Annotated in this window: 125 protein-coding genes and 3 tRNA genes (2 of these 128 cut by a window edge); 47 read left to right on the top strand and 81 right to left on the bottom strand. The window is 31.0% G+C overall.

Features of this window, described 5'->3' with window-relative positions:
• The 22 genes from KEC48_RS07215 to KEC48_RS07320 all read right to left on the bottom strand — a co-directional run.
• Window positions 1-541 carry the beginning of an MATE family efflux transporter gene (locus tag KEC48_RS07215; RefSeq protein ID WP_211965117.1) on the bottom strand. Its footprint begins 803 nt before the window's first position, so only the first 541 of its 1344 coding nucleotides appear in the window; the start codon lies at window positions 539-541; its stop codon lies off the left edge, out of view.
• Window positions 542-602: 61 nt separating this feature from the next.
• The gene (locus KEC48_RS07220; RefSeq protein ID WP_211965118.1) at window positions 603-1700 is read right to left on the bottom strand and encodes a hypothetical protein; all 1098 of its coding nucleotides are present in this window, start codon (window positions 1698-1700) and stop codon (window positions 603-605) included.
• Between the two features lie 87 nt (window positions 1701-1787).
• On the bottom strand, window positions 1788-2345 hold the full coding sequence (locus tag KEC48_RS07225) for a histidine phosphatase family protein (protein ID WP_211965120.1): 558 nt from the start codon (window positions 2343-2345) through the stop codon (window positions 1788-1790).
• A gap of 115 nt (window positions 2346-2460) precedes the next feature.
• Window positions 2461-3033, bottom strand: coding sequence for a DUF4375 domain-containing protein (locus KEC48_RS07230; protein WP_211965122.1), 573 nt, complete (start codon window positions 3031-3033; stop codon window positions 2461-2463).
• Between the two features lie 9 nt (window positions 3034-3042).
• Complete coding sequence (locus tag KEC48_RS07235; protein WP_211965123.1) at window positions 3043-3501, bottom strand: 8-oxo-dGTP diphosphatase; 459 nt, start codon at window positions 3499-3501, stop codon at window positions 3043-3045.
• Window positions 3502-4245 carry a Nif3-like dinuclear metal center hexameric protein gene (locus tag KEC48_RS07240; RefSeq protein WP_211965125.1) on the bottom strand — a complete coding sequence of 248 codons (744 nt, stop codon included), beginning with the start codon at window positions 4243-4245 and terminating at the stop codon, window positions 3502-3504.
• Window positions 4235-4918: a class I SAM-dependent methyltransferase gene (locus KEC48_RS07245; protein WP_211965127.1), complete on the bottom strand. Its 684-nt coding sequence runs from the start codon at window positions 4916-4918 to the stop codon at window positions 4235-4237. Before KEC48_RS07245 ends, KEC48_RS07240 begins: the two co-directional genes overlap by 11 nt.
• A 1-nt stretch (window position 4919) precedes the next feature.
• Window positions 4920-5951, bottom strand: coding sequence for an RNA polymerase sigma factor RpoD (gene rpoD / locus KEC48_RS07250; RefSeq protein ID WP_249191431.1), 1032 nt, complete (start codon window positions 5949-5951; stop codon window positions 4920-4922).
• Between the two features lie 257 nt (window positions 5952-6208).
• Window positions 6209-7951: a DNA primase gene (gene dnaG, locus KEC48_RS07255; RefSeq protein ID WP_211965128.1), complete on the bottom strand. Its 1743-nt coding sequence runs from the start codon at window positions 7949-7951 to the stop codon at window positions 6209-6211.
• A gap of 15 nt (window positions 7952-7966) precedes the next feature.
• Complete coding sequence (locus KEC48_RS07260) at window positions 7967-9337, bottom strand: glycine--tRNA ligase (RefSeq protein WP_087358079.1); 1371 nt, start codon at window positions 9335-9337, stop codon at window positions 7967-7969.
• A 137-nt stretch (window positions 9338-9474) separates the two neighbouring features.
• Entirely contained in the window at window positions 9475-10389 is a 915-nt protein-coding gene (locus KEC48_RS07265) for an alpha/beta hydrolase (protein ID WP_211965129.1), read from the bottom strand.
• 1 nt (window position 10390) lies between these two features.
• Window positions 10391-12205, bottom strand: a complete 1815-nt coding sequence (locus tag KEC48_RS07270) for a YgiQ family radical SAM protein (RefSeq protein WP_211965131.1) — start codon at window positions 12203-12205, stop codon at window positions 10391-10393.
• A 71-nt stretch (window positions 12206-12276) separates the two neighbouring features.
• Window positions 12277-13017, bottom strand: a complete 741-nt coding sequence (recO, locus tag KEC48_RS07275; RefSeq protein ID WP_211965133.1) for a DNA repair protein RecO — start codon at window positions 13015-13017, stop codon at window positions 12277-12279.
• The gene (gene era, locus KEC48_RS07280; protein WP_211965135.1) at window positions 12995-13891 is read right to left on the bottom strand and encodes a GTPase Era; all 897 of its coding nucleotides are present in this window, start codon (window positions 13889-13891) and stop codon (window positions 12995-12997) included. The genes recO and era overlap by 23 nt, the downstream gene beginning before the upstream one ends.
• Window positions 13888-14283 (bottom strand): cytidine deaminase, encoded by a 396-nt coding sequence (gene cdd / locus KEC48_RS07285; RefSeq protein WP_087358075.1) that lies wholly within the window; start codon window positions 14281-14283, stop codon window positions 13888-13890. The genes era and cdd overlap by 4 nt, the downstream gene beginning before the upstream one ends.
• Before the next feature lie 2 nt (window positions 14284-14285).
• Entirely contained in the window at window positions 14286-14747 is a 462-nt protein-coding gene (ybeY, locus tag KEC48_RS07290; RefSeq protein ID WP_087358074.1) for an rRNA maturation RNase YbeY, read from the bottom strand.
• An 11-nt stretch (window positions 14748-14758) separates the two neighbouring features.
• Window positions 14759-16786: a cysteine peptidase family C39 domain-containing protein gene (locus KEC48_RS07295; RefSeq protein ID WP_211965136.1), complete on the bottom strand. Its 2028-nt coding sequence runs from the start codon at window positions 16784-16786 to the stop codon at window positions 14759-14761.
• 53 nt (window positions 16787-16839) lie between these two features.
• A complete protein-coding gene (locus KEC48_RS07300) occupies window positions 16840-18027 on the bottom strand; it encodes an aspartate aminotransferase family protein (RefSeq protein ID WP_211965137.1) in 1188 nt (395 codons plus the stop codon).
• A gap of 2 nt (window positions 18028-18029) precedes the next feature.
• Complete coding sequence (locus tag KEC48_RS07305; RefSeq protein ID WP_211965138.1) at window positions 18030-19151, bottom strand: M20 family metallopeptidase; 1122 nt, start codon at window positions 19149-19151, stop codon at window positions 18030-18032.
• Between the two features lie 9 nt (window positions 19152-19160).
• Window positions 19161-19865, bottom strand: coding sequence for a 2,3,4,5-tetrahydropyridine-2,6-dicarboxylate N-acetyltransferase (dapD, locus tag KEC48_RS07310; RefSeq protein WP_205089254.1), 705 nt, complete (start codon window positions 19863-19865; stop codon window positions 19161-19163).
• Window positions 19858-20700 carry a diaminopimelate epimerase gene (dapF, locus tag KEC48_RS07315; protein WP_211965140.1) on the bottom strand — a complete coding sequence of 281 codons (843 nt, stop codon included), beginning with the start codon at window positions 20698-20700 and terminating at the stop codon, window positions 19858-19860. The genes dapD and dapF overlap by 8 nt, the downstream gene beginning before the upstream one ends.
• Window positions 20701-20899: 199 nt before the next feature.
• Window positions 20900-21691: a hypothetical protein gene (locus KEC48_RS07320; protein ID WP_211965142.1), complete on the bottom strand. Its 792-nt coding sequence runs from the start codon at window positions 21689-21691 to the stop codon at window positions 20900-20902.
• Between the two features lie 142 nt (window positions 21692-21833).
• On the opposite strand from KEC48_RS07320, the gene KEC48_RS07325 reads away from it, so the two are divergent.
• The gene (locus tag KEC48_RS07325; protein WP_211965144.1) at window positions 21834-23222 is read left to right on the top strand and encodes a VanZ family protein; all 1389 of its coding nucleotides are present in this window, start codon (window positions 21834-21836) and stop codon (window positions 23220-23222) included.
• A gap of 56 nt (window positions 23223-23278) precedes the next feature.
• On the opposite strand, the gene KEC48_RS07330 is transcribed toward KEC48_RS07325, so the two are convergent.
• Window positions 23279-24019: a ChbG/HpnK family deacetylase gene (locus KEC48_RS07330; RefSeq protein ID WP_211965146.1), complete on the bottom strand. Its 741-nt coding sequence runs from the start codon at window positions 24017-24019 to the stop codon at window positions 23279-23281.
• A 160-nt stretch (window positions 24020-24179) separates the two neighbouring features.
• Between KEC48_RS07330 and KEC48_RS07335 the strand changes: the two genes are divergently transcribed.
• Complete coding sequence (locus tag KEC48_RS07335; RefSeq protein ID WP_211965148.1) at window positions 24180-24503, top strand: hypothetical protein; 324 nt, start codon at window positions 24180-24182, stop codon at window positions 24501-24503.
• 258 nt (window positions 24504-24761) lie between these two features.
• Here the strand turns inward: KEC48_RS07335 and KEC48_RS07340 are convergent, their stop codons facing one another.
• From KEC48_RS07340 to KEC48_RS07360, 5 genes are all read right to left on the bottom strand, one after another.
• Window positions 24762-25265 (bottom strand): hypothetical protein, encoded by a 504-nt coding sequence (locus tag KEC48_RS07340; protein ID WP_211965150.1) that lies wholly within the window; start codon window positions 25263-25265, stop codon window positions 24762-24764.
• Window positions 25266-25291: 26 nt separating this feature from the next.
• Window positions 25292-25492 carry a hypothetical protein gene (locus KEC48_RS07345; protein WP_211965152.1) on the bottom strand — a complete coding sequence of 67 codons (201 nt, stop codon included), beginning with the start codon at window positions 25490-25492 and terminating at the stop codon, window positions 25292-25294.
• A 10-nt stretch (window positions 25493-25502) separates the two neighbouring features.
• Complete coding sequence (locus tag KEC48_RS07350) at window positions 25503-25898, bottom strand: hypothetical protein (protein ID WP_211965154.1); 396 nt, start codon at window positions 25896-25898, stop codon at window positions 25503-25505.
• Window positions 25899-26069: 171 nt separating this feature from the next.
• Window positions 26070-26143, bottom strand: a tRNA-Gly gene (locus KEC48_RS07355).
• 6 nt (window positions 26144-26149) lie between these two features.
• Window positions 26150-26226 (bottom strand) — tRNA-His (locus tag KEC48_RS07360).
• 534 nt (window positions 26227-26760) lie between these two features.
• Between KEC48_RS07360 and KEC48_RS07365 the strand changes: the two genes are divergently transcribed.
• Entirely contained in the window at window positions 26761-27264 is a 504-nt protein-coding gene (locus KEC48_RS07365) for a hypothetical protein (protein WP_211965156.1), read from the top strand.
• 30 nt (window positions 27265-27294) lie between these two features.
• Here KEC48_RS07365 and KEC48_RS07370 read toward each other — a convergent pair whose 3' ends face one another.
• The 3 genes from KEC48_RS07370 to nrdD all read right to left on the bottom strand — a co-directional run bounded on the left by KEC48_RS07370 (window position 27295) and on the right by nrdD (window position 29233).
• Window positions 27295-27612, bottom strand: coding sequence for a YolD-like family protein (locus KEC48_RS07370; RefSeq protein WP_087358159.1), 318 nt, complete (start codon window positions 27610-27612; stop codon window positions 27295-27297).
• Window positions 27602-28858 carry a DNA repair protein gene (locus tag KEC48_RS07375; RefSeq protein ID WP_211965157.1) on the bottom strand — a complete coding sequence of 419 codons (1257 nt, stop codon included), beginning with the start codon at window positions 28856-28858 and terminating at the stop codon, window positions 27602-27604. The genes KEC48_RS07370 and KEC48_RS07375 overlap by 11 nt, the downstream gene beginning before the upstream one ends.
• Before the next feature lie 90 nt (window positions 28859-28948).
• Window positions 28949-29233 carry an anaerobic ribonucleoside-triphosphate reductase gene (gene nrdD / locus KEC48_RS07380; RefSeq protein WP_211965158.1) on the bottom strand — a complete coding sequence of 95 codons (285 nt, stop codon included), beginning with the start codon at window positions 29231-29233 and terminating at the stop codon, window positions 28949-28951.
• A gap of 127 nt (window positions 29234-29360) precedes the next feature.
• Between nrdD and KEC48_RS07385 the strand changes: the two genes are divergently transcribed.
• Complete coding sequence (locus tag KEC48_RS07385; RefSeq protein ID WP_211965159.1) at window positions 29361-29807, top strand: S-ribosylhomocysteine lyase; 447 nt, start codon at window positions 29361-29363, stop codon at window positions 29805-29807.
• Between the two features lie 99 nt (window positions 29808-29906).
• Here the strand turns inward: KEC48_RS07385 and KEC48_RS07390 are convergent, their stop codons facing one another.
• From KEC48_RS07390 to KEC48_RS07455, 14 genes are all read right to left on the bottom strand, one after another.
• On the bottom strand, window positions 29907-30854 hold the full coding sequence (locus KEC48_RS07390; protein ID WP_211965161.1) for a Gfo/Idh/MocA family oxidoreductase: 948 nt from the start codon (window positions 30852-30854) through the stop codon (window positions 29907-29909).
• A 96-nt stretch (window positions 30855-30950) separates the two neighbouring features.
• Window positions 30951-31307 carry a hypothetical protein gene (locus tag KEC48_RS07395; RefSeq protein ID WP_211965162.1) on the bottom strand — a complete coding sequence of 119 codons (357 nt, stop codon included), beginning with the start codon at window positions 31305-31307 and terminating at the stop codon, window positions 30951-30953.
• Entirely contained in the window at window positions 31304-31810 is a 507-nt protein-coding gene (locus KEC48_RS07400; RefSeq protein ID WP_211965163.1) for a LytTR family DNA-binding domain-containing protein, read from the bottom strand. Before KEC48_RS07400 ends, KEC48_RS07395 begins: the two co-directional genes overlap by 4 nt.
• An 8-nt stretch (window positions 31811-31818) precedes the next feature.
• The gene (locus tag KEC48_RS07405; protein ID WP_211965164.1) at window positions 31819-32526 is read right to left on the bottom strand and encodes a hypothetical protein; all 708 of its coding nucleotides are present in this window, start codon (window positions 32524-32526) and stop codon (window positions 31819-31821) included.
• A 37-nt stretch (window positions 32527-32563) separates the two neighbouring features.
• Entirely contained in the window at window positions 32564-33322 is a 759-nt protein-coding gene (gene istB / locus KEC48_RS07410) for an IS21-like element helper ATPase IstB (RefSeq protein WP_211961934.1), read from the bottom strand.
• Complete coding sequence (locus KEC48_RS07415) at window positions 33309-34148, bottom strand: DDE-type integrase/transposase/recombinase (RefSeq protein ID WP_211965165.1); 840 nt, start codon at window positions 34146-34148, stop codon at window positions 33309-33311. Before KEC48_RS07415 ends, istB begins: the two co-directional genes overlap by 14 nt.
• Window positions 34145-34570 (bottom strand): hypothetical protein, encoded by a 426-nt coding sequence (locus KEC48_RS07420; RefSeq protein WP_211961932.1) that lies wholly within the window; start codon window positions 34568-34570, stop codon window positions 34145-34147. Before KEC48_RS07420 ends, KEC48_RS07415 begins: the two co-directional genes overlap by 4 nt.
• 107 nt (window positions 34571-34677) lie before the next feature.
• Window positions 34678-35334: a hypothetical protein gene (locus KEC48_RS07425; RefSeq protein WP_211965166.1), complete on the bottom strand. Its 657-nt coding sequence runs from the start codon at window positions 35332-35334 to the stop codon at window positions 34678-34680.
• Window positions 35335-35452: 118 nt separating this feature from the next.
• A complete protein-coding gene (locus KEC48_RS07430; RefSeq protein ID WP_211965167.1) occupies window positions 35453-36496 on the bottom strand; it encodes an NAD-dependent epimerase/dehydratase family protein in 1044 nt (347 codons plus the stop codon).
• A gap of 175 nt (window positions 36497-36671) precedes the next feature.
• Window positions 36672-37493, bottom strand: coding sequence for an Mrp/NBP35 family ATP-binding protein (locus KEC48_RS07435; RefSeq protein WP_168083094.1), 822 nt, complete (start codon window positions 37491-37493; stop codon window positions 36672-36674).
• A 55-nt stretch (window positions 37494-37548) separates the two neighbouring features.
• Window positions 37549-38409 carry a YitT family protein gene (locus KEC48_RS07440; RefSeq protein WP_211965168.1) on the bottom strand — a complete coding sequence of 287 codons (861 nt, stop codon included), beginning with the start codon at window positions 38407-38409 and terminating at the stop codon, window positions 37549-37551.
• A 70-nt stretch (window positions 38410-38479) separates the two neighbouring features.
• On the bottom strand, window positions 38480-40354 hold the full coding sequence (locus KEC48_RS07445; RefSeq protein ID WP_211965169.1) for a heavy metal translocating P-type ATPase: 1875 nt from the start codon (window positions 40352-40354) through the stop codon (window positions 38480-38482).
• 82 nt (window positions 40355-40436) lie between these two features.
• Window positions 40437-40655 (bottom strand): cation transporter, encoded by a 219-nt coding sequence (locus tag KEC48_RS07450; RefSeq protein ID WP_087244546.1) that lies wholly within the window; start codon window positions 40653-40655, stop codon window positions 40437-40439.
• A 17-nt stretch (window positions 40656-40672) separates the two neighbouring features.
• Window positions 40673-41020: a metalloregulator ArsR/SmtB family transcription factor gene (locus KEC48_RS07455; RefSeq protein ID WP_087303987.1), complete on the bottom strand. Its 348-nt coding sequence runs from the start codon at window positions 41018-41020 to the stop codon at window positions 40673-40675.
• Between the two features lie 162 nt (window positions 41021-41182).
• Between KEC48_RS07455 and KEC48_RS07460 the strand changes: the two genes are divergently transcribed.
• Window positions 41183-41374: a hypothetical protein gene (locus KEC48_RS07460; RefSeq protein ID WP_087936036.1), complete on the top strand. Its 192-nt coding sequence runs from the start codon at window positions 41183-41185 to the stop codon at window positions 41372-41374.
• A 741-nt stretch (window positions 41375-42115) separates the two neighbouring features.
• Here KEC48_RS07460 and KEC48_RS07465 read toward each other — a convergent pair.
• The 5 genes from KEC48_RS07465 to KEC48_RS07485 all read right to left on the bottom strand — a co-directional run bounded on the left by KEC48_RS07465 (window position 42116) and on the right by KEC48_RS07485 (window position 45260).
• A complete protein-coding gene (locus KEC48_RS07465; RefSeq protein WP_211965170.1) occupies window positions 42116-43240 on the bottom strand; it encodes a hypothetical protein in 1125 nt (374 codons plus the stop codon).
• A 313-nt stretch (window positions 43241-43553) separates the two neighbouring features.
• Window positions 43554-43886 (bottom strand): DUF5640 domain-containing protein, encoded by a 333-nt coding sequence (locus tag KEC48_RS07470; RefSeq protein WP_168083104.1) that lies wholly within the window; start codon window positions 43884-43886, stop codon window positions 43554-43556.
• Between the two features lie 67 nt (window positions 43887-43953).
• Window positions 43954-44613: a hypothetical protein gene (locus KEC48_RS07475; protein ID WP_211965171.1), complete on the bottom strand. Its 660-nt coding sequence runs from the start codon at window positions 44611-44613 to the stop codon at window positions 43954-43956.
• A gap of 253 nt (window positions 44614-44866) precedes the next feature.
• Window positions 44867-45046, bottom strand: coding sequence for a hypothetical protein (locus tag KEC48_RS07480; RefSeq protein WP_087303989.1), 180 nt, complete (start codon window positions 45044-45046; stop codon window positions 44867-44869).
• A gap of 140 nt (window positions 45047-45186) precedes the next feature.
• Window positions 45187-45260: transfer RNA gene (locus tag KEC48_RS07485), tRNA-Gly, on the bottom strand.
• Between the two features lie 561 nt (window positions 45261-45821).
• Here KEC48_RS07485 and KEC48_RS07490 point away from each other — a divergent pair.
• From KEC48_RS07490 to KEC48_RS07650, 35 genes are all read left to right on the top strand, one after another.
• A complete protein-coding gene (locus KEC48_RS07490; protein ID WP_211965172.1) occupies window positions 45822-46643 on the top strand; it encodes an AAA family ATPase in 822 nt (273 codons plus the stop codon).
• A gap of 13 nt (window positions 46644-46656) precedes the next feature.
• Window positions 46657-47607, top strand: a complete 951-nt coding sequence (locus KEC48_RS07495) for a ParB/RepB/Spo0J family partition protein (RefSeq protein WP_211965173.1) — start codon at window positions 46657-46659, stop codon at window positions 47605-47607.
• Between the two features lie 262 nt (window positions 47608-47869).
• Window positions 47870-48004, top strand: coding sequence for a hypothetical protein (locus tag KEC48_RS16330; protein WP_283092221.1), 135 nt, complete (start codon window positions 47870-47872; stop codon window positions 48002-48004).
• Window positions 48005-48165: 161 nt separating this feature from the next.
• A complete protein-coding gene (locus tag KEC48_RS07500; RefSeq protein WP_211965174.1) occupies window positions 48166-51645 on the top strand; it encodes a SpaA isopeptide-forming pilin-related protein in 3480 nt (1159 codons plus the stop codon).
• Window positions 51635-51760: a hypothetical protein gene (locus KEC48_RS16335; protein WP_283092222.1), complete on the top strand. Its 126-nt coding sequence runs from the start codon at window positions 51635-51637 to the stop codon at window positions 51758-51760. Before KEC48_RS07500 ends, KEC48_RS16335 begins: the two co-directional genes overlap by 11 nt.
• Before the next feature lie 74 nt (window positions 51761-51834).
• Window positions 51835-52467, top strand: coding sequence for a hypothetical protein (locus KEC48_RS07505; protein WP_211965175.1), 633 nt, complete (start codon window positions 51835-51837; stop codon window positions 52465-52467).
• Window positions 52451-53176 carry a hypothetical protein gene (locus tag KEC48_RS07510; RefSeq protein ID WP_211965176.1) on the top strand — a complete coding sequence of 242 codons (726 nt, stop codon included), beginning with the start codon at window positions 52451-52453 and terminating at the stop codon, window positions 53174-53176. Before KEC48_RS07505 ends, KEC48_RS07510 begins: the two co-directional genes overlap by 17 nt.
• Window positions 53166-53894, top strand: coding sequence for an LPD28 domain-containing protein (locus KEC48_RS07515; protein WP_211965177.1), 729 nt, complete (start codon window positions 53166-53168; stop codon window positions 53892-53894). Before KEC48_RS07510 ends, KEC48_RS07515 begins: the two co-directional genes overlap by 11 nt.
• Window positions 53895-54033: 139 nt before the next feature.
• Window positions 54034-55155, top strand: a complete 1122-nt coding sequence (locus KEC48_RS07520; protein ID WP_211965178.1) for a DUF4062 domain-containing protein — start codon at window positions 54034-54036, stop codon at window positions 55153-55155.
• Window positions 55156-55237: 82 nt separating this feature from the next.
• A complete protein-coding gene (locus KEC48_RS07525; protein ID WP_211965179.1) occupies window positions 55238-56743 on the top strand; it encodes a DUF3800 domain-containing protein in 1506 nt (501 codons plus the stop codon).
• A gap of 1019 nt (window positions 56744-57762) precedes the next feature.
• Window positions 57763-58065, top strand: coding sequence for a TnpV protein (locus tag KEC48_RS07530; RefSeq protein ID WP_249191432.1), 303 nt, complete (start codon window positions 57763-57765; stop codon window positions 58063-58065).
• A gap of 4616 nt (window positions 58066-62681) precedes the next feature.
• Window positions 62682-65198 (top strand): SNF2-related protein, encoded by a 2517-nt coding sequence (locus tag KEC48_RS16175; RefSeq protein ID WP_249191433.1) that lies wholly within the window; start codon window positions 62682-62684, stop codon window positions 65196-65198.
• Between the two features lie 304 nt (window positions 65199-65502).
• Complete coding sequence (locus tag KEC48_RS07540; protein ID WP_211965182.1) at window positions 65503-65814, top strand: hypothetical protein; 312 nt, start codon at window positions 65503-65505, stop codon at window positions 65812-65814.
• Entirely contained in the window at window positions 65792-66733 is a 942-nt protein-coding gene (locus KEC48_RS07545; protein ID WP_211965183.1) for a DUF3991 and TOPRIM domain-containing protein, read from the top strand. The genes KEC48_RS07540 and KEC48_RS07545 overlap by 23 nt, the downstream gene beginning before the upstream one ends.
• Before the next feature lie 100 nt (window positions 66734-66833).
• Window positions 66834-67289, top strand: coding sequence for a hypothetical protein (locus KEC48_RS07550; protein ID WP_211965185.1), 456 nt, complete (start codon window positions 66834-66836; stop codon window positions 67287-67289).
• A 116-nt stretch (window positions 67290-67405) separates the two neighbouring features.
• Window positions 67406-67603, top strand: coding sequence for a DpnD/PcfM family protein (locus KEC48_RS07555; protein ID WP_211965186.1), 198 nt, complete (start codon window positions 67406-67408; stop codon window positions 67601-67603).
• Window positions 67604-67776: 173 nt separating this feature from the next.
• Window positions 67777-68397 carry a DUF4433 domain-containing protein gene (locus KEC48_RS07560; RefSeq protein WP_211965187.1) on the top strand — a complete coding sequence of 207 codons (621 nt, stop codon included), beginning with the start codon at window positions 67777-67779 and terminating at the stop codon, window positions 68395-68397.
• 17 nt (window positions 68398-68414) lie between these two features.
• Window positions 68415-69515: a macro domain-containing protein gene (locus KEC48_RS07565; protein ID WP_249191419.1), complete on the top strand. Its 1101-nt coding sequence runs from the start codon at window positions 68415-68417 to the stop codon at window positions 69513-69515.
• A gap of 353 nt (window positions 69516-69868) precedes the next feature.
• Window positions 69869-70093, top strand: a complete 225-nt coding sequence (locus KEC48_RS07570) for a hypothetical protein (protein WP_211965188.1) — start codon at window positions 69869-69871, stop codon at window positions 70091-70093.
• 108 nt (window positions 70094-70201) lie between these two features.
• Window positions 70202-70555, top strand: coding sequence for a hypothetical protein (locus KEC48_RS07575; RefSeq protein ID WP_211965189.1), 354 nt, complete (start codon window positions 70202-70204; stop codon window positions 70553-70555).
• Complete coding sequence (locus KEC48_RS07580; RefSeq protein ID WP_211965190.1) at window positions 70542-71882, top strand: relaxase/mobilization nuclease domain-containing protein; 1341 nt, start codon at window positions 70542-70544, stop codon at window positions 71880-71882. The genes KEC48_RS07575 and KEC48_RS07580 overlap by 14 nt, the downstream gene beginning before the upstream one ends.
• Before the next feature lie 294 nt (window positions 71883-72176).
• Complete coding sequence (locus KEC48_RS07585; protein WP_211965192.1) at window positions 72177-72908, top strand: PcfB family protein; 732 nt, start codon at window positions 72177-72179, stop codon at window positions 72906-72908.
• A gap of 3 nt (window positions 72909-72911) precedes the next feature.
• Window positions 72912-73775 carry a hypothetical protein gene (locus KEC48_RS07590; RefSeq protein ID WP_211965195.1) on the top strand — a complete coding sequence of 288 codons (864 nt, stop codon included), beginning with the start codon at window positions 72912-72914 and terminating at the stop codon, window positions 73773-73775.
• The gene (locus tag KEC48_RS07595) at window positions 73772-73960 is read left to right on the top strand and encodes a hypothetical protein (protein WP_211965197.1); all 189 of its coding nucleotides are present in this window, start codon (window positions 73772-73774) and stop codon (window positions 73958-73960) included. The genes KEC48_RS07590 and KEC48_RS07595 overlap by 4 nt, the downstream gene beginning before the upstream one ends.
• On the top strand, window positions 73947-75716 hold the full coding sequence (locus KEC48_RS07600) for a VirD4-like conjugal transfer protein, CD1115 family (RefSeq protein ID WP_211965199.1): 1770 nt from the start codon (window positions 73947-73949) through the stop codon (window positions 75714-75716). Before KEC48_RS07595 ends, KEC48_RS07600 begins: the two co-directional genes overlap by 14 nt.
• A 14-nt stretch (window positions 75717-75730) precedes the next feature.
• Window positions 75731-76039 carry a glutamyl-tRNA amidotransferase gene (locus KEC48_RS07605; protein WP_211965200.1) on the top strand — a complete coding sequence of 103 codons (309 nt, stop codon included), beginning with the start codon at window positions 75731-75733 and terminating at the stop codon, window positions 76037-76039.
• A gap of 22 nt (window positions 76040-76061) precedes the next feature.
• The gene (locus KEC48_RS07610; protein ID WP_211965436.1) at window positions 76062-76898 is read left to right on the top strand and encodes a hypothetical protein; all 837 of its coding nucleotides are present in this window, start codon (window positions 76062-76064) and stop codon (window positions 76896-76898) included.
• Window positions 76899-77024: 126 nt separating this feature from the next.
• Window positions 77025-77798: a DUF6674 family protein gene (locus KEC48_RS07615; protein WP_211965202.1), complete on the top strand. Its 774-nt coding sequence runs from the start codon at window positions 77025-77027 to the stop codon at window positions 77796-77798.
• 90 nt (window positions 77799-77888) lie between these two features.
• On the top strand, window positions 77889-78227 hold the full coding sequence (locus tag KEC48_RS07620; RefSeq protein ID WP_211965204.1) for a hypothetical protein: 339 nt from the start codon (window positions 77889-77891) through the stop codon (window positions 78225-78227).
• 165 nt (window positions 78228-78392) lie between these two features.
• Complete coding sequence (locus tag KEC48_RS07625) at window positions 78393-78755, top strand: helix-turn-helix transcriptional regulator (RefSeq protein WP_211965206.1); 363 nt, start codon at window positions 78393-78395, stop codon at window positions 78753-78755.
• A gap of 137 nt (window positions 78756-78892) precedes the next feature.
• On the top strand, window positions 78893-79765 hold the full coding sequence (locus tag KEC48_RS07630; protein WP_211965208.1) for a M23 family metallopeptidase: 873 nt from the start codon (window positions 78893-78895) through the stop codon (window positions 79763-79765).
• A 60-nt stretch (window positions 79766-79825) separates the two neighbouring features.
• Window positions 79826-80041, top strand: a complete 216-nt coding sequence (locus KEC48_RS07635; RefSeq protein ID WP_211965210.1) for a hypothetical protein — start codon at window positions 79826-79828, stop codon at window positions 80039-80041.
• Complete coding sequence (locus KEC48_RS07640) at window positions 80032-80427, top strand: PrgI family protein (RefSeq protein ID WP_211965211.1); 396 nt, start codon at window positions 80032-80034, stop codon at window positions 80425-80427. The genes KEC48_RS07635 and KEC48_RS07640 overlap by 10 nt, the downstream gene beginning before the upstream one ends.
• Window positions 80390-82753 carry a VirB4-like conjugal transfer ATPase, CD1110 family gene (locus KEC48_RS07645; RefSeq protein WP_211965212.1) on the top strand — a complete coding sequence of 788 codons (2364 nt, stop codon included), beginning with the start codon at window positions 80390-80392 and terminating at the stop codon, window positions 82751-82753. Before KEC48_RS07640 ends, KEC48_RS07645 begins: the two co-directional genes overlap by 38 nt.
• A gap of 37 nt (window positions 82754-82790) precedes the next feature.
• Window positions 82791-84425, top strand: a complete 1635-nt coding sequence (locus KEC48_RS07650) for a lysozyme family protein (protein WP_211965213.1) — start codon at window positions 82791-82793, stop codon at window positions 84423-84425.
• 130 nt (window positions 84426-84555) lie between these two features.
• Here KEC48_RS07650 and KEC48_RS07655 read toward each other — a convergent pair whose 3' ends face one another.
• The 8 genes from KEC48_RS07655 to KEC48_RS07695 all read right to left on the bottom strand — a co-directional run bounded on the left by KEC48_RS07655 (window position 84556) and on the right by KEC48_RS07695 (window position 92864).
• Window positions 84556-85392, bottom strand: a complete 837-nt coding sequence (locus tag KEC48_RS07655) for a radical SAM protein (protein WP_211965214.1) — start codon at window positions 85390-85392, stop codon at window positions 84556-84558.
• A 9-nt stretch (window positions 85393-85401) separates the two neighbouring features.
• Complete coding sequence (locus tag KEC48_RS07660) at window positions 85402-86574, bottom strand: MFS transporter (RefSeq protein WP_211965215.1); 1173 nt, start codon at window positions 86572-86574, stop codon at window positions 85402-85404.
• Entirely contained in the window at window positions 86564-87409 is an 846-nt protein-coding gene (locus KEC48_RS07665) for a Cof-type HAD-IIB family hydrolase (protein ID WP_211965216.1), read from the bottom strand. The genes KEC48_RS07660 and KEC48_RS07665 overlap by 11 nt, the downstream gene beginning before the upstream one ends.
• 38 nt (window positions 87410-87447) lie before the next feature.
• Window positions 87448-88371: a glycosyltransferase gene (locus KEC48_RS07670; RefSeq protein WP_211965217.1), complete on the bottom strand. Its 924-nt coding sequence runs from the start codon at window positions 88369-88371 to the stop codon at window positions 87448-87450.
• Window positions 88364-89329 carry a hypothetical protein gene (locus KEC48_RS07675; RefSeq protein WP_211965219.1) on the bottom strand — a complete coding sequence of 322 codons (966 nt, stop codon included), beginning with the start codon at window positions 89327-89329 and terminating at the stop codon, window positions 88364-88366. Before KEC48_RS07675 ends, KEC48_RS07670 begins: the two co-directional genes overlap by 8 nt.
• 3 nt (window positions 89330-89332) lie before the next feature.
• Window positions 89333-90274, bottom strand: coding sequence for a radical SAM protein (locus KEC48_RS07680; RefSeq protein ID WP_211965221.1), 942 nt, complete (start codon window positions 90272-90274; stop codon window positions 89333-89335).
• Window positions 90275-90284: 10 nt separating this feature from the next.
• A complete protein-coding gene (gene metK, locus KEC48_RS07685; protein ID WP_211965223.1) occupies window positions 90285-91370 on the bottom strand; it encodes a methionine adenosyltransferase in 1086 nt (361 codons plus the stop codon).
• A 663-nt stretch (window positions 91371-92033) separates the two neighbouring features.
• Window positions 92034-92864 (bottom strand): hypothetical protein, encoded by an 831-nt coding sequence (locus KEC48_RS07695; RefSeq protein ID WP_211965227.1) that lies wholly within the window; start codon window positions 92862-92864, stop codon window positions 92034-92036.
• A gap of 97 nt (window positions 92865-92961) precedes the next feature.
• On the opposite strand from KEC48_RS07695, the gene KEC48_RS07700 reads away from it, so the two are divergent.
• On the top strand, window positions 92962-93267 hold the full coding sequence (locus tag KEC48_RS07700) for a hypothetical protein (protein ID WP_211965229.1): 306 nt from the start codon (window positions 92962-92964) through the stop codon (window positions 93265-93267).
• On the opposite strand, the gene KEC48_RS07705 is transcribed toward KEC48_RS07700, so the two are convergent.
• Window positions 93253-93960: a LytTR family DNA-binding domain-containing protein gene (locus KEC48_RS07705; protein ID WP_211965231.1), complete on the bottom strand. Its 708-nt coding sequence runs from the start codon at window positions 93958-93960 to the stop codon at window positions 93253-93255. The two genes, KEC48_RS07700 and KEC48_RS07705, sit on opposite strands and share 15 nt — an antisense overlap.
• 61 nt (window positions 93961-94021) lie before the next feature.
• The gene (locus KEC48_RS16340; RefSeq protein ID WP_283092223.1) at window positions 94022-94150 is read right to left on the bottom strand and encodes a hypothetical protein; all 129 of its coding nucleotides are present in this window, start codon (window positions 94148-94150) and stop codon (window positions 94022-94024) included.
• A gap of 2499 nt (window positions 94151-96649) precedes the next feature.
• Here KEC48_RS16340 and KEC48_RS07710 point away from each other — a divergent pair.
• The 5 genes from KEC48_RS07710 (at window position 96650) to KEC48_RS07730 (ending at window position 99314) form a co-directional block, all read left to right on the top strand.
• Window positions 96650-97030 carry a sigma-70 family RNA polymerase sigma factor gene (locus KEC48_RS07710; RefSeq protein WP_211965232.1) on the top strand — a complete coding sequence of 127 codons (381 nt, stop codon included), beginning with the start codon at window positions 96650-96652 and terminating at the stop codon, window positions 97028-97030.
• Between the two features lie 35 nt (window positions 97031-97065).
• Window positions 97066-97428 (top strand): hypothetical protein, encoded by a 363-nt coding sequence (locus KEC48_RS07715; RefSeq protein ID WP_211965233.1) that lies wholly within the window; start codon window positions 97066-97068, stop codon window positions 97426-97428.
• 6 nt (window positions 97429-97434) lie between these two features.
• Window positions 97435-97848 carry a helix-turn-helix domain-containing protein gene (locus KEC48_RS07720; RefSeq protein ID WP_211965234.1) on the top strand — a complete coding sequence of 138 codons (414 nt, stop codon included), beginning with the start codon at window positions 97435-97437 and terminating at the stop codon, window positions 97846-97848.
• A gap of 451 nt (window positions 97849-98299) precedes the next feature.
• Window positions 98300-98662, top strand: a complete 363-nt coding sequence (locus KEC48_RS07725; RefSeq protein WP_249191420.1) for a type II toxin-antitoxin system PemK/MazF family toxin — start codon at window positions 98300-98302, stop codon at window positions 98660-98662.
• Window positions 98663-98969: 307 nt separating this feature from the next.
• Window positions 98970-99314 carry a hypothetical protein gene (locus KEC48_RS07730; RefSeq protein ID WP_211965235.1) on the top strand — a complete coding sequence of 115 codons (345 nt, stop codon included), beginning with the start codon at window positions 98970-98972 and terminating at the stop codon, window positions 99312-99314.
• Between the two features lie 34 nt (window positions 99315-99348).
• Here KEC48_RS07730 and KEC48_RS07735 read toward each other — a convergent pair whose 3' ends face one another.
• From KEC48_RS07735 to KEC48_RS07820, 19 genes are all read right to left on the bottom strand, one after another.
• Window positions 99349-99582 carry a hypothetical protein gene (locus tag KEC48_RS07735; RefSeq protein WP_211965236.1) on the bottom strand — a complete coding sequence of 78 codons (234 nt, stop codon included), beginning with the start codon at window positions 99580-99582 and terminating at the stop codon, window positions 99349-99351.
• The gene (locus KEC48_RS07740) at window positions 99575-100036 is read right to left on the bottom strand and encodes a helix-turn-helix transcriptional regulator (RefSeq protein WP_211965237.1); all 462 of its coding nucleotides are present in this window, start codon (window positions 100034-100036) and stop codon (window positions 99575-99577) included. The genes KEC48_RS07735 and KEC48_RS07740 overlap by 8 nt, the downstream gene beginning before the upstream one ends.
• A 222-nt stretch (window positions 100037-100258) precedes the next feature.
• On the bottom strand, window positions 100259-100480 hold the full coding sequence (locus tag KEC48_RS16180) for an alpha/beta hydrolase (RefSeq protein WP_249191421.1): 222 nt from the start codon (window positions 100478-100480) through the stop codon (window positions 100259-100261).
• A 46-nt stretch (window positions 100481-100526) separates the two neighbouring features.
• On the bottom strand, window positions 100527-100883 hold the full coding sequence (locus tag KEC48_RS16185) for an alpha/beta hydrolase (RefSeq protein WP_249191422.1): 357 nt from the start codon (window positions 100881-100883) through the stop codon (window positions 100527-100529).
• Between the two features lie 84 nt (window positions 100884-100967).
• Entirely contained in the window at window positions 100968-101597 is a 630-nt protein-coding gene (locus KEC48_RS07750; protein WP_211965238.1) for a TetR/AcrR family transcriptional regulator, read from the bottom strand.
• Between the two features lie 125 nt (window positions 101598-101722).
• Window positions 101723-102094 carry a hypothetical protein gene (locus KEC48_RS07755; RefSeq protein WP_211965240.1) on the bottom strand — a complete coding sequence of 124 codons (372 nt, stop codon included), beginning with the start codon at window positions 102092-102094 and terminating at the stop codon, window positions 101723-101725.
• Window positions 102095-102432: 338 nt separating this feature from the next.
• Complete coding sequence (locus KEC48_RS07760) at window positions 102433-103209, bottom strand: hypothetical protein (protein WP_211965242.1); 777 nt, start codon at window positions 103207-103209, stop codon at window positions 102433-102435.
• Between the two features lie 648 nt (window positions 103210-103857).
• The gene (locus tag KEC48_RS07765) at window positions 103858-105534 is read right to left on the bottom strand and encodes an ABC transporter ATP-binding protein (RefSeq protein ID WP_211965243.1); all 1677 of its coding nucleotides are present in this window, start codon (window positions 105532-105534) and stop codon (window positions 103858-103860) included.
• 81 nt (window positions 105535-105615) lie between these two features.
• Window positions 105616-106239, bottom strand: a complete 624-nt coding sequence (locus KEC48_RS07770; protein WP_211965245.1) for a TetR/AcrR family transcriptional regulator — start codon at window positions 106237-106239, stop codon at window positions 105616-105618.
• Window positions 106240-106355: 116 nt separating this feature from the next.
• The gene (locus tag KEC48_RS07775; RefSeq protein ID WP_211965246.1) at window positions 106356-106754 is read right to left on the bottom strand and encodes an SRPBCC family protein; all 399 of its coding nucleotides are present in this window, start codon (window positions 106752-106754) and stop codon (window positions 106356-106358) included.
• 26 nt (window positions 106755-106780) lie between these two features.
• Window positions 106781-107113 carry a DUF3795 domain-containing protein gene (locus KEC48_RS07780; RefSeq protein ID WP_211965247.1) on the bottom strand — a complete coding sequence of 111 codons (333 nt, stop codon included), beginning with the start codon at window positions 107111-107113 and terminating at the stop codon, window positions 106781-106783.
• A gap of 87 nt (window positions 107114-107200) precedes the next feature.
• Entirely contained in the window at window positions 107201-107653 is a 453-nt protein-coding gene (locus KEC48_RS07785; protein WP_211965249.1) for a hypothetical protein, read from the bottom strand.
• A gap of 79 nt (window positions 107654-107732) precedes the next feature.
• Complete coding sequence (locus KEC48_RS07790; RefSeq protein WP_211965250.1) at window positions 107733-108611, bottom strand: HAMP domain-containing sensor histidine kinase; 879 nt, start codon at window positions 108609-108611, stop codon at window positions 107733-107735.
• Window positions 108612-108722: 111 nt separating this feature from the next.
• Window positions 108723-109508 carry an ABC transporter permease gene (locus KEC48_RS07795; RefSeq protein WP_211965251.1) on the bottom strand — a complete coding sequence of 262 codons (786 nt, stop codon included), beginning with the start codon at window positions 109506-109508 and terminating at the stop codon, window positions 108723-108725.
• The gene (locus tag KEC48_RS07800; protein WP_211965252.1) at window positions 109508-110413 is read right to left on the bottom strand and encodes an ATP-binding cassette domain-containing protein; all 906 of its coding nucleotides are present in this window, start codon (window positions 110411-110413) and stop codon (window positions 109508-109510) included. The genes KEC48_RS07795 and KEC48_RS07800 overlap by 1 nt, the downstream gene beginning before the upstream one ends.
• A gap of 100 nt (window positions 110414-110513) precedes the next feature.
• On the bottom strand, window positions 110514-111179 hold the full coding sequence (locus KEC48_RS07805; protein WP_349291050.1) for a response regulator transcription factor: 666 nt from the start codon (window positions 111177-111179) through the stop codon (window positions 110514-110516).
• A gap of 249 nt (window positions 111180-111428) precedes the next feature.
• Entirely contained in the window at window positions 111429-112556 is a 1128-nt protein-coding gene (locus tag KEC48_RS07810) for a hypothetical protein (RefSeq protein ID WP_211965253.1), read from the bottom strand.
• Window positions 112557-112591: 35 nt separating this feature from the next.
• Window positions 112592-113200: an alpha/beta hydrolase gene (locus KEC48_RS07815; protein WP_211965254.1), complete on the bottom strand. Its 609-nt coding sequence runs from the start codon at window positions 113198-113200 to the stop codon at window positions 112592-112594.
• 37 nt (window positions 113201-113237) lie between these two features.
• Window positions 113238-113726: an MGMT family protein gene (locus tag KEC48_RS07820; RefSeq protein WP_211965255.1), complete on the bottom strand. Its 489-nt coding sequence runs from the start codon at window positions 113724-113726 to the stop codon at window positions 113238-113240.
• Between the two features lie 234 nt (window positions 113727-113960).
• Between KEC48_RS07820 and KEC48_RS07825 the strand changes: the two genes are divergently transcribed.
• Window positions 113961-114134, top strand: a complete 174-nt coding sequence (locus tag KEC48_RS07825; RefSeq protein WP_211965256.1) for a hypothetical protein — start codon at window positions 113961-113963, stop codon at window positions 114132-114134.
• Window positions 114135-114160: 26 nt separating this feature from the next.
• Here the strand turns inward: KEC48_RS07825 and KEC48_RS07830 are convergent, their stop codons facing one another.
• Window positions 114161-114706 (bottom strand): transcriptional regulator, encoded by a 546-nt coding sequence (locus tag KEC48_RS07830; RefSeq protein ID WP_211965258.1) that lies wholly within the window; start codon window positions 114704-114706, stop codon window positions 114161-114163.
• A gap of 43 nt (window positions 114707-114749) precedes the next feature.
• Window positions 114750-115343, bottom strand: partial view of a recombinase family protein gene (locus tag KEC48_RS07835; protein WP_052465179.1) — the 3' portion only. The gene runs 852 nt beyond the window's last position; the window shows 594 of its 1446 coding nt (coding positions 853-1446); the start codon falls outside the window, past its right edge; the stop codon is at window positions 114750-114752.

A 115343-nucleotide genomic window follows, 5' to 3' on the forward strand; every position in this document is an offset into this window, starting at 1 on the left:
TATTTGTTAAACAGGCAACAACTAAAAAATAAAGTGGTCTTTTGGAATCACCGATTGCACGTAAGACTCCAGCTCCCATATTATAAATCAATGCAAAAGTTATACCTCCAAAATAAATCGTTAAATATGTGGATGATTCTGGAAAAACATCAGCAGGTATACCAATGAGATGTAAAAGTGGATTTGTCAAAAGTACACCTAATATCGTTAAAAATATAGCCATCACGAGGGTTAAAGCTGCTGAACTGTGAATTGACTGCTTTAATCTTTTTCTATCGTTAGCACCATAATATTGTGCAATAACAACACCTGCTCCTGTTGCTAGACCCATAAAGAAACCAATTAACATATTGGTAATGGGTGAAGATGCCCCCACAGCAGCTAATGCCTGTTTAGAAACATAATTTCCTACAACATATGCATCAACGGTATTGTATAATTGTTGAAATAAATTTCCTATCAACAAAGGTATAGAAAACCAGAATATAGATTTTGCTATACTCCCATAAATTAAATCTGTAGATTTTCGACTCTGATCCATCCTTTTCTCCCCTTTCCCTATACAATCAATTATTGTACTCCTGTTTTTTATTTTTACAATACTATAAATCTACAAAATCTATGGTTCTTAAAGAATTTATATTTTGGATAAGAGCTTGTTGCATTTCTATTTCAACACTATATGGATAAGATGATTGATGTGCTTCTAATTTTTGATCAATCATTAAAGCTTCTTTTTCATGATGTTCAATCCATCTTTCATAAATAGATAAAGTGCGTAATCCCACTAAATAAGACTGTATATTTTTTTGAAAATCAATACTTAATGATTGATATAATGGAATCGCTTTTGAATCATTACCAAAAATCATTTCACAATAAAAAGCATCACATAATAAAATATTTTTCTGTAGTTGTGTTAATTTTTGTTCATTTAAATATTTAATCATTGCATATGCTTGTTTAAACTGATGTTGATCCATTAACCTTTGATAACATAACATCATGGCTTCCACAACAAAACATATTTCAAGATGTTGATCAAAAGAATAACAAAACCATTCTTCAGGCATATCTTTTAATCGTCTATTGTACCCATACATTTCATAAACTTTTAATGGTAACCAGAAAGCTTTTAAAGTTTCAGGATATTTTTTTAATATAGCAACATAATATCCATCATTAATAAAACCATCCATAGAAATAGGTATAGCATTGATAAAAGACATCCATAGTCCTACAATAATAAATACAATGAAAAATAAGTTTGATATAGAAAATATAACAATAATTAAGACCAAAAGAAATGATATTATCAGATTCATCAAACATCCACCTAAATGATATAAAACAAAAGGAAATGAATCATCTTGGATATCTGGTGGAGCCATTAGACATTGCCCTGCTGTTCCCTTTAAACGATATCTCTTTAAAGAAATATGATGATCTTTCTTTAACCACATCAAACTAAAAACACGAAAAGAAATCAATTGATAACCACTTAATCTTCCAAACAGAAAATGTCCTGTTTCATGAATAATGACATGCATGAATTGAGTCACATATAAATAAAAAGTCAACAAGATTATTAATCCTGTTAATTCTAACAATGAATATGGCAAAACCATAATATATTGAATAACTTTTACAACCAAAGACAACCCTATTAAAGTTAATATGAAATAAAATATTTTTTTCATTTCTCTCACCATTTTCATTATATAATGATTTTAATACCAACACAAATCTCGACATTATAAAAAGCACTTCTAAGAGTGCTTCATTTCTTAAATATTCAGCATTTCAACAAATGTAAATTGACCTTGATCATAATGAAAATGTAAAATACTACAATTCCCTAATTTTTGACCATTCAATAATTGTTCAGGTTGCCCTAAATGTGATAAAAAACAGCGACAAGCTCCAGCATGTGATACAGCCAAAACAGTCTGACATGCATCCTGTTCCATAATATTTTGCAGTGTTTCCAGCATTCTTTCCATAACCTGTAATCTTGTTTCTCCTCCATAAATAGGAAAGAAATCATCATATTTATCAACAGGAGGATTTAAATCTTCACTTTCACCTTCAAACACACCAAAATATCTTTCTTTAATTCCCTTCAATCTTTGATAAGGTTGATGAGTCACAAGTTCAAGTGTATCACAACATCTTTCAGCCGTAGAGCTATAACAATGATCAAAATGAATATCTTTTAATAATTCTCTTGCTTTTTTAGCTTGTTCTATACCCTTTTTAGTTAATGGAGAATCACACCATCCCTGTATCTTTCTTCTTTGATTAAATAATGTTTCACCATGCCTCATTAAATATAAATCTTTCATATTCCATACCTCCATAAATATTATAGATGAAACCTTGACCACACTCAAGACAAACGACACTATAAAGAAAAAACACTCCTAAGAGTGTTAAAATTCAAATTGTTATTTCATCAATTCATTTCTCGATAAATTCATCTTTATATTCTTGAAGATATTGAATAAGAAAATGATAACATTCTTCTTCTACATCATTATAGTAATGCTCATCTATTTTATTTAACTGCTCAGACATTTTCGAGTCACTATACATTTCTACAATCTCATGAGGATAAATCTCCTGTGCGTTCTTTAAGTATTGATAGCTATCATTCAACTTTAAAGTTTGTAAAGTATGAAGTGTAGATTCAACAAATTCATAACCATTATAAAAAAATTGTTCAATACCACCATTCCCTGTTTCTCCAAGAAAATGAAACACCAGCCAAAAATTCCTTTGATATCCATTTAACTGGTCTAAATCATAACCATAATCACAGAGCTCAGATATCCTTAACCAAACCTGATCCACTGATTCTTCGGTCATATTCTGATTGAAAATATCTTCTAATGGTTCTTTTGATTCTTGAATTCCACGAAAAATATCTGTGGCTATTTCTTTTTCTAATGGTAAAATTTTTTGACTTGACAAATAAAAATAAGCAATGATAAAAAAGAAAGCAGCAATCAAACCAATCATTATTTTCTTCATCTTTAAACCTTAATAACAGCTTTCCTGATATTCTATAACATGATCATTTTGATAATAAATTTTAGCACTATGAAAACGACCATCTTGAATCCACTCAAAGAAATGATAATCTCCTTCCCACATTGGTAAATGAGGAATTTTCTCATTATCAACCCATTGAAGATCACCTTCATCACACTCATGAAGTTCGCCACTAAATTCAGAACATGTATAAACAAACATGCCCTCATCTTGTCCATGATACAATTGTGGAAACACAACAAAGCCATGAAGCTGAAGCTTTAGCGCAGTTAAACCCGTTTCTTCATAAATTTCTCTTTTCATACATTCTTCCACGCTTTCACCAGCATCAAATTTACCACCAACACCTATCCATTTTCCACCATTAATATCATTTTCTTTTTTATTGCGATGAAGCATTAATGTCTGATTTCCTTTTTGGATATAGCACATTGTAGTTAAAATCATTTAACGGTAGTGATAATAATCAGGAGAACTTCCCTCTATTATCTCTACATTCACTTCCTTTTCTAAAACTTCTTTTAATTTTTTAACCATTATTTTTTCAGCATGATGATGAATATCAACGAGTAAAAGATGATGATCTATCGCATTTTTCGCATGGCGATATTTTGTATCTCCGGTTAAATAAGCATCCACATTTCCATAGAACTGATGCATAAAATCAGCTCCACTGCCACCACATATGGCTATGCGCGATACTTGATCTACCTGCCCAGCATATTGAAAATGCTCTAAATGATATGTATCTTGGACATGATCAAGGAATTCATCCATAGTCATTGGTTGATTCAATGTGGCCATACGTGTAATCTGATCTTCACCACGTTGGATATCATGAACCCCTAATGCTTCAATCAACCACTGATTCATAGATACATTATCTAAAGCTGTATGTGAACTATACACAACAATATGATGTTCAATCGCTTTAAAAATAAATGCACCCATAAAATTATCCTGATCAATATTCACAATAGGATCTAATAAAAATGGATGATGTGTGATTAACATTTGACACCCTTTTTCAATGGCTTCATTGATTGTCTGTAAATCGGCATTTAAAGCAATCATTAACTTTGAAACTTCTGTGTCTTGATCACCAATCTGCAATCCACATTTATCCCATTCTTCCTGTAATTCTAAAGGATAATGCTTTTCCATGATTTCTATAATCTGTTTAGCTTTCATTGATTTCACCTTCTATCATTTCAATCATATGTGTTACTTCCTGAAAACGAGGATGTGTTGCTTCCAAAGAAGTCAATATATTTTGATGAATTTCTAATTGTCTTTGCCATTTTTGATAAAATAAAGCATTTTTATTTTGTCTTAAACATGGTCCAAAATAGAAATCATTTTCATTATAAGATAATGTTTTTGTTGTCTTTTGACACACAATAATTTCATAGATATGATGGGCATCTTTTACAATATCTTCATCAAGAATTTCAAAATGATGTAAAGACAGATATTCACGTAAAACTTCCAAGCCAACATTTGCTTGTATGAATAATCGCTGATCTTTTATATAATCAGGATATTCATTGAGAATATCAACAATCAGTTTACCTCCCATACCACATAAACTGATCATATCTACTTTTTTATCAAGAAGTGGCTGTATTCCACTTCCTAATAATGGAATAACCTTATTTTCTAGATGATAACTTTGAATCGTTTCTATAGATGCCTGTATCGGTCCTTTTGCAATATCACAGGCATAAGCCTTTGAAAAGTCATGCTGACTTACCAAATAACAAGGTAAATAAGCATGATCTGTTCCAATATCTCCTAAAATATGTCCATGTTTATATTTGATAATCAAGTCCGCAATGGCTTGTAATCTTTTTGATAGTTTCATATTAACGATCTAAGAAATCCTTTAAACGTTTTGAACGTGATGGATGTTTTAACTTTCTTAAAGCTTTCGCTTCAATCTGACGAATACGTTCACGTGTGACATTAAATTCTTTTCCAACTTCCTCTAATGTTCTGGTACGTCCATCATCAAGACCAAAACGTAAACGTAATACTTTTTCTTCACGATCTGTTAATTCTAATAAGACTTCATTTAATTCATCTTTTAATAATTCATTGGCTGCATAATCATCTGGTGACATAGCCCCTTCATCTTCAATAAAATCACCTAAATGAGAGTCATCTTCTTCACCAATAGGTGTTTCTAAAGATACAGGTTCTAATGATATCTTTTGAATTTCACGTACTTTCTCAGGTGTCATGCCATCCATTTTTTCTGAAATTTCTTCAGCTGAAGGTTCACGACCAAGTTCTTGAATCAACTGTCTTTGAACTCTTGTCAGTTTATTAATCGTTTCTACCATATGTACGGGAATACGAATTGTTCTGGCTTGATCAGCAATTGCACGTGTAATAGCCTGACGAATCCACCAAGTTGCATAAGTAGAGAATTTAAATCCTTTCGTATAATCAAATTTTTCAACAGCTTTAATAAGCCCCATATTTCCTTCTTGAATCAAATCAAGGAACAACATTCCTCTACCCACATATCTTTTCGCAATAGAAACAACCAGACGTAAATTGGCTGCTGCCAATTTCTTTTTCGCATCTTCATCACCATCTAAAATACGTTTTGCTAATGAAATTTCTTCATCATGACTCAATAATTCCACACGTCCAATTTCTTTTAAATACATTTTGACTGGATCATTAATTTTCACATTGCTTCCTAATTGATTAGAGTCATCTTCTTCCTCATTATTATACATATTAACAGTATCCCCTGTTAACATATCAAAATCTCCACCAAAATCTAAATCATTGACATCATTATCAATATCAGAATCCAAATCATCTAAATTATCCAAATCATCTAAACCTTCTAAAGCTTCCAGATCATCCAAATCACTTGTCATACCACTCATAAGCTGTTCATCATCAAGATCATCTAAAGCATCAAAACCATCTTCAATTAAAATATCATTATCTGTAATGAAAGCAAGTAAATCTTCTGCTGATTCATCATCTAAATCATATTTTGTTAAAAAGGCATCCAAATCATCCTGTGATAACTTTCCACCCATTGCTTCAGCTGTTTCTTTGATTAAATTTTTTAAATCATCCAATGTAACAGGTGTTGCTTTCTTCTTCATATCTTTTTTCATATTCCTTTTTAGTGACCTCCTAATTTTACAATTTCATTTAATATTTGAGCCTTTTGTTGAGGATCCAAAATATAACGAAATTGTTCTAATAACTGTTCTTTTTTCATTCTTTTTGCATTCTGTTCTATCATTTGAATATAGTCATCTATAGCTTGTTCCTCATATTTTGCAGGTAACGGTGATTGAGAAATCTCTATCACAGTTTGTATCAATTCTTCTTTTTGTATACTATTAATAAAATCAGCAATCTCTAATTGATTATGATGACGATAATAGTCAATAATATAAGAAGCAATGATACGATATCGATCATTGTACATAAATCCAGCTTTTGCTTCATATTTTAAAGCTACGCTTTTATGATTTAACATATAAAACAACAAATCATGTTCAGCTTGTTGATATTTATCTTTTAAATGAACTACCTTTTTTTTAGGAACATTGACTTCATGATGAAATTGAGGTTGTAGACCATTGATTTGTTGATGAATCAAATCAACAGAAAAACCTGATTGTTTCGATAAAACATGAATATAATAATCTTGATCTATAGGATCATGAATTTTCGCAATTTCATAACACATTTTTTCTAAATAATTTTTACGATCATCATAGTTCTGTGAATCAATTTTCTGATATTCAAAATCCATTAAAAACTCTATTGGTTTTAAAATCTTTTTAAGTGCTTCATGTAATCCCTCTTGGCCATGTTCTTCATAAATTTCATCGGGATCATGTGAATCTGGTAAAACAACAATGGAAACTTGAAATCCAGCTTCTTCCAGTTCTCTGGCTGCTTTACCCATTGCTGCCTGTCCTGCCTGATCTCCATCCAGACAAAGACGAACATGATGCGTTAAACGACGTAAAGCTTGAATATGCCCTTTGGTAAGAGCCGTTCCCATAATCGCCACCGTATTTTCAATACCTGCTTTATACATCGCAATAACATCCATAAATCCTTCCAGCAAATAAATAAACCCTGCTTCTTTAACAGCTTCTTTACATTGGTGATAATGATATAAAACCTGCCCTTTGATAAAGATATCTGATTCGGGCGAATTCATATATTTGCTTTCAGTCTGTGTTGGTTTATAAATACGACCACTAAAGCCAACCACCTGTCCTTGCTGATTATAGAGGGGAAACATAATACGATCTTGAAAACGATCAAAATGCTGATAGGATTCTACAATCAAACCAGATTTAACCATATCTATTTCTTGAAAACCTAGTTTTTCAAAAGCCTGATATAATGTTGACTGTAAAGGAGCATAACCAATTTGAAACTCCTTTATTAATTCATCAGAGAAATGACGTTTCATTAAATATGTTTTGGCTTCAAGCCCAAGTTTTGTATTCAAATAATAACTATAAATTTTCTGTGCCTCCTCGTGCATTTGATAGAGTGTGGCATTTTCTTTAGAAATCGGTCTTGCTTCGACATCCAAATGATAATCACTCAAATCAATATGACCCATTTCGGCAACTTTTTTCACGGCTTCTATGTATGATATTTTCAAATATTTCTGTAAGAAAGTAAAAACATTACCTCCTGTTCCACAAACAAAACACATAAAAATCTGTTTATCTGGTGAAATTGACATAGAAGGATTTTTATCGTCATGAAAAGGGCATAATGCCACATAGTTTCTTCCCTTTTTTTGTAAAGAAAGATATTCGCCAATCACATCAACAATATCAACACTTTGTCTAATTTCATTAATTTTCTCTTGTGATAGACGTGCCATATATGCCCTCCTTCATTAAAAACGAATCTTTTTTGCAATATAGTCAACCAATTCATCAATTGGTAAACGAATCTGTTCCATTGTATCACGATCTCTTAATGTGACAGACTGATCATTTTCACTATCAAAATCAACAGTTACACAATAAGGTGTTCCAATCGCATCTTGACGACGATAACGTTTTCCAATTTGTCCAGCCACATCATATTCCACATTAAATTCTTTAGCTAAAAGCTGATAAACTTCTGTTGCTTTTGCACTCTGTTTTTTTGTTAGTGGTAAAACAGCCACTTTCACAGGTGCCACAGCTGGATGAAAATGCATAACTAAACGTGTTTCTTTTTCTAATTGTTCTTCTTCATAGGCATCTGCTAAAACAGACAAGAATAAACGATCTGCTCCTACTGATGGTTCAATAACATATGGTAAGTATTTCTGATTCGTTTCAGGATCTAAATATTCAAGATTCTTTTTAGAATATTCTTGATGTCTTCCTAAATCATAATCTGTACGATCAGCAATTCCCCATAATTCACCCCATCCAAATGGATATAAATATTCAATATCACTTGTTGCTTTAGAATAGAATGATAATTCTTCCTGTTCATGATCTCTAAATCGTAAATGATCCTTATTTAAACCTAAATCCAACAAAAATTGCATACATTGTTCTTTCCAATAATGAAACCATTCTAAATCCGTATCTGGTTTTGTAAAGAATTCTAATTCCATCTGTTCAAATTCTCTTGTTCTAAAGATGAAATTACCTGGTGTAATTTCATTTCTAAAAGATTTTCCAATTTGCCCTATTCCAAAAGGCACTTTTTTACGTGAAGTTCTTTGAATATTTTTAAAATTGACAAAAATTCCCTGAGCTGTTTCTGGACGCAAATAAACAACACTTTTTGCATCCTTGACAACACCCATATATGTTTTAAACATCAATTCAAACTCACGAATATCTGTAAAATCTTCACTTCCACAATCTGGACATTGAATATGATGTTCTCTAATAAATGACATCATTTTTTCTGGTGACCATCCATCACTATGAATGTCAGGATCATAATCTTCAATTAATTTATCAGCACGATGTCTTGTTTTACATTGTTTACAGTCAATCAATGGATCACTAAATCCACCCACATGACCACTGGCTTCCCAGACACGTGGATTCATAAAAATAGCCGAATCCAATCCCACGTTATATGGTGACTCTTGAATAAAACGTTTCCACCATAATTTTTTGATATTATTTTTCATTTCAACACCTAAAGGACCATAATCCCAAGTGTTTGCAAGTCCATCATAAATCTCTGATCCCTGATAGACAAAACCTGAATTTTTCGCATGAGCAATTAATTTATCCATATCTTTATTTGCCATATTTATACCCCTTTTATCTCATTTTATACCTATATAAAATAGGAAAGACCTAGCAATAGCCAAGTCTTTTTATTTTTATATTTACTTCGTATTTATACCCTTATAGTAGTCATTTGTCAACCAACGATGAGTGTACCCTATAAATACGTTCTCTCGTCAAGCCAATCTAAAATACTTTGATAAACTTTCTTTTTTTCTTTTTCAAAAAGCAATGCATGACGTTGCCCTTTGAAAATATGGAAAGTTAAATCTTCAATTGGTATTTTTTTATATTTTTGAATCAATTTTTGAATATGAGCATTCATAGGATCATTTTCACCTACACCAATATAAATAGATAAATAAGCAGGAATCTTCATGATGGATTTATCACTATTGACATCTTTAATCATCTCAGTCATATCACGATAACCCTGAACAGTATAAGCAAAATGAGCCATTGGATCATCTAAAAACTTCTTTCTTTCATCTTCATCACTTGTTAACCAATCCATATCATTTGTCATATGAACTCTTTTATTCAAATAATGACGTATATAACGAGAATATTGCTGTGCCTTATAAGCAGGTCCTTTCCAAAACTTTAATAACCACAAATAGATGCGTTTGAAATAAAAGAAATCCACATGAGAAAGTGTTCCTAATAATAAAGCTCCTTCAATAAAATCACCAAAATCACTCATATATTGGCGAATGAGAATAGAACCCAAATCTGTTCCTAGCATAAAATAAGGAGAATCTGGATATTTTTCTCTAATAATCATCTGTAAACGATGCATGTCTTCAATCAAATGAATAGGTCCATCATGTTCACCAAAATAGCCCTGTTCAAAATCAATCAAAGAACGTCCATGACCGGCAAAATCACTCACCACAACAACATAGCCATGACTAGCTAAAAAAGATGCAAAATGTTCATAGCGACCCGCATGTTCACCTAAACCATGATGAATCTGAACAATGCCTTTCACACGCAAAACAACTTGAGGTTCATAAATAAAATAATGAATGCTGATATGCATGGATGATGTGAAAACTGCATGACGTTTCATATTATGACCTCCTTTGAAGTGGGCGTTTTTGTCCTTTAGGCTTAATTAAACATTTCTTTTGAAAACCTATTAAATCAGTTCTTTTTGCCAACACTAAAGCTTCATAAACAAGATGATAATTTTGTGGACGACGATACTGCATCAAAGCTCTTTGCATGGCTTTTTCTTTTGGTGTTTTCGCAACATAGACTGGACTCAAATCACGAGGATCTAATTCGGTATAATACATCGCTGTTGATAATGTACCAGGAGTTGGATAAAAATCTTGAACCTGTTCTGGCTGATGATGAATATCTCTTAAATACTCTGCCAGTTCGATAGCACTGTTTAAATCACTGCCCGGATGTGAAGACATAAGATAAGGTACAAGATATTGGTTCTTATTCATCTCTCTATTGAGTTGTGTATATTTTTGAACAAATTTTTCATATAACTCACGATGAGGTTTTCCCATCTTGTCTAACACTTGATTACTAATATGTTCTGGAGCCACCTTTAATTGTCCACTGATATGATATTGTACAAGTTCCTTAAAAAAGCTGTCATCTTGATCATACATCAGATAATCATAGCGAATTCCCGAACGTATAAAGACCTTTTTGACACCATCTAAGCTTCTTAATTTTCTTAACAGTTTTAAATAATCCTGATGGTCCACTCTTAATTGACGACATGGCTGAGGCCATAGACATTGTCTAGTTGGACAAGCTCCATGTCTGGTTTGTTTTTGACAGCTAGGAAATCTAAAATTAGCTGTTGGTCCACCGACATCATGGATATATCCTTTGAAATCTGGCTCTTGAATCATCTTTTTCGCTTCTTCAATCAAAGATTCATGTGAACGTGACTGAATGATACGTCCCTGATGAAAATTCAATGCACAAAAATTACAGGCTCCAAAACAACCACGATTACTAATTAATGAAAAACGAACTTCTTCAATAGCGGGTATATAATCATAACTTGGATGATATGTTCTTTGATAAGGCAAAGCATATGTATCATCCATTTCCATCTGTGTTAATGGTCGATTCGGACGGTTTTGTACAATGTAAAACCCTTCATAAGGTTCTACCAATGTTTTCGCATTGTAATGATCAGTATGGCGATATTGAATACCAAAAGATTTCGCATATTCTCTTTTATCATGAGTAATATCATGATAAGAAGGTAACATGACATAGTCTTGTGAAATCATAGATAAATCCTTCACTTTAAAAACCGTTCCATCCAAATATGTTAAATAACGTGCCTCTAATCCCGAATCCAATGCTTCTGCAATCTCTATAATGCTGTTTTCTCCCATACCATACATTAATAAATCTGCCCCTGCATCTACAAGAATAGACTTTCTGACTTTATCATCCCAATAATCATAGTGTGCCAGACGTCTTAAACTGGCTTCAATTCCACCAATTAAAATCGTCGCATCGGGATAAGCCTGACGTACTTTTTGGCTGTAAACAATCACGGCACGGTCTGGACGATGTCCCATTTCACCATTATTCGAATAACTATCTTTCTTTCTTCTTTTTTTCGATACACTATAATGATTCACCATAGAATCAATATTCCCACTGGAAATCAAAAATCCCAGACGTGGTTTACCAAAACGCTGAAAATCATCTAAACGACGCCAGTCTGGCTGGGCTAACATACACACTTTAAAACCACGACTTTCTAAAGTTCGTGTAATAATCGCTGCACCAAAGGATGGATGATCTACATAAGCATCACCACTAATATAAACAAAATCAGGCTGTTGCCAACCTCTTTCTAACATTTCTTCTCTTGTCACTGGTAAAAATTGTCCCATATCATTTCCCCTTCACTTGTTCCTATTATACACCAATTTGTTTTGAAGAAAAATAAAATTGTGTAGAAATTCTACACAATTTGATGAATAAAACGTGATGTTTTCAACTGAATTCCCGTATATTCCTCTATCAGTGTTTCCATTAAAGGAACCAATACAGAAATAACAGATGAAGATACATGAATATGATCAATAGCTTTCATTGGAATTTTATGGATATGACGAAAAGCCTTAAGAACTTCATGAGAATATAATGGGTGATGACCCAGATGTTCACGACAGACAAATCCTCCATCTTCTAATGAAATAGAGACCACCTGTGGAGAACGACAAAAGACACATCCATCAACATCTAAAGAAACACCATTATGTTCTAAGATAAAAACATTAAAAACAAGATAAACCAATAAAGGCATATAACCAACATCTAAAGCATGTAAAGCCTCATATAAGATTTCATACTCTTTTTCTAAAGGCTGATTTTCTTCTACATAACGATAATAATATTCTAAAATATATTGTCCAACAATCTCACTTTCAAGATTTTCTTCAATATGTCGAAAATAATTCACTGGTGAAGCCTTCATCAATGTACTGATTCCCTTTTTAAGATGAATCGTCAGCTCACTTAACATCATTTCCTGACATCCTCTTGCATTTTTACTTGTCATCTTTCTAATGCCTCGTGCCAGAACACTGATTTTTCCATACTCACGGGTATAAACATGTAAAATCATATCATTTTCTTTATAGGGTGTTTTCTTTAAAATAATCGCTTCGACTGTTTCCTCATGAATAGTCGTTTTCATCATAACCAAACTCTCTTAAATACTTTTGTTTATTACGCCAGTTCTTTTCCACTTTCACAAATAATTCCAGTGTTACTGGTGTCTGTAAAAAGCGTTTCATTTCACGACGAGCATTTTGTCTGATTTTTTTTATCATGCTGCCTTGTTTTCCAATAAGAATGGCTTTTTGACTTGGGCGATCCACGACAATCGCTGCCATGACATGCACTCCCTGTTCATCTTCTGTCATACTTTCAATCACAATCGCAACACTATGTGGAACTTCTTCATGCGTAAAATAAAGAATCTTTTCACGAATAAATTCAGCCATAATAAAACGTTCTGGATGATCTGTAATATGATCTTTAGGATAATACATCACACCTTCATGAAGATCACTTTTAATAATTTCTAATAAATGTTCTACATTATCCCCATTTAATGCACTAATAGGAATGATTTCTTTAAAATCAAACATTTCTTTCCATTGTGCCAATCTTTGGACCAGTTGTTCTTTAGACAATAAATCTATTTTATTTAAAATCAGATAAACTGGTCCATCAGCTTCTTTTAAACGATTGACAATAAAACGATCTCCCTTACCAATCTTTTCATCAGCTGGCGCAATCAATAAAACAATATCCACACCATAAATACTATTTAAAGCATTCGTATTCATAAATGAACCTAAACCATCCTGTGGTTTATGAATACCCGGTGTATCCATAAAAATAATCTGTGCCTCATCATCCGTATAAATCCCTTGAATGGTATTACGTGTTGTTTGAGCTGTTGATGATGTAATCGCCAATTTTGTTTTTAATATATGATTTAATAACGTCGATTTTCCAACATTGGGACGACCAACAATACTTACAAATCCTGATTTAAATGTCATAAACTTTCTCCTGTAAATGCACGTGGTAATAACGTCTGCATATTTGTCACTTCATAATAATCTTTGTTTCCTAAAATAATAGGTGTGAGAGGATTCATTAATTCTGCCAGTACCTGTCGACAGGCTCCACATGGAGAGATTAAAGGTGTACAATCTCCCACAATCGCTAAAGCTTCGATATCATCTTGACGATATCCTTGACAATAAGCTTGAAAAATCGCATTACGCTCTGCACACATAGTTGAACCATAAGCTGCATTTTCAATATTTGTCCCGTATATTCTCTGTCCATTTTTTAACAACAGACACGCTCCCACACGAAAATGTGAATAAGGAACATAAGCATTCTTAGAAGCTTCAAACGCTTCATCTACAAGTTTTTGATAATCCATATTTAACCTCTTTCTATTCCTAACTGATTTAAAATTTCTTTTTGTAAACTAAACATTTCTTTTTCTTCATCTTCATTCATATGATCATATCCTAATAAATGCAAAAGACCATGCGTCATCAAAAAACACATTTCACGCTTTAAAGAATGTCCATAATCTTTGGCTTGAGCACAAGCATGATCATAAGAAATAAAAATATCTCCTAAACTTCTTGGCATTCCTTCTACATAATATTGTTCATTATCTTCTAAGGCAAAACTAATCACATCTGTCGCACGATCAATATGACGATAATCACGATTGATTTGATGAATCTGCCCATCATCAACAATCACACAAGATAATTCAACATCATCATCTAACTGTAAAGTTTTTAAAGTCGTTTCAATAATTTGTTTAAAAACATCTTCATAACTTTCTTGACATAAATGTTTTTCATCTTCATATACAAAATCAATATTCATCTTCTCACCCTTTATTTCTTTATTTTTCCTTTTTCAATTATAACACATTCCATATCCTTGTTCACTATCTTTGTTTGATGGTTCACTATAATATAAATCTTTCCCTCATCATTTTTCAATAAATATCGTAAAATCTTATTAGCCAGACGGGTATCTAAATGCGAAAAAGCTTCATCCATAATCAAAACATCCCATTCACGACACAACATACGAATCAACGCAACAACCTGTCTTTGCCCTAAAGACAAAGGACTTCCATCTTCATTTAAGACGATATGAAACATATCTATAAGCTGTTCTTGATTGAAAGTTTTTAAATAAAATTGAATTTTCTTTTCATCAGGACATAAAAAATTATCTTTTAAAGTCATATGTAAAAAAGTTGGTGTTTCATTTAAATAACCAATATGCTGATGTAAAGATGATAAATCAATCTGTCTTAATTCCTGTCCATTCATATAAATATCTCCCTGATATGTATTATCCTGTCCCATCAACAGTTTTAAAAGTGTAGATTTTCCACTACCGGTTGCCCCTTTGATCCAAAGATGATGATGAATATCTAAATCAATATGTTCTAAAACTGGCATTTGATACCCATAGGCATAACTGACATCATCATAACGAATAGATGTAATAGACTGATTCAAGGTTTCTAAAGAAGGTTGTTCATCAATTTCAAAATTCTTATATTTTTCATAAATCAAACTGACCTGTTTATACTGACTTGCTAGTGTCACGATATTTAAAACTGGTTGAATACAATAAGATACAAGCATATAAAACATCATCAATTGCCCCATTGTCATTGTTTTTTGAGAAAAGAAATAAAATCCTAAACATAAAATCATTCCATAACACAAAACAATCATATATTGGACAAGAGAATGAAATTGATTTAAGAATAATGCCTGTTTTTCTTTTAATAAAGCTTCATCCAAATAAATATGATAACTTCTTTCTCTTTGTCTTTGAAACAAATCAAAATAACAAATCAAACGATGGTTTTCAATCAATTCCAAGACATGATGCCCAAAATGAAAGTGGGCTTCCAGATAATTTTTATTCAAAGTCTGAAAATCCTTTAAACGACGATAACTCATCAAAACAATAATCAATAAAACAACGCTCACAATACATGTCATCCAAATATTTAAAAACCACATTCCTATCCATAAGACAACAAAAAACATTCCATCTAAAAAAAACTTTTCAAAACATTCTAAACTCATTTCTGTTAATTCAAATAAACTTAATAATTGACTTTGAATAACACCATCATCTTGACGATAAAAAGTTTCTGGTTGTTTCAACATATTCATAAAAGACTGAAAAACATAATCTTCATCCATTGCTTTTTGTAAATAAATCATTTCCTTCATTTTTAATTGAGAAAGATATGTACGCATCATTTCTAAAAAACAATAACCTAAAGAAAGCACAGCCATATAGAAAAATGGTGTCTTCAAATCAATATAATCAATTAAAATTTGAAAAAAATAACTGCTGCCATAACCAATCAACGCAATCCATAAACCTTTCCATAAAAAAGATATCAGATACTTTTGATAAGACAAAAACATTTCCTTTAAAAACTGAAAATAACTTTTATAACATAGTTCAGGAACACGACCAACATGTTTAATCACAATCACAAAACGTCCAAAAATGTCTTCTACATCTTCACGATACAAAGTGATTAACCCTCTGGCTGGATCACCTATGATAAACTCATCATCTTTGATTTCATACAAAACAACAAAATGTCCTAGTCCTGCTTCAATCATATATAAAATACAAGGACATTTTACTTCTTTTTCCACATCATCTAAATGTGCTTCATAGGCTTTAGCTTCAATCTGATAGCTTTTTAAACATTCAATCATTCCTTTGATTGAAATACCATTTTGATTCAATCTGGCTTTCTTTTTAATGTTTTTAATTTCATCATGAAAATGATAATACTTTAAAATCATCGCAATACAATAAGCACCACATGCTTTTTCTTCATCTTGTAATTCTATTGGATATTTGTACATAGAAAAACCCCCTTACTTTTATATACGCAAAAAGTAAGAGGTTTTTCTTCTTTTTATGACAATTTTTTTAAATTTTTTTTCAAAATATCAATAAATGCATCAACATGTTCACGCTGAATAATAAATGGTGGTAACATACGAATCACATTTGTCCCCGCTGTCACAACAATCACACCATCATCCAATAAAGAATGAACAACCGGTTTGGCTTCTTGATTCAATACCAGTCCCTGCATTAAGCCTAAACCACGACGTTCAACCACACAATCAAATTCATCAACAATTTCATCTAAACGCTGAATCAGATATTGTGAAATTTCCTGAACATGGTCTAAAAGATGTTCTTTTTCCAGGATTTCAAAAACAGTTTTTACAGCCATACAAGCCAATGGATTTCCTCCATAAGTACTTCCATGATCACCAGGTTGCATAGCCTGTGCCCATTTTTGATTAGCGACAAAAGCACCTACTGGAATTCCACAGCCAATACCTTTAGCCAGACAAACAATATCAGGCATGATATCATATTGAAAATATGTCATGATTGTTCCAGTACGTCCCATACCACATTGCACTTCATCTAAAATCAGACAAATATCATGTTCATCACAAAGTGCTCTTAAAGCTTTCATAAAAACCTGATCACAAGGATAAACGCCACCTTCACCTTGAACAGGTTCCACAATAATAGCAGCAGTACGTTCATTGATGAGATTCTTAACACTTTCAATATCATTCAAAGTGGCATATCGAACTCCTTCAATTAATGGTCCAAAGGCTTTTTGATAGGCAGGATTTCCTGTCAACTTTACCGAACCTGTAGAACGTCCATGAAAAGAATGATGGAAAGAAATGATTTCACTATCTGCCTTTCCATGTTTTAAATAATAATACTTTCTTGCCAGTTTTAATGCCCCTTCTGTGGCTTCAGTTCCAGAATTACAGAAAAAGACAGCATCTAACTGTGTGGCTTTTTTGACTGCTTCGGCCGCCTCCACAGCAACTGGTGTATAAAAATAATTAGAAACATGCATTAAAGTATCTATTTGTTTTTGCAATGCTTCAACATAGGCTGGATAACGATAACCTAACGAATTGACACCAATCCCGGCATAAAAATCTAAATAACGACGTCCTTTTGTATCATAAAGATAAACACCTTCACCTTTTTCTAAAACAATATCATAACGTCCATAAGCTTTTAAAAAAGCTTCTTCCCCTCTTGTATACCAATCTTCCATCATTAAACCCCCTTTATATTTTTGGCAATTCTTTCATATAAATCAATCGCCTTGATTAATACATCTTCATGAAAGTTAAATGTTTCCGTATGCAGTCCACTTTGATAACGGTCACACTTTGTTCCAAGAAAGAAGAAAATACCTGGAACAGACTTTTGATAAAAAGCAAAATCTTCCGCTAACATCAAAGGTTCATCTAATTCCATATAACGATCTAAATCAACACATTTTTTCCATTGTAAATACAACGATGAAGAATTAATGACTGGTGGATACATTGGTGGACAACTCCACTCAATTTGACATTGATAACTTTGCATTAAGCTTTCATGAATCGCTTGAATATGTTTTGTCATTTGGTGAAAAAGAGATTCATCATAACAACGCAAAGTTCCATGCATCACTGTTTGTGTCGCTACACTATTACGGGCTGTTCCTCCTTCTATTTGGCCAATATTCAAAACAACTGGCTGAAAAGGAGAAATCTGACGAGAAACCATTGTCTGATATTGCATATAGGCCTGATTGGCTATCATAATACTATCAACACCATCTTGAGGTAATCCTGCATGAGCACCTTTTCCATGAATAGTGACATCCAGTTCTCCACACATTGCCATCAATGGTCCTTTTTTACAGGCAATCATTCCTTCTTCAATCAATGGCATCAAATGCATACCAAAAATCGCTTTGACATTGTATTTTTCAAAAACACCAGATTCAACGACAAAACGAGCAGCTCCCGGTGATTCTTCAGCAGGTTGAAAAATCAAAAGAATATTATAATTCAATGGTTCTTTTATAATTTTTAAACGTTTTGCAAATCCCAATAATGCACTCATATGTCCATCATGCCCACAGGCATGCATACATCCAGAATGTTTAGAAACATAATCGACTTCATTTTTTTCTTCAATCGGTAGACCATCTATATCACTGCGAAAAGCAAGTGTCGATAAACATCCATTATCAATATAAACAATCGTTCCAGTATCTACAATACTTTCCCATTGATATCCCATTTTTTCCAATTCATGACGTAAATACTTTGCTGTTTCATATTCTTTTAATCCCAGTTCAGGAATCTGATGAAGCTCTCTCCTCCAACGTTTGACATCTTCCATAATTTCACCTTAAATTTTTCTTAAATCATCCATCAATTGTGTCTTTTCTTTTGTTTCATCTGTTTTTTCTTCTTTAATGATACGTGCTGGATTTCCTGCAACAACAGCTCCAGCTGGCACATCATTTAATACAATACTTCCTGCACCAACAACAGCCCCTTTACCAATACGAACACCTTCTACAACAACTGCATTCGCACCAATTAAAACATCATCTTCCAATACAACTGGTTTGGCACTAGGTGGTTCAATAACACCTGCTAAAACTGCTCCAGCACCAACATGACAATGTTTTCCAACTTCAGCACGTCCACCTAAAACAGCGCCCATATCAATCATTGAACCTTCACCAATTTTCGCTCCAATATTAATCACAGCCCCCATCATAATGACCGCATTATCTTCAATTGTCACATTTTCACGAATAAATGCACCCGGTTCAATACGTGCATTGATATTTCGCATATCCAACATTGGAATCGCACTATTACGACGATCCTGTTCTAAATAAGTATCTGTAATCTGATCTTGATATGTTTCTAAATATTTTTCAACATTTTCTAAATCACCAATTAAAACACGACTTGTTTCTGTTCCAAAAACTTGAATAGATTCATCACAAGGTAAGTCATGTCCATTGACATAAACTTTTACTGGTGTTTGTTTTTTTGCATCTCTGATATATTGAATGATTTCTTGTGCTGTACTATACATTTTTAAAATCCTCCTCATTTATGATTCCTTCAAATACCGTTCTTGCTGGTCCTTCCATGAAAATATGACCATCTTCATAATCAATATGTAATACTCCACCTAACAGTTCCACATCAACCTGCCTTCCACATAAGCCATTAACATAACTGGCATACATCACTGCACAGGCACCTGTTCCACATGCCATTGTTTCTCCTGAACCTCTTTCCCAGACACGCATTTTTAAACGCTCTGGACTTACGACCTGTACAAATTCTGTATTAACAGATTCGGGAAACATCTGATTTTTTTCAAAACAAGGACCAATGTCCTCAATCGCAAAATCAAGTTGATCAACATAAGTCACAACATGGGGATTTCCCATTGAAACAGCGGTACAATAATAAATATTTTGATTAATTTGCAATGGTTCATTAATCATTTCCGTTTTTTCAAAAAGACAAGGAATCATTTTCACATCCAATGATGGTTTTCCCATATCTACTCTGACAGATTGCACCGTTCCATTTTCAACCTTTAACCAGACTCTTTTAACTCCAGCCAATGTTTCAATTTCCAGATAAGTCTTCTCAGTTAAATGATGGTCATAAACAAATTTCGCAAAACAGCGAATCCCATTACCACACATCTTTCCTTCACTGCCATCACGATTAAACATACGCATCAAAAAATCATAATTTTGAGAAGGAAGAATCACAATCATCCCATCACTGCCAATTCCAAAATGGCGATCACTGATACGTGATATAAATGCTGGTGTCATAATGATATCCTGATGAATACCATCAACATAAATATAATCATTTCCAATGCCTTCCATCTTTGTAAATTTCAATGTTTTTCACCTCATCTTTTTGAAATATATTAACATTTTTTTAATATAATGAAAAGTCTTTTAAATGAATTGCATATATTAAAACAAGGTGAAAGTATGAAATATATGTTTAAAAAAATCAACCAGATTCTCTCTATCTTCCTGCTTACTTTAATTATTATGATTCTTTATTATCATTTTGCATATTAAAAATAACGGCCTAGCCGTTATTTTCATCACTATGATCTTGTGTTATTGTTTCTGTTGAAGTATTATCTTGAGTCTTAGAATCTGTATGTTCTTCTATCATATTTTGTTTTGTTTTCTTTTTATTTTTAAGAATCAAAGCAATAAAACCAATCACAACCAAAATGCCTATACCGACAAAAACATAAGTCATATCCATACTTGCTTCTTTTGCAGAAGAAATAACAATTTCATTCTCTTGAGGGGGCTGACTTGCCAGTTCCAGAAGATCAATTGTCACATTTTGACCATCAACAGTTCCAACATTGGACTGCACATCTCCCGGCATTTTAATATTCATCACCATCTCTAAGCCTAAAGCCTTCATCTTATCTACAGAATAACCAGCTGTCTGTGAAAACTCTGAATTCATTTGTTGACTTAGATTTTCTAATGGTAATCTTAAAACCAGACAATCTTTCCCATCAATCGTTTCTTCTTGAATATTGATCCCCATTTCATCAACCGTTGATGTTAATCCTTCTATACGCACACCAACCCATTGAGATGCATCTATCATTTCATCAATAGCAGTCACTTTAGCATTCTGCCCTTCTGGTGATGATAGAATTTCATCTTCCATCTGTTGAACAAAATCTTCCTTTGTCATTTGAGAAGCTTGTAAAGCACTTTCTTCAATTAGTAACTCCATAGATGAACGTACACTTTTATCGGAACCCACTTCAAAATTCATTCTCATTTTCATGCATCCTGTTAATAAAAAAACAGTTAATAATAACGTAAAAACTTTTAATATTTTTTTCATAAATATCCACCTTCCCTATCTCCATTGTAACATATTCTTGATTAAGAAACATAAATTATCAAAAAAAGACAATAAATATTTAAACTTCCTCTTAAAATCATTGTATGTTATAATTCTATCACTATAAAAAAGGAGAATGTAAATGGGATTATCAGAGTTTTTAAGATTAGCCATTCCTTCAGTAGGTTTGGCAGGTTTGATTGTTTTGATATTGGGAGGAATGTATGGATTTTATCTTTTTTATCAAAAAAAGCAAGGCAAAAATATTCATTGTTCCATCAAAAAACTGATTTTAAGTGGTATGCTTATTGGCTATGTGATTGTTGTGATTTTGGCAACACTGACCAGTAGGTCCAGTTTTTCTTATGAACAAAAATTCAGTTTTGAACTATTCAGTTCCTATCGTATGGCTATCAATCATTTTCAACTACGTGAATGGCGTAATATCATTTTAAATATCATAATGGGTGTTCCTTTAGGCATCTTATTACCATGTTTATTTGAGAAAATGAGATATTGGTGGCCGACATATCTTTCAGGACTATTATTTACAATATTGATTGAAACAACACAACTGATCACACATCGTGGTATTTTTGAAATGGATGATATTTTGAATAATACTTTAGGGTGCATGATTGGTTTTGGTTTATTTATTTTAGGTCATACGCTATACCAAAAAGCAAAGAAAAAACCTATCAAATTAAGACCTGTCATTATTTCTCAGTTTCCTCTATTTTTAGCAATCCTATCTTTTACTTATATATTTGTATCTTACTCATATCAAGAATTAGGTAATTTAGCACAAGCTTATTATAAAAAAGCAGATATGTCACATATCGAAGTCATAAGTCATGTTCCTTTATCACATCAAGCGACCTCACAACCTGTTTATAAAATCAAAACATATCCCGATAAAGACTATAACACTCTCGCAAAGGCCATTTTTCAAAAGCATCAAGATATCATAGATGACCAGCAAACAGAAATAAACAATGAAAACATGTCTTTTGTATCAAAAAACAAAGATATAAACATCTTCATTGATAAAAAAGAAGGCTCAATGAATATTATCTATCCCGAAGAATTCCAACCAAACACGCAAAACTTATCTCAACAGGAAGTGAAAAAAGTCATTGAAAAAGAAGGTATTTCAATTCCAGAACAGGCCATTTTTACACAAATAGATACAGGAACCTATGAATTTTCAATAAATTCAAACACAGGGCAACATTATATTCAAGGCAATATTTCAGTACAAATCAACCAAGATTATTCTCTTTCTTTTCTATCTTATCAAATAAAATCCTTTGATATTTATAAGTCCTATCCTATCATTTCTGAAAAACAGGCTTTCCAATATATTAAAGAAGGACAATTCAATCAAGATTGGATGATCTCTTTAGGTAACGAAATCGTTATTCGTTCAATCAAACTTGTATATAGAGAAGATTCAAAAGGGTATTACCAACCTGTTTATCAGTTTGGTATAGAAAATGATCAATTGATTTATATCCCAGCTATTCAATAATCAGTCCTAATGAAAAAGTATATCTTTGAAATGATATACTTTTTCATCATATGTATTTATAAGTCCACAAAAGAAATCAGTTCCATATCATGTTGTTGAATAAATGCAGATACCTCTGAATCCATTAGTGAAGCAAATTCTCTTGCTCTTTGAACATGATAACTGCTCAAATCTAATAAAGTCTGATCAACATAAGCAGGATGTAAAGCCAATTCAATAATTTCTCTTTTTTCATCGAAAGCTTTTTCAAATAATTTCAACAATGTTTCAACTGTTCCATGATTATAAAAATCTGGAATATGGCATGGTGCATAGGCAATACCATGTTCTTTTAAAATATTTTCTATCTGTTGATTTTGAGCACGCATAGGTAAATGATATTTTTTAGCCAATTTCATAGCTGCTTTGAACTGTTTTGGTGTCATACATACATGAAAATCAATATGATCAGGTCTAAGTCCAGTCGCTAAAAACTTATCCATCTGTGCCTGATATTCTTTATCTAATTCACTTTGTTCACTTTTTTCAATGATTTCTGGATCACGATAAAAATGATCATTTTCATCCGTTAAAGTTTTTAACCCTTTAACCACAGAATATTGAACTGTTGTCACCAAATGAATACCTACATGTAATAAATCTGGATATTGTTTCATTAATGAAACAGCATGTTCAAATCCGGGCATATTAACCATTAAACTTGTAGAAGTCAAAATGCCATGTTGAAATCCTTCTAATATAGCCAAATTCACTCCTTTAGAAAATCCAAAATCATCAGCATTCATAATCACTTTCATATGATAATCCTCCCTTTCTTCTATCATAACACAAAATCATCTTGTATCTTTATAAAAAGAGGCTTATTTTTTAAACAACATCATTTTATTATCGTAACCATCAGCAAAGTATTGTATAATAAAGTTGTAAAAATATACAATCAAAAGGAGAATATCATATATGGAATCACATCTTTCAGGAGTATGGATTGTAGCTATCGCTTTTTATGGACTTGCCATATATACTTTCATCACTTCAAAACCTATGAATTTCTGGGCTGGTCATAAAATTTCATCTCATAGAATAAAAAATGTCAAAAAGTATAATATTTGTTTAGGGATTATGTGGTTGTTTTTAGCTATTTATTTTAGTATTGGCTCTTATTATGAGTATACGAATCATATAAATACGGTTTATATGATGTATCAAATATTTATGAAATACATTTTATTATGTATGATTATTTATTACGCTGCGATATGGTATTATTTTAAAGCAAGGTAAATAATACTAAAAAACTATGATGCTTCTCTATAATTTTCAAAAAGCCCTTAAAACAATTTCAATAGAACAGTAATAAAAACACTGCATTCAAGCCATTTTAAAAGTATATCAAAGTATGATTTTACATACTCAGATATACTTTTTTAGTATGAATATCATTGATATATGTTTTGATTTTCATTATCAAATCATGTTTTGTTCATGCATCAAAAATAAACTTCACATTTTTTTACTCTCTACTTTTACAATTTATAATTCTTATTCATACTTTGTGATATATTTGTTGTATTGTTGTTTATTTTCCTCTATCAATTCTAGTCTATATCTATCTCCAGTCAATAAAATACGACTCCATGTATTGATAGGAAAATTCTTTAATAATGATATTTGATACTGATCACCATCTTCTGGAACCCAGATTTTGTCCAATGTATATTTATCATTTTCTTTCTTTAATGTCACTTTCATATAATCAAAATAACCACTTGTCATATGTTCTTCATTCTTTTTATATTCTTTTATATAAAACATTCCATAAACATCTACTTTGTTTTTGGATTCATTAATTTTAAACAATCTATATGATACTGTTGCAAAATCATATTCAATATATTCATCGTCCATATGTGCCAATTCATACCTTAAACTTTCATCAAGTTCTTTTGTTGGTGTCACAACCTGATAATCCCAATAAAACAGTAATACTCCTAAAGAGGCTATAATTCCTAAAATAATCAAAACTATCTTTTTCTTTTTGCTCATTGTTTTGTCCTCCAAATACTATCATCTCACTTTTCTTCATTGCTTTCTGGAATATCATGACTATCAATATATTCATACATCTGTTTTGCACATTTTGTAGATAGCTTTTCCATATATCCTTTAGGATCATCTAGAAATATATAAAGCCATGTTCTTATAGGCATATGTTTTAATATATCCATTGTCGTTTGTGGATACTGATAAATCCATATTTTTTCTGGAATCACTTTTTGTTGTTCATCTTTTTTTTAAATAAGCAACAAAATAGTTAGCTTCACTAAAATCAGTGGAATACATATCAATATGTTTTTCTTTTCTCTCTTTGTTTTCTTTGAGAGTTTCATTATTACATTCGAATAATACACAATATCCATAAACTTTGATATATGTATCATCTTCTGTATATCCAAAAGCATGATAGGCGGATGTAGCAAAATCATAATGTAAAGGCATAAATGTTGCTAAATATTCATCTGGTTCTATCATTGTTTCAAGACATTCTGTCACAGCCTGATCAACTTCTTGAGGCAATTCCACTGATAAATTCAAACAATAATGATAAATTTGTAATAATCCCATCACAAATGCAATAACAACAATCGATATGATTGTGACTTTCTTACTCTTTTTCATTTTAACCTCTCCCACTTTTAAGTTATTCAAGTCAATTATCTATTATAAAAATTACAATATTTATCAAAAATATGTTTTAAAAACACTTTAATATTTTATTAATAATTCTTTAATATCATTAGTATTTTAAACACAAAAAAAGCCCTTAAAATAAGGACTTTACCGTTTCGATGGAGCGGGTGATGGGAATCGAACCCACGTAGTCAGCTTGGAAGGCTGAAGTTCTACCATTGAACTACACCCGCATACTCTGGGGCGGACGATGGGAATCGAACCCACGAAATGCCGGAGCCACAATCCGGTGCGTTAACCACTTCGCCACGTCCGCCATATTGTTTTATCTCAATTAGGCAAGTACAAGTATATAAGATTTTCAATCATTTGTAAAGATATTTTTTCATTTTTTAGAAAAAAATATTTTCAAATATCATTTTATCCTCTCTTTACATAAAATTTACATGATAATCATGTTTGATTATCAACAATTTGTTATATTAAATAAGAATAAGGAGCGCTGATAACTTATGAAATTAACAACTTATAAAAAGATTATTGAAATTTTGATTATAATCATATCTATCCTCATGATCATGCTCTGTGCTATGTATACCATTGATCAAGATTTTTATAACTTACCTATCATTGTACTCGTAGCTATTATAGGTATCATATGGATTATATCACTTATTTGTCATTTTATTTTATGGAGATGTCCTTATTGTCATCATAGGGCAAGGTTTCTACCATTTTCAAATGATAGTATTTTTTGTTCTTATTGTGGACATAAAATAATATAAATACAAAGAAATTCACAAAACATACACTTCTTTTTGTTATAATAAATACAAAGAAGGTGATGATCATGAAAAAGAAATTATTATTTATATTAGGATTTATCATTTGTGTGGGGGGGATTTACTCGTTTATTCATTATGATTCCAAAGAAACAACCAAACCTATAGAAAAAACAAAACAACTCATTAACGAAAAAGACATCATATTAGAGCCTGTTCAGTATTCTTCCAATCATCTGATAACATCTTTATCCATTTCTCCCGAAAGTCTTTATGTTGTTGATAATTCACAATATCTCCAACATTATACCGTTACTGTTAAATTATTTAAAAACACTTCTGATAATCTTTATATGTCTTTCGATCCTATAGAATGGGATATTCATTCAACTTTAGATATTGATTATTCTCTTGATAAAACTCTCATTCAAGATAAAAACAAATTAAAAGATTTCGAATCACAATTAGAAAAAATGTCCAATAATGAATCACATGATCTAACATATGGTATAGACATAACTTCTTCACAAGATCAGACACATGAAATTCATTTTGTTGGCACCCTGAAATAAAACAAGGAAGATCAATTTGTCTTCCTTGTTTTATTTCATAATCTCAATATCTCTGATATCATAAAATTCTATTCTTTGATTATCTATAAATAAAACTTTACGATAATCTATATCTATTTGAGTAATCATTCCTTGAATTGTTTGATATTGTTGATGGTGATAATAAACAATATTCACAACCATACCTTTTTGAAGCTGTTGAAATAAACAATTCAGTCTTTCACATTCATCTTCCAGCAATTCTTTTCTTTGTACAGGCTTTTTTTCTTTTTCACGAAGATATTCTCTAAATCCCTTTAATGAATCAAAGGGTTGAAACTGAGTGGATTGATCATGATTATTGTGCATTGTGTCCTCCAATTAACTGATGACGCTTTCTTGCGGTTGCTTTATCTAATATGTTCATTGCTTTTAAAACGGCATCCTTCCCATATTGATTCTTAATATGAACAATAGCCTGTTGTAGTTGTCTTTCTTTTTGAATATCTTCATAGTCTGTAAATAAATCATATGCTTCATATCTTTCATCTTTTACATCTCCAAAAGCGATTGAAATCTTTCTAATCAGTTGATTTCTAAATGTTGTAGATTGAAACAATTCAATAAACTCTTTCACAAGTAAACGACAAGAGTTTGTCACAACACCCATTGTACGACTTCCACCTGTAGAAGGCAGTGAAGCATCCACATATCTGACATGTAAAGAAATGTGATTTGTGACTAATCTTTGTTCTACCAGTTCTAAAGCATTATCTTCCACCATTTCTTTTAAAACAAGCAATCCATCATGAAAATCATAATCACCAAATAAAACTTGACCATTGGAAATAGAACGATGGCGTGGTTGATAACTTTTAATTTGTTGGAGCGTTGCAGGTTCTTTGCCCCATGCATGTTGAATTAAAAAACGAGCATTCACTCCAAACTCCTTATATAAGATATCTTGTGGACACATGGCAACATCCTGCATCGTCATCAGTCCATGTTTATGAAGTCTTTTTTCTATCCCTTTTCCAATTTGCCAGAAATCAGTAAGCTGGGTATGATTCCATAAAGTCTTCTGATATAATTCTTCATCCAGATAAGCAATATGACTTTGATTGTGTTTGGCTGTAATATCCAAAGCCACTTTCGCAAGATAAAGATTTGTTCCTACTCCTGCTGTTGCCGGAATACCTGTTTTTTGATAAACCTCATCAATAAGCATTTGTGCCAGTTCTTTTGCATTCTTATTATAAAAACGTAAATATTGCGTCACATCAAAAAAAGCTTCATCTATCGAATAAACATAAATATCATCAGCACTTATATATTTTAAATACAAACCATAAATATTCGCAGAATATTCCATATAAAGTTTCATTCTTGGTTTAGCCACAATATAATGAAGATGTCTTGGAATTTCAAATAAACGACATCTGTTTTTTACACCCAGTTGTTTCAAATGTGGTGAAACAGCCAGACAGATTGTACTTTTTCCTCGTGAACTATCAGCAACAACCAAATTGACCTGATAGGGATTCAACCCTCTTTCTACACATTCAACAGAAGCATAAAAACTCTTAAAATCAATGCATAAATATGCTTTATTCATATTCTCACCACCCTTACATGGCTATTATACAAAAGAAAAGTTGCATATTCAATCTTATTTATGCAACTTTTCTATACAATATTTTCCATTTTAAAGTTGATGTTTCACTCGATCATGTTCCTCTGTCCTTTTCGCATCATTAAAACGATCCAACGTTCCCACCAGATATCCTGTAATACGACGAATTCTTTGCATAGGTTGAGGCTGTAAATGATAATGCATATCTACAAAATCACCATCAATTGTTAATGTTAAAGCTGTTAAAGTATCCTGAGGGAATTTTTGTTTGACATATTGAATGTATTCTTTAATTTCTTCTTCACACATTTCACCGTTTAATACTTCAACTTCTACATTATCCAAAATATCTTTCATCTTTGCCACCTTCTTTTCTTTTATTATAGTCAACGAAACTTAAAAAAACAAATAAAATGAATCATCCCCTCTTGAAAAAAGAGAGAGCTATTTATACAATAAGAAAGACAAAGAGAGGTGCATAAAATTGGAAAGAATTACAAGTTTTAGTGTTGATCATACTCAACTGAAAAAGGGAGTTTATATTTCACGTATTGATAATCATCTAACAACATATGATATTAGAATGTGTGAACCAAATATTGATAAACCTTTAGACCCTAAAGCTGCTCATACGATTGAACATATTGGGGCAACCCTATTAAGAAATGGGAAATATAAAGAACATATTATTTATTTTGGTCCAATGGGATGTATGACAGGATTTTATCTAATTACAAAAGATTTAAGTTTTGATACAGTAAAAACTCTTGTGAGAGATACGTTTGAAACAATTGCAAATTGGAATCAAGATATTCCTGGAGCTAAAAAAGAAGAATGTGGCAATTATACTTATATGGATTTAGATAAAGCGAAACAATCTGCTTCATTCTTTATTCATAGTCAATGGGAGCATGAATATCATTATCTTTAAAAACACAAAGAATCTAAAAGAATAAACATCATTCTTCTAGATTCTTTTATTTGATATCTTAACATCATTATCAAAACAACATACTTTTTAATCATCTTTTTAAAAACTTTGTCGAATTTTTTCAATCATATCAATACAGTCAATAGAATCCTGTAAACTCATATGTGGACTTTCTATAAGCTTCGCTTGTAAACAGCGATGAACTTCTTCAATTTCACCAAAGAAATCATCATTGATATAAGGTTTTTCAATCTGATGCGATGTTCCTGTAGCATCAATAATTGTGGCTTGTGTAGGACGATAAAAGGGCTGTGCTAAAATTGTTCCTTTGGTTCCTTTTATTTCTAAGATAGAATCTTTCTTTTCATCAAAAGCCATTTCCATCAAAGCTTTTTGTCCACTTTCAAAAGTGATTGTTACCTTTTCATGACAATCAACGCCATAACGAAATTGCACTTGAGAATCAATTCTGGCAACTGGAGAATGAATATAATCTAAAGTGCTGGCCACATTATAACTTCCAACATCATTGAGAATACCACCTTGTTCTTGATCAAACAAATAATGTCCTTCTAAATAATCCCTGTCATAACAAAAGCATGTTTCAACACTTAACAATTCACCAATTTCTTTGTTCTCTAAACACTCCTCAATATCTTGAATCAAAGGAATAAAACGTGTTTTCATGGCTTCCATAAAAAATGTTTGATTCTTGATTGCTTCCTGTTTTAAATCTTCCATTTGCCATTTATAAAGTGTTGCTGGTTTTTCACAAAGAACAGCTTTATGATGTTGTAAAGCTTTTTTAGCCCAACGATAATGATCAATATGCCTCATTGCCAAATATACAGCATCTACATTTTCATCATTTAATAAATCTTCATAATCATGATAAACCTTAACATCCGGATGTTCTTTTAAAAATTCCTCACATTTGCTTTCTGTATAAGAAGCAGCTGCATATAATTGACCATTTGTACTCTTTTCTAAACTTTTTATAAAACGTTTGGCAATATTTCCTATTCCCAATATTCCCCATTGAATCATATAGCCTTACCTCCATACATTCATTATACACCTTCCCTATCTATTTTGAATATAATTTATACAAGAATAAAACTGATTCAAGGAGATTCTACATGCTTATAATGATTTATTCATTTGATAATAGCGCCAACCATCTCGACATATATAAAAGAGAAGAAACAGTATAATAGCACTATAATATAAAGATTGTAAATAAGCCACTAACATGATGGCAATAAGACATAGAAAAGCCATGACTTTTTGAATCTTGAAACGATGTATATAAACTTCTTTAAACATTTGCCAGGCTTCTAATAAAATCGTTAAGCAGGCTGATAAAACCAGACAATAAATCAGACTCTTTTGAAAAGCAGACGAATAGTTTGTATAAAGATATCCCTGTCCCAAGAGATTTCTTATAATAACCAGATAAATAAAGCTGATGCCATAATGAATGCCTATTCTCTCTTTCATAAAGTATCCCTCCTTAACGTTTCCATAAAATCCTTTACATAATAACGTGTCAATAACAGCTTTTTTTGACTTTTTAAGGTCAGAATATATCTTCTTTGAACCTCTGGTATAATACTCTCTATCTTATGAATATTGACCAAAGTTGATTTATTAATTCTGACAAAACCATAAGGTTTCAGTTTTTCCTCTAATTCATAAAGCTTCTGATAGATCTGATATTGAAGATGTTCACTATGAACAAAAGCTTCCTGTGAATAACCTTCAATGAAATCAATCTGTTGAGGTAAAAGTTTGTATTGTTTTTCATCAGCATAACCGAGAACATATTTTTGATGCAAACTCTGTAAGTATAAAATTAGATCTTCTATATGTTCCATAGAAAAGTAATAACACATACCTTCATAATCAAAACCTTTTTCTACAATGACAATATCTAACTGCTGATATTCTCTTAGCATAGATTTTAAAGTATCAAGATGATCGGGTGCACATATGATTTTCATAGGACTTCCTACAATTCACAGATGCAAGAATCAATAACCTGATAATTTTCATCTCGATATTCTATTTTTAGTTTTGATAAATGATCTAATGGCTGATGAATAAAACGTTGGCTTATATTAAGTTTATAATGATCTTGACCAAGGAAATTATCATATTTAAGAATCAAATTTTCTTCGTTATTTTCATTGACTGTATAAAACAAGATATTAGTTATCTGATCTTGATTCTGTTTTAATGTTATTTGTGGTGGATTAGTGATTACATTCATATCGTATTTCAGGTTTTCCATACAGATATTTTCATCCTCATAACGATACACATGAGATGTTACTTGTTCTAAAGTCGACATCTGCTGATAATAACACTCGCCATTTTGATTATAAAGCTTTAATACAAAATTGAAGGCATCTGTATAATCTTGAATATTTTGAATCTCACTATAACGATCATCTTGAACATAAACACCTACATAACCTGTAAATGGTGTCGTTTCTCCTTCTTCATATTCAACAGTCTGAAACGGTCCTGATGAAGAGACAATGACCTGATCATAATTCAAAATCTGATATTCAACTTGACTTAAGTCTTTGAATAAATCCTGACGAATATAGATTTCAATCGGTGTATAGGATACACTTTCTCTTCCCAAAAACAGTGTGCTCTGTTGTTCTTTTCGATAACCAAAAGGCAAGATTTTATAATCTTCTTCGTTCACTTATAAAAGTCAAGATAATTTGACCAATTTGTTGCAATTAAGTGTTCTCAGTTTTTTTAGGATTTAATTTATCTTTGATTCGATAAGATGGACCTGTGATATTAAATAAATATGAATAATGAAGAATCCTGTCTAATATGGCTTTAGTTATCATTTCATCATTTCCTAATATCTGTGACCATTTATCAAATGAAATATTGCTTGTAAAAATAGTAGATCGTTTAGTATATCTTAAATCAATCAATTGAAAAAATAATTTAGCTTCCAGTGGTGTTATTTCATTAAATCCAACTTCATCAATGACTAGCAGCTTATACTTATAAAAGAGTCTTAGTTTTCTTTCTAATGTCCCCTCATTATATGCCTGTCTTAGTATATTGATTAATTTATTAAATTTAATAAAATATACACTATTTCTTCTTATAGCTACTGTATATGCAATTGCTATTGCCAAATGTGTTTTTCCAGTACCAGGGTTACCTACAAATACGATATTTGTAGCATTTTCATAAAAATCCGATTCAATAATAGATCTTATTTTTTCTTCTTTTATACCTGGCTGAAAATTAAAATCATAATCATCAACTTTTCTTAGAAAAGGAAATGCTGCTACTTTTACATTATAAAGTCTGTTATTCTCCTCTTTAGCTATCACTTCCTTATTCAGTATCTTATGCATTACATGCAGTTCTTCTTCAGCTATTTCATTATTCATTACTAATGAATTTAAATATGAATATGCTGATTTCAGTTTTAAATAATTCAATTGTTCCAGTACATCATTAGTCATTGTCATAAATTATATTCTCCAGTTCTTTTAATATTATTTGATTGCTTTCTTTAACTGCCTGCTTATCTGTTTTCTTATAATAAAGTTCATGTTCTTCTTTTATATTAAATTTATTATTAGTAATAGGATGTTTTTCAATAATTTTTCCGTTATAATATATAAGAAGTTCTTTGTTTTGGACCACTAGTCCGACACGTTTTCCAATATATTCTTGTGGTAGGGAATATTTATTGTATTTATACTGGAATAGTGATTCATTTGTAACATAGACTTCATTTAATTTAAGGTGATACCTGCTTCTGATTTCTTTGCTGGGTAACGGAAGCAGATCACCTTTTTCTTTTTCTAAAAGAAAATTTCTAGGAAGCCTTGTTGCCTGTGAGGAACGTTCATTATCCTCGTTATTGATTATTTCCAGTTTGTCATGTATATCAGATAATCCGCTATAATAACCGTTATAATTTTTAAGCTGATCCACTATTTTATTTTGTGTCTCAGTTTTTCCTTTGGTTTGAGGTCTATATGGCATACATGGCATAGGTGTTATTCCATAATCTTTACAGAATTCTTCAAATTTACTGTTTAATAAAGCTTTATCATCAGCTGATTTACGAGGCTTTTCTACAAATGCTTTAAGATTGTCAATGACCAGTTCTTTAGGAACACCACCGATTTCTTCAAATGCCTGGGCTAAAAATATTAACAGGTTATCAGTTGTAGGTTTTAATATTACCTGCCTGTAATTATATCTTGACCATGATAAAGTCAGAGTAGGAATATATACTACTGTCTGCGTGCCATTTTTATCTGTAAGTTTAACTTTTTCTTTCATATCGAACTGAGCCTGTTGACCAGGATTGGTTTCAAAACGTTCGATAAAAGAATCGGTTCTGTTATTTTTAAATTTACTATTGAGCTCTTCGTTATCCTTAATGTATCTGAAAATGTCGAACGTGTACAGGTGATACCATGTTCACGTTTCATAAAATAATAAATATGATCGATATAATCAAAATTTCTCTGTTCATCACACAAATATTTGTATATAAGATCTTTATAATCATCTAAATATCTTTTTCTGTTTCTTGTTTTTTTAGGTGCGATACCGTTTAGCCTTCTGCTTAGTGTTTTTCGGCTACAGTTTAATTCTCTTGCAAGTTTAGAAACATTCAATTTAATTTCTCCTTCCTTATAGGCTCTGCTTAACATTAAAGCCTGATCCAAATTATTTATTTTAATGACTGCTGTATTCAATATAATTCACTCCTTTACAGGAAAGAATTATATCAAAAAAGATTACCCTGATTAATGCAAAGTGTAACCACTTATCTGCAACAATTTGGGTAATCTTATTTTAACTTTTATATCACTTTTAAATAGCATGATTCTTCATATAAAACTTCCTGTTGGATCTGTTTTAAAAAACCATCTTTCATATAGACAATACCTAAAAGACTCGCTAAAGAAAGAACAATAATGATTGCTTTTTGATGAAATGAATAGGATAAAGATTGAACATGGATTTGGATATAATCTTCTTCTAAAAAATGATTGATTTTAACCATATGATATAAAACAATAATCAAAAGTATTTCTAAGACAATCATGAAAAAGGCAGCTATTAGCATGAAAGATGCTTCATTTGTTTTCAAAATCAATTCACCCAACAATAAAATCATCACATAAACTGTCAAATATATACGATAGCCATATCGATATTTTTTTAAAGCAGGATACTCAACAGCTATATGATCAATCCCTATATAGACAAATGTTAATGCCAGTAACCAAATCCATTGATAGAAAAAATATAATTGAAAAATTTCCATGATAAAACTTATTATCCATAATCCTAAAGATATCAACAGCTCTCTTGATTTGATTTTCCTTAAAACAATGACAATTCCTGCCATAATAATCATCATTGATAAAGCATCCGGAAAAAGTTCTATGCTATTGATTGAAAACGAAATACCTAGAAGCAACCAGAGCCCTAAAGCTATGATACCAATTCCCATCCTACTCACCTCTTTCAATTATGATTATACATGATTGTGTGAAAAAATGGTTAAATACTCTCTCACATAGCCAAAAACCTATCTCAGTTGCCAAATAAAAAAGGGATTGCGTCAATCCCTAAAAATGACCCTTGATTTCTTGAATAAATTTTTGATAAGAATCAATCACCTGATCACACCATTGATCAAATGTTTCATCTTTAACTTTCTTTTCTGGATACTGTTCCATATAGTCAAGATACATCTTCAACCCTTCCTGAATCATAATATGATTTTGAAAATCAGGAATATCTCTTTGAATTTTTGACATATCAAACAGACATGAATATTGCTTATCTCCTAGAATTGATGATTCAATATCATAAGTTTGAGAGAGTGCTAATGTATCACTGGCAATATGAATGATTTTTGGTTCTTTGTTTAATAATGCATATAAATCACGATAAATCATATCCCAGTTCACCACAACAGGATTAATATTATGATAAGCCTGACCAATTGTCTTTTCATTATTGATCAGTTGAATAAAATTATAGGCAAAATCCTGATTATGAGTACAATGCCATGTGCTCTTACCATCACCATGAACAATGACTGGCTTATCATTTAAAATACGATCAACCACACTCCAACAGCTTTTTCCTTTGACACTTAAAGGAATACGATCATATCCATAAGTTTGTGAAGGACGAACAATCGTAATAGGAAAACCAAATTCTTCATAAGCTTTCATAAAGATTTGTTCACATTTTGTTTTCTCTCTTCCATATTCAGAATAGATATTATTTTGTTCATGTGATTCATGAATTATCACAGCTGTTTCATGATTATAAGTCACAACTGTAGATATAAAGATATATTGTTGAATCTTTCCTTTAAATAACTGAATTTGTTTAATAGCTTCTTCTGGCTTATAGATAATGAAGTTACAAACAATATCAAAAGAATAATCTTTTAAAATTTCTTCCATTTTTGCAGTATCATGAAAATCACAGATTATCTGATGAGCATGTTCAGGTAAAGACTTATGTCCACGATTCATAACGTATAATTCAATATCCTGATTTTGACTTAATGCTTCACATATAGGCAGAGATATTGTACCTGTTCCACCAATTAATAAAACTTTTAAAGGTTTCTTTGTAAGTATCATCTTATTCATCTCCATTTATTTTGATAATTTTATTATATCAATAAAATGAATCCTTGAAAATCTTTTTTAAAATTCTATGATTCATCATATTCTCTGACTTTTATTCCATCTTCTTTTTATCAAAAAGAGGTCTATAACCTCAATAAACATCAAAAATCAGTTTATGACATGTTATAGACCTTTTTTAAAAGTTTTTCACTTTTTCTTCAAATTCATCTAACCAATCAGATGAATAGTTTTCAATCATTCCCATATCAGAAAGTTGTGTTAATTCACTATCTAAAGGTAATTGCCCCAATATCTTTAAATCATATTTATCTGCTACATCTTGAAGATGACTTTTTCCAAAGACAAAAATCTTCTTTCCACAATCAGGACATTGCACATAACTCATATTTTCCACAATACCTAAAATAGGAACATTCATTTTCTTTGCCATATTGACAGCTTTAGAAACAATCATGCTGACAAGTTCCTGTGGACTTGTGACAATCACAATACCGTCTAGAGGTAAAGACTGAAAGATTGTCAAAGGGACATCTCCAGTTCCTGGAGGCATATCTACGAACATATAATCCACTTCACCCCATCTGACATCACTCCAGAATTGTTTAATCATACCTGCTAAAATAGGTCCTCTCCATACAACAGGTTCTTCTGCATTTTCTAATAAAAGATTCGTTGACATGATCTCAATACCTTCTAAAGATTTGGCTGGAATAATTTCTTCTCCATTGGAATAAATCTGTGTACCTTCAACACCAAATGTTTTCGCAATTGATGGTCCTGTAATATCACCGTCTAATACAGCACAGCGATATCCTTCACGCTGTTTTAAAACAGCCAACAAAGACGTAATAGATGATTTTCCTACACCACCTTTACCACTGACAACTCCAATCACTTTATGTATTTTCGAATTTTTATTCATTGGAGCTAAAAAACTTCTTTCTTCACAATCTTCCTGACATGATTGACAATCATGATTACAGTCTTGACTACTCATAATATAACCTCCACATTCTTTTCTATTATAACCTATCTGTCTTTCTTTTTCACTATTATGACTCAATATATTCCTTTTTAAAGGTAAATCCTCTTCCTTTCACCTCGTTAACCTTGCTGACAACCATAAAAGCATGTTCATCAATATTTAAAACCAGATAATTTAATTTCGGTAATTCACGGTTAGAAATGACTGTCATAATAACAGGATATTCATTTTTCATATAACCTGAAATAGATTTTAACATCGTTGTTCCACGATCAAGTTCATGAATAATCATATCATTAATTTGTTCATATTCCTTAGACACAATCATCACTTCTGTCTGTGCTTTTCCAACCACCAGAACTTTGTCTAAAACAATGGTATATGTCGCCACCAAAACAATACCATAAAGAACCATTTCTCGATCGGTATAAAAGACCTGCATTAATAAAATCAAGAAATCAAAAGCATACATAGAAACAGATACAGGTATTCCTGTCTTTTTATTAATAATCAATGGTGGAATATCCATTCCCCCTGTGGAAGCATTACATTTAATAACAAGTCCAATTGCTACACCAATCATCACTCCACCAAGCAATGCAGCGAGTAATGAATCAGTTGTCATTTGGGTATAACCTATTGTTTTTTCAAAAACACTTAAAATCAATGGATAATAAAAAGTACTAATTAATGTTGTTAAGGCAAAGGTTTTACCTAAAATCAGTAACCCAAGTAAAAACATCAAAATATTAAAAATAGATAAAAATAAAGTCATTGGAATTCCTAATAAATGCTGTGCACCAATGGATAATCCTGTTGATCCACCTGTAATCAGTCCATTAGGAACAATAAATAATAAAACAGCTAAAGCATATATCGTATTTCCAATAAGAATTCCTATAATATTTCTTATGAATTTATAATTCATCACATACACCCTTTCTTCACAAGGCACTATTATATCACGTTAAAAATCAAAAGAAAAGGTAACAGTTTTGTTACCTTATTTTTAAAGCACGTGTAGCATTAATAACTGCAATAACCATAACACCTACATCTGCAAAAATGGCTAACCACATATTCGCAATACCAAAAGCACCTAAAATTAAACAAATAAATTTAACAGCTAAAGCAAACACAATATTTTCTTTGACAATTCTTAATGTTTTTAATGAAATTTTCATAGCCAATGAAATCTTAGCCGGATCATCATCCATCAACACAATATCAGCTGCTTCAATCGCTGCATCACTACCTAAAGCGCCCATCGCAATCCCAATATCGACACGTGATAAAACTGGCGCATCATTAATACCATCACCAACAAAAGCCACTTTTTCTTTTTCACCTTTGTTTTGTAGTATTTCTTCAACCTTTTCAACCTTATCAGCTGGTAAAAGTTCACTATAAACACGATCAATACCAATCTCTTCAGCAACCTTTGTCGCAGTCTGTTTTGTATCTCCCGTTAACATAATCGTTTCTTTGATTCCTTGTGATTTTAAAGACTGAATCGCTGCTTTTGAGGTTTCTTTAATCACATCAGAAATCACAATACATCCAGCATATTGATGATCTATTGCCATATACACAACTGTTCCTTCAGGATGTTTTTCCGTAATATCTACACCTATCTTATTCATCAGTTTTTCATTACCAGCATAAACATCATGTCCATGAACAGTTCCACGAATACCATGCCCAGCGATTTCTTCAATATTACACACAGCATCTCTATCCAATGATTGTCCATAAGCCTTTTGTAAACTTAAACTGATTGGATGACTTGAAGCCATTTCCACATGAGCCGCATAATACAATAACTGTTGTTGATCATAATTGTCAGTTGGATCAATATGCGTTACTTCAAACACACCTTTTGTCAGTGTTCCAGTTTTGTCAAAAACAATATATTTGGCACTGGCAAGAGCTTCGAGATAATTTGAACCCTTCACCAAAATTCCTTTTGTTGAAGCACAACCAATGCCACCAAAGAAACTGAGTGGTATAGAAATAACCAAAGCACATGGACAACTGATAACGAGGAATGTTAAAGCTCGAATAACCCAATCACCCCATGAGGCATCTTTCCCCATCAACATCAAAACAACAGGTGGAATTATCGCTAATGCCAATGCACTATAACAAACTGCTGGTGTATAATATCTGGCAAACTTAGTAATAAAGTTTTCTGAACGTGACTTTTTCATACTTGAATTTTCTACCAAATCAAGAATTTTAGAAACTGTTGATTCACCAAATTCCTTTGTTGTTTTCACTTTAATTTCACCAGTCATATTAATAAAACCACTGATGACTTCATCGCCGCAATGTGCATCTCTTGGCACACTTTCCCCTGTCAAAGCACTCGTATTAAATGTTGTATTTCCTTCCACAATAATCCCATCAATAGGTACTTTTTCTCCAGGATTGACAATGATTTCACTACCTATTTCAACATCATCAGGATCAACTTTTTGAAGCTTACCATCTATCATCATATTAGCATAATCGGGACGAATATCCATTAATGCGGCAATATTACGACGACTTTTACCGACTGCAACACTTTGGAACAATTCCCCAATCTGATAAAACAACATAACTGCTACACCTTCACGGAATTCACCTAAACACATAGCGCCTACAGTCGCAACAGCCATCAAAAAGTTTTCATCAAAGACTTGTCTTTTCAATATACCTTTGATAGCTTTTCTTAAAATATCATACCCAATAATGAAATAAGGTATCAAATAAAAAATCACTTCAATATACAAGTTTAAAGAAACATATGAAGTTAAAATCATGATTCCAATCATGAATCCTAAAGATAACAGAATTCTATAAAGAACTTTCTTTTGTTTTTTATTCATCATAACACTCCCATTCATTTTAATATATGTTCATTTATTCATATATCAATCAAATAAATATCCCTTTTCAAGGGAATTTATTCTATAAATAAATTTCACAGTCATCTTCTACAACTTTACAATTCTTATAAGCTTTTTGCATGACTTCATCAATATTAACTCCATCTTCAAATTCAACTTTTAACTTTAATGTCATAAAGCTTAAAGTCGCATCTTTCACACCTTCTGTTTTTTTAACAGCTTCTTCCATTTTAGCTGCACAGTTTGCACAATCTACATCAACTTTATATGTCTTTTTCATCTTCTTTTTCCCCTTTCTTATTCCTCAACATGTTCCATACCCATAGACATGATTGTTCTAACATGATCATCATCTAATGAGTAAAAAATAACCTTTCCTTCACGTCTGAATTTAATCAATTTACTATCTTTGAGAACTCTCAACTGATGACTCACTGCTGATTGACTCATTCCTAAAACTAATGCGATATCTCCTACACATAATTCACTTTCAAACAATGCATAGAGAATCTTGATACGTGTTGTATCCCCAAAAACTTTAAATAAATCAGCTAATTCATATAAATATTCATCATCTGGCTGTTTATCTTGAACTCGCTTGACAATATCTTCATGAACTTCTAAATTTTCTTGATTCAATCCCATAACATCATCCTTTCAATGAACATATGAACACTTCTTCATATATAAATATATTACTATTATTCTTCTTTGTCAATAAAAACTTTACATAAATTTGATAGATTTGATTCTTCTCTTTCTGTTAGTATCATAGTAGATAAAATATTAAGAATGGAGTGAAGTTTTATGCTAAAAAAATTAAAAACTGGGCTCATATGTTTAATAATAGGAGAAATCATATCTTGGATTGTTTCTTTTGTTACTTTACCATCTTTTATTCATGGTTTTCTATTAGGTCTATCAGTTGGTTTAAAACTCATTAGTATCATTTTCATATTTATCATCATTATCAATTACCCTAAAGAAAGCAAACAATAACACAAATCATGTTATTTCTTCATTTCGTTTCCCATTCTTCATAAAGAATCTCATTTTTCAAAAAACTATAAATATGAAACATAAAAGAAGTCAAAGATAGAGACTTGTTAATATCTTGACTTCTTTATTGCTGAATACTATGAATCGTTCAAAAATAAGAAACGTCTTTTCATAAATGTGCTACTAATCAGTGAATCATTTTTACGCCCTTTTCCAAACAATCTTTTTATCCAATAGCATTATAAGCAAAATAAGATCCATTATAAAAAGATTCCAATATATATTTTGCATTCTATTTTATTTAAATACCCATTTTACTGAATAAAACTTAATGAACAAAATATTTTGTATCATTTTTTCGTATTATTTAGATGCATTAATGATTTCATTCATATTTATTTTAATCGTGATAAAATCAAAAAGTATAATTAAAAAAATAATAAGAATTTGCATAGCCAAAATATAAGCCAATACAAAATTATAGTTGTCTCCAAGCATTAGACTTACAAAAAATTGAGCTAATGGAACACCTACAAAAAAACTATAAAAATAGAGAAAATAATCTTAACGATTATATTTTCAAATACTTTTTTCATTGTTAACCCTCCATTTTTATCATATTGATTACAAAATTATAGACGTTATCTTCACTTTCTATGGTCATTTTAAGAAAAACATATCTGTTATTTTCTTTAGATTAAAATCATCTCTTGTTAAATTGAATTCTTTCATAAAAATATATCAAAATATATATAAATCATTTGATTCTGTTTCATTTGCCTTTTGATCTAACGCTTTGACTTGATATGTCCACTCAAGCTGACTTCCTTGTTCAACAGAAACTAGTGATGCAAATTCGAATACATTTTCAAAATCAAAATTGTCATTATTGAAAAATGTCTGATTTTTGATTGTCCACATACTAGAACAATCTTCCAAACTTTTTAAGGCGACATTCACTTTTGGTCCTGAATAGGAAACTGAAACATTATCAGAATATGAAGAATATGATGTTACATTATCACGCTGAGTAGGATATCTCTCTAAAATTGTTGCCTTTGCATCAGGAGAACAATGATGCAAAAGCGTAAAATATTGACCATCTTTTGAAAAGCAGGCTTTTGTCTTCAATAAATAATAATCCTTTTGATCATCAATTTCATCAGTATCCTGATACAAATCATGTGCTGTATATAAATATGTGCTTGTTGGTAGTTTCGTATCAGAATTGAATAGATAATGTCTACTCATATTGGATCCTTGAGGTTTAGTATGAAATTGATTTTTATCAATCAGATCATCTAAACAAGGAATTAAATAACTTTCTATAGAAAGGGAATCTTCATTGAAAAATACAGTTTCAATTCCATCTTTTAAATCTATATTTTCTGAATATTTGAATACTGAAAAACTTCCTTGCATTTCAACAAGCTCATCTGAAATCAGTTCACCTGTATTTAATGAATAAATAGGCTGATTATTTTGAAAAACAATATCTAATTCATTGGAAAGATTTTCAATAGTATTATTTCCAACAAATAAAATATAATTTTCTTGAATATAATCCATTATGAATTGTTTTGTTTCTAAATGTGAAAGTAATTCTTTATCCACAGCCACAACATCTTCATCATCAAAGTGATATGAATTGACTTTTGATGGATGCAATACAGTTATTATTATAGGTTCATATTTTTGATCAATCTTATTAATCATTTCACGGTTGACTGATTTCTCACTTATCAATATAACTTTTCCTTTTACAGAAAAAGTCGAATGATGGTCATTATTGAATTGAAAACTTATACCTGTTAGACAAATAATTACCAATAATGAAATAATAATGATGATAAATTTTGATTTCATATTTTCCCTTCTCACTTATTTATTATTTTTGAGTGTAGATAATTCTTTGATGTCATCTTCATTTTCATTGTATATTGGATTGTATATGTTGTCAATCATTGCACTATTCTATAAAAAAACTTACGATAGTTAATCGTAAGTTATCAAACGCAATCAATTTTCTCGTTCTATTTATATCTTTTATCCCCCGATAAATTCATCAGGAGTTTCGTCCATATTATGTGTTACTGAACAGCCAGTCATTTGCCATCTATCACATTATTAAAAATTTCCATATGAGGACTGTTTTCATAAGCATTGCGCTTTTTTATATTTACTTCTCTCTTGCGAAATGATACTCAAAATCATGATCTGTTCTCTTTAACAAGAGTTTATCATTTTCAACTTCAAAATAATAAGATGGATTAAATATAACACCATTTTCTGAAGAAGATAAAGAAACTTGATTTTCTTCAATTTTATATGTACCTTTCGTATCAGTACCTTTATCACTCATAGTAAAAGTTCCATCTTCTTTGAATTCAATACTTTCTATATCGCTTCCTTGCCATTTACCAATAATATCATCACTTCCATTATTATCACTACTATTACATCCTGTTAAGATACACATTGACATTATAACTAATAAAATCATCTTTTTCATATACATATTCTCCTTACACTCTTCTTTTATAATTGAAAAATACTAAAGCTAAATCTTCAAATTTTCACTAGTGTTTTGAACGAATCATTTTAAACGGAAGTATAAAAGTTTTCACAATGACATATTGAACAATACTTACAACCACTTCAACCATATAACTTATCGCAAGTGAAAAGAATACATTATATATCCATTGCCCAATTGTATTTCCAAATAGAGTCATTCCCCAATGAGGTAAAACATTTTCTAAATCAGTAACTAAAAATATAAATGATACAATGATTAACAAAATCATTTTAAAAGGCAATGTAAATTCAGATATGTATTCATCTGTATCACTGTCATCTGGCAAAAAATCACCATTTTTTATTCTTCTCCACTGAAGAAATTCATAAACTACAGCAATTATACATATTTCAATATAAAAATAAGGACTCGTTAAATCGGAATTTGAAATAACGAGAAATTCTCCTGCTAAAACGGTTAATCCTAGTAATAAAACAACAAAAAATTGTCCTAAGAAAAATAGTACCAATAAGAAAATATATTTTTTTGAAGCACTTTTTAGGCTTTTTAAATCAATATTCATATTCCAATAACTTAGAATAGCTATACCCAGACTGATTACAATCAAACATATTAACCCCAGCGGATATTTTTTAAAGCCATAAGTAACATATAAAGGAAAATTACTGATCAATTGTAAAAGTAATTTAAATGTAATCATCTTTTCTTACACCTTCTCTTGATTAAAAATCTATTTTGTTTTAAATCTATACATAAATGATATTTTTTCATATTTACAAGATTTTATTCTCCTTGAACACTTTTTATTTTATAGTTTTTTTAACGATTGTCTATAAATATTTCATATGCGAGAAAAATAATGTTTCATGGTTTCAAATTATCATTTTCATACTTTTCTATAAACAGATTGTCTTCTTCATCATTTTTGAGTTCTCTTAACATCTTAAGTTGTTTTAATTAGAATGATAAGACGAATTATCAGAAACTTTTATAAGTGAACTACTATAAGACTGAAGTCTATCCAAATAATTTAATGGAAATTGTTTTAATAACATATACCTTTTCAGATTCTTTTTTAACATTTCAATAGTATCGCTTCTTTTTAACTTCAATTTTTTTACTGAAACATCCATATATCAATCCTCCTTTTGAATTTAGGCACAAAAAAACTATGTTGATTACAACATAGCTTATAGCCGAACCACTGTCATTGAGTTTGCCAAAATAGATATTTAGTTGATATACTCTGCATTTTTTTACTCTATTAATAAAATGGAGCGGGTGATGGGAATCGAACCCACGTAGTCAGCTTGGAAGGCTGAAGTTCTACCATTGAACTACACCCGCTTGTCTGGTGCGGATGACAGGACTTGAACCTGCACGCCGAAGCACTAGATCCTAAGAAAAATGTCACATCATCCATCTATCTTCATTTACACTAATTTAGTGGCATTAAATCACATTAGCTAGAAATTCATAAATGCCCTATTTATAAGGATAAATGACACCAAATAAACATAAATGAACTTAAATTTATGTAGATAATATAAATATTAAATAAAATAACAAATGTTGGACATATGTTGTCCATTTAGAACAACTCTATTTATTTCCATAAAGCTAACTAATCATTTAGTTAGTTTTTTATTACTTAACTATATTTTCTCTACAAAAGTTATATTAGCAAAAACAAAATATAAAATCAATAAAAATTTGCACACTAGACTAAAAAATAATTAAGTCTAGTGCGTTTAATAAATAAACGAACCCATATATTAATATAGAAAGAGATTTTTTCCTATTCTCAAAAAAAATATTATTTGAAAATTCATTAGAAAGATGGACTCGTTTCATCTTTTTTTACATAACCAGTCTTAGCACTGGTCATGGGAAAGGAGGTAAATTTATATGACAAAGAAATGCAATGTAATAGTAGTTGCAAACCAAAAAGGTGGAACAGGAAAAACCACTACTACTGAAAATGTAGGCATAGGTTTAGCCAATCAAGGTAAAAAAGTATTGATGGTTGACTTTGATCCACAGGGAGATTTATCAGCTTGTTTAGGATTAAAGAATACTGATGATATGGAAAACACTATATCTAAGGCAATGAATGATATTATCTATGATAAGGAAGTTGATTACAATAGCTTGATCGTTCATCACGAGGAACAGATTGACTTAATCCCAAGCAACATTGAACTTGCTGACTTTGAATTAAAGTTAGTGAGTGTCATGAATCGTGAACGTGTTCTTGATATGTGTCTTAATCCTCTCAAACAACATTATGACTATATCTTAATTGACTGTCCCCCTTCTCTTGGTATGTTGACAATCAATGCATTATCCGCTGCTGACAATATTCTGATACCTGTACAAGCTCAGTATCTCCCAGCTAAAGGAATGACTAAGCTACTGAATACAATCGGCAAGGTAAAACATCAAATCAATCCAAAGGTCGATATACTTGGTGTTGCCATCACTCTTGCTAATATGCAGACCAATCTGGGGAAAAGTACAGTGGACACAATTAGAGAAAATTATGGAAAACATATTAAAGTCTTTAATTCGATTATTCCTATTGGTGTTAAAGCTGCTGAAGCCAGTGTATCTGGAAAGAGTGTATATCAGCACGCAAAAGACAGTAACGTGGCTAAAGCTTATGAAGATTTAACTAAGGAAATCACAAAAATTGAAAGGTCAAAACATAAAGGTACACCAGAAAGATAGGAGTTGAAATATCATGAACAAATTTGATTTAGGACTTCCTAAATTTGAAGATACTCTTTTCTCCACTGAGGAACAAAGACAGGAAGCCAGACTTGAAAAGGTCATGAAAATTCCTATCAGTGAAATTCATGACTTCAAACAGCACCCTTTCCATGTCCGTATGGACGAGGATATGGTAAAACTGATTGACAGCGTAAAAGAAAATGGTGTCTTAATGCCTGCTCTTGTCAGGCCAGATAAAAATGGCGGATATGAGATGGTATCAGGGCACAGGAGAAAATTTGCGTTAGAGCAAAATGGAATGACAGAAATCGATGCTATCGTTAGAGAGCTTGATGATAACCAAGCTACCATCATCATGGTAGATAGTAATATTCAACGTGAAAACATTCTGCCAACTGAACGCGGATTTGCCTATCGTATGAAATTAGAGGCAATGAAGAGACAAGGAAAAAGAACAGATTTAACTTGTGGCCAACTTGACCACAAGTCAATGAAAGGCAAGAAATCTGTTCATTTAATTGCCGAAGAGTCTGGAGATAGTGTTAAACAGGTACAACGTTACATTCGATTAACCTACTTGGTTAAGGACTTAAGAGATATGGTCGATGGTATTCATGAAGATGGCTTTACTATCGCATTGAACCCAGCCTATGAACTATCATTTCTTCAAATCAAGGAACAAAACGAACTCGTTGAAGTCATCAAGGAAACTTTAGCTACACCTAGCCTTGCTCAGGCTCAGGAATTAAAACGTAAAAGTCAAAGTGAAGAGTTATCTAAAGATATGATGATGGATATGTTACTGGCGGACAAACCAAACCAAAAGGAAAAAATAAGTCTCAAGATGGAAGAAATTAATAAATATTTTCCAAAATCCTATACACCTAACCAAAAAAAGGAGATTATTCTCAAATTATTGGGTGAATGGCATAAAAAAAGAGAAAGAGAACATTCTAGATAATTTATATTCACACATGTGAATGATAAAATTGCAGAATTTTTGAATTTCAGCGTATTCATGGGGGTAGTACGCCTTTTTTCGTTGCCAGTCGTGACTGTTTTTCCCCCTAAAACCCCCTTAACATTCCGAAAGGAATCACCTTTGAACTCTTAAATTCACTATATATTATAACTAGCTAATTATATATAGAAATACTTATATAATTTCATACATTTGTTATAAAAAATAGAGTTATTTATAATCATAACAAGAGGTGATTGTTATGAAGAAAATATTAATAGCATTATTTATCATCGGTTTAGCTGTTTATTTAACTTCAGATAGTGAAGAAAAGCAAAAACGCAAAGAATATAACGTTGAACAAATAGAAAAGAATATTGCACCATATGTCAATTAAATCAAAATTAAATAAGCAGAATATTAAAGACATCTCAAATATGAGGTGTCTTTTTTGCTGGAAAGGAAATATAAATATGAAGATTAAAATAAGATCTCCATGTTTATTCTTTTAATTTAAAACATTGCAAATAAAGAATAAAAATACAAAGGAGAAGAACTATGATTAGCCGAATAAAGAAATATTTCAAAAAGACAATACTATGCCTTGCTAGTACTGTAACCATCATGGGAAGCATGACAATTAATGCTAGTGCATTAACTGGAATAACCAGTTCAATAAGATATCCAGAATGGAAATTAGCTTATCCTGATACTGAACAAACCGAGGGAACAGAAGGATATCTAATGGTTAACAATGAACCTGTTTTCTGCGTCAATTATCATGAAACATTTAGAAGCGGAAAAACAGTTACACAGGGAACTTTTGCTGATGTAGGCATCAGTGAAGAAAAAGCAAAAAAACTAAGCCTTATTGCTTATTATGGGACTAAGGTACCAGGAAGAACTGATAGAGACTGGTATGCTATTACCCAAGGACTTATTTGGAGAGTCATCCATGAAGATGATAGCCTTAAATATGTTCGTACCAATACAACTCCAAACTTTGCAAGCACCCAAGCTGCATGGAATCAAATTTTAGCAGATGTCGATAGATATTATGTAACACCGTCATTTACAGATACTACACAGACAGTTGATGCCGATAGAAGCATCACATTAGCAGATTCAAATGGTGTATTAAACGATATGGTTATTACAGATAACGGCGGATTAGATGTATCCATTCAAGATAACAATCTGATCATCAATGGAAAACCTGATGCGTCTGATGAAGTCACTATCACCTTAAAGAAAAATATTCCAGCTAATGAAACTGGTACAAGCATTGTTTATACATCTCCAGATTGCCAAAGTGTTGCCAGTTTCAAAGTAGATAATAATTTGGAAGTCAAATTAAATGTTGTAGTTAATAAATTCGGTAAATTAGAATTAACAAAATACAATGATGATAAAACATCTACAGTTGCTGAAACATCTTATCGTATCACTGGACCTAATGGTTTTGATGAAACGCACACAACTGATAAAAATGGAAAAATCAAATTAGATAGATTAGTTCCTGGTGAATACAAAGCAGTAGAAACAAAAGCAGGTAACGGTTATCTGATCAATGTATCAGAGAAAACTTTTACAATCAAAGCCAATGAAACAACTTCTATTGAATTTACTAATAACGAACCAACTGGAAAGATAGAATTAACAAAATCTATCGATTCTTCTAAAACAAATGGTTTAATCGGTGATGCAACATTGGAAGGCAATACTTATGAATTGCATGCCAATGAAAGAATCACGAATAAAGCTGGTACAAAAACATATTATGAAAAAGATGCTTTAGTATCAGCCAAGGAAACAAACAAAGATGGAAAAATCACTTGGGACAATCTTCCTCTAGGTAATTATTACATCAAGGAAATATCATCAAATGATTCATTGGTTTTAAATACTTCTATTATCAATGTTTCTCTTGAGTATCAAGATCAGACAGTTTCTAAAGTTGTCAAAAAAGCAGATACATCAAATCGTGTCAACATGCAAAAAATTCAGGTGTTCAAATCAGGTGAAAAAGATGGAATTTCTGGTATTGTGAAAGGATTACAAGGAGCAGAATTTACCTTTAAATTGAAATCTGAAGTTGATCACGTTGGATGGGATAATGCAACAACATATGCAATCATCACTACTGATGAAAATGGTCGTGCTACGACTCCATATCTTCCTCATGGAGAATATTTGGTCAAAGAAACAAAGACTCCAAAGGACTATATCACTGCGCCAGACTTTACTATTTCAGTGACTGATGATTACACAGAATATGAAGATATTGAACAAATCAAGATTATCAATATCAACAATAGACCATTCACTTCACAATTAAAACTTGTAAAAATTGATGAAGAAACAGGAAAGACAGTCACTTTAAATGGTGCAAGCTTTAAAATCAAGGACAGTAAGGGTAACTATGTTGTTCAAAAAGTCGCTGGACAAAAAATTGATACTTTTACAACAAATTCAAAGAATCAGATAGCTGTTCCTTTTGGTGAACTAGGAGAAGTGACTTTACCATTAGAATTGGATGCAGGAGCATATACAATTGAAGAAATCAAAGTTCCTGAAGGATTTTTAGATTTGAAAGAACCGATTACTTTTACTATCACTAATCAATATGATTATGACGTAGACGATGATAAAGCACCTATTCTTACAGTAAAAGTAGCCAATGCTCAGCCAAAAGGTAAGATCATCATCAACAAAACGGATAAAGAAACTGGTAAGGCCATGGCTGATGTTGAATATCTGCTAACTGCTAAAAATGATATTGTTTCTGCAATAGATGGATCTATTCTTTTCAAAAAAGGCGAAGCTGTTGCTAAAGGAAAAACCGATGTCAATGGACAGATCATTATTGACGATCTATTCATGGGTGAATATCGACTTAAAGAAACATTGACAAATGAAGGGTATGTTTTAGATGAAACTGTACATGACATTATCTTTAAAGCAGAAGATACAACAACTAAGGAATATACTCATGAAATCAATGTAACAAATATTGCTCCATATGGACAGATTGACTTATTTAAGACTGACAAGGATACAAAAGAACCATTAGGTGGCATTACATTTGAATTAACAGCAAAGGAAGATATCTATTCATTAGATGGAAGAAATACATTACTGTATAAAGCTGGTGATAAAGTATCCGTAGATATTTCTGAAAACGGATTATATGTAACCAATGAACTTGGAGAAATCCATATTGGAAATCTTCCATTAGGAAAATATGAATTGAAAGAAGTTCAGACTCTTGAAGGATATGTACCAAACGATACTGTTTATGATATTGATTTAAGCTATGATCACAGTGATAAAATTATCTATACAAAAGAAATCAATATAGAAAATGAAAAAACAACAGCTGAAATTTCTAAAGTCAGTGCAACTGATGAAAAAGAACTGCCAGGAGCTCAGTTATCATTATTTGATAAAGAAGGAAATCTTGTAGAAACATGGATTTCAGGAAATGAACCACATATCATCAGAGGCTTGTTAGTCAATGAAGAATACACACTTCATGAAGACTTGGCACCTATTGGTTATGCAACAGCCAGTGATGTGACTTTTACAGTCAATGCTGATGGAACTCCAACAAAAGTGACTATGAAAGATGAAATCACAAAAGTAGATATTTCAAAGGTCGATGCAACAAATGAAAAAGAAATCGAAGGTGCCAAACTCACTTTGACTGATAAGGAAACAGGAGAAGTGATTGAACAATGGACTTCAGAGAAAGAACCACATCGAATCGAAGGACTGGAAGTAGGAAAAATTTATATCCTACATGAAGATCTTGCCCCAGTAGGATATGAAGTTGCCAGTGATGTGGAATTTACTATTGCTGATACTGGAGAAGTTCAAAAAGTTGTTATGAAGGATCAACCTAAGGCAACTGTTGTCAAGACAGGAGATGATTCTCAAACAGGATTATATCTAGCAGTCATGGCAATGGCAGGAATCGCAACCCTAGTGATATTAAGAAAATCAAAAAAGAAAGATGGTGACATGAATGAACAGTAGCCTATGGATTATAACAGTAACATTATCAATCATGATAGCTGTTTTAGGCATCAAGATATATGTCAAAGTCAAAAGACAAAAAAAAAAACTCATTGAAATGAAACAAAAACAATAATAATAACAATTAATTATTAAAAACAGGTGGCATCATCGCTGCCTGTTTTTAGATAAAGGAAAGGAATGAAAACTATGCTTTTAAAAAATAGAATAGAACATCTGGAAAATGTTCTCAGTGAAATAAATCATTCAAAGTTGTATGAATATCCACATGTAGACTTTATTCTCGCCAAGGAAATCAATGGAAAATATTATTATACTGCAGGAGTTTCAGATAAAACTGATCCATCCAAAGCCTATCTGTTTCGACCAAAGGCAAGAGCCAGAACTATTCCTCTTCAAAACATTCGTTATGACAAACAAAAATATAGAGAGTTGTTTGATGAATGTGTTGAGGGATACGTGCTTCAGCAATTGAATAAAGGATACAAGATTGTTTATATATCCATCGCCTTTCATATTGCAGTATGGGAATTCATAAATACCTATTATGACAACATTGAATATTTTAGTGACGGAACCATCGACTATCTTGAATTCTGCCATGAAACAGGGATTTCCTCTACCCTTCTTTCCCATTACAGTGGCGCACTATTTCCTGATTTTGTTCATGAATTGCTAGGCAAATTTACGCTTGAATCATCTAAAAAACTTATAAAAAGTATGATAGAAGTCAATAATCACATGATAGATATATATCAGATCAGAAACGAACTAGGCTATAAGATTCTAGATAGGGGATTAAAAAATGAAGAAAGAAGTTAATGATTTCATCAATAACACCTATCAAATATTCAGGGACAAAGAAGAATTTGATATGATTATCAGTCAAGTTCTGTCACTTAAAAATGAAGATGGAACAATTGGATTTCAGGCAATAGCTGTATCTCAAAATGATCCTGATGAAATCAGATGCATTCGTGAAAATATTCAAGCAAAAACAGAATACCAGAAAGTTCCCAGCTGGGACTATAACATTGAGGACTATCTATTGGATGATCTTGAAAATGGGTTTGAGATAGAATATATGACAATAGATGAGCATTGTGGCATCTGGTATACCATCGATAACTGGCGTGACGACATTTTTCATATGGATGGTCTTCAAAAATATCTATACTACTCTCAACAAAATGGAATCACTTCACAAGTCATTTCATTATATAGTTCAGAACATATAGATATTTCTGATCTCTATCATGAAGCAAATGGACCATATAAAATTATTGCTGAAACAAGTATTGGAAGCAGAGCGATTGTTCTAGGACATAGCTCTATCTCCCCATCACCTTATGTGACATGGGATACTACACCTAACAGAAAATATGGATATTATGCTGGTCATTATTTTTCAAGTTACACAGATGCTTTCAAGGATTATAAAGAGCGATGTCAAGTCATTCTAAACAAACATCTTGAATTTGAAAGAAATAAAACAAAGCCAATCAAAGGAACAAAGAAATATGAGCGATGAAAATTCATTCAAGATGATATTACAGAATGATGATAAGAAAGTATATATCGACCTTTCAAAAGGATATGATCATGTTTCTAATTCTCTACGCAAGTTAGGATATTATCCTTATGATGTTAAATTTACTCATGTAAGATTCAAGTTCACATATCAAAGTAACGAAAATTTAAAATATCTAGCTCAAATCGTTGATAAAAATGATTACATCATGGACGTATTTAGAGCATTTCAGTACCTTAATCATGAAGAAGGATTTGATAAATGTCTAAGTACATCAATAAATGAACATCAGATTCATTCGATTTCAGACATACTGGTCAAAGGAAATCTATATCAACTCTATAACAATAGTAAAAACAATAATATACCCAACCCACAAAAGATAAAACTGGAAGATATAAGATTTCAGGAAATAACAATTTTTAATAAGCATGCGTTATTCACACCTTATCGAATTAACAGTAAAGTTCTTCCAAAAGGAGTATACAAATATGAGTGCCAGTGCGATGATAATCAAGATGGAATAATTACAATGATAGGAAAATCTATTCATGTTAATTTCTGGGGAACCATATTGACTACAAAGAAGATAGGATTACATCATTGTTATAGAAATGTAGATGAGACTAAAGATATATTATTTGCTGATTCTAAAAGTATTTCGATTTTTGATTATCTTAAAAAACATCCTATTGTGAAAATTAATCACTTTCGTTAATTCATATTGTAAATAAATTTTTCTCATGAGATAATTTAACTAGTTAAATTAGAATTTTTAAAGTTGTTAAAATACGACTTTTGGAACAATCAATTATACTATTAAATGATAAAAACAAATATATGAGGAGAATATTGATATGAAGAATATACGAAAGTTTTCTATCTTTATAAGCTCTACTTATGAAGATCTAAAAAAAGAAAGACAAGCATTGGTAGGTGTAGCACTAGAGAACAATTTTATACCTGTAGGAATGGAGCAATTTCATGCTGCTCCTACAAACCAATGGAATGTTATAACAAAGATGATTGATGAGTGCGATTGTTACCTTCTTGTTATTGGAGGTCGGTACGGATCAATCGATGAAGCAACTGGTATAAGTTACACAGAAAAAGAATACAATTATGCAAAAACTAAGGGACTACCAGTACTTGTATTGATTAAGGAACCTTCAGCTATTACTGAAAATGAAAGGGATGCTGGTGACGACAAATATGATAAAATGAAAAAACTTGATGAGTTCAGAGAAAAGGTCATGAACGATGGAAATACTGTTGATTTTTTCACAGACTTAAACAGTTTAAAATATGTGGCATCACCGACATTTAAGAATGCCATTGATTATGTTGATGATAATGCAGGATGGGTTCGATATCGAGATATAGTAGATGTAATTAATGAAGAGGCAGAAGAGCGCAATAAAGTTAATGCTGAACTTGTAGAACATCAACAAAAAGGATTAGAAGATATGAAAAAAATGCTTTCTCAATTTAGTAGTAGACTCATTGATCTAGAGAATAATCAAGTAAAATGGGAAGAAATTCCTACAGTAACAAATGAAGATATCGATAAATTTTTTCAAATTGAAAATGAGACACTAAATTCTGGATATACAAAAAGAAACAAGTCAGTTATAGGTCAAAATGATGTTGGCAATATTCCTGTAGATTCAGCTATTCTGTTAGTATATGCAGCTGACGGTGATGGACAAATCATAAAGATGCAGACAATTAGCTCACCTACTAAGATTATTACATCGGGTAAACAGTTTCCAGCTGATAACTCAAGAAGAGAATCGGCAAGATGGATAGAGGCGTTAGACCGACTTATAGAATGGGGTTGGGTTAAAGCTGTAGGATATAAAGGTGAAATATTTGAATTGACAGGAACTGGTTATAATAAAGCAGATTGGTTGAAAGATAATATGGGAATAGATACTTCAAAAGACCCTTTTGACGAGTTAAAAGAGTTTGCAGATTAAAATTTCTATATACTTAAAATATTCTCATTTTCCAGTTTGCTAAGTATCTAAATTATAATTTATGTATAGGTGGTAATATAGAATGTCCAAATATAATTTCTATTATGATGAATCTGAACATAGCCGAAAAATTAACTACAAGACGATAAGTGCCTCTAATTATTATGATAATTTTGTAACAATGATTATAGGATGGTCAACTAAGGAAGATAATATTCTGCAACGTTATGCTGCTTTTGAAACCAAATATGAAAACAGAAAAGATCGCAATGGTGAAATCAAAAGCACTATGTTTAAGCAAAAACAATTCAAGTATGGGTTTGCATCCCTCAACAAACAAAACGCACAATTTGCATATGATTTTTTGTCACTTTTTGACAAAAATATTCATATTTACTTTTCTGTTTCCAGTAAGATAGAATACCTTATATTACAACTTTTTCAAGATTATCGAAACAGTTATCTTATTGATGTAGATTTAATGAAATATTCCATTACAAAAGCTCTCGTTGTGTATCGTCCAAAAGAAATCATTAAGTGTCTCTATGATTCACCAGAAAATTTTCTAGAGGAATTAAAAAATTTTTTTCAAAATAGAATTGAATACAACAAAACTAACCCAGAATTAAAGCAGACTGAGACGATTGCATTTCAACAAATTTTATTCATATTAGATGGAATTTCAAATAGTCCAAAGCTTGATTGGGATTATCATATGCCCTTTGATGGGTTCAAAAAATATCTACAAGAAAAAGATATACAAAATTATTTATTGTTAATTGATAAAGAAGGTAAAGTAGATCAAGAAAGTAAAACCTTAATAGCGGCTCATGAAGCTGGACTGGATAATTCATGCGAGGTCAATTCCATGGATTATTCAGGTCTTCGTATAGCAGATATGATGGCAGGAATTATTTCTAAACTATTGAAAGGTATATGTGATTCTTTACGATACCATTCCCTTGATGAAGGTACCCACAAAAAAATTTTGGATAAATCTTGGTTTCAATTGAATGAAATTCAATTAGAGCTTTATAAAAAACTATACCTTCTTATTTGTGAATGGCAGCCTGCCTGGTACAAATCATATTCTGGTATTTATTCAGATGATTTGGTTGTATTTATTGCATTGCTCAACTTCATGAATCATTTTGAATCTGTTGAGAAAATTCAGGCTCATATAGACATGCAAGGTGAATATTTTAATGCATTTGCTTGTAAACAATTAGAAAATTATTTTAATCAAAGAAGATGTAAATTATCAATCGATCCTATAATTCCCTTTGATGAAGAATCATTTTTAAATCAAAGAGGTGCAAAGATATATTTCGATTCAAAAAAACAAGCTCTTTTACCACTATATGAAGGTTCTCAAACTTTTGAAGTATTATCTGTAGGAGTTGATTGCAAACTCACTCCAACAGTAACTATTCTTCAACATGGAGAACCTAAGTGCTTTCGACTTCCAAATGAACTAAGTGAATGGGCTTGCGTCGTTGCTGAAATGGCAGCCAACGGGATGAATCTTTTTCCTACCAAAGTAATATTTTCCAATATTAACGGAAAATATTATGTAGATATACTTTGATTATAAAAAAATTTATAATTATCTGTTCTTCAGAAATATAAATTTAGCAAATAATTTTAATTTATAAAGAAGAATAAGAATAACATATTATAATCAAAAATATAAATTTATAATATAAGAGATTCCTACTTTTCTAGGAATCTCTTTTTATATACAAACGAAAGGAGGTTCAACATTGAAAACAAAATATGAATATATACATGAACTTTTGATTGAACAAGCTGAAAACCTTTCCAAGTCCCCTTATAATTGGATGGCATTTTTAAAGACATCAGCCCACATGTTCAAATTTCCTTTTCAGGATCAGTTACTAATCCATGCTCAAAGACCTGATGCTACTGCATGTGCATCTTTTGAAACATGGAATGAAAAACATAGCCGATGGATACGCAAAGGCTCTAAGGGTATTGCTCTTTTAAACGATGATAATACCTTAAGATATGTATTCGATATAAAGGATACACGAAGTCCCAACTTCAAGCCTCTCCATCTATGGAGAGTAGAAATAAAAGATGAATTAGAATATATCCATATGCTTGAAAATAAGTATGGAAATATGAATTCTTCTATAGAGTTAGGACATGCAATCATTGAAATGTCATCTATCATTGCTGAAGATAATATACAGGATTACCTTTCTCCCCTATTCAAATTTCGAAAAGACAGCGAACTTGAGCAAATGGAAGAACATGAAATCATGACTGAATTTAAGTCATTATTAGCAAACTCCATAGCATTCGAGATCATTCATAGAAGTGGATTGAATGTTAATGATTACTTTACTGCTGAAGATTTCTATGCTATAAAAGATTTCAATTCCATTGACATGATCATGCAGCTTGGAACAGCAAGTCGTGACCTATGTGAAATAGGAATGAATGATATTTCTGCAAAAGCAAAAGAAATTATGATTCGTACATTTGAACAGTCCAAACAAATGATACAAAATAGAAGTGTAACCAACGAAAGGAGCGATACACATGAAAGAATTGACATACAACCAAGTGGGAGATTATCTGATGCCGAATCTGAAAGCAGAAGAACCAATCTTAAACAGCCGATTCGCAAGGATGAGATACAATTACCTCAAAGAAAACTATCCGGCACATCTTCTCACATTGAGAGCAAAGAACAAACTGAACGAGCATCTGAAAACAGTCGACCAGGAAGCGACACAGAGAATGGAAGTTCTGATGGAAGAATTGCTGAAGAAACAGCCAGCTCCAGACAAGGAAACTCATCAGATGAAGTGGGTTCAGCACATGAACAACCTGAAGGCACAAGCCGAGGAAATAATCTTAGCAGAGATAATCTACAATTAGATTTAGGATTAGGTGGTGAAGAAATAAAAAATGCTTTACCACCTTTTGATTTGCATGATTTACCTGCATTATTAAGAGAAGATGTGAAACTGCAACATACTCGTGAGGAGATTCGACAATTTTTCTTAACACATACAGACGATAAGGAACGTGCCGACTATCTTGCTGAGTGCTATGACGATACCTTAGTGGAAACATTCAGACATCCAGAAAAGAATGACTTCTCTTATATTGGTTACAAGAAAGATGGTAACGGGCTTAATGTATGGGCTGGTAGCTGGCAAAACAAAAAATCCAAATCTCATTTATCTTTCTTTCAGCTTCAATTGGAAGTCGCAAAATTAATTGAGAACGACGAATATTTATATTCTAGACAGAAAGGCATGACTCCTATTCAATTGACCTATGAAAAAGGATTAATGAATAGAAATGTAGACTATTATCTGTTTTCATATAAAAATGAGTTCAGAAAAAACTCTACTGAAATTATTGAATTTCTAAACAATGAACAAGACCAACAAAAACGAATACAGTTTATAAAGGATTTTTATCCTGACCAGATTGTAGAAATGGAAGTGGATGGTGTCATTCTTGGATTCAAGAAAGAGAATGAGCATCTGCATATCTACATGGGAACGTATGACAATCAGAAAGCATCTAGCGATTACAGTTGGTCACTTGTAGAAAGTGAAATAGATGGCATGATTCTATCGCGTTATTTTGATCCTAGTGTTCAAATTCCAACTGTTGAAGAACAGCAAACAGCTATATATGAAAATGAGGAACAGCTCAAAAACGGTATTTATTTTTCTCAAGAAGAGATTGATCGTATCCTTGTTCGTGGCAGCGGCTTCGTAGATGGAAAATACAGAATCTATCAACAAATGCAAAAAAAACAATCAATAAGCGAAAATGCCAAATTTCTAAAAGAGGAATATGGAACTGGTGGCTCAGCACCAGCAGTAGGTCTCATCAATATAAATCATGACAACAAAGGAATCACCTTTTCCAGAAGTCGACAGATAGGTAAAGAAGAAATAACAATAACACTCAACTGGAAGAAGATTGCTAAAAGAATCAGTGAGCTTGTTGCTACAAATCGTTATCTCAATGAGGAAGAAATGGAAGGATACCCTGCTTTTCTTCAGAAGCAGATGGAGCAGCAGCTTGAATACGAACGTAAAATGTTAAATCATGAACCAATAGGTGTTGTCGTAGAAAACAGTACAGATGAAAATGTCAAGAAAGACTATCGTTGGAAAGTGGGAGATACCTTTTATAAAGGAATTGATGAATACACCATCATCGAAGATGGAAATCAGATTGCTATCCAAAGTGATGAATTTCCTTTATTTATTGATTACCTATCAAGAGAAGAATTCAAATCTCTTTTAAAGGAAAACCCACTTAATGATAAATTACTAGTTGCAATCGAAGAAGATAATCATAAAACTAGCGAACAACAGCTTCTTGATGAATATATTCCTGTATTTATTGATAGGATTCAACGAAGTGAATACTACCCTCGATTAAGAAATCGTGATACAGATGTACATGAGGCAGAGTTGCTGATTCGAGAAGCTATGATTGACATCATGACATCTATAAACATGACAGATGAAGACATCTACAACCTTTATACAACCAACGATGTCTTCAGAGAAAAGGTTATAGATCATCTTATCGACAAGGTCTATAATGATGTTTCAACATTACCTGTTCAAGAAACATCAGAACTTTATAAAGCACTGTATGGTCTTGTTCCTAATATTTTGGATGTTCAGTCCTACATGATGACATTTTATTCGAAAAACAGTGAAGAACATCCTCTTACTATTTTCTATAATAGTGATGAGAAAATCATTGAAATGTATCACTGGTATGAACTTAATGGAATCGAGATAACTGAACCGCATATGAAGTTTTTCTATGATTCCACAGATAGGGCAATTACCCCTATCTATTACAGCAATCCTCTACTCAATGTTGAATTTGATACTGATAATGATCCAAATGAATTCCTACAGAACGATATGCTTCAGTATGCCTTGATCTGGATACAAAATATTAAGGATAAAGATTATTATCTGGAATCTGAACAAATTTACATGAATGATGAAAAAATAGGCACGTATCATATGGATTATAATGATAATGGAGAAATCATTTATTCAAGTATGCCTAACGACAAACGCATAGATTATGCAAATGCACATAATCTTACCAATTCTATCAAAAATTCTCATGAATTTGATAGCAATGACATTATTCAGAAGCTTAACAATCAAGCTGAACAGAACAAATCTCAAGAAGAGCCAGTCAACTATCACATTGATAATGAACATCTTGGATCAGGGACTCCTAAAGAAAGATATAGAAACAACATTGCAGCCATCATGCTGCTTTTTTCTTTAGAAAAAGAAAATCGTCTCGCAACACCAGAAGAACAGGAAATCCTTGCACGATATGTAGGCTGGGGTGGTTTAAGCGATGTATTCGATTCGACAAAATCAAACTGGACAAATGAATATACAGAACTGAAATCACTTCTCAATGATGAAGAATATACACAGGCAAGAGAGTCTACTTTGACTGCATTCTATACCCCACCTATCGTGATCGATTCTATTTATTCTGCTTTGAACAATCTTGGATTCAAGTATGGAAATATACTGGAGCCAGCCTGCGGGACTGGTAACTTCTTAGGAAGATTGCCTGAAAATATGAAAGATTCCAAATTATATGGAATTGAACTGGATTCGATTACTGGTAGAATTGCCAAACAATTGTATCAGAAAGCCAATATCACGATAGATGGATACGAAAACACAAATCTTCCGGACAGTTTCTTTGATGTTGCCATCAGTAATGTTCCATTTGGACAGTTCAAGGTATCTGATAAAAGATATGATAGACTGAATTTCAATATCCATGATTACTATTTTGCAAAGACACTGGATAAAGTAAGACCTGGTGGTATCATTGCCTTTGTCACTTCTAAATACACGATGGACAAAGCTAATTCATCGGTCAGAAAATATATTAATGAACGTGCTGAACTGTTAGGTGCAATCAGACTTCCTAATACCACATTCAGCGAAAGTGCAAACACCAAAGCGGTCAGTGATATCGTGTTTTTGAAGAAACGTGAAAGACCGATGGTGGTTGATGAACCATGGCTATATACACAAGAGGATGCAAATGGTTTTGTCTATAATGCCTATTTCCAGAACCATCCGGACATGGTACTGGGAAACTTTGAAATGTCAAAGTCAATGTATGGACGTGATGAATTGACCGTTGTTCCTTTTGATGATATTCCATTGAAGGATTCACTTGAAAAAGCTGTTTCAAATATCCAAGGTAAGATGGATCAGATCATCTTCGATGATAACGTCATTGAAGATTCCAATGAAGAAATAGTGACGATACCTGCAGATCCAACAGTAAAAAACTTCAGCTACACGCTCATTGATGGTGATATCTATTTCAGAGAAAACAGCATCATGACGAAAATGGAACTGACTGAAACTGCAAGCAATCGTATTACTGGCATGATAGAAATTCGTGACTGTGTACGTAATGTTATTGACTATCAGAAAGAAGATTTTGAAGATCTGATTATTGAAAACGAACAGAAAAGACTGAATATCCTTTATGATGCATTCACAGAAAAATATGGACTCATCAATTCCCGTGGAAATAGTTTAGCTTTCCGTGATGACAGTTCCTACTATCTTTTGTGTTCGCTGGAAAACTTAAATGAAGATGGTACGCTTAAGTCAAAAGCTGACATGTTTTCTAAACGTACAATCCGTAAACATGTTCCTGTTGAAAGTGTTGAAACTTCCAATGAAGCACTTATGATTTCACTAGCTGAAAAAGCAAAGATAGATTTTAATTACATGAATCAGCTTACAGGATTTAATAAAGAGAAAATGGTAGAAGATTTAAAGGGTGTCATCTATCGAATTCCTGACATTGATGATAACAACGAAGTCTATATCACTGCTGATGAATATTTGAGTGGCAATATTCGCCAAAAATTGAAAGTAGCAGAGATGGCAGTATCCATCAATCCTATCTATCAGGAAAATATCGATGCATTAAAGCAGGCTATGCCTGATGAACTGTCCGCTTCAGAGATTGAAGTAAGGCTTGGAGCAACATGGATACCTGAAAATATCTATGAAGATTTCATGCATGAACTTCTATCGACCTCTACTTTTATTCAATCAAGAATCAATATTACCTATTCAAAAGCTACTGGAAACTGGAATATATCGAACAAGAACTGGGATAGAGGCAATGCAAAAGCCGAAAAAACGTATGGGACACATAGAGCTAATGCCTATCGCCTCATTGAAGATTGTTTAAATTTAAAGGCAACAAAAATCTACGATTACGAATATGATGATGAAGGCAAGAAAGTCGCTATTCTTAATAAAAAAGAAACGATGATTGCTCAACAAAAACAAGAAGCTATCAAGGAAGCATTCATCAGCTGGATATGGAAAGATTACGATCGCAGAGAACATCTTGTAAAAAGATATAATGAACTGTTCAATTCCATTCGTCCTCGTGAGTACAACGGAGATCATCTGGAATTTCCAAACATGAACAACGAAATCAGTTTAAGAAAGCATCAGAAAGATGCGATTGCTCACATACTTTACGGTGGAAATACACTCCTTGCTCACGTAGTTGGAGCAGGGAAATCTTTTGAAATGATTGCTGCGTGTATGGAATTAAAACGTCTTGGATTATCTCAAAAAGCGATGTTCGTTGTACCAAACCATCTGATTGAACAATGGGGTTCTGAATTTCTAAGACTCTATCCAAGTGCAAACATTCTTGTAACAACAAAAAGGGATTTTGAAAAAAGCAAACGAAAGACCTTCTGTTCACGTATTGCTACTGGTGAGTGGGATGCAGTTATCATTGGACATTCACAGTTTGAAAAAATTCCTATCTCTGTAGAAAGACAACGTAAACTCATTGAAGATCAAATCGAAAGCATAACAAACGGCATTCAGGACCTCAAGGCAAATGGTGGTGAAAGATTCTCCGTCAAACAATTGGAAAGAACTAAAAAAGGCTTAAAGAAAAGACTAGAGAAACTAAACAGTGATGAAAGAAAAGATGATGTTATCTACTTCGAGGAACTTGGCATTGATAGATTATTTGTTGACGAAAGCCATAACTATAAGAATCTTTTCCTTTATACCAAAATGAGAAATGTTGCAGGTCTAACCCAAACAGATGCTCAAAAATCTTCCGATATGTTCATGAAATGCCAATATCTAGATGAAATCACAGGTGGCAAAGGTGTTGTCTTTGCAACGGGTACTCCTATATCCAATTCCATGACGGAAATGTACACAATACAGCGTTACCTCCAGTACAATACATTAAAGGAACATGGACTGGAGCATTTTGATAGCTGGGCAAGTACATTTGGCGAAACAGTAACAGCCATTGAATTGGCTCCAGAAGGAACTGGTTACAGAATGAAGACAAGATTTGCGAAATTCTTCAATCTGCCGGAACTGATTAGCATGTTCAAAGAAGTAGCAGATATCAAAACAGCAGATATGCTTAATCTCCCTACTCCAACTGCTCATTATCATAATATTGCAGTCAAGCCAAGTGAAGAACAGAAACAAATCGTTGCTGAATTTGCAAAAAGAGCTGAAGCCATACGTAATGAAAATATCGATCCATCAGTGGATAATATGCTAAAGATTACCAATGATGGAAGAAAACTTGCACTCGATCAAAGACTCATTGATCCAACCCTTGATGACAACCCTCATAGCAAGGTCAATGAGTGTATTGATAATGTCATTCGCATCTATGAAGATACCAAAGATAAAAAATCTACTCAACTTATTTTTTGTGACATGTCTACTCCACAGAAAACCTCTAAAGCATTTTTAGAGAAACTGGAACAAAATAAACAAGTTCCATACACAAATGTTTATGATGACATCTACAAAAAACTTATTGAACATGGCATTCCACCCAATGAGATTGCTTATATTCATGATGCTGCAACAGATACAAAAAAGAAAGAACTCTTCTCAAAAGTAAGGCAAGGAAGTGTCCGCATACTGCTTGGATCTACTGCTAAAATGGGTGCTGGTACGAATGTGCAAGATTTACTGATAGCTTCTCATGACCTCGATTGTCCTTGGAGACCAAGCGATCTGGAGCAAAGATCAGGAAGAATTATCCGTCAGGGAAATACAAACAGTGATGTAGAAATCTATAGATATGTAACGGAACAGACATTTGATAGCTATTTATACCAGCTTATAGAAAGTAAGCAAAAGTTTATTTCACAGATACAGACATCAAAGAGTCCTGTCCGCTCAGCAGAAGATATAGATGAAGTTACGTTAAGCTATGCTGAAATCAAAGCCCTCGCAAGTGGAAATCCAAAGATAAAGGAAAAGATGGATCTCGACATACAGGTCAATAGATTGAAACTAGCAAAAGCTAATTATCTAAGCGAAAAATATGATTTAGAAGATAAAATTATTAAATATTACCCAACTAAAATTGCCTCTATCAAGGAAAAAATCAATGACTATCAAAAAGATCTGGACAGCACTTCACCTGTTGAGGAATTTAGTGGAATGACATTACAGAATCATTTTTACTTGGAAAAGGAAACTGCAGGAAAGGCATTACTGATCTTATGTGAGAAAGATAAATCATCGAATCAAAAAATAATCGGTGAATATCGTGGCTTTGAATTACACCTCTCCTATGACCAGTTCCATTCCTATCATCAATTGACATTAAAGAAAAATGGAACATACATGATAGATCTAGGAAATGATGTTTACGGAAACATTACAAGAATCGATAATCAGATCAGTTCAATTGCAAAAAAGTTAGAGACAGAAAGAAGCCTTCTGATAACTGTAGAACAACAATTTCATAATGCAAAGGAAGAAGTTGTTCGACCATTTGAAAAAGAACAGGAACTGCAGGATAAGTCATCTCGTTTAGCTATACTGAACAAAGAGCTGGATATAGGAAATCAAAATGATAAAGAAATAGTTCCTTTAGATAAATCATCAGAAGTCATTCAAGATAAGACTATCAGTCATCATGAAAGATAAATTTTCAAATTGACATAAAATGTGTATACTGTATCTTTGTTACTTAAATTTAAACGTTTTAATGATATTGTATGAAACGATATAATATCAGCAACTTGTTAGAACAATGATATATGAATAAACAATACAGAATTCTCTACAGAGGTAACATAAATAATTTCGTTACTTCTTTTTTATTTCAATGCCATCAGTAACGTTTTCCTTTTTAGGATATAAATTTATTATTTTATTAAATCAAATATCAATATTATCTTAACAGCAACGAAAAATCTTTCGTTGTTGTTTTATATAGGAGAAACCGAACATGAATACAAAACTTATAAAAAAGATACCAATCGAACATGTCATACAGCTCAAGACAATTGATTTACTGTCATATTTAAAGCAATACGAACCAAATTCAATCATCAAAAATAAGAGCCATTATGATTCAATTACGCATAATGGTCTTATAATTTATAAGAATAGATGGGCATGGAAATCACATCATCTTAATGGCAAAACAGCCATCCAGTATCTTGTTTTCGTTGAAGAAATGGACTATATTGATGCTCTGTATCTTCTCTATCAATGTTATAGCAAGGAGCTTAACAATGGCAAAAAGATTCATCAGTAAAAAAGATCTAGCAAGAATCAAGGAGCTTGACCTTCTAACCTATCTCAAAAATTATGAACCGCAGGAACTTGTTAAAAAGAGCAGAAATGATTATGTGACTCGCACTCATGGTTCGCTTCATATAAGCAATGGTCTATGGTGCTGGTGGGCACAGAACATTGGAGGACGAACTGCACTTCAATATCTCATTAAAGTAGAAGGTATGGAATTTTTAGATGCTGCATTATATCTAAAGGATCTGATTGATAAACAACCTCCAACAAAAGTTATTCAATCAAATAAATCTAGTTATCATTTTCGCCTCCCCTATCGCTACGAAAATGACAACAAGATTATCAGCTATCTTGTCAATGAACGAAAGCTCGATAAGAGCATAGTAGATTATTGCATCAAGAAAAAAATCATCTATGAATCAGCACATGATCATGCTGTTGTATTTGTTGGATATGATGAAAGCCATATGCCTAAATTTGCAAGCACACGCTCAATAGATTCTGATATGAAAAAAAACATTCCAGGAAGTAATAAAGCATACAGTTTCTGCATTAAAAATGAGCATAGTCATCAGCTGCATGTCTTTGAATCAGCTATAGATTTGCTATCATATATGACGATTCTAAAAGGAAATAAAAAAGATTATCTTAACAATAATTACCTTTCCATAGATGGAGCAACTCTCATCGGGAAAAATATCCATGATACTGAAATACCTGTAGCCCTTAATCATTTTTTAAAGAACAATGAAATCAATTCCATATTTCTTCATATGGATAATGATAAAGCTGGAAAGGACACTGTCAAAAAAATTCAATATCATTTAAAAAATCAGTATAAAATCATTGACTGCTCACCACAAAAATATAAAGATGTTAATCAAGAACTACAGACCAGAGTATTTCATACTGACATGGAAAGATAAGTCAATTGCAGAAGATTTCCCCAAAAACATGCAAATTTTAATTTTGTACAATTCATTTTCAAAGAAAAATATTGCATAATAATGATGAGGTGATTTACTGATGGATAATATAAAAATAATGACCATTATACTAAAGGAACAGAAAGATGATGTTATTGATTATTACTATCTTGCCAATGAATCTGATACAAAACTAGCTGGTATCGTTTCATTGAAGATGAACATTTTTGAAAAACTTCCTGCAAAGATTGACGACTATACACTCTTTGCGATAAACGCATATCTCAATGATGAAATCTCAATAGTTCGCCCGTGCCATGAGCCAGTGAAACTTCCAGATTGTCCCGATATCTGTGGAGTATTGGCTTCTGGTACAATTATACACTACTATGTTGAAAATAAAAAAATGCCTGAATTCATCTGTTCATTAAGTGATGATGCTATAGATTTATTAATGCAATCTGATGAATGCATTCAATCACTTGTTGATAATGGCATTATAAGTAAAAAAGAATTAGATGAATATCGTAAAGAACAGAATAAAAAAAGTTCATAAGCGTATCATCCAATGACTAATGGGCCTTTCGTGTGTTCAAAAATGAATCAGTCTATTTTTTAGCCATTCGTCTATGAGACAATGGCTGTTTTATTATGTAGAAGGAGTGAATATCTATGAAGAAATATCTTGTTGAAATTACTGAAACTTTGCAAAAACAGATTACCGTTTCGGCTAATTCCCGTGAAGAAGCTGAACAAAAAATCAAAGAAAGATACAAAAATGAAGACATCATTCTAACTGAAGATGACTATATTGATACAGACTTTCATGTCATAAAAGAAACAAGAATAATGAATCATAATGAGAGATAAATTATGATTTCTATTCTATTCTTAAAATAAGATAACATTTTATTATTAATTATTAAAGGAAACATAATAGCGATATAACTGCCCATTTAGTAAATGATTGAAAGAAGTTTTAAAAAATAATATAATGAAATTAGTTATAGGACTTCTATGTTTGTATGAAAGGAGATATACCAGTGAGCTCAATATCTGATAGTTTTACTAGAATAAATTTTCTCTATAACATTAATGATTTAAAAAACTTAATCAGTATATTTGAATATGGTATTCTATCAAAGAATTCATTAATAAAAAAAGGAATAAAAAATTACACAGATTTATCTAATCCTGATGTACAAGAAAGACGAAATAACATACGAGTTCCAAATCATGGATTCTTGCATGATTATGCTAACCTTTATATTGACGCTCGAAATCCAATGATGTATTTTGAAATAAACAATAAAAATATTAATGAACTTTGCGTTATTTGTGTAGATAAAAAAATTCTAGATCTAGAAAATGTCGTCATAACAGACCGCAATGCCGCTACTGAACTTGCTCAATTTGACGAACCTGAAAATGCCCTAAGATTTTTAGATTTTGATAGTATATTTGCAAAATCTTGGAACCACCCTATACCATATATTAAAAATGAATTAAAAGCCAAGAAGTGTGCAGAAGTTTTGGTTCTTGATAAAATTCCTGTAAATTATTTAATTAAAATTAAAGTTGCGACACAACTGGCAAAAGAAAATGTAGAACAGTTACAATTAAATGTGCCCATAGAAATAGATAAAGATATATTTTTTCAATAAAGAAAGGAGCAGTTATTATGATTCAAATCAAGATAGGTAATATATTCGAATCAGATAAGGAAGTTCTTGTTAATACAGTAAACTGTGTTGGTGTCATGGGAAAAGGTATTGCAAAAACATATAAAGAAAAATTCCCAAAAATGTTTGAAGAATACAAAAATTTATGCATAAAAAAAGAAATTACACCAGGAAAAGCCTATCCATATTATGAAAATGGCAAAGTGAGAATACTCAATTTCCCTACCAAGCAACACTGGCGATCACCATCCAAACTTGAATATATAACCAATGGCCTAGATTGGTTTGTTCAAAATTATCAAGAACTAGGGATCAAATCAATTGCATTTCCACCCCTAGGTTGTGGAAACGGTGGGCTTGATTGGAAAACAGTTGGACCCGTAATGTATCAAAAACTTTCTAAATTACCTATCGATATAGACATATATGCACCTTTTGGAACATCAAAAGAATATCTGACAAGTAAATATTTATTGAATGAAGATATTCAAATTCAAGATACAGGAATTATCAATGAGCCAATCAACAAAAACTGGTTATTGGTTTTACAATTAGTAAAACATCTCTCTCATTCAAAGTACAGCATAAAAGTTGGGCGTACCATTTTCCAAAAAATGTGCTATGTTCTATCAAGATATGGAACAGATTTAGGATTGAAATTTGTAAAAGGAACTTATGGTCCTTACTCTTCTGAAATCAAAAAAATGATTACAATTCTTTCGAACCATAATTTAATTATCGAAAAAGAATATGGTCAAATGATATTGTTAACAGTAAATAATAACTTTAAGATCAATCCAAATGATTACTCGCCAGAGGATAAGGATAATGTCAATAAAACATTCAGATTGTTTCAAAGAATAAAAGATACTGAACAAGCCGAGCTGATTACAACAATATTATTTTCTTATGATCAATTAAATTTACAAAATAATACTATTACAGAAAACTCTTTATTCAATTATATTATCAACTGGAAAAAAAGATATAACACAGATGAATATGAAAAAAGAATAAGAGAATTATCTAAAAACTTAACTTCAATGGGTTTAATAAATGTTGACTATTCACATGACTTTAAAGAATATGATTTTATATAATCCTTTAATCAGTTTGTCTATATCTCTTGTAATTATTATTTATAGGATATATAGTATATGCAAAAATAACATTGATTATATTTGACTATTCATTAAAAAATGAGTAGTCTTTTTTGTTAGGAAATAATATCTCCATATTAAAATTACGATATAAAAGTTATCAAAAATTCTAAAAAGTGAATTGTTTTTCAATATTTTATGGAATCCAAATATCAAAAATCCATAGAAATATTGTTAAATTTTTATCAGCAAAGATATGTGAGATGTTGATTTTTCATGTCATAAAAATAAATAGAATAATGGATCACAATGAGAGATAAGTACATTATTATCTCTCTTTTTTGTTATGGAAATTGAAAGGAAGTGAATACAAAATGGATTCAAGAGTACAAAAATCAATAAACAGATTGGAAGCATTAAAGAAAAAAAAGCTAAGTGAAAAAGAAAAAATTGAACATGAATTATCCTCAATAAATGCAGATTTGAAAAAATTATACACATTTAAAAATGAACAGGATAAGCTTCAGACTGCAATCAATGATTTTTATCAACCTAAAAATACAATTAATAACGAATGACACTCCAAGAGTGTCCTGTATACTAGCAAGCACTGAATTCGGTTGCCCACCTCATTCGCTTGTTAGGGTTTCACCCTAAGACCCCTACTACTGAAAGGAGAATTGCCAATGGCAGAAAACAGAAAAAGACCTCATCGAGTGATCATTCATCTCAATGACAAGGAATTGAATTCACTCAATGAAAAAGTACAGCAGACAGGTTATAAAAGGGAAGGATATATCCGTCTGCTCATTGCTGGTTATGAACCACCACCAAAACCAAAGAAAGATTTTTATGATATGATCAAGCAACTGCGAATGATTGGAAACAATCTTAATCAATTGTGCATTATAGCCAACAAAACTGGAAATATAGACTACCATAGAATAAGATATGCTCTCGACGACCTTAATAAAAAGATTGTACAAATCAGAACTGATGTTCTTCTCCCTAGAAAGGCTGTTGATGATGGCAACAACTAAAATATGGCCAGTAAAAAATCATCTTAAACGTGTGCTTGACTATACCAGCAATCCAGAAAAGACTGACACTCTTGATGACATTGACTTTCAGTTCAATGGACTTTCTCAAAGTATCCATTATACAACTCAGGATATGAAAACAGAAAAGCAGTTATATGTTACTGGAATCAACACTCATCTTTCCACTGCCTTTGAAGATATGGTCCTAACAAAAAAAACATACAGCAAAGAAGATGGCATTCTTGCCTTCCATGGCTATCAGTCATTCAAGCCCGGTGAAGTTGATGCTGAAACTGCACATCAGATTGGTATTGAACTTGCCAATATTCTATGGGGAGATCGTTTTGAAGTTCTTGTATCAACGCACATAGATAAGCACCACTATCATAATCATTTTGTCATCAATTCTGTTTCCTTCCGTGATGGCAAACGTTATTACGATAATAAAGCTACCTATAAAAGAATGAGAGAGGTATCCGATGTACTTTGTGAAAAGTATCAGCTTTCAGTCATTGAAGATAAAAGTAGTCACTCTCGTCATTATGCAGAATGGAAAGCAGAAAAAGAAAACCGACCAACGAAACGAAGTCTAGTTGTTGAGGATGTTGAATATGCAATTTCTAAATCAACTACTAAAAAACAATTCCTAAACGCATTAAAGGATATGGGATACTCCATTCGTGAAGGAAAATACATTTCACTCAAGCCACAAGGTGGAGAAAGAGCCTTTCGTCTGCACAAGTTAACGAAAGACGGAAGATATGATATGAGCATTATTGAACAGCGTTTATATGAACGTCGCTATGCACAGTTTGAATCACCTGCCCATACATCACCAAAGAAATACTACTATAAAGGAAATCTAACCAAAGCAAGAAAACTGACAGGCTTCAAAGCATTATATGTACATTACATGTTTATCCTTGGAGTGATTCCTAATCAAAGACCTGCTCCAAAAGTACATTACTATCTTAAACAAGATTTATTGAAACTGGATCAGATTACTGAGGAGGTTACATTTCTTTCAAAGAAGAATATCAACACCATAGAAGAATTAGAATCCAACCTTGAGGAAACAAATACACAAAAACGTTCGCTTGAGAATGAACGTAAATGTGTGTATGGAAAAATTAAACGCTGTCGCAATGCAGAATCAAAAACATTGCTTCAACAAGATGTTGAATCCATGACAGAGCAAATCAAATCATTACGAAAGGAGGTGGTGCTTTATGAGAGAATAAAAAAACGTTCAGAAGATATGAAATCCAAGATTAAGTATTATACTGAACAGGAAAAGAAACATGAACAAGATTCTATCACAAGATAGAAAAATATTGACATCACTTATAAAGATGTTATATTCAGTTTGACAGTATGTTTTATAAGCTATAGTTTTCTAACCACTTGAGATCGGATGTGCAGATTGATGCAGGGCTATAGCAAGTACATTAAGATATGATTTTCTGGCATCTTGTCGCTGGATGTGCAGATTGATGCGGAATCATATCTTTTTTCTATTCTCATTTTTCAATATTCAGTTTCAAAGCGATGATCCAATTCATCGCTTTTTTGCATTTCTAAATATCTCCAATCAATTCAAAATTAAAGGAGCGTGAAAACAATGACAAACGGTGGAGAAACAGCTGACCAGATGACAAGGATGACTTTACAGGGCATTGAAGTTGCTGCCAATGTTGCACTCAAAGCTGGTGGTATGGCATCTAAATCTTTGGCAGCAACGCTTTATGCTATTTTAACAGACAGAAAAAAGGTCAAGGGAAAGGCCAGGCTTAATTCCATGTTAAAGTCTGGCAAAGAACTCAAAGTCTTTGCCATAAGACATAAGGATTTAAAAACGTTCTGTCAAGAAGCCAAACGTTATGGTGTTTTATATTCCGTACTAAAAGAAAAAAACAACACTGACGGTATTTGCGATATCATGGTTCGTGCTGAAGACGCTGCAAAGATAAGCAGAATTGTTGACAAGTATGAATTAGCAACAATCGATACCAACGCTATTCGAAATTCAATCCTCAATGAAAGACAAAATCCATTGAAAGATGTTCCTATTCTCAATGACAAAGAACATGATGATCTGGTTCATAAACTAATGGCTTCAACAAAAAATAAGGAACAGAAAAACAGCAAGGAAAATAGTGATATAAACCCGAAGAAAGCTTGGACAGAGAAAACAAAAGACAGTCCGTTCGAGCATATCTCAATGCAAGAAAATACTGAACGCCCTTCTGTTCGAGCTAAACTCAATGAATACAAGATGTCTCATAAAAAACCAGCACAGTCAAAACAAAGAAACAAATCAAGATCAAAAAATAAAAAAACAAAGGAGAGATAAATCATGAACGAACAGAAACAACATAAATGGTCTAAAGAAGAATTTGCTAAGATGATGAATGACAAAAGACAATCATTATTCAACATGGCAAATGAACAGGTTGAAAAAGCTGTGGAAAGTGCAGATAACTTTTTAACTTATCTTAATCTGAAATCTCAGCTTGATTATACCGTCACTAACACATTACTTGTCATGGCACAAAATCCCAATGCAACACAGCTAAAAGACATCAGTCATTGGCGAGAAGATAATAAATATATTCGAAAAGGACAAAAAGGTATCCAGATTTTAGAGCCTGGAGAATATACCCGTAAGGATGGAAGTGCTGGAATCTCTTACAATCCAAAGTTTGTATTTGATATTTCTCAACTTCAAGGCAAAAATAATCATATTCATTCCCCAGAATACAGTACAAAAGAAATACTAAGTGCCTTGATCTATAAAAAAGATATACTGCCAGAGGTCATCGAACAGGATACAAAGAGTTTTGAGCGAGTATATTTTGATCCTGAATCTCAAAAGATTCTTGTCAAAGATGGATTAGATCCCAAAGCAATGATTAATGGCATTATCAGAGAATACTGCATGATTGAATATATGGATATGGGTGCAACCAGAGAAGAAGCATCTTTTCAAGCTGAATGTTCTGCCTATATGATTTCAAGAAGATATGGAATTGGTGATTATAACACAATGTTTATTTCATCTTCAAATGAACATTTCTTTTCCATGAACCCTAAAGAAATCAAGCAGGAACTTGAAAACATCAGTCGTGTTACTGACAGCGTTTCTACAAATATCAAATATGGATTGTATACTCAACAGGAACAGACAAAGCAAAAAGAAGCAGGAGAGCATGAAAGATGAGCAAGGAAGAACAGTATGTAATAAAAGTTACTGATATGGAACGAAGAATACTCATCAAGGCACTAACCCTGCTAAAAGAAAAACAAATCAAGGAAGATAAAAATTATGACTTTATTGATGATCTTATCATTAAATCATGTGATGCAGTTCCAATAAAAAGGAAGCGAGCCTATGAAGAACGATAGAACAACCGACTATATTCTCATAGGCTTTTTTATTATTCCTATCATCTGGCTAGCAGTTCTTATTGCACCTTACATGGACAGAGGTCTGATTGGTGCATTGCCTTATTTAAGCAATGCCATCAATCACCCCTTCTCTTTTCATTGGTGCAAGGATACATTCAAAACCATATTCATCTTTTTGCTGATTTATGTCATCGGAATTGGTATTTATTATTCAACTCGCAGAAACTATCGCAGACAGGAGGAATATGGTTCTGCAAAGTGGGCAAATCCCAAAACCATCAATAAAAAATATGCAGATAAGGATATGTCACAAAATAAAATACTTAGTCAAAATGTCTGCATCGGTTTGAATGGAAAAAAACATAGAAGGAACCTCAATACCCTTGTCATCGGTGGATCAGGAGCTGGGAAAACACGTTTCTATGGTAAGCCCAATATCATGCAGTGCAACACATCCTATGTAATTCTTGATCCTAAAGGCGAGATACTTCGTGATACAGGAGCACTGCTTGAAAAGGAAGGATATATTATCAGAGTCATTGATCTCATCAACATGAATAGATCGCATGGATACAATCCATTTACCTATATCAAAGATGATAAAGATGTTCTTAAGCTGATAACAAATCTTATTAGAAATACAACTCCTAAGAATTCCCAATCGACTGACCCCTTTTGGGAAAAATCGGAAACTGCTCTTCTTGAAGCTTTATGTCTTTATCTGCTTAATGAAGCTCCTGAAGATGAACAAAACTTTTCCATGATTATGGAAATGATTGTTGCAGCTGATCCAAAGGAAGATGATGAAGATTATATGAGTCCTCTCGATTATTTATTCTATGATTTAGAAAAAGTTAAGCCAGAAAGTCTAGCTGTTAAACAGTATAAGATCTATAAACAAGCTGCTGGAAAAACTGCAAAGTCAATTCTGATTTCTGTTGGTGTACGTCTGGCAGCTTTTAATCTTGAAAGCATTGCTTCGCTAACCTGTCATGATGAACTAGAGCTTGAAAAAATGGGTGAAAGAAAAACAGCATTGTTTGCAGTCATTCCCGACAATGATTCAACATTTAATTTTCTAATTGGAATGCTTTATACTCAACTTTTTCAAATGTTGTATTACAGTGCCGATATTCTCCATAATGGCGAACTTCAAATTCCTGTACATTTTGTTATGGACGAGTTTGCCAATGTAGCTTTGCCAGATGAATTTGATAAACTACTTGCTACCATGCGTTCACGACAGATTTTTGTATCTATCATTATACAAAACTTAGCACAGATAAAGGCTCTCTATAAAGATGCATGGGAGTCAATCGTTGGAAACTGTGATGAACTCTATTATCTAGGTGGAAACGAACAGTCGACGCATAAATTCATGAGTGAATATTTAGGTAAAGAAACACTGGATACAAACACCTATGGTAAATCAAGTGGAAAAAGTGGAAGCTACTCTACCAACTATCAGCAAGCAGGTCGTGAACTTCTAACAGCAGATGAAGTCCGTCTGCTCAACAATGATTATGCCCTTCTATTCATAAGAGGTGAACTGCCTATTATGGATAAAAAATACGATATTCTCAAGCATCCTAATGTCAAATATACCAAAGATGGAAGTGGTATTACTTACTATCATAACGAGATTAGGCATACAATTGATGACTGGCAGAATATTGTTCTTACTGATAATGAATATGAACTCTTAAGCGAAGAAGACCTTGAAGAATATTTCAAGGAACAAGAAAAACAATAAAGGAGATTTTATAAATGAAATTAAACAAAAAAACAAAGAAATTATTAATAGTCTATGCAGTATTTGCACTTTTAGTGAACTTCAATGTACTTCATGTACATGCAGCAGGAGATCCAATTGCTGTAGTCAATAATCTAAGCGATTTTATCTTCAGTCTTATTCGTGCGATTGGAATGATCCTGCTTGGCTTTGGTGTCGTTCAAATTGGTCTTTCATTAAAAAGCCACGATCCCAGCCAGAGAGCCAACGGCTTTTTAACTGTTGCCGGTGGTATCGTCATTACCTTTGCAAAAGAAATCTTGAATCTTATCGTTGGAGGTTAAGAAATGAAATAAATGGAGGTGAATTCAATTGGGAGGTATTTTAGATAATCTTCAAAATGCACTTCAGACATGGAACGAGAAGTTAGCTGAAATATGGCTGCTTCTCACCCAGTCACCGCAAAATTTCAAAGGTGGTGGCATATGGCAAGCCATAACAACAATCCATAATGCACTCATTGCCATTGGATTGGCTCTGCTTGTCTTATTTTTTGTATTTGGCTTGGTTAAAACCTGTACAAGTTTTCAGGACATCAAAAGACCAGAACAGGCTGCGAAATTATTCATTCGTTTTGCCATAGCTCGTGGTCTTGTGGTATATGGCATGGAATTCATGTTAGCTATCTTTGACATAGTACAGGGAATTACAAGTACAATCATGACAACTGTAGGTGTTGGCACCGCAACTGAAACTGTACTGCCAGATACAATCATTACAGCAATCGAGGATGTAGGTTTTTTAGAAAGCATACCTCTATGGGCTGTAACCCTGCTAGGAAGTATATTTATCACTATACTGTCCTTCATTATGATATTAACAGTATACAGTCGTTTCTTTAAATTATATATGTATACAGCTGTCTCCCCTATTCCCTTGTCTGCAGCTGCTGGAGAATCTACACAAAGTGTATGTTACTCATTTTTAAGATCTTATGCCGGTGTCTGTCTAGAAGGCACAATCATCATACTGTCCTGTATCATATTTACAAAGTTTGCAGGAAGTCCACCAGTGATTGATCCAGAAGCAAGTGCTGTAAGCATGGTATGGAGCTATGTAGGTGAAATCATATTTAATATGCTCGTGCTTGTAGGCACTGTCAAGATGTCTGACCGTGTTGTAAAAGATATGATGGGACTGTAATCTAGAAAGTTGACAAGTTTACTGTAGAATTTAACTACTCATTATATAAAATCAAAATAATTATATTTTTTAACCAGTCTTTTTTACAAGGCTGGTTTTTCTATTGAAAGAAAGGAGCTAACAACAATGAAATCATTAAAAGATTACGAAAGTATCAAAGAATTTATCGAACTGCTGGAATACCAGGGAATGAATAACGAAAAAAAGCAATTGGAATTCATTATCGATTATGTCGATACAACTGAAAAACAGCTAGATGCTGTGCTTAATGAACTTCACAATGTAAGAATGGAATTAGGAACAATTCAACAAAAGACATTAAAAGCAACTGCACTTCGTGCTGTAGATAACGTGACTGATAAAGTCAATCTTGCTAAAGATAATATCACCAAAACTAAAGAATTCATCAAAACCACTATTGAACATGGTATCAAAGAATTCAAATCAAAAGGAAAAGACGCTTTAGTTTCAACTATGAAAGCCTTAAATGTTAAAGGATTGCTACAAAAATGTCAGCATTGCTTTGACAAGATTCAGCAATCTGCTGATAAATCAATAGATACACTCACACGATTAGGGAATGAGATTCATCAAATCAATAATCATTTCAAGAATATCGGTCGTATCATTATTGGAAAAGATCCAATTGCACTCAAAAAAAGGAATCATGATAAAGGAGTTATCAGTCTAACACAAAATGGACTTTTCAAGATCATGGAAAAAATGACTTATTTATCTGCAAAAACAAAAGAAAACATAAAGAAAATAGATAAGCAGGAACAGGAATTAACATCAAGAATCTCATCAAAAAAAACTTCTGTAAAGAAAGCACTGAATGATATAAAGAAAACAAAAGTCGATAAAAAAGAAATCAATAAAACAGTTCAAAAGGAAAGATGATTTACTGAGATATTTAAACATTCTGCTATTCTTGATATTTTTTCATATGCTATACTATATATAAATCTTTTTATTACTGGAGGCTACATCATGTCAAGAAAAAATCATAAAATAGTCAATGGAAAACTACTTCAAACTGATAAAAGATTCTCTCAGTTAAAGACGAAACAGAGAGAAAAAATATATAATTGGATGTATGAAGAAACATTACATTACTATATGAATAAGCATAAAATGCCTTATGGTAAGCAATGCAACATTGTTGTTGACGCCATCTATGATAGAATTATTGAAGCTGAAATCTGGATACCCTATAAAGAAATTCGATATCAGTATATCAAGAAAAAAACCAAACTAATCAATAAACTAACAAAAAAGATAAATAAGACAAATAGTTCTGATACAGATCATATCTCTGATTCTATATAAAAATCAATGCCAATAGATATTAGAAATTCTGCATGATTTCATGGAAATAAGCCATGTTATCAACAGTTGACAGATTTCCAATAATGGTTGGTTGAAGAAAATCTATATATCTGCAATACTAAATTCGCGATCGCAAATGAATTTAACTTAAAGGAGAATTAATATATGAATTTCAATGAAAAACTAATTAATTTGAGAAAATCTAAAGGCTTATCACAAGAAGAATTAGGTGCAGAACTGCATGTATCCCGTCAAACAATTTCCAAATGGGAATCGTGCCAATCATATCCAGACTTTCAACGCCTTGTGCTTCTTAGTGATTATTTTGGTTTGACACTAGATGAGCTAGTCAAGGATATTGATGTAGAAGAAGTAAGAAACAAGAATATCAATAACGAAAAACTATCATCAATATATGATGATGTGAACAGTGCCAAAAAATTTATCAGTGCGTTCTTTGTTTTTGGAGCAATGGTATTGATTTTCTTTGCTATTATCGTTCTGTATGGTGTATTTTTTGTAAAGTAATCACGTATAGTATTTCCTTTTTACAAGAGGTTGATTTCGATCAACCTCTTTTCTATATTCAAAAATATGAATAAGATTGATTAAATCCGGCAAGTATAATATAATTTTTTACAAGAAAATTCAAGGGAGGAGTGCTAATGAAAACCTTTATAAAAGTTATTAAGAAACTGTATTGGCTTGGATTATTAGGTTTTGTAGGCTCATTTCTTGATATTCCTTCACTAGAATTATTTTATCTATTCTTTTTGCTTGCATTAGTCGACTTTGTTTTATCAATTATCATTGTTCTTAGAATGGAAGATACTAATGAAACAGTAAGCAACATTAAATTTCTATTTCAAAATCTAGGCATGCTGATCGGCATACCAATTATTTATTTACGAAATGGATTTCGCCTTCCTGATGCAAAAAGCTATGAACCAAAGATTTTATACAGCCTACCATTTCAAGACAGCTGGAATGTTGCAAACGGAGGAGTCGATAGAGAAACCTCACATTCATGGAATATCTGCAATCAGAGATATGCCTATGATTTTTATATTGAAATAAATGGTAAAACTTTCTGCAATAGCGGAAAGGCTGTAACAGATTACTACTGCTATGGAAAATCTATTTTAGCTCCTGCTGATGGAATAGTTGTTGAAATCAAGAATCTTTTCAATGATACACCCATCCCCGATGAACCAGAAGCACTATGCAGTGCCTCAGACATACGAGGAAATTATATCGTTATTAAACATTCAGAACATGAATACAGTACAATAGCTCATATTAAAAAAGATAGCTTCTATGTCAAAGTAGGTGACCATGTCCAAAGAGGACAACAGATAGCCTGTTGCGGTAATAGTGGAAACACAAGTGAACCACATATACATTTTCAGATACAGCAAGGAAAGAGTTTTCTTTTATCAGCAAGCTTACCCATATGTTTCGCTGACATTATAAACCATACCACATGTAAAACGAGTCCATATATAGCAAGAGGTCATATAGTAGAAAATAAAAAATAGTGAGGTAGTTAGTTTTTATGATTAACTGCCTTTTTAATTTCACTGAATGGAGGAATATAGATGAATGATATTTTTTCAGATATGCAGTCTAGAATAAATGTTTCATATATCTCAGATATGCCCTATCATAAACATCGTGTTCTTTTAGAAATGAAAAAGATGAATCTTAGTATCTATTCAGATAAGCAACTTGAAGATTTTTCTTATTATGTATTCAAAATTCAATTTAAACAGTTAAAAAAATTATTAAAGAAAGGAATGATTGAATGGAAATAAAAGTAAACAAAGAAATAAGAAACTATACAGAAAGCATTGCCTTCGGACTCAACCTTAGACAATGCTTTTTTTCTGTATTAGCCTGTATCGTTGCAGTAGCAATCTACTTTCTATTTATAGATCATCTAGGAATGGAAATGACAAGCTGGTGCTGTATGCTGGGGGCTGCCCCATTTGCAGCTTTAGGATTTATTAACTATCAGGGCATGAACGCTGAACAGATTTTCATAACAAGCATTCGCTCGTTGATTCTACAATACACAAATCTTATTGATCAGCCATATAATCTCTATTACGAAATCATGAAAGACTATATTGATAGAAAACAAAAGGAAGGTGTGAAAAAGAATGTTAAAAAGCTACGCAAAAATAAGAAAACAAAATAAGGAGAAAATGCACGTCCCAAGAAGTGCACAACATACAATTCCAATTGATACTGTCTATGAAGATGGTATCTTTCGCATGGGAACACGTTATTCAAAGACATATCGTTTTATAGACATCAACTACTCCATTGCATCAGAAGAAAGCAAGGAAAATATCATCAAGAACTATAAAGACATCCTAAACTCATTTGATTCTACGGTTACAGTTAAGATTACAATCAATAACCATAAAATTGATCTTGTCCAGTTCAAGGATGATGTATTATTGAAACTCAAAAATGATGAAAGATATGACCGATTTATAAGAGAATATAACCAGATGCTTCTAGAAAATATGGCAAGATGTGAAAACATCATACAGGAAAAATACATTACAGTTACCTGTTATAAAAAAGATGTAACGGATGCCAGAATATTCTTTTCAAGACTGTTCAATGATCTTTCTACTCATTTTTCACGTTTAGGTTCAGCACTGATTGAACTGAACCTGAACGAAAGATTAAAGATACTTCATGATTTTTACAGAAATGGTGAGGAAGAATATTTCGATTTTAATTTATCATACAATGCGAAAACTGGTCGCTCATTCAAGGATGACATCTGTCCAAGAGCACCTGTATTTAAAAATAAGTATTTCCAGTTCGGTGATAAATATGGTCGAGTATTATACATTTCCAAATATCCACAATTCTTAAAGGACAAAATTGTTGCTGACTTATGTTCTATCAACAAGAATCTCATGTATTCAATGGACATCATCTCCATACCTACAGATGAAGCAGTAACAGAAACAGAAAACAGACTACTGGGCATTGCAACCAATATTGCTAATTATTCCCGCAAACAGGCTGCAAATAATAACTTTGCAGGAAGTATCCCCTATGATATGGAAAAGCAGCAGGAGGAAATTAAGGAATTTTTAGATGATCTGACCGTAAGGGATGAAAAAATGATGCTGGTTAATATCACAATCGTTCATCTAGCAGATTCATTAGAAGAATTGGATGCTGATACTGAAGTCTTAAAATCTATTGCTCGTTCCAATGTCTGTGAATTAACTCCCCTATTCTTTGCAAGCAGGCAATTGGATGGACTTGTCACAACGCTTCCTATTGGTATCAATCGTCTTGATACGATGGTTCGTACTCTTTTGACGGAAAGCGTTGCAGCTTTTATGCCTTTTAGAGCGCAGGAGATTATGGAAAAAGGCGGTATCTGGTACGGTAACAATGCAATCACTAACAATATGATCATCTGCAACAAAGAAAATCTTAAAAACCCTAATGCTTTCGTTCTTGGTGTACCAGGTGCTGGAAAATCTTTCTTAGTAAAACAGGAAATTGAATTGGCTATGGCTTCAACTGATGATGATATCCTTATCTGCGATCCAGAGGGAGAATATGATATCATCATGCAGGAATTTGGTGGTGAGATCATAGAAATCTATGCTGGTGGTAAGGATTATATCAATGCTATGGATATAACACTTGGTTATGGTGACTCTGGAGACCCATACAAGGATAAGGCTCAATTTATTCTGTCATTGATTGAAAGTGCCAATCGAGGTACCGTTTCATTAGAAGAAAGAAGTATCCTAGACAGATGTATCAATATCGTTTATCAAAATTATGAACAAACCGGTATCATGCCAACCTTAAAGACATTAAGAGAATCGCTTATTGAACAACCAGAACCACAGGCAAAATCATTAGCATTGAAGATGGAATTATTCACAATCGGTTCCATGGATTTGTTTGCACATCATACAAACGTCAATACGAAAAGTCGTGTTATTTCCTACAACATTCATAAACTGGATAAGAATATGAAAACAATGGGACTTCTTGTCATCACCGATCAGATTATCAACAGAGTCAATGAAAACTGGAAGAATGGGAAAAGAACTCACATTTTCTTAGATGAGTTCCATGTTGTTTACAGCAATCCTGAAAGTGCAACATTTTTTAACTCTGCATGGCGTCAGTTCCGTAAAAGAGATGCGTTTCCAACAGGAATCACGCAAAATGTGGAGTATCTATTAAAAGATGAAGAAGCACGTTCTATCCTTTCCAACACTGAATTTATCGTCATGCTGAATCAGGCAGCTAAAGATAGAGAACAGCTTGCTAAATTATTAAAAATCAGCGATGAACAGATGAGTTTTATCACCAATTCTCAACCAGGTTCAGGACTTATCAAACATGGTCCAAATCTAGTTCCATTCATCAACAAAATACCAAAACATACGTTTATGTATCAAACTAATACAACCAATCCAAATGATAGAAAAGAAAAACTTATTCAACAGGGACTGCTTAAAAGGTAGTCCTTTCATCTTTTTATAGAAAGGAGTTGATAACATCATGAATGAAATCAAGAAAAAAACAGAAAACAGGGAAATTAAAAGCAAAGACAAAATTGTGGATGTAAGAAAGCATATTAAAAATATTACTATACACTCAAAAGAAAATAGTAATACTGATGAAAAAGAGACACAGAACACATATGCTGTTGATCATGTATCTAAAAAAGGTAAAAAAGCTATAAACAATGTCAAAGAACAATCTATAAAAAATGCAAAAAAACAATATGCTAAAAGAAAAGAAAATAAGATTATTGAAAGACAGAATCAAAATGTTTATACTTCTACCCCATCATCTTCTTCTCAACATAAATCAGATAAAACAGTATCTGAAAACAATACTCTTAATAAAAGAAAAACTATACAAAAAGATTTAAAAATAAAAAAAGATTCAAAATCCCTGCCAATTAAAAATAAAAATATTGCTATCAAAAAAGAAACAACTAATCAAAAGACTTATCAACATAAGATAAGACGTTTTGTTAAATTAAAAAATTATAAACAAATCAAGGATTCTTCAAAGAATAGCAATCGTATCAAAAAAGGCACTCAATCAGCCATGAAAACCCTAAAGGGATCTTTTGCATTCATCAGAAGAACAGCACTCAGTGTTTCCAATCTAGTAGGTGCTGGAATATCTCTCATATTATTACTTGTACTCCTTCTTTTTATCGGTATTTTTGCAGCTCTATCAGACAATTCATCTGTTAGCTCTACAAATGCTCCACTAAGTACAGAGGTATTGGCTTACACTGATACGATAGAAAAGTATGCGAAGCAATATGAAATGGATGATTATGTTCCAATCATACAGGCAGTAATGATGCAGGAATCTGGTGGAAAAGGAACTGATCCTATGCAAAGTTCAGAATGTCCCTACAATACAAAGTATCCAAATAAGCCTAATGCCATACAGGAACCAGAGTACTCCATTGATGTAGGTATACACTATCTGTCAGACTGCTTTAAATCAGCTCAGGTCAAGGACAGCTTTGATAATGAACATATCTTTTTAGCTTTACAGGGCTACAACTATGGTAATGGTTATATAGATTGGGCAGTTAAAAACTTTGGAGGATATTCTAAAGCCAACGCAAAAGTATTTTCAGATCAGAAAAAAGCAGAACTAGGTACTGACGTCTATGGTGATCCAAATTATGTTGAACATGTCATGCGATATGTTTCTCTTGGATTTGGAAATTATAGAGAACAGCCTAATTTTGATAATATGGATGCATGGGGCAGCAACAATCCATATTCAAGAGCAAATCTTTATGGCCAATGTACTTGGTTTGCTTGGGGACGTTTCCATGAAATCTATGGATATTCTCCCGGATTTATTGGTGATGGTTGGAAATGTGTTGATCAGTTGTTACAGGCACATCCAGATAAGTTTGTAAAATCTAATGAACCTGCAGTCGGTGCAGTATTCTCCTGCGTTGGGAGAAATCATGTAGGAATAGTTATAGGCTGGGATGGAGAGAATATAACAATTCAAGAAGGAAATCTAGATGGAGTGACTAATACATTTGCAGACGCAAAAAATGACTGGCATACTGCAACCTACTCACTAGATCAATTTCGTATTAAATGCAAAGGAGTGATTTTTGCAATACCAATAAAGAGTTCCAGCTAATCGAACTGAAACTCTCTTAGAATTTTCGTATTTTATCTACAATAAATAAAATTTCGTCATTTACAAGGAAACAAATGTTAATATATTATTTTCAGACTTTACGCTATTTTACAATTATTTATCTCTATTATCAGCTATTTTTACCTTTTCTTATTTTATTATGATAAAAGTACATTTTATATGTGACATGCTTAGCTTGACAATATTTTTCTATTCTTTTTTCCAACTGTTGCCAATACATTTTACCATAATTAGAGTCATTAAAAATTCTCTCAAAATCTTGATATTTGTCTTTAGGAAGAACCTCTTTTGCAAAATTTAGCACTTCACATTTATAAGGACTTCTCAAATTCAAATTTTCAAAACATATATAATCCACATATTCATATACTTCATCTATTATCTGAAATACATTTGTTATATGGGGAATTATAGGAGAGATAAACACGTAACATTTAATCTTTTCATTGTTTAATGTTTTGATGGTTTGAATTCTTTCACTAGATAAACTAGCACCTGGCTCTATTCTTTTTGAAATCTTATCATTAAGTGTAGCTAAAGAAATACCAACTTTTATATTACTTATGCTTTTAATTAGCTTTAATTCTTTCAAAATAAATTTTGATTTAGTTAATATTTCTACATTTGTATCAATGTTTGAGTTTTTTATCTCCATTAATGCCTTTTGAGTTTTTTTGTACTTTAAATTTAATGGTTGAAATGGATCAGTTATAGATGAAAACAAAACAGTTTTATTTTCTAATTTTTTTAGATTTTTTGTCTGCCAATCCTTTATTACGAGATATTCTCCCCATGCTTCTTCTATTTTCATAAAACGTTTCATAAAACAAGCATAACAATAAATACATTTATGCATACATCCAACATACGGATTTACTACAATATCTGCAGCAGGTAATTGACTTTTTGTATAAACGTCTTTCACATTTTTTTGAATAACTTTCATACTATTTTTTTACTCGAACTTTCTATCTAATTTTGTTATATTTTTTACGCATAATAAACTTATAATTGATATTGATAAAATCATACTTATTTCTCCCATGAAATGTGAATGATCAAAAATATATCCAATCACGAAAAATACTACTGTACTAAATACTAAAGATATAAATGATACTATAGAGATATATGTGCTTCGGTTATCATCATCAATATATATATGCTTATACTCATTTGTAATCTGCGTTTTTAATGGGATACACATATATATAATTATAATTGAAATTGCAATTATAATTATATTCTCAATAAATAATGATAGCATCAACAACGATTGTAATATAGGCAGTATAACTAATAGATAACGTCGTTTAAAAAATTTTATAATATTTTGGCTATATCTTTGAACTAAAAATTGAAATACTACATATCCAAAATTAATATAGACAATATAATTTAAGGGAAACCCATTTAATAATAAGATAATTTGATATATTGTTGGAAAAAAGAATTGGAATCGTCCAATACCTTCATATATACCTATTGAAATTGTCTCTGAACTTTGCAAAAAAACCTTAAGGGCATTGCCTATTGTTAATGTATTACTCATACTTTCTTTTCTATTAGTTGAAGTTTCTTTGATCATTAATCCCATTACTAGAGCAAATAATCGAATAACAAAAGTAACAATTAGTAGTAATGTATAATTTTCTCCATAAAAAGTTGTTATTATAACTAACAGAATACTTGATGTCAAAGTTGCTAGAAAAGAAAATTCGTAAAATTTTGATAATGATTTATTAAATTTACTAACATCAGCATTTACAATGTCTTTAAGTAAAGACTCATTATTTCCGGAAGCAAGACTCCATCCCAATCCTTCTAAAAAATAGGCAATTAAAACCATGTAAAAATTTCTAAATATAATTAAAATCAATAATGAAATAATAAAGGTAAGTATTGAATACAACATAACTTTTTTTCTAGAAATTAGATCACCAAGATGTCCTGTTGGAATTTCTAGTATTCCTATAAATAATGGCAAACATAAATTGATAACTGTAATTTGCATACTAGAAAAACCAAGGCTATTTAAATAAGCAACTTCTACAGGAAAATATAATGATATACTTATAAAAAAATTAACTAAATACATTTTCTTAACTGAAGTTAATTTAGAAATCATATTCTTCTGCCTTCTCCTCTACTGTTCTTAAAATTTCTTCTGGGTTACATGTAATTATATTGTCATACTGATCTAAAATAGTATCTCTCTTTTGTGGAACTATTGTGAAGTCAGCCATTTTAAACAAAGATAAGTCATTCTCACCATCACCTGCAACAATAATAATATATCCATCATCAATTAAATATTTCAATGCACTACCCTTATCTATTTTTAAAGGTTGAATTTCTAAATTATATTTAAACGACGTTGTTATTGATATATCACAGATATTTTCTAAAGCTTGTTTCATTTCCATTAATTTATGAACATCTGAATCTATAATTTCAATTTTTAAAATATTTAATCCAGAACTATCAATATTAAAAATTTCTCTTGAATTTGCATAAATTAATTTATAGTATATTTTTGCTTCTTCTACTATATCTTCAAAAGAGCCCTGCTTTGTTTCACCTAATTTTAATAATCTAGTATTTCTGTCTTTTGTACCTCGAACAATATTTCCTTTATCAGTATACAACATATATAAAACATCTACTTTTTCTAAATATTGTATAATCCTTTCACATTTCTCATTATCCAAATAATTTTTATTTAGTATGTTACTCTCTTCATCATATATCTCTGAACCATTACAACAAATAGCACTATATTTAAATTCAATATCTCCTAAAACATCATTCAACTTCTTATAATCACGGCCTGTTGCAAAACAAATCTGAATTCCTTTACTATATAATTCTTTCAAAATTTTTTTTGAAGTTCTCGATAATTCATTACCATCAGATATCAATGTACCATCAATATCTGAAACAAAAATTATCTTCTTTTTCATATTACTCTCACATTCCTTTCTTTCCATATTTCAACAATCTAAATTTTTTTTGTGGAAGAGATATTTTCCCACACAACTTGATTTGTATTGATTTTTTTTAACTGTTTTAACACTCTTTTTTGTAATAAGCGATAAATCAATATATTTAAATTCATTTTAATTGGTTTTTGTAATTCTTTTGAAAAACTAAATTCCCATTTACATTTACTTTTAAAATAATCTTCATATTGACAACCAAAATACTTATAAGAATTATCAACACCTATCAAAATTCTGATTTGCTGCTGCTTCCATTCATGATAAGTTTTACATGGTTTAAAGTATGCATAATCATCCTTAATAATATTTGTTGAGTATGTTGTGATATTGTTATCATATAAATATTTTAGAAAATAATTACCAATATATCCATCATCTGCAACGTTCTCATCTGCAGGATAACTTTCAAAATCTTTTTTATAAAAAGTCAACGCTCCACCCATGGCAAAAGGTGAATTTGCAGCATTTTCTAAATAAGGAATAGATATTATCCTTTGAAATAAATTATAATTATTTTGTTTCATTTTAAAATTCGGTCCAACAATAACTGGAATATTGTATAATACTCTATATCGAATTAAACATTCGATATTTGATTGTATAGTACTGTAAGAAATATCAATATCATCATCAATAAAATAGCAAATATCATCTTGATCACAACATTTTAGAATAGCATTTAATGCATTATTTTTACCTTTTACCTTTGTATTTAATAACTCAATTTCAATCGTATCAAAAATCTCTTTTAATTGATCAATGATTATAGGTATATTTTTAAAATTTTGTTCTCCATTGCTTGAAACTATTATTTTTTTATTATATTTATGTAATTTAGAAATTTCATTAAGTAATACTTTCAAATTTTTATAAAGAAAATCGAGACTATTATAAGTAGTAATTCCAAATACTATTTTATTCATATTTGCCTCCTCTCCATAATAACTGTAATGAAGTAGCTACTGCAAAAAATGCTGCAATTAAAATTGGATATATTAAACTATTCGTAAAGTAATATACAATCAATGAAATTAGCGCACCTATAATATGCCCTAAATCTTCAATATAATTAATATGACTATTTGATATATAACAATTAACATTAAGATAGTTTTTTAAAATATATACAGTACCACCAAAAAAACCAGTTATAATCCAAAATACACTTGCCCAAAATGAACTATTATGAAAAATTCCTAATAGTATTAATGTTAGTGCTAATAAAAAATGTGCAATAATAGCATTATTTATATTCATATTACTATTTAATATTTTTTGTGTAGAAGTATAAGTAATCCATCCTAATACAAAAATCAATATTGCCAATATTTTAGGCATATTAAAATCTAATAATAACACAAAAACAATATAGCAATAGCTAAAATAATGTAACTGATGTGTTAACATTATCAAATCGCTATTACTTATCTTTAAATTTATTTGGTTTTCAATAGCAATTTCGTCATATTTAATAAGAAGCATTATAATTGAGAAAACAAAAATAAATAATATCAGCTTATAATTAATAAAAAATATATTTGCAAAGCCTAATATTCGAAAACATCGTTTTAACGTTGTATTGGATCTACTTTTAAAAACATCTCTTGTCATTTGTAAATTCCAGGATATTATAAATGCTAAGGTGATTAGCTTAAATGCTAAGCTTTCTATAAAAAAAATACTAATAAGTACAAGAATATTTACCATTAATCCTAATTTTTTTATATTAAAGTTCCTTATAATATTTCCAAATTGATATGCACAACCTATACCTATTAAAACAGGTATAGGTAAATTATTTTTATAAGCATAGTAAACTATTCCAAACTCGATAATCCCTGATAAAAAACTTTGAAAGTAAAAGAATATCATATCTAACATAAGCTATTTCTCCAACTTACATTTATCAAAAATCATACATGTGTTACAAGAATTTTTCCAATATAGTGCATTTTTAGAATTTAAAATTTCCTCTAACGACTGCTTAGCAATATTACCTAGTTTAAACTTATCATTATCAATTTTAGCCTTTTCACCTAATGCCCAAAAACAACTAATTACATTACCATCAGGTAAAATACCAATCGATTTTTTTACAGCTCGACACTCTAATGTATATTTTTCATGATTTGGTAATAAATATTGAAAATGAACATCAATAGATGATTTGCTTGTAATTCTTTTTATATAATCTACTACTTCACAATATTCTAAATGAGTTGGTGTAATTGATTGAAATTTTCTTCCTCTACCAGATGGGAAGAAACGCAAAATACTCCATTCTTTAACATTATTTTTTTCTAACCAGTGAAATAATTCATCTATTATTAATTTACTCATATTTTCCTTAGTTATCACAGTTTGTGCACCTGTAATAACATCATATTTACTCAATTCAGCTAATGCATGTGCAGCATATTCATGGTAACCATTCGGTCTCGATTCATAAAATTCATATGGTCTGCAATCTAATGTAATTTCTACATCATGTACTAATTTAGCTAGTCTTTTAATTAACTCATCATCTAAAAATGCCCCTGAGATACTTACACCTATATTATTGCGTCCTAACTTTCTTGAGGCATATTCAATTAACATAAAATTTTCAGGATTAGTAAATAATTCTCCGCCAGAAAAATCTACTCGTACATTATGCTTAGCTAACTTATCAATAATACCAATTTTATCTTTTAGACATAACTCATTTTCATGAGTTTCATTTAAAAGCTTCTTACCTGTATATACTGCATCAACACAACAAAACTTACAATTCCAACAACAAGCTCGTGTTACATTCCAAATAATACTTATTCTATTTTCATCCATAATTATACCTCTAAACAATTTTTTCCCATTGAAATCTATCATTACCAAAATGTCCATATCCAGCCGTTTCAGCATAAATAGGCTTTTTTAGATCTAATTCCTTAATAATATTGCTAACATTAAAAGAGAAGTTTTCTTTAATATAATTGTTAATTATATCCAAAGATACTTTTTCAGTATTAAATGTTTCAACCATAATCGATAGTGGATCAGATAATCCAATAGCATATGAAACTTGTATTTCACACTTACTCGCAAATCCGTGTGCAACTACATTCTTAGCTACATATCTACAATAATATGCTGCACTACGATCAACCTTACTAGGATCTTTAGATGAAAAACATCCACCACCAATTCTAGCGTAGCCACCATATGTATCACAAATTATCTTTCGACCTGTTGTACCACTATCTCCATATGGTCCTCCTAAAACAAATGAACCACTAGGATTAAATAATATTTTCGTATTTTTATCGATTAAATTCTTATCAATTACTGATTCAATTACTTCATGCAATAATAAATCAGAAAAATCTTTAACATCAACATTTTTACTGTGCTGAGTAGAAATCACTATTGTATCAACCCTTATCGGTTTATCATTATGATACTCTATGGTAACCTGTGTTTTACCATCTACACCTAAAAAATCATACTTATGTTGTATATCACTCAAACGTTTTGCCAACTTATTTGCATAATAAATTGGCATAGGCATATACTCATCGGTTTCATTACAAGCATATCCAAACATAATTCCTTGATCGCCCGCACCAATTTCACCATCTGAATGTGTTACCGCATTATTAATTTCTGGTGATTGCTCATCAACATCTACACTTATAATAAATTCTTCATCATATCCTATTTTTTTTAATGCTGTATTTACAATCTCAGTATAATTTAATTTTGCTTTTGTTTTAGCTTCTCCAAAAATCCAAATTTTATTATTCTTAATAGATGTTTCAACAGCCATTTTACTATCTTCATCATTTGATAGTGCCATATCTAAAATACTATCAGAAATAAAATCACACATCTTATCAGGATGTCCTAATGTAACACTTTCTGATGTAAAATACCATCTTCTCATTACCATAACCTCCAATTGATTTTTTTCGTCTAGACATTTATGATTTTAATATTAATAACAAAAAATACTACAAATATGTCATAAACGACTCTAATTAGTCATAAAAAAATGATTCATCTATGATGATGAATCACTTCAATTCATTAATTATGCAATTTAATAGAAAATTCTTTTATTAAAAATAGCACTAAATTTATAAAAGTAGCCGAAAATATCAAAATTTGAAGATTAGGCAGTAATTGATTCCATATAGATATGACAATCATTAAATAAAATAATGAAATGATTCTACACTTTTTATTTAATGATTGTTTAAATATAATTATTAAAATATATGCAAGAAAAAATATACACATATAGTCAAGCATAAAATATATATTAATTTTATGAATGAATAAAATAGTTATAAAAAATATGATTGAAAATGATATTATGCATGTATAGGCATTTTTACAATGATAACCACCTATTAATGTTCTTAAGGGGACAAAAAACACTAAGAAAAATAGTCCTGTCCATATATGATTTAAATATATTTGTGATATTAGTAATGCAGATAATATTGTTATAAAATTTAACAAGATGACTTTAAATCCATAAATATAAGCTTCTTTTGTATACTCAGAATCATTTATTATATCATTAATAGCATCCTTAATTCCTTTATACATGATTTTCTAGGTCCTCTCGATCAATAGATATAATAATTGAACAATAATTAGCTGTCGTTATTAAACGTACTTTCCCATTTAACTGTCTGATATAATTTGATACTTGTTTCGATAATTCTAATTCTTTAGTATTGCACAGTTGACTTATTAATTTTATCACAACAAATTGATTTTTTTCGTTAATTGAGATTTCAATATCACAAGAATATATGCTAATTTGGTGAAATAAATCAATTAACTCTAAAAGTAATTTCACAAAATTCATCTGATCATAAAATGGATCTTTAGAAATAAATATACTTATCTTAAAATTTCTACCTTCCATCCATAACTCATTAAGTTTAGAACATATAACAGTATCAAAATATGGATTATCAGTAATAAATATAGCAGAATATTTAGATAAATTTTTAATATAATTATTGGCAATTTTCTTTATATTGTTATCCATTGTTTGATTTTTTATTTGAAGTAAAATATACATAAGTTTATGTTCCATATCTATTACTTCATATTTCAAAAATTGCAATTTTTCATATGTATCTTGATTAATAATATTTTTTTGAGATTCTAACATATAGTTTAATTTTAACTTTTCTTCTTTATGAATTTTGTATGATAACTCCATTGAAAAGAAAGCAATTCCACTTAATAAAATCATGATAATGATAATTATTGTAGTTGATAATGAATAAATCATTCCATAACCCAAAGTAAATAAGGAAATTACTACTATAATCTCAATCAATATCAATGGCCACCATTCTTTTAACTGTAATTCAATATTAGCTTTTAGTAAGCATCTTGTAACAACAAATGACACTAGAACTAATATCACCTTTGACAAAATAATGGTATATACAAAAACATTATAATTATCAGCAATATTAAATATCTCAATAGAAAAAATGCAAGAACTAATGCTTAGTGCAATAAAATTTGAAAAAATAATTAAGAAAATTCCTAACAATACACATAATATATGTTTAAATGTAATTCTTTCTTCGAAAAATCTTAATAGAATGAGTTCAATCAAGAATATTACTCCTAATAATATATATTCACTAATTGAATTTGATTTATCAAGTAGTGTTGTGGCTAATCCAGAAAATGAAGTTCCAAATATGACAAACATAGATTTATTTTTAACAGTAAAATATTTTGCTAAAAAACAATTCAAGACAAAATCTTCAAAAAAATTAATAAAAATATTAAATATCATATAATAAATTCTCCTTGTACTCATCTAACACTGTTGTCTTATATTTTCGACCAATCGGTAAAATTATATTTCCTTCTAAACATATATCATTCTTTCTAATTTCTAATACTTTATTAATATTGATAACATAAGATTTATGAATTTGTGTGAATTTAACTTGATCAAATTTTTTTAGCAATGATTGAAAATTGGAACGAAACTCATATGTATTATTAATAGTATGTAATATAACATTATGTCCTAATGACTCAGCATATATTATTTCACTAACCTTTAGAGAAGTTTTTCGCCCCTTATATTCAAATATAATAGTTTCAAGACGTCTTTTAAAAATTTTTTTTATAATAATGGTTAAAACTTCCATATCCTTTAATAAATTATTCTTTCTTATAAAATAAGTTGGCTGAACTGCCAATGCTCTATGAACTAATCCTACTCTATTAGATACAAAAATTACTACAGCATTTTCATTTCTTTCTTTAATGTTAGTTGCAATTCTCAGTCCATTAACATAGTTATTACTTAAATCTATATCTAAAAAAATAATATCATAATCCGAAAGTGATTTAATGCTAGTGAAATTTTCATTGATAATATCAACAGTATATTCCTTAAACGTAGTTTGCATAAGAAGCTCTACTTGTGGAACAAATTGTTTTATAAAAAAATTATCATCATCAATAATCAGTACTTTCATAAATTTCCCATCAACTCCCCACTATATTCTAATAAATAGTAAAAAGAAATCAAGATAAAAACTATCTTGATCCATCTTTTTTGAGTTTTGGCTTTTTTGGTTCATACATTCCCATTAATGACATTGTATCATGTGAATATAATGTAGCACTAAGTGCTAATCGCATGATAACCTTTAACAATACATTCATATTTTATCTCCTTTCTAAATATTTCGCAAAAACGTAAGGAATATTTTCCTAATGAAATCAATGTTTCTATCAAACATTGTAAAACAAACAACTTACCTTTAGATGAGTTTTTAACAATAACTACCCTATATTAACGTAATAAACATTAATCATATAAACAAATGAGTTACCTGCTTAGATTAATCCATATTCATAATTCCAGAAAGTTATTTTTTTATACTCTTAAAATCAACTATAAACATATCATATAATCAAAGTGTTTTACAAACAGATATAGCTTTTTTATCCACTATTGGCAAGTCAATAGACGAAATAGGTACCCAAAATAATATTAAGCAAGACACAGTCCATATAACCAGCTAAAGCATGTAATACATTCTATTAAGTAATAACCACTAATCAATCATAATAATTATGAAAAATACATCAGTAAATTACATTAATATTTTAATATCACAAATACTAATATTTATAATAATGGTTTTATAATTGGATAACAATATTTATCAATATAAAATATAATTTTCACAAAACAAACAGATTGTAATATGGTCTACTATGTTTATGCAAAAAGAAGATTATTAGGTTCCCCTATCCCAATTATTTATTTTACATATTTTTTTTTTACTAATTAACTATTTTGTCATAAACGCACCAAAATTGTCATGAACGTATAAAAAATGATTCGTTAAGTTATATTACAGAAAATAAAAACTAATTTTTGTTAAATAATATTTGTGTTTTTTAACAATTTCTTAATTAACTAGAATAATCGAACTTTATAAAAAGCCATAATCGAATATTTAAAAACGCTAGCAATGTTATAAATTCTTTTATTAATAACTAATTAAATATATCTACACTTATCAAGTTTTAAATTTTCAAAATAATTTATACCTTTATATAATCCATATAATTATTCAATATTACATTTTAAATACTACGTTTTTTTGTAGATGACTTCCCTTTTTATACATTTGTATTATTTTTAATTACCCAACACATAATATTTTTCTTATTACATCATTAATATCTTTAATTAGAGTATCATGATTAAATGAATATTACTTAATATTTACATCAATACTGATAATACAAACATATTACTAAAAAATACATTCAATCAAGCGATTAATAACTAACTTTGATATTTTTACAGCAACCAGGAATTTTCATATTAAAATAACTTAGAAATTTTAATAGATAATATTAAAACAACCATCTTGCTCTTTTTCAGATATAAATTTTGTAATATTTTTAGGAACATCTACATCAAATGATATAGTTTTTGAAATAACTTCAGAAAATAAAATAGTTTTTATTACTATCTTTTATGATTATTTCCAAACTTCCTTTTTCCGTTCTATATCAATATTCAGTTTTAGTATTTGTTTCATTCATATTATTCATCTCTGTTCTCCATAAATAAGAATAGTTCACTGTTCATATCTTAGAATGCTTATATAAAATCCATTCTAATCTTAAAGAATTTCTATAATTGTTAATAAGTTTAACTGCCATTATTATAAAAAGAATTAAAAAAGTGAAACTTAATAAAATATCACTTATCTATACTTTTTCTTCCATGATTACCACAGATTCCCTTTTCATTGTTATAATTTGATATTGATATATAAATGTGTGCACTAATAGAAACAACCCAAACCAATATGGAATGGGTTGTTAATCGATGAGATTTTTAAATATTTCCTTTGTCTACTTGACTAGGGATATATCAATGGCAACCGTCTTTTATATTATCTCACTCAAAATTTCTTTCCTTTATTATTGTAATTACTGTAAAAAGTATATCACCAACCGTAATAGAAACCAAAATTTTCATTAATATCATAGTCTGATTTTTATGTCATTCAAAAAATTTTGTATCGAATATCAATGATATAGATAATATCTAAAAAACTTCATTAATTTGTTAATAATTACCTCCCCTAACTATTAAACAATAGAAATATGAAGTAAAAGGACCACTTTAGGAGCTAAAAGTACATTTAATTATCAATAAGTATCAGTTATAATGTGCCTTGCTTATAGTAATCTAAAACTTTATCTGATAAAAGCCATTAACGTAGAAGGGAATACTGTTATTGACATCGGACATGAGCTGAATTTCTTTACTGTACAAAGTTGAGGGGGAATTCAGATGCTCACTATCTGCGTCTATTCATGTCGGTTTAGTTGTCAACATTATCTTATTAAAATTTCATATCTACAGGTAATTCAGTGTTATTGGATTGAATATTCATTTAATGTATATAATTATATCTCTTTTAACTATGAAGAAATTGATAGATTGTTTTCATACTATTCTGTTAATTTCTTCTTTTTTTATGTTCGTCCACCTCCCTTTCTTTGAAATCAATTCAAAGAAAGGAGAAACAAAATGGATATATTTGATTATAAAGGAAGAGATTTTAAAGAAATAAAAATAGACAATAACGAAAAAAATATTTTATTAGAATCAGAAAAACATTTATTGAAGTGACGAAAGAAGTTTATAAAATATATAAAGCAGATTACATGAGAACATATAGATTATTAAAACGAAAAGAAGATTATTTACATATTAATTATGAAGAAAATCGTACTATAGATAAAGATAAGCATGTTTTAGATATGGATAAATACTATATCGATCAAATCGATAAAACAGAATCTATACAAAGTCTATTTAAAGCTATCGAACATTTAGACAAAGAGCAGCACTTTATCATTTATTCTATATATTTTAAAGAAGAAACGGAAGCATCAGTTGCTAAAAAATTAAACATATCTCAACAAGCAGTGAACTGGAAGAAGAAAAAAATTCTTCTTTTTTTAAAAAATCATTTGTTAAACTCGTCAAACAGTAACGAATCCTAGTGAGAAGGCAATTCTCAGAAAGGAGGCCATCTAACATGGCAAAAACAAAAGTATTATTGCTTGTTAAAGCAAATCCATCACCATTTGCAAAGGAGGTTCTTCAGTATCAAGAAGAATTGATCAGGGAAAGCATTGATTTATCCAAAGTAACCCTGTGTGGGACTTATCGTTTTATAGGAAAGGAGCTGAATTATAATTCATTTAAAGAATCATGCATTATTCAAAAAATCAGAGCTGGTTCGATAGATCAGATACTAGTGACTTCAAAAAACGTTATTTCATCTGATAAATCGGCATGTAATGATTTCGAGTATTTCTGCAATTATTATGATGTATCACTTGTAGAAATATCTCCCCTATTTGAGTTGATTGATGAAATTAATAAAATCACGAGGTAAATAATCATGAGCTATAACTACAAAAATGAATATAAGAAATGGTTCACCTGGAAAGAAAAAGAAGAAGAGCTATTAAAAGAATTAAATGTACCAGAGAAAATTATTAAAGAACTTAGAGAATATGATTATGAACAGTTCAAGGCTGAAAGAAGATATAAAACTCGCCATCTTCTTTTTGATGATAACTTTTTCATGAATCGACCTATCTACAATAAAAAACAGTATTCTTCATTTAATGATTTGCTGGATGATATTGAAAATGAAGCTCTATATGAACATCTAAAAAATACTGATGAAGTGATACTGCAGATTATTATGCTAAAGATACAAGGATATTCCATCAAAGAAATATCTAAGATAATTGGTCTTACAACACATCAAATATACAAAAAAATAAAAAAATTAAAAAAGTTTTTATAAAAGTGGTGAAAAACAGGTTCTCAAAACGCATATATAGTGAGGGGGTAATTCATTACTCCTCAATATTGAGTTCTTTGAAAACCGAATAACATCTATTGGATACGTTCCCATCTTATGAGCTATTCATTGGATACGCCATGACCAATATGGAAAGCAATAAAGATTTTTATTATAGTATTCTTAACCTAGCGAGCGATAAATATCTCGATGTAAAAATGACTGGCAATCATTTAGCGATGAAATAAGATGAGAGATCATGATACTCTTGCACTGCAGTTGTGTGAGATACCACACGAAGATGAAATTTCTGTGAAAGATATTAGCCAGATCTTGTCCAATAGGATGCCCTTTAGTTTTCGGGTTATCAGGGATAAATAGAAAACCAAGATTCATATAAAAACATAACAAACCAGACTTTTTCAGTCTGGTTTTACATAAGGAGGTCCTTATTTTGAAAATCAAACGTGGTCAAGTATATTTAGCAGATATAAAAGATGCACAAGGCTCTGAACAAGGTGGAATTAGGCCTGTTCTTGTTGTCCAAAACAACAGAGGTAATAAATATAGTCCTACTATTATTATTGCCTGCATAACAAGTAAAGCACATACAAAGCATCACTTACCAACACATTACTATATACCAGAATCTATAGGATTAAAATATCCTTCAATTGTAATGATGGAACAAATAAGAGTCATTGATAAATCAAGAATTATTAAATATATAGGAAGTGTATCTCCTAAATTTATGAATATTTTGGATAAAAAAATTATGATTAGTCTTGGCATTCAACAAAAAAAAGCAAGTGTATAAAATTCAATTTTGCACATTAGAAATTTTAAATTATTTAAATTAAGATTTAGAAGAAGACGGAAATTATACAACAAAAAAATTATCTAGAAACTCCAAAGTTTACAGGTAGAAATGTACCTATTGAAGAAATTGCTAAAGCTACTGGAAAATCACCTTGTTTTCTTAGAGAAGCATTAAAGCAAGGAATTATGCACTTTGGCTACGCATTTCGAAAAGATGGAGCAAAAAACTATTCCTTTTATTGTCCAGACAAACTTGTGTGGGAAGAATTGGGTTATTTTAGAGAAAATACGGAGGTAAATTATTTATGGTTCAAAGAAAAATAGAAAGACTTTCTAAAGGTTTTGGCGGTATTGTCTTTATAAAAGGTAATCGTTCAAAACCCTATGTTGTACGTATTAAGATTGGTACAACAATTAATGAAGAAAAAGGAACAGCATACCCAAAATACAAATTCATTGGATATGCTAAAACTAGAAAAGATGGTATCATGATGCTTCAGAATTATCATGATAACCCCTATAACTTTGAAAATCACTATACATTTGTAGACGCAAAGAATGACTGGCATACAGCAACTTATTCATTAGATGAATTTCGTATTAAATGTAAAGGTGTTGTATTTGCTGTACCAACAAAGAGTTCCAGCTAATCAAACTGGAACTCTTATACTTTTATTTTCAATTTTAGCATTTTCTTACATATGTTGTCCCTAGAATCATTCCAAGGAAAGCTAGTATAACTGGATTAAAGAAGAAATAACCTAGCAATGAACCACATATCAATCCAATAAACATACCTTTACTGACTTTGTCTGTTATTCCATATAGTCTAACTATTTTTACTACATAGAAAAGCATTGCAAGAATAATTAAAACTGTAATTATAATCTGCATTTCATGACATAGAAATCTACTCATCTTGCTTTCTCTCCATATATGCTAAGATTTCACGGTATGTTTGAATATTATTGTTTCGTTTTTGTTTGTTTAAACGAATGGAATAGAATATCATAACTCCTGCAATGACAACCCATAAAGCAATACCTACTAGCTCTAAATAAAGAAATAGAGGTATAGCTGATAAAAAAGTTACTATCATCAGAACTGTAAAAATAACCGTGTCTCGTTTAAATTTTCTGACATCATCTTGTACTACTTGTTTTTTCATTTCTATTACATCTCCTTTTACTAGAATATCCAAAGAGATATTAAATAGATCGCATAGCATAATTAAACTATTCAAGTCTGGGTAGTTTTTTCCACGTTCCCAATTCGAAACTGTCTGTCGAGTTACATATATTTTTTCTGCCAGTTCTTCCTGGGTAAGTTTAATACTTTGTCTGTACTTTTTAATTTGATTACCAACTTCCATCTTTAATATCCCTCCTACTCATATCCTATATGAAGAGTTGAAATCATTCTATCAAAGATGTTTTACATCCCTATTTATGCGTGCAAAATTTATTTTACATTCATTAAATTCAAGCATTTCCACAAATATTATATATCTTCATGATGTCCTTAATAATTATATTCTAAAGTAAACATACACTATTAGACTAAAAAAGTTTTAGGGTAGGGAATAATTACATAGTTAGTTCCCATCATAATAATCATCCAGTATCCTTGCTAGTTCTTTTGGGTTTTCTTCATTTACAACATGTCCAGTTTCTTTAATTATTCTCAGTTCTGAACCTTTGATGTTTTCTGATAAGAAATGAGTTGACTTCATATTAGCTTTATCCTTTTCTCCACAAATGATTAATGTTGGACAGTTGATAACTTGTACATTATTACTAAAGTCTAATTCTTGCATAGTATTTCCCAAAATAAATGTATCTTTCTTATTGAAAGCCATTCCCTTAAATGTTGATTTTGGTAAATAATCTAAAAATAATATTTTGAATACGAAACATAAATTTTGGTACTTTATACGGTGTTCCAATAAGGACTAATGACTTTACTTTACCAGGGTATTCTATGGCGTAGTTCAAAGCTAATATTCCACCTAATGAAAGTCCACACAAATCAATTTCTCCTTCAATCTTATTACAATAGTCGATAAATGAAGAATATAGATTAGAATAGCTTGCTTCTTTCCCATTAAGAATTGATGATAAATCTGGACATAATATATCTTCGTTATAATGCATATTCTTAACCACTTCATTCCAGCTGCTAGATTTATGCCCTGAACCATGAATAAATACTTTTGTCATTTTTCTCCCTCCTTCTTACCAAATACATACCTCAAGTATGTATATTTCCATTTGAAATTGCCTTATCAAAAGGCAATGATTCTTTTATTTATAATATGGTAATTGATTAATTTTTTCGATCATCTCTTCATCATAAAGTGGTAATCCCATCTTTCCTAACATGACAGTAACAAACTTATAACGATTCTTGATGTCATCGGCATTTCCAGGAAACAGTGATGGAATCATCCATAAATCCGTTAATATTAAGAGTTCTGCTAATTCCTTTGGCTGATCTGTTTTTATAGAACCATCTTCTTGTCCTTCTTTAATCAATTCAAGCCAATAAGGAAGCAAGTTCTGATAATTAGATTCAAACATTTTGGCTAGTATTTGAGGGTTTTCTAAAAGTGGTAATGCCTGATTGGTCAATTCTACCATTTGTTCATCTGACTGATGAAGTTGAATGACTAATTTCATTTTTTCTAGGCCATTGAGATCTTTACGTTTTTTTACTGTTTCAAAAGGATTATTATGAATAAACATACTTTCACCTAGCTTATTCATGATTTCTTCTTTTGATTCAAAATGATGGTATATGGCTCCTTTTGTCATACCTAATTCATCTGCTATATCTTGAATTTTTGTGTTGTCATATCCTTTTTCTAAGAATAATCGTTGAGAGACTTCTAATATTTTGTTGACTGTTATTTCAGGATGTTTATTTCTTGCCATCATCATCACTCCTTTACATACTCTTGGTATGTATAATTATAAATGAAAAGCAAAAAAGAATCAATTAAAACATACTCAAAGTATCTTTCTTTGATAAAATATTTGTCTTAAATTATCAATACCAATTAATCAACATTTTCTAGTATAAATTTTACACTTCCTTTTGCATTATGTCCTGTAACTGTAAATTTATAAGTATCATCTTGAGGTATTGCAATTTCAAAATCAGAAGTTGGAATATCTTCATCAGAATAAATAATTTCTCCTTTACTGTTTTCTACTTCAATACTTACACTTCCAGAATCACTCACAATTGATGTTTTGATTATATCGCCTGATTTCAAAGTCATATTTCTATAATCAGACTTATTTAAGATACTATATTCCATGATAAACTGAGTATCATTTCCTGTACTGCTTCCATTAAATTCTGGCGAACAAGCTGTTAGTAATGTGATAAATAACACAAGACCAAAAATAGCAAAAATTTTCCTCATTTTTCATCCTCCAACTTTAATTTTACTAATTGAATTATCTCATGTCAAAAAGGTATTTACAAGATAAATTAATCCACATACTTATTTGTTAACTTTTAGCTGTTCCATTGTTTCTCATAACTCACTTCTGGCTCTTACGTAAAGACCTATGGTAGGTGCATCAAGAAATTAAATCTTAGGATTACTAATATTTCTGAGCAAAAGAAAAAGGCAGTCATATTCTTGAGAGAAAATAGCTGCTCTTGCTTGTTGTGTATTATTGCCTAAGCTTTAGTAAACTTCTCAATAAATGAGAATGTATATTTAATCTTTGTTTCTTCTAGATGTTTTTCAATCATTCATCTTGTGAGAGTCACTATTGACTCATACTGAATAATATCTCCATAATATTCTTTCAACTGGAATGCCATGTGGTGCGTGTTATCGTCAACGGTTGTATCTGACGGGTCTGCATGACCATCTCCATAGATACCCATTATCGGTGTCTTGTTTAATATATCATATTCACGAATAAAATTCTCTACCATACAGTTTTCACGATAGGAATTATCTAGTTCGCCATTGGAATAAAATTTGTCACCCTGAAGTATATTTTCCTTAGTAAGTTCATATTCCCGGCTGTCTTTCATTCCATTCTCTTCAAGGTAGTTCAAATACCATTCTCCGGTTTCCCTAATGTGTCCGATGTCAATACCATGAAAAACTGTTTCAGGGCACTCTTCCTTTATTTTTCTATAAAAATCAAGTTGAGCCTGCGTATGTGCAAGTGTCCCCTCATTATTGTTATATATTACGTTCAAAATTTCATCATCTGGTTCTTGTAGCCAAATATTTAACATTTGCGCTGTATAATATTCAGTCTCTATAAATAGGTCACGCATTCCGTTTTGTTCATAGTGATATTTCCAAAGTTCGAATTCTTTATCTAAATATTTCTTTTTCCCATGATATTCACCATAAAGATATATTGATGCTGTATTTGACGGATAATATGGTTCTTTAGCAATATCTCTTGATGTATACCATTTTATAAAGAAAAAAAGCATTAGCAATATAGCTATTATGGCAATAGTAAATAATATTTTTTTCTTTTGAATTATTCTATTTATTTTCACGTTATACTCCCTTCTTTTATCTCATAAAAAACCGCATAAATACAATCTTAAACTGTTTTTCATGAATTTTACGAACGGAGGCAGAAAGATTTCATTTTCCACCATTCCATTCTGCAGATTTATTATTTATCAGTAATTGTACCATAGCATTATGAACAAAACTACAGATTTTTACCTGTCATCAACATCATTCTCTATTGGCATATCGCCATTCTCTTTCCAGCATTCTCTACAATAACAGTAGATCAGATGAAAATAGAAACTGAATTTTGATTCTCATAAAGAAAAATATACTAAATTTACGATTAAATATTTTTGCTAAAAAAGTAGGGAACATACATACTCAATCAAAAAAAAGTGATGTATACAAGATAGCAATCAATAATGCTTCTGGTTCAAATATTAGTGTATCTGGATTTATCAAATATTAAAATAAATTTTACCCCTAGACACAAATTTAGTCTAGGGGCATTTTATATTGCATTTATATAAAAATCACCTTTGTTCATATCAAAAACTTATATCGTGATATTCAAAGTGCGTGCTGAGGGACATATGCAAATTATCAAGACCTCGAACATTGATTACAGCTATTAGAAGAGTTTTCATATCTGTATTTAACTCCTATCATATCTCTGTTTACTCCTTTTATTGATAATATTCAGAAAAGTAAGAACCAGCATTGATAAGTTCTTCAAAAGTTCCATTTTCTTTAATACTTCCATTTTCCATATAAATAATTCTATCATACTTATTTAATAATTCTGCTTTTAAATTATGAGTAACTGTTATGAGGGTTAAATTATCCATCTTTAGTAATCTACTTTCAATATCATATGCCGTTTGCATGTCAACAGCAGATGTGCCCTCATCTAATATCAAAATCGGTTTATTTCTAATCAAAGCTCGTGCAACTGCAATTCTTTGCTTTTGTCCACCAGATAAATTAGCTCCGTTTTCTCCTACTTGATACGACAATCCCTCTGGAAGATCTGATATAAATTCAGCTAGTCCACTTTCCATTACGACTTGATTGATCATTTCCTGTGGATAATCTTCGTGTAGGCATATATTGTCATGTATAGTTTCATCAAACATATAAATATTCTGATGTATTATAGAAGATAATTGTGCTACATCATTTCTATCAAGTAAAGTCAAATCGGTATTATCGTATTTTATTGTACCTACATAATCAGAATAATACCCAGCTAATAATTTTATAAGGGTACTTTTCCCACAACCACTTTTCCCAACAACAACATATTTTTTTCCTTTTTCAATAGTGCAATTTATTTCATTTAAAACCTCTTTTTGCTTATCATAGGAAAAAACTAAATCTTTTGTGGAAACACAAAAATCAAATGAACTGATATGTTCTTTTGGTGAATGTGAAAATGAGTATTTAGAGATACTTTGCAATTTCTCAACGATAGGATGTATACTTTTTATCTTAGGAACATTAGTAAAAATCATTACAAGAGGATTGGCTAAATTACTACTTACTTGTACCATTCCTAACAATGTACCTACTGTTATACGTCCTGTGATGATGAAATACGCAGATAAAAATAATACAACTATTTGAACCATAAGAGCGAGAAAAGAAGATACACCTTCATTTAATGCAAGCAGTCTATCAACGCTGTATTTAGAGTTGATTGTTTCATCATTCTCTTTGCTGAATCGCTGAATTACATATCGTTTCATTGAATATGACTTAATTATTTCAAATCCAGACAGTATATCTTTTAGGCTAACTGTAAAATCCGCTAGTTTTGAAGAATATTTCTTTTGTCTTTTTTCCAATGAATTTCCTAGAAAACTAGGAATAAGAAACATTATAACAATTGCAACAATAACGCAAATAGTAACGATAATATCAAAATATATCATTAACAAGAATGATGCGGTAAAAATAACTGCATATTGAATAACTTCAAAAAGAGGAATCAAAAAGTTATCTTCAATCATTTTTACATCATTTGTAATTATGGAAATATAATCAGCAGTATTCATCTTGTTAAAATCTTCTATACTGTGATTAACTGTTCCTTGGAATACATCAGAACGGATTTGACGCATGATCTTACATATAACCTTTTTGCTGAGTAGAGATTGAAGATATAGAAAAATCCCCAGTACAGCAAAATAAAAGATAGATAACAACACCATTCTTATAAATAGCTGCATATCTTTTTCCACGGCTATATCTAATAGTTGTTGTAAGAGTATAGCCATAAACACATAACCTAAAGAAGTAATCACACTCACTAAAATAGTTATAATAAATAAAATTTTATTTTGTTTAATATAGTATTTCATAGTATCCTCCTTTATATATTATACATGTTGCATGTATGTATATATCTAAAAATAAAATTGCCTTTTGACAATCTTATTTCTCTATGCATTTTCTTTGCATAGTTCAACGAATTCATCGTCGATTACTGGAAGTCCTAACTTGTCCATGATTGTTTTGATCATTAAAAACTTTTCCCATGTTTCCTCTTGCGTCATTGGATATATAGTAGGTATCGACCAGAAGTTAGTTAAAAGAACAAAAAGTTCTGCTAGTAATTTTGCATGTTCTGTTATAATAGAGCCGTCTTGTATTCCTTCTTCTATCAATTCTTGATACATAGGAGCTAGTTCTTGATTGCTTTCAATCAATTTTTTTAAAAAAGCAGGACTTTCCATAAGTTGCATTGAAGCCATACTTAATTGATGATGTTCAGTTTCATCAAATGAGGTTTTTAATACCAATTTTAATTTTTCCAATCCATTTAATTCCTTATGACTTTTAGCCATTTCAAAAGGATTAGTTTCATAGAAAAGTTTTTCGCACAAAGCATCGAAAACCTCTTCTTTTGATTTAAAATGATGGTAAAAAGCACCTCTAGTAAGTCCTCCCATTTCCCTTATAATATCTAATACTGTAGTTTCTTCATAACCCTTTTCTAGAAAAAGTTTTAATGAAGCATCTAGTATTTTTTGAACAGTTTCTTCTGGATATTTATTACGTGGCAAATTATCACCTCCATACATGCACCTTACATGTATAGATTATCATGCATGGTGCATGTATGTCAATATCTTTCAGGTATTAGTTTCTCAGTAACATCCTTCATAGTCTTTGCATTAGCTTACTTACTTAAAGATTTCATTAAATCTTCAACAAATTGTGTCTGTTGTTTCTTTAAGTAAGATTTAACGAATGGCTTCATAAACCATTTTTTAGCTTGTACATCCTCCGTAAAATTAATTTCAGTTTGATTACCTTTAGGAGTAAAAATACCAATCCAATGACCTTTCATGTTGCTGTTTTCCATATCAAATTCCCAACGTTTATATGGTTCTACAACAGTGACAGTAAACCTAGTTGCATAATCTCCATTAGTGTACTCAATAAATTGTTTTTCATTTATGATTTCTGTTTTACTTAGATCCCTACGCCATGATTTATATTTTTCAACATTTAAAACAACTTTCCAAACTTTATGAATATCGCTATTAATCAAGGCTTTTATATTAGAAGTTGTCATTATTGTACTTCCTTTCAAATTTAATTCTATTCTTTCAAATTATTTAAAGCAGACGGATCATTCTTTAAGATAGTTGCAACAATAGGACATTTTTCTAAATCTGAACAGTCACCACAAGTATTAACACCCTTTTTCATTGCACACTTGCGAATACCACACATGCTGTCACAAAATACAGTTTTAACTCCTTCAACACGACATCCTTGACAATTAATATGTTCAGGAAGAATAGGTGCATTATTTAATTCTGCCCATAGCTTTGCGGTTTTCTTTCTCAACTCCTGGTCATCATTGACTGTTGCAAGATATGCATCACATTTTTCGCAATCCAATCCACAATATGCAATCATTTTATTCATAGTTATGTATCTCCTCATCTTCCTATTTGTACCTTTATTATATATTTCTTTCCCCTAAACCAGACTTACTTTATGCTCTTATATACATTAATCTAGATACTGTAATATTATTTGATAATCATTCCATAAACGTTGATTTTCACTAATATCATAATTCAATAGAGTTTGTTTATCTTCTAATTGTTGATAAAATTCATTTTCAACTCCAACATAAACACCATTATCATTTTCAATTAAAGATGAAAATTGATCAGCTGTAATATCTATAATTATATCATCTAAGAGCAACCATGCATGATTCGTAATTTCCTCTGGAATACTATCACGATACACACCATTGATCTGATTTGTATTTATTTGAAACCGATCATATAAATAATACGCTAAAAGATCACAAGAATCATCGCAACATCCATATGGAAAATTAGACATTCTATCTTTCCTGCTGAATTCTCTATTAAGCAATGCATTAACTATTGCTTTACGAAAGGGAACAATAATGCTAGATATTTCTTGAATACCTAAGTGCTTTTTTTGCATCTTTACCCACCTCAATTCTTAATCTATCAATATTATTTCTATCTACAAACCAATCCAGATAAACCTAATTTTTTTCATATTATTTAATATCTAGGATAATATTTATCTTATCATCTTCCATATTAGCAGCAATACCCCATCCGTGAATTTCTGCAATTTGCTTAACAATTGACAATCCTAAGCCAGCAGAATTTTGATGTCTTGATGAATCAGCTAGATAAAATCTATCAAACAAGCGTTCTATTTCTATATGGTCGCTATTTTGAACTTTATTTATAAAATAAATCTTATTATCTTGTTCTCTGATCTCAAAATAATCATAACCATGCTTTAAAGCATTACTGACTAAGTTATGGAACATTCTTATCAACATATCTTGATTTGCCATAACCCTTAAGTGCTTATTTGAAAAATGAATAATTGGTTCTATGTTTCTATTTTCAAAATCATAATAAAATGAAGCCATGACTTTGCATATTATCGGAAATATCTCAACACTTTCTTTTTTTAATTCATATTCGCTATCACTTATTTTTGAGTGTATAAATAAATCTTCCAGCATTGAACCTAATGTATCAAGTCTATATTCAATGATATCATAATATTTTTTTCTTTCTTTATCGTCATTTGATTCTTCTATCAGTTTCAGATAACCTTTGATGCTTGTCAAAGGTGTTCTTATATCATGAGATATACCAGACATAAGTGTTCTCATTTCTTTTTCCTTTTTTGATGCAATTTCTTCAACTTTATTCACAGTTTCATAAAGTTCATTTATTTTTATCTGTAGTTTTTTTATAGAAGGAACACTACTCTGAACAGAGATATCAAAATGACTATTGGTCTTATTTTTATAATCTATCTGTTTAGTGATTTCTTTTAAATCATCTAAAAGAAGAAAAAAAGATGCCAGACTAATGACAGTTATTATTCCAAAAACAATGCATAATCCCATCATATCCTAACACCTCCAAAGATAGTAATTTTATATATTATAAGTATACTATAAAATAGATGACTTAACTATAATTACTAATCTCATGTTTTAAATTTATTTTTTACTTTTCTTCTATATATCTCTCTTTTGTGTAATACCTATACTGATTCCATTATAGATAACAATGTAAAGGAAAGAAGTTAAAATTACTTTTACAAATTCATTTTCTTTCACCAAGGCACTATTTAAGAAAAGAGAAGATAGTGTATACTCTGATAAAAAAGATAGGTTGACTAAATCAAATAATGATGTGAAGAATGGCTGTAACATACCTGATGAAATCAGTAATACCAAAATGATACCTGCTACTCTGTTTCTAAATACGGTCGTAATAGCAATAACCAGACTGAACAAAGCCAAACTCATAACAAACATGACTGCTGAAGATTTAAGTATTATACCTATAGACTCGATTACAAATCCATCAATAAGAATATTTCCCAAAATAAAACCAATTCCATAACATAGTAATATAATTATTAAGTCAATAAATGCCGCTACAACAATTTTTGAGATGATGACTGCAAGTCTGCCATTAGATAAAGTGGCAATATTCTTGATATATCCACTACTGTATTCATTACATACAAATATAGCTAAATAAATTCCTAAAATTAAAGCTCCAAAAGAATGCCCAAACATTGTTGCATATGAATTTAATGACTTAACTACGATGTCGATTGAAATATAAAATCCTGGTTCTGGAGCACTATTGGTTGAAGTGAATACACCACTTTCCTGTGCAGAAACTTGCATAAAAATACATACAATATAGATTAAAATGAATATGATTAAAGAAAACCAGAAACCTTTACTTTTAAATAGTCTTTTGATTTCAGATTTTATAATATTGAACATTATTCTTCACCTCCACATTTCTCTAAAAAATAAGATTCTAAATCCTGTTTTTGATAATAGATTTGATTGACTTCTACACCATTTTGTGCAAGCTGCATTGAAATATCAGAACTCTTAACTTCATCATAAATCCATATCTCATTATTTTCATGAACGGTATAGTCTTTTATATTTAAACTCTTTTCAAGCAAAGGTATTGCTTTATCTGCCTGATCTACTTTCAATGACAGATAATTTCTACAGCGTTTATCCAACTCCTTAGCAGTTATTTCTTCTACCATATGGCCATCTCGAATGATTCCATATTTCGTGGCAATCTTGCTAAGCTCTCCTAATATATGACTGCTAATGATGATTGTCATTTTTTTCGTATCATTCAAATATTGAATAACCTCCCTTACTTCTCTAATACCTTCAGGATCTAATCCGTTAATCGGTTCATCTAATATCAGCAGGTCCGGATTTCCTAACAGTGCTAAAGCTATTCCTAAACGCTGTTTCATACCTAATGAGAATTTCTTGACAACCTTCTTACTCTTTGGATCAAGTCTCACTAAATTTAATAACTCAGTGATTTTATTTTTATTGTTGATTCCCATTGCAATAGCTTTTAATTCCATATTGTCATAAGCTGGAAGGTTAGGATATAATCCAGCGGTTTCAATTAATGACCCAATTCTTCTGGATGTATATGAATTTCTGCTTTCTCCAAATAATTTGATTTCACCAGATGTAGGGTAAATTAAGCCAGTTATCATTTTTAAAGTCGTTGATTTTCCTGCACCATTTTTCCCTATAAACCCATAAATATCCCCTTTTTTTATGTTCATATAAAGATGTGATACAGCTTTTGTATCTTTATATGTTTTACATAAATCATAAATTTCCAATACGTTTTCTTCCATATCATGCTACCTCCTTAATACAGTTATTATTATAGAAATCGAAGTTTAAAAAAGTACCAAGCAAATATAAAGAAAGTATAAAGAAAAAACTGAATATTATTTATTCAGCCATTTTAAATCCGATGCCCCACACAGTCTTTATGTATTCATCGTCGGTATATTGTTTGATTTTTTTTCTAATATTACTTATATGAACATTGATTGTCTTATCATCTCCATAATAATCATCGTTCCATACATATTCATATATTTCCTGTTTGGTAAAAACTCTTTTTATGTTTTTCATCAAAAGTTCTAGAATCAGATATTCGTGTTTTGTAAGATGAAGTGGTTCATTGTCAATAACGCCATCATAAAGTAACTGATTAAGACTCAAATCTTTAAATACTATATTCTCATAAGTGTTTTTGTTTCTTTTCCTTAATTGAACCTGTATTCTTGCCAAAAGTTCTTCAAGTTCAAATGGTTTACAAAGATAATCATCTGCTCCAGCACCTAATACTTCAACCTTGCTATCTAACGTATCCTTAGCTGTTAAAACAATAATCGGCAAATGAGAGGTCTGTCGTATATTTTTCAAAAGAGATTCACCATTCATTCCTGGTAACATTAAATCTAGAATGATAAGATCATACCTATTCATTTTAAAGTACATTAATGCTTCCGTACCAGAAAACGCCTGTTCACAACGATATCCGGTTTTGACTAAATAATCTTTAATCATATTATTTATGTCATTATTATCTTCCACAATTAATATATCCATAATTTTAATTCTCCTTAACACAATATGAATATCATTAAAACAGAAATTATATTGAATATAATTTTCAAAAATCGCAATCATGTTTTATATTTAGAAAATTACGAATTGTATCAATCATTTACTAAAATCAGTTTCTGTCTTTATTCTCTATATTTACTTTATTATAAACAAAAACTAATTCACAGTCCATAATAGATAGTTCAATACTTATGTTAATATTCGTACAATGACATTTAATATAATAATCTCCTAAGGAATATAAATTCTGCATATCTCACTATCCATAGCAATTGGTATCCAATCTAACTTTTCGAAACGTTTCGTTAATTCCATTCCCCAACGAATAGCGACCGCATCTATCTCTTTTTGAATATTATCTTCTGTAATTTCTTCTGCTGAAAGATGATCATTATTTTGATTTATCCAGCCGTTCCACTCTTCACTACGGAGTAGAATTTTTTTTCTTTCTTCAAAGGGTAAGTTTTCCGGTATTTTTTTATTTAAGCGATATTTTGCCAATTCCCAAATGTACATTACTCTTTCTTTTGGATTATTCTTTTCTCTCTCTATTGCTTCTTGTAATTGATTTTGAAATTCGAGTTCATTTAACTCAGGCTGATTAACCCAATAATCATTCAATGCCCGTCTTTCATCTTCCTGTATTTTCATAATACGCTGATAATCATCTTCTTTATAGCAAACAACATATGGACTCTCGCTTATGGTTATATTGTTACCATACCATAGTTGCTTAGCAACAGGAGATTTTACTGTAAAAATTGCAGATCCCATACTATAATCAATTTTTGATATATCATTATATTTCGTTATCCATGATTCATTACGATAGTAGATATTCAACAAATAAAGAGCAGCTAAGGCGTGGATAAAAGCCTTGATATTACCTTTATGTAAAGAAGAATATCTATCATGTTTTACTGCTTGATATGCTTTTTCCCAATAGGTTCCTTGCCTTTTATGAGCTTCTTTTAAAGGCCTTAAAATACAATTTTCCTTTTTAGTAAAATTAAAGAAAGGGGCGACAATCATCACTACTTTCTTGTGTGTTTGCCATTTTTTATCAATCAATTTCAAACAGTCTTCATCAAAAAAAAGGTTTTTGTCTCCTCTTTTTTTAGTTCCGCCGATATCAAAATATAATTCTTTTGATATAGCCTCAATTTGTACACAACAACGTACTAATAAATCTGCAATATGAGGAGAGAATGTTTCAAGTTGAGAATTACATGGTTGTGTAACTATGCCACTGCTACCGCTTATCAACTTTACATCTGTAAAGAAAATATATTTTGAGAGTTCAATGGTTTCTTTCTCAAGATTTAGATATGTTTGCCAAAAAATATCTGATTTTTCCATCATAATCATTCCTTTCTGATACTATAGATATATTTCTATTTTTTATTTAGTACATTTTTCATCCATTGATTTAAAAATTCTATTTGCTCATCAGTATGAAACCAGTGTTCTCCATTCTTCTTTATAGTAAGATGTGCATCATGACTATTTACAAACTCATCTATTGTTTTTCTTGAAGTTAACTTATCATGTTCTGCATACAGTATTTCAGTTTTCACATTCCATATAATTGGGTTTTCTCTAACAAAACATAGATACTCCCAAGATAATACTTCTCCAAAATCAGTTTGTATTTCTCCTTTTGCAGCCAATTCTTTTTCTGAAATGTTTGCCCATTTCATCATATCCAATATTAGTTGTTCCATATCTAATATTGGAGAAATAAACAACGCTTTCTCGAATTTACATTTTTGTAGTGAATGCATTGCTAGATATGCGCCGATACTATTTGCAATTATAACAATTTTATCGTAATTTTTTTGAACATCATTATAAAATTCAATGAATTCATTTTGTACACTCCAGGGTAGATAGTCATTGAAATCTATCCCATAGATTTCAAAGCCAGGACAATTTTTCTTATACTGCTCAGCTTCAAGATAATTACCCCCCTTGCCATGAATATATATAATCGCCTTTTTCAAATTAATCCCTCCTTAACCTTCATTTCATTAAGTACATTTAATTTTTCTTATTCAAGTCAAACAGTGCATTTTCATAGTCTTTTACATAGTATTTAATATTCTTGCGTCCTTTTTCAATAATTGTATGTCCTTCGGATTCTAACTTTTCTTTTTGTGCCTCTATGCCTCCTGGATATTTAGGATTCAATTCTCCATTTGCTTTCAATGTTCGCCAATATGGAGTTTCATCTTCAGTTCGCTGAAAACTTGCCCATGCTGCAATGGACACAAAAATCCCTGCGGTGATAGGTTCAGTAAAATCTGCTCCGTTCTCTTTTGCGAAAAATTCTCGAATTTTTCCAATGGTGATTACCTTTCCATAAGGTATTTTCTTCATTACTTTGTCGTAATCAATCGGTGGAGCAAAATACATATTATTTCCACCATATTTTTCAATACTTCTTTGATCTGTAATTATCTGAAACTTAGGCATATCTTTGCTATCATGTAACATGGCGTTAAAATCTTTTTTATCTTCATTAGCCATACTTTAACACCTCCTATCTTAATTATAAAGAGATGAAATATTCAATGCAATGAGACAGTTTGTAAAAAAATACAATTTTTTTCAATTATCTGAAACTATTTTTATACTTATATTAAGCAGCTTAAAATAATAGATTGTAATTAGTATTCAAATTTCTTTAAACTAATTTCTTCATTGTCACTTATTTGTCACTTCGGTTGTCATATAATGTATTCGAAAAAGGAGGACAATAAAATGGAAATTCTAAGAGTTGAGAATCTTACAAAAGTATATGGTAAAGTAGAAAGTAAGGGAAATATACTAAATTTAGGATTAAATATTATTAGTAAAAAAATAGGAAACATACAAATACAGACTAATCTGTTTATATGCTTTCCTACTTTTTTCGGAGATATGAATGAAAAATAGTTAGTTCTTACTATCTGTTTGCAAAACTATTTTGCTATTTCTACACTTTCATTTTCAGTACCTGGATTTTTTTGTATTACCGTATAAAATAATGTTTTGTGTTCAACTAAATCTTCACCATACGATTTTGCATAACTAAATCTAGGAACTTGGTGGAATTCTGTAACAGCAATATAATCTGAAATAGTGAAAATACCAAAGAGTACGATAACACAACCAATAATGCTCAATATTTGTGAACTCTTTTTTAGTAGAACAGACTTAACCCTTAAATAAACTCCTAATGTTAATATGATTCCACCAACAATACCACAAATACTACCCCAGCTACTTTCATTTGGGAATATTGACAAGGCAGAAATAATAATAAGTGCACCAAACACTATAAACAGAACCCCTGTTATTTGTTTCTTCGCCATATTAACCTCATTCTTGCTATACTCCGCCATTTTTATTGCAGTGTCTTTTGCTTCTTGATTCATTTTCTCACTTTTCCTTTCTCCATCAATAATCTCAGGTATACTAACTTGATAGAATTCAGAAAGTTCAACCAGTAAACTGATATCTGGCATATTACTCCCAGTTTCCCTTAGTTAAAGATATGAACCCTATTTATCAGTCTACTTTTCCAATAAATCGGTAGTATATCTCTATTTCCTGTATTCTTTCATTGTCCTCATTCGTTGTTGCTTCGTGAATAAGGATTTTTTCTATCATTGCATTTAATAACGGTGCTGTCAGTTCCTTTGGTACGGAATACTCCTTGATTAACTCAATCCACTTTTCAGCACCTATCATATCCTGTTCCATTTTACTTAATTCTTCTCTTAGGTTGGTTATCTGCTGTTCCAGTTCTATCTGCTCCTTTTGATATTTCCCCGACAGCATGATGAAGTTTCGTTCCGTTATCTTCTCACAGGCTCTATCTTCATACATTTTCGCAAACAAGCGGTCAATCTCATTTTGTCGGTTCTCGGCTTTCTTCAAAGCACTTGCCTTTTTCTTCTTTGCCCGTATTCGCTCTGCATTGCCAGCCTTTTGTATCTTATTCACCACCTTTTCTTCGTCCTGCTGTACTGCCTTAGTCCAATATTGCAATCGTTCCAATACTGCTTGATACAACACATCATAACGGATATAGTGCATAGAACAAGTACCTTTTCCAAACTGTCCGTAGTAACTGCAAGCATAATAACTGTAAGGCGTTTT

Origin of the sequence: Clostridium sp. C1 (assembly GCF_018223625.1) — a bacterium.
Taxonomy (GTDB): domain Bacteria; phylum Bacillota_I; class Bacilli_A; order Erysipelotrichales; family Coprobacillaceae; genus Allocoprobacillus.

Bases quoted from the DNA above. Each gene is read 5' to 3' on its own strand.
- KEC48_RS07220 (WP_211965118.1), bottom strand. From the start codon at position 1,700: ATGAAAAAAATATTTTATTTCATATTAACTTTAATAGGGTTGTCTTTG.
- KEC48_RS07225 (WP_211965120.1), bottom strand. From the start codon at position 2,345: ATGAAAGATTTATATTTAATGAGGCATGGTGAAACATTATTTAATCAA.
- KEC48_RS07230 (WP_211965122.1), bottom strand. From the start codon at position 3,033: ATGAAGAAAATAATGATTGGTTTGATTGCTGCTTTCTTTTTTATCATT.
- KEC48_RS07235 (WP_211965123.1), bottom strand. From the start codon at position 3,501: ATGATTTTAACTACAATGTGCTATATCCAAAAAGGAAATCAGACATTA.
- KEC48_RS07240 (WP_211965125.1), bottom strand. From the start codon at position 4,245: ATGAAAGCTAAACAGATTATAGAAATCATGGAAAAGCATTATCCTTTA.
- KEC48_RS07245 (WP_211965127.1), bottom strand. From the start codon at position 4,918: ATGAAACTATCAAAAAGATTACAAGCCATTGCGGACTTGATTATCAAA.
- rpoD (WP_249191431.1), bottom strand. From the start codon at position 5,951: ATGACAAGTGATTTGGATGATCTGGAAGCTTTAGAAGGTTTAGATGAT.
- dnaG (WP_211965128.1), bottom strand. From the start codon at position 7,951: ATGGCACGTCTATCACAAGAGAAAATTAATGAAATTAGACAAAGTGTT.
- KEC48_RS07260 (WP_087358079.1), bottom strand. From the start codon at position 9,337: ATGGCAAATAAAGATATGGATAAATTAATTGCTCATGCGAAAAATTCA.
- KEC48_RS07265 (WP_211965129.1), bottom strand. From the start codon at position 10,389: ATGAAACGTCATGCAGTTTTCACATCATCCATGCATATCAGCATTCAT.
- KEC48_RS07270 (WP_211965131.1), bottom strand. From the start codon at position 12,205: ATGGGACAATTTTTACCAGTGACAAGAGAAGAAATGTTAGAAAGAGGT.
- recO (WP_211965133.1), bottom strand. From the start codon at position 13,017: ATGATGAAAACGACTATTCATGAGGAAACAGTCGAAGCGATTATTTTA.
- era (WP_211965135.1), bottom strand. From the start codon at position 13,891: ATGACATTTAAATCAGGATTTGTAAGTATTGTTGGTCGTCCCAATGTT.
- cdd (WP_087358075.1), bottom strand. From the start codon at position 14,283: ATGGATTATCAAAAACTTGTAGATGAAGCGTTTGAAGCTTCTAAGAAT.
- ybeY (WP_087358074.1), bottom strand. From the start codon at position 14,747: ATGAATATTGATTTTGTATATGAAGATGAAAAACATTTATGTCAAGAA.
- KEC48_RS07295 (WP_211965136.1), bottom strand. From the start codon at position 16,786: ATGTACAAATATCCAATAGAATTACAAGATGAAGAAAAAGCATGTGGT.
- KEC48_RS07300 (WP_211965137.1), bottom strand. From the start codon at position 18,027: ATGGAAGATTGGTATACAAGAGGGGAAGAAGCTTTTTTAAAAGCTTAT.
- KEC48_RS07305 (WP_211965138.1), bottom strand. From the start codon at position 19,151: ATGGAAGATGTCAAACGTTGGAGGAGAGAGCTTCATCAGATTCCTGAA.
- dapD (WP_205089254.1), bottom strand. From the start codon at position 19,865: ATGTATAGTACAGCACAAGAAATCATTCAATATATCAGAGATGCAAAA.
- KEC48_RS07320 (WP_211965142.1), bottom strand. From the start codon at position 21,691: ATGAAAAAAATATTAAAAGTTTTTACGTTATTATTAACTGTTTTTTTA.
- KEC48_RS07325 (WP_211965144.1), top strand. From the start codon at position 21,834: ATGGGATTATCAGAGTTTTTAAGATTAGCCATTCCTTCAGTAGGTTTG.
- KEC48_RS07330 (WP_211965146.1), bottom strand. From the start codon at position 24,019: ATGAAAGTGATTATGAATGCTGATGATTTTGGATTTTCTAAAGGAGTG.
- KEC48_RS07335 (WP_211965148.1), top strand. From the start codon at position 24,180: ATGGAATCACATCTTTCAGGAGTATGGATTGTAGCTATCGCTTTTTAT.
- KEC48_RS07340 (WP_211965150.1), bottom strand. From the start codon at position 25,265: ATGAGCAAAAAGAAAAAGATAGTTTTGATTATTTTAGGAATTATAGCC.
- KEC48_RS07350 (WP_211965154.1), bottom strand. From the start codon at position 25,898: ATGAAAAAGAGTAAGAAAGTCACAATCATATCGATTGTTGTTATTGCA.
- KEC48_RS07365 (WP_211965156.1), top strand. From the start codon at position 26,761: ATGAAAAAGAAATTATTATTTATATTAGGATTTATCATTTGTGTGGGG.
- KEC48_RS07370 (WP_087358159.1), bottom strand. From the start codon at position 27,612: ATGCACAATAATCATGATCAATCCACTCAGTTTCAACCCTTTGATTCA.
- KEC48_RS07375 (WP_211965157.1), bottom strand. From the start codon at position 28,858: ATGAATAAAGCATATTTATGCATTGATTTTAAGAGTTTTTATGCTTCT.
- nrdD (WP_211965158.1), bottom strand. From the start codon at position 29,233: ATGAAAGATATTTTGGATAATGTAGAAGTTGAAGTATTAAACGGTGAA.
- KEC48_RS07390 (WP_211965161.1), bottom strand. From the start codon at position 30,854: ATGATTCAATGGGGAATATTGGGAATAGGAAATATTGCCAAACGTTTT.
- KEC48_RS07395 (WP_211965162.1), bottom strand. From the start codon at position 31,307: ATGAAAGAGAGAATAGGCATTCATTATGGCATCAGCTTTATTTATCTG.
- KEC48_RS07400 (WP_211965163.1), bottom strand. From the start codon at position 31,810: ATGAAAATCATATGTGCACCCGATCATCTTGATACTTTAAAATCTATG.
- istB (WP_211961934.1), bottom strand. From the start codon at position 33,322: ATGACAATGACTAATGATGTACTGGAACAATTGAATTATTTAAAACTG.
- KEC48_RS07415 (WP_211965165.1), bottom strand. From the start codon at position 34,148: ATGAAAGAAAAAGTTAAACTTACAGATAAAAATGGCACGCAGACAGTA.
- KEC48_RS07425 (WP_211965166.1), bottom strand. From the start codon at position 35,334: ATGGGAATTGGTATCATAGCTTTAGGGCTCTGGTTGCTTCTAGGTATT.
- KEC48_RS07430 (WP_211965167.1), bottom strand. From the start codon at position 36,496: ATGAATAAGATGATACTTACAAAGAAACCTTTAAAAGTTTTATTAATT.
- KEC48_RS07435 (WP_168083094.1), bottom strand. From the start codon at position 37,493: ATGAGTAGTCAAGACTGTAATCATGATTGTCAATCATGTCAGGAAGAT.
- KEC48_RS07440 (WP_211965168.1), bottom strand. From the start codon at position 38,409: ATGAATTATAAATTCATAAGAAATATTATAGGAATTCTTATTGGAAAT.
- KEC48_RS07445 (WP_211965169.1), bottom strand. From the start codon at position 40,354: ATGAATAAAAAACAAAAGAAAGTTCTTTATAGAATTCTGTTATCTTTA.
- KEC48_RS07450 (WP_087244546.1), bottom strand. From the start codon at position 40,655: ATGAAAAAGACATATAAAGTTGATGTAGATTGTGCAAACTGTGCAGCT.
- KEC48_RS07455 (WP_087303987.1), bottom strand. From the start codon at position 41,020: ATGGGATTGAATCAAGAAAATTTAGAAGTTCATGAAGATATTGTCAAG.
- KEC48_RS07460 (WP_087936036.1), top strand. From the start codon at position 41,183: ATGCTAAAAAAATTAAAAACTGGGCTCATATGTTTAATAATAGGAGAA.
- KEC48_RS07465 (WP_211965170.1), bottom strand. From the start codon at position 43,240: ATGAAATCAAAATTTATCATCATTATTATTTCATTATTGGTAATTATT.
- KEC48_RS07470 (WP_168083104.1), bottom strand. From the start codon at position 43,886: ATGAAAAAGATGATTTTATTAGTTATAATGTCAATGTGTATCTTAACA.
- KEC48_RS07475 (WP_211965171.1), bottom strand. From the start codon at position 44,613: ATGATTACATTTAAATTACTTTTACAATTGATCAGTAATTTTCCTTTA.
- KEC48_RS07480 (WP_087303989.1), bottom strand. From the start codon at position 45,046: ATGGATGTTTCAGTAAAAAAATTGAAGTTAAAAAGAAGCGATACTATT.
- KEC48_RS07490 (WP_211965172.1), top strand. From the start codon at position 45,822: ATGACAAAGAAATGCAATGTAATAGTAGTTGCAAACCAAAAAGGTGGA.
- KEC48_RS07495 (WP_211965173.1), top strand. From the start codon at position 46,657: ATGAACAAATTTGATTTAGGACTTCCTAAATTTGAAGATACTCTTTTC.
- KEC48_RS16330 (WP_283092221.1), top strand. From the start codon at position 47,870: ATGAAGAAAATATTAATAGCATTATTTATCATCGGTTTAGCTGTTTAT.
- KEC48_RS07500 (WP_211965174.1), top strand. From the start codon at position 48,166: ATGATTAGCCGAATAAAGAAATATTTCAAAAAGACAATACTATGCCTT.
- KEC48_RS16335 (WP_283092222.1), top strand. From the start codon at position 51,635: ATGAACAGTAGCCTATGGATTATAACAGTAACATTATCAATCATGATA.
- KEC48_RS07505 (WP_211965175.1), top strand. From the start codon at position 51,835: ATGCTTTTAAAAAATAGAATAGAACATCTGGAAAATGTTCTCAGTGAA.
- KEC48_RS07510 (WP_211965176.1), top strand. From the start codon at position 52,451: ATGAAGAAAGAAGTTAATGATTTCATCAATAACACCTATCAAATATTC.
- KEC48_RS07515 (WP_211965177.1), top strand. From the start codon at position 53,166: ATGAGCGATGAAAATTCATTCAAGATGATATTACAGAATGATGATAAG.
- KEC48_RS07520 (WP_211965178.1), top strand. From the start codon at position 54,034: ATGAAGAATATACGAAAGTTTTCTATCTTTATAAGCTCTACTTATGAA.
- KEC48_RS07525 (WP_211965179.1), top strand. From the start codon at position 55,238: ATGTCCAAATATAATTTCTATTATGATGAATCTGAACATAGCCGAAAA.
- KEC48_RS07530 (WP_249191432.1), top strand. From the start codon at position 57,763: ATGCCGAATCTGAAAGCAGAAGAACCAATCTTAAACAGCCGATTCGCA.
- KEC48_RS16175 (WP_249191433.1), top strand. From the start codon at position 62,682: ATGAACAACGAAATCAGTTTAAGAAAGCATCAGAAAGATGCGATTGCT.
- KEC48_RS07540 (WP_211965182.1), top strand. From the start codon at position 65,503: ATGAATACAAAACTTATAAAAAAGATACCAATCGAACATGTCATACAG.
- KEC48_RS07545 (WP_211965183.1), top strand. From the start codon at position 65,792: ATGGCAAAAAGATTCATCAGTAAAAAAGATCTAGCAAGAATCAAGGAG.
- KEC48_RS07550 (WP_211965185.1), top strand. From the start codon at position 66,834: ATGGATAATATAAAAATAATGACCATTATACTAAAGGAACAGAAAGAT.
- KEC48_RS07555 (WP_211965186.1), top strand. From the start codon at position 67,406: ATGAAGAAATATCTTGTTGAAATTACTGAAACTTTGCAAAAACAGATT.
- KEC48_RS07565 (WP_249191419.1), top strand. From the start codon at position 68,415: ATGATTCAAATCAAGATAGGTAATATATTCGAATCAGATAAGGAAGTT.
- KEC48_RS07575 (WP_211965189.1), top strand. From the start codon at position 70,202: ATGGCAGAAAACAGAAAAAGACCTCATCGAGTGATCATTCATCTCAAT.
- KEC48_RS07580 (WP_211965190.1), top strand. From the start codon at position 70,542: ATGGCAACAACTAAAATATGGCCAGTAAAAAATCATCTTAAACGTGTG.
- KEC48_RS07585 (WP_211965192.1), top strand. From the start codon at position 72,177: ATGACAAACGGTGGAGAAACAGCTGACCAGATGACAAGGATGACTTTA.
- KEC48_RS07590 (WP_211965195.1), top strand. From the start codon at position 72,912: ATGAACGAACAGAAACAACATAAATGGTCTAAAGAAGAATTTGCTAAG.
- KEC48_RS07595 (WP_211965197.1), top strand. From the start codon at position 73,772: ATGAGCAAGGAAGAACAGTATGTAATAAAAGTTACTGATATGGAACGA.
- KEC48_RS07600 (WP_211965199.1), top strand. From the start codon at position 73,947: ATGAAGAACGATAGAACAACCGACTATATTCTCATAGGCTTTTTTATT.
- KEC48_RS07605 (WP_211965200.1), top strand. From the start codon at position 75,731: ATGAAATTAAACAAAAAAACAAAGAAATTATTAATAGTCTATGCAGTA.
- KEC48_RS07615 (WP_211965202.1), top strand. From the start codon at position 77,025: ATGAAATCATTAAAAGATTACGAAAGTATCAAAGAATTTATCGAACTG.
- KEC48_RS07620 (WP_211965204.1), top strand. From the start codon at position 77,889: ATGTCAAGAAAAAATCATAAAATAGTCAATGGAAAACTACTTCAAACT.
- KEC48_RS07625 (WP_211965206.1), top strand. From the start codon at position 78,393: ATGAATTTCAATGAAAAACTAATTAATTTGAGAAAATCTAAAGGCTTA.
- KEC48_RS07630 (WP_211965208.1), top strand. From the start codon at position 78,893: ATGAAAACCTTTATAAAAGTTATTAAGAAACTGTATTGGCTTGGATTA.
- KEC48_RS07635 (WP_211965210.1), top strand. From the start codon at position 79,826: ATGAATGATATTTTTTCAGATATGCAGTCTAGAATAAATGTTTCATAT.
- KEC48_RS07640 (WP_211965211.1), top strand. From the start codon at position 80,032: ATGGAAATAAAAGTAAACAAAGAAATAAGAAACTATACAGAAAGCATT.
- KEC48_RS07645 (WP_211965212.1), top strand. From the start codon at position 80,390: ATGTTAAAAAGCTACGCAAAAATAAGAAAACAAAATAAGGAGAAAATG.
- KEC48_RS07650 (WP_211965213.1), top strand. From the start codon at position 82,791: ATGAATGAAATCAAGAAAAAAACAGAAAACAGGGAAATTAAAAGCAAA.
- KEC48_RS07655 (WP_211965214.1), bottom strand. From the start codon at position 85,392: ATGAAAGTTATTCAAAAAAATGTGAAAGACGTTTATACAAAAAGTCAA.
- KEC48_RS07660 (WP_211965215.1), bottom strand. From the start codon at position 86,574: ATGATTTCTAAATTAACTTCAGTTAAGAAAATGTATTTAGTTAATTTT.
- KEC48_RS07665 (WP_211965216.1), bottom strand. From the start codon at position 87,409: ATGAAAAAGAAGATAATTTTTGTTTCAGATATTGATGGTACATTGATA.
- KEC48_RS07670 (WP_211965217.1), bottom strand. From the start codon at position 88,371: ATGAATAAAATAGTATTTGGAATTACTACTTATAATAGTCTCGATTTT.
- KEC48_RS07675 (WP_211965219.1), bottom strand. From the start codon at position 89,329: ATGTTAGATATGATATTCTTTTACTTTCAAAGTTTTTTATCAGGGATT.
- KEC48_RS07680 (WP_211965221.1), bottom strand. From the start codon at position 90,274: ATGGATGAAAATAGAATAAGTATTATTTGGAATGTAACACGAGCTTGT.
- metK (WP_211965223.1), bottom strand. From the start codon at position 91,370: ATGAGAAGATGGTATTTTACATCAGAAAGTGTTACATTAGGACATCCT.
- KEC48_RS07700 (WP_211965229.1), top strand. From the start codon at position 92,962: ATGCTTAGTGCAATAAAATTTGAAAAAATAATTAAGAAAATTCCTAAC.
- KEC48_RS07705 (WP_211965231.1), bottom strand. From the start codon at position 93,960: ATGAAAGTACTGATTATTGATGATGATAATTTTTTTATAAAACAATTT.
- KEC48_RS16340 (WP_283092223.1), bottom strand. From the start codon at position 94,150: ATGAATGTATTGTTAAAGGTTATCATGCGATTAGCACTTAGTGCTACA.
- KEC48_RS07715 (WP_211965233.1), top strand. From the start codon at position 97,066: ATGGCAAAAACAAAAGTATTATTGCTTGTTAAAGCAAATCCATCACCA.
- KEC48_RS07720 (WP_211965234.1), top strand. From the start codon at position 97,435: ATGAGCTATAACTACAAAAATGAATATAAGAAATGGTTCACCTGGAAA.
- KEC48_RS07730 (WP_211965235.1), top strand. From the start codon at position 98,970: ATGGTTCAAAGAAAAATAGAAAGACTTTCTAAAGGTTTTGGCGGTATT.
- KEC48_RS07735 (WP_211965236.1), bottom strand. From the start codon at position 99,582: ATGAGTAGATTTCTATGTCATGAAATGCAGATTATAATTACAGTTTTA.
- KEC48_RS07740 (WP_211965237.1), bottom strand. From the start codon at position 100,036: ATGGAAGTTGGTAATCAAATTAAAAAGTACAGACAAAGTATTAAACTT.
- KEC48_RS16180 (WP_249191421.1), bottom strand. From the start codon at position 100,480: ATGCAAGAATTAGACTTTAGTAATAATGTACAAGTTATCAACTGTCCA.
- KEC48_RS16185 (WP_249191422.1), bottom strand. From the start codon at position 100,883: ATGACAAAAGTATTTATTCATGGTTCAGGGCATAAATCTAGCAGCTGG.
- KEC48_RS07750 (WP_211965238.1), bottom strand. From the start codon at position 101,597: ATGGCAAGAAATAAACATCCTGAAATAACAGTCAACAAAATATTAGAA.
- KEC48_RS07755 (WP_211965240.1), bottom strand. From the start codon at position 102,094: ATGAGGAAAATTTTTGCTATTTTTGGTCTTGTGTTATTTATCACATTA.
- KEC48_RS07765 (WP_211965243.1), bottom strand. From the start codon at position 105,534: ATGAAATACTATATTAAACAAAATAAAATTTTATTTATTATAACTATT.
- KEC48_RS07775 (WP_211965246.1), bottom strand. From the start codon at position 106,754: ATGACAACTTCTAATATAAAAGCCTTGATTAATAGCGATATTCATAAA.
- KEC48_RS07780 (WP_211965247.1), bottom strand. From the start codon at position 107,113: ATGAATAAAATGATTGCATATTGTGGATTGGATTGCGAAAAATGTGAT.
- KEC48_RS07785 (WP_211965249.1), bottom strand. From the start codon at position 107,653: ATGCAAAAAAAGCACTTAGGTATTCAAGAAATATCTAGCATTATTGTT.
- KEC48_RS07790 (WP_211965250.1), bottom strand. From the start codon at position 108,611: ATGATGGGATTATGCATTGTTTTTGGAATAATAACTGTCATTAGTCTG.
- KEC48_RS07795 (WP_211965251.1), bottom strand. From the start codon at position 109,508: ATGTTCAATATTATAAAATCTGAAATCAAAAGACTATTTAAAAGTAAA.
- KEC48_RS07800 (WP_211965252.1), bottom strand. From the start codon at position 110,413: ATGGAAGAAAACGTATTGGAAATTTATGATTTATGTAAAACATATAAA.
- KEC48_RS07805 (WP_349291050.1), bottom strand. From the start codon at position 111,179: ATGGATATATTAATTGTGGAAGATAATAATGACATAAATAATATGATT.
- KEC48_RS07810 (WP_211965253.1), bottom strand. From the start codon at position 112,556: ATGGAAAAATCAGATATTTTTTGGCAAACATATCTAAATCTTGAGAAA.
- KEC48_RS07820 (WP_211965255.1), bottom strand. From the start codon at position 113,726: ATGGCTAATGAAGATAAAAAAGATTTTAACGCCATGTTACATGATAGC.
- KEC48_RS07825 (WP_211965256.1), top strand. From the start codon at position 113,961: ATGGAAATTCTAAGAGTTGAGAATCTTACAAAAGTATATGGTAAAGTA.
- KEC48_RS07830 (WP_211965258.1), bottom strand. From the start codon at position 114,706: ATGCCAGATATCAGTTTACTGGTTGAACTTTCTGAATTCTATCAAGTT.